This is a genomic window from Labilibaculum euxinicum (genome assembly GCF_009795715.1).
GTDB classification, from domain to species: Bacteria; Bacteroidota; Bacteroidia; order Bacteroidales; family Marinifilaceae; genus Labilibaculum; species Labilibaculum euxinus.
The window spans coordinates 57,672-173,014 of sequence record NZ_WTCR01000012.1; the positions used below are offsets into that span (position 1 = coordinate 57,672).

Sequence of the window (115,343 nt, forward strand, 5' to 3'; positions counted from 1 at the left end):
TAATTGTAAGTGGAAGAAATAACCCACTCATCGATCCTCAGTTACACGTTTGGCACTGGGAAATACCAACTTATTTGTTTTTGGGTGGTTTGGCGGCAGGTGTGATGTTTTTTGCGGCCTTGTATTATCTGAGAGGCAGAGAAAATGATTACCGGACAGCCGTGAAATTAGCGCCAATGATAGCTCCAATTGCTTTGGCTTTAGGTCTTATCGCTTTGTTTTTGGATCTACATCATAAACTATATTTTTGGAGATTATATACTACAATTAGATTAGAATCACCAATGTCGTGGGGAGCGTGGACTTTAATGATTGTTACACCTGTTTCGATTATTTGGAGTGCTCTTCATATTAAAGAACTATTTCCAAATTGGGATTGGAAGTTTGATTTTGCAAAAGAGCTTATTGGTTTTTTTCAGAAAAACAAGAAAGTATTAGCCTGGATCATGTTGGTTTCATCAGCGATTCTTGGAATTTATACCGGAATTCTATTTTCTGCATTTAATGCAAGACCATTATGGAATACATCTATTATGGGGCCTTTATTTTTAGCTTCAGGATTATCGGCAGGTTCGGCTGTTGTAATCTGGATGTCAAAAAATCATGCAGAACGTAAGCGGTTTGCTCAATTGGATTTAATGATTATTGGAATTGAATTATTCTTAATCATACACATGTTTATGGGATTTTTGGCTAGTACTCAAGTTCAAATTGACGCTGTAAATTTATTTTTAGGTGGCCCTTACACTGCTTCATTCTGGGGATTTGTAGTCATTTTGGGGATGATTGTTCCTGCAATACTGGAAGGTCTGGAATTAAAAGGATATAAAATACCTGTCGCCATTCCAGTTGTCTTGGTTCTGTTTGGAAGTGTAATGCTTCGATTCATTATTTCTAATGCAGGACAGGCTAGTCGTTGGCTTTATTGATTTTGAATGTTAATTTATCTGTAAAAACTATATAAACAATATAACTATGAGCGAAGTGAAAAAAACAAAATACCTAAATCCATATGTTGGTGGGGTATTGCTAGGTCTCGTACTTTTGGCCGCCAATTTTGTTTCTGGTCGCGGACTAGGTGCAAGTGGTGCAATAAAAAGTGCAGTGGTTACTACTGTAAGTTCGGTTATGCCTTCTCACGTTGAAAACTCTGCTTTTTATACTGAATACAAAGAATCTCATCCTGGCAACCCAATGAAATCATGGTTGGTTTTCGAAATGATAGGTGTTTTAATTGGAGGGTTTCTTTCAGGAGCTTTTGCAAAGCGCTTAAAATTTAAGGTTGAGCATTCTCCAAAAATTACTTCTAAGCGAAGAATAATGTTTGCCGTTTTGGGAGGTATATTATTTGGTTTTGGATCTCAGTTGGGAAGAGGCTGTACCAGTGGATCAGCCTTAAGTGGTATGGCTGTGTTATCGGTAGGTGGTTTTCTTACCATGGCGTTTATTTTTGGAACAGCTTTCGCCCTAGCTTACTTTTTCCGTAAAAACTGGATTTAAATTTTAAATGTAATTAAACTTATTTGTTATGGGACCATTAATAGTTAACGAAATAATTTCACCAAACACCAATTTGCTAATTGCCATGCTAATTGGAATCGGGTTTGGTTTTGTATTGGAATCAAGTGGATTCTCATCTAGTCGTAAGTTAGCAGGAATGTTTTATGGCTACGATACCACTGTATTGAAAGTGTTTTTTACAGCGGCAATTACTGCAATGATCGGTTTGCTGTTTTTTAGTCTGTTCGGATGGATAGATTTGAGTTATGTCTATGTTAATCCAACTTACTTAACTTCAGCTATGGTTGGAGGTGCAGTAATGGGAGCTGGTTTTATTATTGGCGGATTTTGTCCCGGCACTGCTTTTTGTGCATTGTCAATAGGTAAATTGGATGCATTGGCATTTGTAGGTGGTTTAGTTCTCGGAATTATTTTCTTTACAGAAGGTTACCCTATGTGGGAGGATTTGTATAAAGCCAACTTTATGGGCACACCAACAATGAACGAATTGCTCGATATTCCTCGTGGAATATTTGCCTTGGGATTGATTTTGGCGGCCTTTGCTATGTTCTGGGTAGGCGAATGGGCTGAGAAAAAATTTCCCCGTGAGGAGTATTAATATTCTTTGGGATATCTTGACTAAAGAAAATAAATGATTTAACTTGATATATAGTCAGTTAACCTTATAAAAAACAATCGTATGAAAATGAGATTGATATTGGCATCAGTATTTATTCCATTAGGAATTATTATTGCTGCAGTGCCTGAAAATACAACCAAACCGTTTCGTTTAACTGCTGGTGAATTACTAAACGAGATACATGAAGGAACTCAATTTATAAGCACCGATCAAATCGCTGATATGTTAGTGCAGAAAGATCCTAGTCTTCAATTAATTGATGTTCGTACTCAGGCAGAGTTTGAAAAATATAGTCTTCCGGGATCTGTTAATATCCCTCTTTCTGATCTTTTATCAGAAGAATGGAATGATTTTTTGGATCAAGGAGTAAAAATGAATGTGTTTTATTCCAATGGGAATTTGAAGGCAAATGAGGCCTGGATGATTACCCGTCAGTTGGGTTTTAAGAATAATTACGTTCTTCAGGGAGGTTTAAATTATTGGGCCGAAACGATTCTTAATCCACAAGCTCCAAAATCTGTTCTTGCTGATGATGAAATTGCAAAATACGATTTCCGTAAAGGGGCAAGTGCAGCTCTTGGAGGTGGAAATGCTGTTGTTTCTAATAGTATTGAAGGTAAAACAGCAAAACCACCTATTGTAAAAAGGAAAAAGAAGAAAAAAGTCGCTGGAGGATGCTAATTTTTGCATTCTTATTAAAAAGCCTTTTCGATTAGTTTCGGAAAGGCTTTTTTTGAATTCAACCTTTAATTTTTTGACTAAATAAAGATATATATCGATATAATTATTGGAAAAAACGGATTTCATTAATGATATACGATTGTGTTTGTATCTCCCTTATTTACATCCAGTTAAAATAATAAATTGATTGTGAGAAAAAAAAATGTAAACCACTAATATTTAGATAGTTTAAGATGTGTTAGGTTTTATATGTAGATATATGATATAAAACATATATGGATGAATATAGAGTTTGTATTTTGTTTCGGAATCCTAATTATATCAAACTAAATAAAAACAGAAAATGAAAAATACTTTTAAGATTGTTTTTTCAGCTCTAATTGTATTGGCTGGAATCTTTTCGACTCAACCTGTTAAAGCAACAGATGGGTATTTTGGTGTTGGTTACGGCGCACAAAATAAAGGTTTAGCTGGTGCTGGTATCGCCTGGTATCAAAATTCTTTAATCAATGGTAATCCTGCCGGTCATGTTTTTCTGGGGAAACAATATCAGGTTGGTGTTGGATTTTTTAATCCTAATCGTGAATATACAGTTACAGGAAATCCTTCTGGAGCGCCAGCTTTCGGATTAACTCCAGGAAATGTGAAAAGTGACTCGAAATTATTTTTGATGCCGAGTATGGGTGCTAATTGGATGATCAATGAGAAAAGTAGTTTCTCAGCAACTCTTTTTGGTAATGGAGGGATGAATACTGATTATCCAACACAAACATTTTATGACCAGAGCTCTTCAACTACTGGTGTGAATTTAGGTCAGATGTTTCTAGGCTTAACTTATTCAAGAAAAATAGCTGAGAAGCATAGTTTTGGTGTAACGGCTTTATTGGCTTATCAATATTTTGAGGCAAAAGGTTTATCTGCATTTAAACCAATGTCAAGTGCTCCTGATAAATTAACTGACAAGGGGCAAGATAATGCATTTGGTTATGGTGTGAAGTTTGGATATCTGGGTGAATTGGCTAAAGGATTGCATTTGGGAGCCAGTTATCAAACGATGTTGTACATGAGCGAGTTTGATGATTATGCCGGTCTTTTTGCAGAGCAGGGAGATTTTAATATTCCATCTACATGGACTGTTGGTTTGGCTTATGAAATCAACGAAGATTGGGCCGTAATGGCAGATTACAAAGTAATCAATTATACTGATGTGGCTTCAGTTTCTAATAAGATGGATCCGATGGCATTTGCAACAGCTCCGCTTGGATCAGATAAAGGTGCAGGTTTTGGATGGCAAGACATAAATGTTTGGAAGTTCGGAGTTGAGTTTGCCGGTGTTGATACATGGACTTTTCGTGGAGGATACTCGCATACAGATCAGCCAGTTCCAAATTCAGAAGTAATGTTTAATATTTTAGCTCCTGGAGTTATTGAAGATCACATTACTTTAGGTTGTTCAAAGACTTTGGGTGATTCCGGTAAAGCGCTTCACTTGGCATTGGTTTATGCATTGCCATCAAGTGTTAAAGGAATGAATCCTATGGATCCTGCTCAAACAATTGAATTGGAAATGAATCAATTCGAAGTAGAGATTGCATTTACTTTTTAACACTACATACTGAAGTAAAAAGAGGTTTTCTTTCACGAAAACCTCTTTTTTTATTTTGTAAATCAGAATTTGTAAGGAAACTATTTTTTCGATTTATCAGAGAACAGATGTTTAATAAGACCCAGTAATACATCACGAAATGGTTCTGGTTGCACTCCAAGCTTTCTGTTTTCCTGACTAATTTCAAACACCAGTTTCATGTGTTTAATGATTTCCTGATAGGCTTTAAAAAGAGAATAATCTGGATCATAAATGTGAGCAGGCTCCGAGTTTGTCCCATTTAATTCAATGATTTTGATATTATTCCCATTGTAAAGATCTTCTAAGCTGTTTACCTTAAGATCAAATCGACCATAGTAATAACCATCAAGCGGCTGAGCAATTTCACGAAAAACGTTAACCAACCGATCGTTTATTAAACGATTTCCATCCAGAAATTTTGTGCCTCGATTATGATTTCCAATAGGTTCCAGTTTATAGGTTATCCCCGATGGAACAATTTGATTCCACTTCGAATGGTATTTCTTTTTTAAGTAAGAAATTCTGCTTTTAGCACGAACGTTTTCAGTTACCAGTTCACTAAATCTGGATTTTCCATTTCCTGTGATTTTTAAGAACTCTTTTCTAACTATTGATGTGATTCCATCTTTTGAAGAGATTGGGAACCGATGATAAAATACACCCAATTCAATTGGAAAGTCAATAAATTCCTGAACAAGAATATCCTCATTTTGAGTTTGTAAAAACAGATTTAAATCTTGTTTGGTATCTATCTTTTCAACACCAATACCTCTTTCACCAACGTTGGGTTTGCAAACAACAGGGAAATCAAATTCGTGCTCAGCCATTTTTGCACAAACAGTTTCAGTATTTTCATCTTTTATCGATAAAAATCCCTTAGGGATGTATTTATTGTCAATAAAATCGAGCATTTTCATTTTGTCCATTCCAAAAGCACCCCCGAATTTCATGCTTGGGTTGGTAGCTGTGAAGTAGGAAAACGAACGAGCTTTTATTGCCAGATAAATTCCATATCCATATACAGGAAAGTAAAATATCCAGAAAGGCCAGAATTCAAAATGAAACCATTTTGAAAGAATAAAGGGTAGTTTTATTTTCATACACAGCAAATATTTTTTTAGTAGTACTTGTAATTAATCATACTCTTAAGAATATTTATAATTAATTGGGTAGATAAGGCATCTATTTAAGAATGAAAATACAGATTTATACAATTCATCCGACAGAGATTCATTTATAAAACTATTTTCTATGAATTATTTTCATATTTTGATATCTTTCTATAGTATTCAATAATTTACAGAAATTCATTTTTATGCAAACAGTCACTGTCTCTAAAATCATAATCAATCAGCTAATTGCTCTTTGTGAGAAACTTTCCTCAAAACAGTATTCTGCTTCTTTACAACTTTTGATGAATAATTCCATAGGAAAACACATTCGCCATATTGCAGAGTTTTACGATATTTTAAAGGATAGTTGCAACGCAGATTCTGTTCTGAGTTACGATACCAGAGAGCATTGCAGTAGAACTGAAACAGAGAAAGAAGTGGCTGTAAAAAGATTTAATGATCTCCTGAATTGGTTGAATGATATTGATGAAAATTTAGTTCTTAAATTGAATGTAAGTTACGACAAGGTTGCAAATGCAGGCTTTGATATTGATACCAGTTTGCAAAGAGAATTGGTATACAATATTGAACATGCCATTCATCATATGGCTATTATCAGAATTGCGATAGAGCAGGAATTTCCTGACATTAAATTGGATAAACACTTTGGAGTAGCTTATTCAACCATCAGATTTAGAGATGACTTATGTGCACATTAACCTACATACCTATTGGTTCTGCTGATTTCTTCTTTACTACCAATAGAGATGAAAGCCCGTTAAGAGAAGCTGAGTTTCCTAAAGAATATCTTATTGGAGAGTCGTTTGCACTTTATCCAAAAGATAAAATGGCTAAAGGAACATGGATAATGTGTCATGAAAATGATTTCTCACTTTGTTTATTGAATGGAGCCTTTGAAAAACACAAACATGAACCTCCTTACAAAAAGAGCAGGGGCGTTATGGTTCTCGAATTTTCAGAATTTGCATCAACCATTGATTTTATTAGAGATTACCATTTTGGTGGAATGGAACCATTTACACTACTTGTTTTAAGATATAAATACACACGAAATTTGGAAGAGATACGTTGGGATGGAGAGACATTTCATTATCGGAAACTGGACTCCTCGAAGCCTTACATTTGGTCATCCTCTACCTTGTATACTGAAGAAGCTAGGGAAATGCGTCAGTACTGGTTTGATAATTGGCTTCGTCATTGTAATAATTTTTCGGGTAAAGAAACAATCAACTTTCACAAAACAACGGGAAGGGATGATGCTTTTAACGGATTAGTGATGAACCGGAAAGGGAAGGTGAAAACTCTTAGCATAACACAAATCAGGCGAAAGAATAGGATGGTTTCCATGTATCATGATGACTTAATAAAAGAAGAATCCCAAGATATTTATTTAACCAAAAAGAGCCTCAAATGAATGAAATGAGGCTCTTTTAAGTTTAGTTATTTTCCCGGACATTGAGAAATAATTCCTGGATCCAGATTTTGGTTACCATATGACTTATCGAAATTAGTGGAAAATTTATTTGCTAATTTTTCGGCTGTTTTTTGATATTCGTCTTGGTTTTTCCAAGTGTTAATTGGGTTAAGAATTTCGCTTGGTACATTTTCACAAGATGTTGGAATGTTCAAGTGGAATACTTTGTTCTCAATAAAGTCTACTTTATTTAATTTGCCTTTTAAAGCCGCATCAACCATCGCTCTGGTGTACTTTAACTTTATCCTTGATCCGGTGCCGTATGAGCCTCCGCTCCAACCGGTATTAATCAGGAATACGTTGGTATTGTGTTTATCCATCTTATCGCCAAGCATTTCGGCATAAATGTTAGGATTACACGGCATAAATGGCTGACCAAAAAATCTCGAAAAGGTTGCCTGTGGCTCTGTAACTCCTGTTTCAGTACCTGCCAGTTTCGAAGTATATCCCATTAAAAACCATAGCATCGCCTGCTCTTTGCTTAGTTTTGAAATTGGAGGAATTACTCCATAAGCATCAGCAGTCAAAAATAAAATCGTATTAGGATGACCGGCTTTCGAACTTTCCTTAATATTATCCAGGAAAGAAAGAGGATAACTTGCTCTTGAGTTTGGAGTGTATCTGTCATCGAAAAAATCGATCTCACCATCAGGGTAAATCATGGCATTTTCAATTATAGCTCCATGCTTGGTGTAATCTGCCTTATGCATTACTGCTTCATAAATTTCAGGCTCATTTTCTGGTTTGATGTCAATCATTTTTGCATAACAGCCATTCTCAAAATTGAAAATGCCATCATCACTCCAACCATGCTCATCATCTCCAAGTAAGGCTCTTTCCGGATCGGCAGATAAGGTTGTTTTTCCAGTTCCTGAAAGCCCCAATAATAGTGCAGAATCTCCATTGACTCCTTCGTTAGCTGAACAATGTAAAGGCAATACTCCTTTAAAAGGAAGATAGTAATTCATTACCGTAAACATCAACTTCTTCATACTGCCCATATAAGATGAACCATAAACAATACCTATCTTCTTGTCGAAGTCCACAACTACACAGATGTCGGAAGTTTCTCCATTTGGTTGGTCACGAACCAAACCTTTGTAGCGATCTTTATCCAATTTATCTTTTGGCAGTGCAATTAAAAAGAATTGCTCATCAGCAAAGATCGATTGGTTGATGTCATCAGGAGTTGGTCTAAACATATTGTCAACAAACACTTGACTTAGTGCTTTATCGCAAATAGTTTTTACACGCAGTGCATATTTAGAATCTGCACCAATTACTCTGTCCGTAGTAAATATAGTCTTCTTCTTACCAATTGTTTTTAGGGCATCTTCAAAAACCAACGCAAACGTTTGCGGACTCATGCCGATATTGTTCGGAGAAGACCAGTCTATATTTAACTCACTTTCAGGATTTCTTACAATGTAAGTGTCCTTAGGACTTCTTCCTGTAGAATTTGAAGGAGTCCAAGTGGCCAATGCACCATTTCTGGTTAAAACGGCCTCTTTGTTATCTACTGCTAAAGATATAAGAACTTCTCTTGGTAGATTTTCCCGAATGTTGGAATGCAGTTTTAACGATTTTTTTAAATCTTCAATCATGCTAATTTCAATGGTGTTCATGTAACATTATTTTAGGTTTCGAATTCAAAAGTATGACTATATATAGAGTAATCCTACTATGTAGATATTATTTTTGCATTTTTGTTGTATTATTTTCCAATAAGATTTTGTAGTTTTACCGTGGCAAAGATTGGTTCGAACAGGTTCATTAACAGTGGGTTTCTCTTATTTTGAAATTTGTATTGTTAATTACATAAATCTTCAGTATCTGAAATACAATCGTTTGCGTTAATTATATTATTATAAGTAAGACTCTTTTTTATCTTTAGAATTACGCTGGCAAACCTTTCATTAAATTAGTACAGAACTGATTTTTTTTATGAAAAAAACCTCCAAAAGTTATCTTTTGAAGGTTTTAAAAATATGTGTATCGTATTTTAACCATTACCTGTTGTCAATAATGGTTATTTTTAATACAAATTAGTCTTTTGAACGAGGATGGAAATTTTTAATAGTTTCCTTTAAGTATTCTCTATCCAAATGAGTATAGATTTCTGTAGTAAGAATAGATTCGTGTCCTAACATTTCCTGTACAGCTCTTAAGTCAGCACCACCTTCAACCAAATGCGAAGCGAAAGAGTGACGGAAAGTGTGAGGAGAAACATTTTTCTTCAATCCAACTTTTTTAGATAAATTCTTAATGATAGTAAAAATCATAACACGAGAAAGTTTGCGACCTCTGCGGTTTAAGAAAAGAATATCTTCACTATCCTTATCGATATTTAATTTTCCACGATAGCTCTTAAGATATATCTTGATTTCTTTTTTCGCTTTTTTTCCAATTGGAATTAAACGCTCTTTGTTACCTTTTCCATGAATTTTGATAAAACCCATTCTAAAATGCAGATTGGAAACACGCAGATCAATTAATTCTGATACACGTAATCCACAAGAGTAAAGTGTTTCAAGAATAGCTCTGTTTCTTTGACCTTCAGCTTTGTTCATGTCAACTGCCTTAACTAAAACATCAATTTCTTCAGTTGTTAAGGTGTCAGGCAGTTTACGGCCAATTTTTGGAGCTTCTAATAATGCAGTAGGGTTCTTTTCAATAATTTCTTCTAATAATAAGTATTTAAAAAATGCTTTAATACCAGAAATAACACGAGCTTGAGTTCTAGGACTTGTACCTGCATCATTAATCCATGCAACAAAATCTTTCAAGTGTTGAAGAATAACTTCCTCCGGAGCAACCTCCATGTTCTTTTCTCTGAAGAAGGTTGTCAGTTTTGTAATGTCATTAATATAAGCATCTACCGAGTTCTTAGAGAGGTTCTTCTCCAAAGTTAAGTAGGTCTTAAAATTTTCAATTGTTGTTGTCCATTTCATTTTATTCAGTTTTTAGTATGTAGTTTAGTTGTAAGTAATACCATTTTATTATTAGTTTTACTCAAGTACTAATAATATACGAATTCTTTATGATAAAACTTGTCTGCAATTTAAAAAAATATTACGTAAGCTGACAATTTTTTTAAGAGCTCTTTATGTTTAACCTTAAAATACTTTGACTAGATGAATTTTTTGATCATTAACGGCCCTAACCTTAATTTGCTCGGAACCCGCGAAAAATCTATATATGGCGAGATCTCGTTCGAAACTTATTTTGAACAGCTGCAGGTGTTATATAGTAAAATCAGACTTGAATATTACCAGTCTAACATAGAGGGGGAATTGATAAATGAGATACATCGTGTAGGTTTTAGTTATGATGGAATTGTACTCAATGCAGGTGCCTATACTCATACCTCTCTCGCCCTTGCTGATGCTATATCTGCTGTAAATATACCGGTTGTAGAAGTTCACATTTCTAATGTACATAAAAGAGAGTTGGTGAGGCATTCTACTATGATTGGAAAGGCCTGTTTAGGTACTATTTCCGGTTTCGGAATGGATTCATATCGATTGGGAATTGAAGGGTTATTAAATTTTTGTGACAAAAGGTAATATTTTTTTGATAAATGATTTTTTTGTATGTTTTATATTATGGGTAAGTAGTTGATAGCTTATTAAATTGGTTTTGAGAAATTGAGTATCTTTGCAGTGCCAAAACTAAAATTGAAAGAGTTACTCGATGAAGAAGCACACGAAAATTATTGCCACGATTTCCGACAGAAAATGTGATGTCGAATTTTTGACAGAATTGTTTGAAGAAGGAATGAACGTAGTTCGGCTAAACACGGCTCATCAGACTCATGATGATGCTATGAAGGTTATTGAGAATGTACGAAAAGTATCTGATAGGATTGCTTTGCTCGTAGATACTAAAGGCCCTGAGATTAGAACTATTGATGTTAAAGAGGAAATTCACCTTAAAAAGGGTGATTTAATTAAGATGAAAGGGAGCGACAATCTTCCCTGCACAGAGTTGTGTATAATGGTTAGTTATGAGGATTTTGTAAAAGATCTTGAAATTGGAAAGAAGATATTAATTGACGATGGTGAATTAGAATTGTTGGTAGTTGATAAGGATGAGCAATTTTTGACTGTAGAAGCACAAAATGCAGGACCCGTTAAAAACCGCAAGAGTATAAATGTTCCTGGTGTATCAATAAATTTACCATCTTTGAGTCCTAAGGATATTGAATTTATTCATTTTGCTATTGCGCAGGACATTGATTTTATTGCTCATTCGTTTGTTCGTAACAAACATGATGTTCTTCAAATTCAAGGAATTCTTGATCAGCAAAATTCGGATATTAAAATTATTGCAAAAATTGAAAATCAGGAAGGGGTTGACAATATTGATGAAATATTGGAACATGTATATGGTATCATGGTTGCCAGAGGTGATTTAGCCATTGAGATTCCTGCCCAAAAAATTCCTGTAATTCAACGAAAAATTATTCGTAAATGTATTGAGAGAAAGAAGCCTGTAATTATTGCTACGCAAATGCTTCACTCAATGATTAATAATCCAAGACCTACAAGAGCAGAAGTTAGTGATATTGCCAATGCCATTTACAATAGAACCGATGCGATCATGTTAAGCGGTGAAACTGCCTATGGAGACTATCCTGTTGATGCAGTTCGGGTAATGAAATCGGTAGCAATCGAAGTGGAGAAAGAGCTTTATCCAGATACCAAACAAAATTTTGTGAGAAGTAATCATGAACTTTCGGCTATTTTAGCCCGCTCTGCAGTAAAAGCATCTCAGTTATTGCCGGTTAAAGCAATTGTAACCGATACTCTAACCGGTAGAACCGGAAGATATTTATCTGCTTATAGAGGAACACTTCCAGTTTATGCATTGTGCTATTCGAAGCGTGTAATGAGGGAGTTAGCTCTTTCGTATGGTGTTGAAGCGAGTTATCGTAAATTGCTTGTTAGTCGTGATGAGTATGTAAAGCAAACCATGTTTTCCCTAATGGATCAGGGATGTTTTAAAAGCGAGGATATGGTTATTATTATAGGTGGTAGTTTTGGTCCTTCCAAAGGAGTATCATTTATGGAGATCAGTGTTGTTGATCAATTAACGCATAAAGTGTAAAGATATATTTAGAAAAAAATGCGAACCACAATGGTTCGCATTTTTTTTTCAATATCGTAAGTAAATAAGAACAAGGGCTATACCAATGCCTATGCCCGTAATTACCAGATTAAAACTTCTTCTGTCTGTTTTAAAAACCAACATGAGTAATGATGATACAAGCAGGCTGCTGAATGAAATTAGAAAGTAGGAAACTGAAGCTCCAAGATTATATCCTGTAAATGGATAAAAAGAAAATGAGCTTCCGTAAACACTCTTATAATGTAGGTTAATTCCAATCCCCAAAATGATGCCAACTAAAGCAAAGAAATTATATCTTATTGTTGATGCAGAACTCTGACCGCCAATTAGATTTTGGATTCCCACCAGCAGAATTGAGAGGGCCAAAATCAATTTAACGGTTGTGCCGGAAAAGGTTATAATCGAAAAATTACAAAGAAGGAGCCCAACAATCGAGCCAATAATTAAGGCAAGTAAAAGAGAAAAATAGGCTTTCCAGTCTTTTATTTGAAAGGAGATTCCGAACAATGCCAAAAGCATAAAAGGTTCGAATGAAGAAAAAGAAATTAAATGATAAAATGCTGATTCAAAGCTTGATAGTATAGTGTTCATTTTTTGTTTATTTCCATTTTATAACTACACGACAATTTTCAATGTCCGTGTTTTTCGTTTTGATTACAATTTTTGAGGTGTTATCACTATTTTGGTTGAATATCTCAAGAATCTGATCAAGTTTGGCTTCATGCAAGTAATTTATCTCCAGCTCGTGAATTGTTTTATTCAATAATATTTCAGAAAGGCAAGAGTCTATTGCCCACTTTATGTATTTTACATTATTCACATGCTGATAGAAATCCAGATCACTATAGTGAATGTGCAGATCTTCTACGTAATTCCCTTGTTCAAGTTGTTGTAATTTACCTAGGCTATGTTCAAAGATAGGATCTTCAGAGTTGACTGGCATTTTAGCAACAATTTCTTGTGGTCTAATCAATCTTTTTGTTTTCGTATTAAGCACCAGCCACGAAGAGGTCGCCTGACCGATAACATCTCCTTTCATGTTATAAATCCGGTATTCCCGATTTCCAAACAAACCATCCGCTCCAATCGACCAGGTTTCAATATCAATATTATCTTTCCACTTGGGTGTTGCAAAAATTTGAACTTTTAATCTTGATAAAATCCAAGCCAAATTATTGGCTTTTAAATCATCAATGCCTTGATTGATTAAATCTACGTGATATCCGGCAATTTCCTGAAAGTAATTGCAGATACTGGTGAGTTTTGCTCTTCCATTTAGGTCTGTATCAAAAGATCCAATCCGGAAGGTTTTTCGGTATTTTCTTATGTCGGTGTTTGATATAGTCATTACAGTAAACGAGTTCTGATTTTTTTTACAATGTATAGTGATCTTAAAAGGAGAAGAACCACAAAAGGTAATATTTCATTAGGAAAAGATTGCGGTATAAATGCCCAGCTTCCTAATATCACTATGAGTATTATTGAATGCAGTAAAAAGTAATAATAAGCAAGCAAAGAGGGTTTTTTTCGTAGTAATGCAAAAACCATTGGGAAGTGAAGAGGGAAGGCCCAAATAATATTCCAATTAGGTCCGGTGGCCTGATGATCTGTAAAAAACCATAAGAAAATTATAAGCCAGCCCAGCAATCCGCAAACGCCAAATATAAAAATATCAAAAATGAACAGATCTTTGTCTTTTTTTAGATATACAAGACTTAAGATTAGTCCAATTAATGCTAACAATCCAAAAATAAAAACTGGTCTTTGGTACCAATTAGTTATTTTGAAGTTGAGGGCCGGTTTTAGAATAACATTGGTTGATTTTACCAAGGGTTTAATTGTCTCATCCGTCCTTATTTTTGCATTTTCAAAGCCCAGCATCATGTTGTCTGGTAAGAACATATATTGGTAAGGAGTCGCCTCAGCATCACAAGGTATTCCTAGAGCTAAATGGATTCCTAAAAATATCCAGCGACTTTTTTGCATGAATGGATCTAATAGATTCCAAAAGGATTTCGGTTGATCCGAAATTGTGTCGAAAAGAATTGTGCCTGATGTGTTTTCACTAACAATATCCCGAATTCGTGTAGAGCAATTGTCAAAAAGAAAATCGTATCTGTAATATCTGTTTTCAGGTTGGTAATTTTTTAATAAAGCGGTAAACAGTTTCTGCTTCTCAATACTATCAAGATTTAGTTTCTGCTCAACAATCCCTCTTTTCTCATAAATGTATCCGTTTTTAAAACGATCAAACGTTGTGTAGGATAACATATAGTCTAATTTGCCTCTTGCGAATTTCGGATAAAAATTAGGGGTGTTGAAATTGAACGTACCGTAACCAAAAACCAAATCTATTTTTTTTTCTTCATCTTTTATTCGTAATGCAGAATGACCAAATTGTGAGTACAGTTCATCTCCCGGAGAACAGGTGAGAAGACTGATTTCTGCATTCTTTGATAAATTTTGTCCTGATACATGATTGCCGATTGCCAATAACAAAAATATAATCAACAAGATACGAAAAGAGGCGGTTTTTAATGTCATAATAGTAAAATGTTTACCCTTCGAAGATAGGTATTTTATGAATATTACGAATGTTTTCAATTTTCTATTTTATCGTGATAAAGGAAAATTATTGTTGGAAATATTTGTTACTCTATTTCAACTGGCACCGCAATAATTTACATGTTGTTACTATTGCAAATTTTTACTTCTTAAAATATTGGTGAGTAGTTGTTTATCTTATGTGCTTGCCTGACTGCTTTTTTTTAGTTACTTCGTCAAAAACATTACATATTGTTTATAAAATATGATATTATTTAACATCTTTATGTGGCTATTTAAACAAATCTAATCTCAACTAAATGAGAAGGCTTTTTTTCGTTATTCTTTTTGTTTCCCAATGTTTCTTTGTCTATTCGTCAAATTCAAAGCGTGATAGTCTAAAACAGCTTATTAACGTTCCCTCTGATTTATTAACTTATGATGTGTTGTATCAGTTGGGAGAGGATTATATTTCTGATTATCCGGATTCAGCAATTTATTATGCGGATCAAATTCTGAAGTCCGAAAATTTATTTCTTGATTCAGTTTTTACTATGAAGGCGAACTACCTAAAAGGAAAAGCTTCTTATAGGAGTAGTGATTATTCTAATTCCATCAAATATATTGAAAAAGCAATTTCCTATTGTGTTAAAAATCATGAAAAAGAAAAAGCTGATTGTTATAATATTTTGGGTAATTCATTAATACAAATTGATAACTATAAACTTTCTCTTAGCGCCTATTTTACAAGTTTAAACATTCGAAATGGATTAAAAGACAGCTTGCTGATTTCTGCTTCCCTAAATAATATTGGGAATGTTTATTTTCAGATGCAGGAATATTCCAAGGCACTTGATTATTATAATCAATCTTTGGTTTTAAAGGAAAATGCCAACAATTTGCAGGGTATCGCTGTAATGCGTAATAATATTGGAAACGTATACCATAAAATGAATGATAGTCTTATGGCGTTGTCGTCATATCTGAAAGCGTTGGATATCATTGAATTTGAAAGCAATGTTGATTGGAAGCCAATTTTACTCGAAAATATTGGTCAGTTGTATCTGGATTGTGGTGATATAAATAAGTGCATGGTTTACTATCATAGAGCTTTGATTGAGTCTGAGCGAAAAGGGGATAAAATTTCTATTGCAAGTGTCAAGACATCCTTGGCAATAGCGCATTTAAAGAATGAAGATTATAATGCATCTCTGGGTTTGTTCGAGGAGGCTTTAACAAAAGCAAAAGAAATAGGTGTTGCACGAATTGAATTGGACTGTTATTACTACATGTCGGAATTGTATGAGAAGAAAAATAATTTTGAGAAGAGTATCCAATATTTCAAAAAGTACGATAAAATAAGAGAGAGGATTTATAGAGAGAATAATAGCAAAGAAATTGCGGAAATTCAGGCGAAATTTCGATTGGAAAAAATCGATACCGAAAATGAGGTTCTGAAACAACGGAATACAATTCAAAGGTTAGAAATAGACAAACAAAAGACCAGAGGTTTATATTTTTTTAGTTTGGGTGTTTTGATTTTATCTCTGCTTATATATTCAATATACATTAGTCGATTCAGGAAGAAACACAATAAACTTTTAACGGAAAAAAATAAAATTATATCCGACAGAAATAAAAGTCTGACAAGTTTGAATGCTACCAAGGATAAGTTTTTATCTATTGTCGCACACGATCTGAAAAATCCGTTTAATGCAGTGCTGGGGTTTACCGATTTGTTAATTGACCGATATGATGAGCTTGAGGATTCAATGAGGCAGGAGTATATTGAAATTGTTCATAAATCGGCTCTTCATGGCTCTTTATTGCTTGATACATTGCTAACATGGTCGAGATCGCAGATGGGGGTGATGGAGTATAACCCTATCATTATTAACGTAAATCAACTAATAGAAGAAGAAATGGAAGGCCTTGAGGAAAAAGCATATGCAAAAGGCATTTCACTTGAGTTGAATGAAATTAATGCTTCACTTGTTTATGCCGATTCGGATATGATTCGAACTGTTGTGCGGAATTTAGGGAATAACTCCATTAAATTTACGGAGGAAAGAGGAAGAATCATTTTTTCGGTAAAGGCTGAAGAGAGCAAAGCAATTATAAGTGTTGAAGATAATGGTGTTGGGATCAGGCCTGAGGATAAAATAAAATTATTTAATCTTGACTCTAACTATTCAAGGCCAGGAACATCGAATGAAAAAGGAACCGGATTTGGCTTAATCTTGTGTAAAGATTTTGTGGAAAAAAATGGAGGAGAAATAGGTGTGGAAAGTAAAGAAGGAGTAGGGAGTAAATTTTGGTTCACTCTTCCTTTGCGTGTTAATGAAATAGAAAAAAAATCCTCTACCCTTGAAAGAGTAGAGGAGGAATGTATTGTTTGATAATTTATCGCATATCGTTCACTTCCACATCTGGATTTGATTTTGGATCAAAAACAAAATAAGAATCAGCAAATTTGAGGTTAGGAGTCAGCTTTTTAAGTGTAATACTTACATTATTTCCATCTTTCCCAATTGTTTTTAACGATTCAATTTGATTCTTAGCCTTATCGATTCTCAATTGTATCGAGGAGAATTCCCGTTCAGAATTTAAAGGAATGAGGTCTATTACATGGTAAGTAGAAGAATTTACTGTTTCCTCTCTGATGTATTTGTAGTTGTATCCTTTTTCATAAATGGAAAAAATTTGGGCTGGATTTAATCCTTCTTCTTCATTTTCTTCCGGTTTTGTAATGTTTACTTCATTAACATCAATGATGTGTGAAAACATGGTAGTTCCATCATAATAAGTATCAACACCCATAAGTTTAAGACGATATTTATTACCCACCAGAACTATATTTCCTTCCGATACTTCATGGATATCTTCTTCCGCATTATCCATAGAAAAAGTAAATTCTGCACTGATACTTTTAAATTCTTTATTTTTTGCAGAAACTTTATCAAGAATAGTTTTGGCTTTAATATCCTGAGCCGACAGGTTTAAACATATAGCTCCAAAAAGAAGGAAACAAAAGATTTTTTTCATTTTAGCTTATTTTATAAATATTCAAATATTCTTAATCAATAACTGTGCCACGCCGTTATTGCTACACATTACTTAATAATTTTTCCAGCGAATATTCATCTTGAATTAATACTTGTCTGGCTTTACTTCCTTCAAAAGGACCAACAATTCCAGCGGCCTCTAATTGATCCACTATTCTACCTGCTCTGTTGTAGCCGATAGAAAATCTTCTTTGAATTCCTGAAGTTGATCCCTGCTGAGATGAAACAACCAATCGGGCTGCATCTTCAAAAAGAGCATCTCTTTTTTGCAAATCGATATCCATTGCTGAATTTTCGGAAGACTCACCCACATACTCCGGCAAAAACATTGCGGTAGGGTAGGATTGCTGCTTTTGTACGAATTCTGTAACAGCTTCCACTTCCGGAGTGTCAACAAAAGCACATTGTACCCTTACCAGTTCACTTGTTAGTGAAATAAGCATATCCCCACGACCAATCAACTGGTTTGCTCCAGGACTATCAAGAATTGTTCGGGAATCAATCATAGATGCTACTTTAAAGGCAATTCGTGCCGGGAAATTAGCTTTGATAACTCCTGTAATAATATTTGTTGAAGGTCGTTGTGTTGCAATAATCATATGTATTCCAATAGCTCTGGCTAATTGGGCGATACGAGCAATTGGAGTCTCAACTTCCTTTCCCGCTGTCATAATTAAATCAGCAAACTCATCAATAATTACTACAATATAGGGTAGGTAGCGATGACCGTTTTCCGGATTTAAATTACGTTTTACAAACTTGGTATTGTATTCCTTTATATTTCTGGCATGTGCCTTTTTCAACAAATCATATCTGGAATCCATTTCAATACATAAGGAGTTTAATGTTGCAATAACCTTATGGATATCAGTAATTATGGGTTCTTCTTCTCCCGGAAGTTTTGCCAGAAAATGTTTCTCGATAGTTGAGTAAATGCTTAGTTCAACTTTCTTAGGATCGATAAGGACAAATTTAAGCTGGGAAGGATGCATCTTATATAAAAGCGATGTAATAATTGCATTCAAACCAACCGATTTTCCCTGCCCTGTTGCTCCGGCCACCAATAAGTGAGGCATTTTGGTTAAATCAAGAGTATAGGTTTCATTCGATATTGTTTTTCCAAGTGCAACAGGAAGTGCATGTGTTGATTCCTGGAATTTTTTAGATGAAATAATGTTCTTCATTGACACGATTTCAGGTGTACGGTTCGGAACTTCAATACCAATAGTTCCCTTACCCGGAATCGGAGCTATAATCCTAATTCCTAAGGCGGATAGACTAAGTGCAATATCGTCTTCCAGATTCTTTATTTTGGAAATGCGTACTCCAGGAGCGGGCACAATTTCATACAGCGTAATAGTAGGACCAATTGTAGCTTTTATCTGAGTAATTTCAATTTTGTAATGACGCAGTGTCTCTACAATTTTATCTTTATTTGATTCAAGTTCTTCTTTACTTACACTCGAATTACTGGCATGATGCGCTTCTAATAATTCGATTGGAGGGTATTTGTAGTTTGAAAGATCAAGCGTAGGATCGAAATCCTCCATAGGTCTGCGCTGAATGCTTACGATTTCTTCTTGTTTGGATACTGTCTCAATCTTTAGCTCCAAATCGTCATCTGCTGTTTTAGGATTGTTTACTTCCTGTTCCAAAATAATTTCTTCCTCAGGAAAAATCTCAGAATTAATAATTAATTCATCTTCACCTTCTTCATCCTCTTGTTCATCATTTAGAGTGTGTATTACAGAAGTTAATGATTCTGTTTCATCTTCATCAGATTTGGAGAAGTCTTGGCTTTCTTTACGGTCTGTTTTAGATTTTGGACTAAATATTTTTTTGAAAAAGGAAATTGAGTTTTGAAAGGCAAAGGTAATAAAGGTTAAAAAGCTAAGAACAATTAGAAACAGAGTGCCAACATTACCTATCAAGGATACAAGCCATTCACTTATAAAGTAGCCATGAATTCCTCCCAAGAATAAAAATGAATGCGATGTTGATTGAACAAATGTAAACGACATGAAAACCGAAAACCAAATGCAGAATAGTAAGGTGTATATAATTGTTTTTCGTAATGATTGTATTTTTACTCCCCAAATTCGAAGCGAAAGGACTACGAGTAAATAAAGGAATGAGAATGATGCGATTCCAAATCCTTTGTTTATAACCAAATTGGAAATGTAAGCCCCGGTTTTCCCCGTCCAGTTTTCAACACGTACTTTTGAGTCTGTGATTAATTCGAGCCATTTAATATCTAATTTACTTTGATCAGCTCCTCCTGTAAAAAAGAAGGAGACGAATGCCAATCCAATATAAATAGTAAACAGAGAAAGTGCAATACCAAAAAGGAATTTGGTTCTTTCGTCACTAAGAAATTTTGGGGCTGAGAAGCGCGATTTAGCTTTTGTATTGTTTGTTTTTTTCTTTTTAGCCATTGACTATTTTTTCATTTTTCACAAAATTCGTATTGTGTACGAATTTATGTAAAAGTAATAAAAATGGCATTTAAAACCACAGGAAAATCAGCTTCTAAAAAGATAAGTTTGAAATCAGATGTTAATTAATTGAAATCGACAATGTATTTTTTTAATGTCTTAAGATCAGAAAGGACATATTCCTCTGGAATATTGAAATCTTCCTCGCTAACAGCAATTAAATTTATTGATTGTGCTGTGAATTTTGCTTTTACTTGATTCATTGTAGTTTCAAATTCCATGAGTACCCCGGGGATTTGGTGCAATGGAGTGTTACGGTTAGGGTCTTTTAGTCCAATCTCCGAAGTGTAGTAAAGACTGACTTGAGTTTTTGATTGATCGGCCATAAAAACGGTTGCTTTTTTACATTCATAGCCAGCTATTAGTTTTGTGGAATCATTGTATTCTATTTTTGCCGGAGGAAGCTGACTGTATACAAATGCAACTTCATCTTTAGGAAATTCATAGTTAAGCTTATTACTCAATACCTTTAGTAATATATTACTATTTGGATTGTTGTATTTAGAAAGAAATTTTGTGCTGAAAAAACCAAGATAGCCTTCAGATATGAGGCAAATGTTATTATCCTTAAAGTGCAATTCTACTTTGTTTGGTAAAAGGGCAATTATTGGGTTATCTTTTTCCGAGGAAAAGTAACTAACACTATAGGTAATTATCCCTTCAGTAATTTTATTCTCGGTTTCGGATTTTGTTTTGCATCCCCAGACCAACAATAAAATTAGAATTATAGATAATCCTTGCTTCATAGGATAATGTTTTGGTTAGTGAATATTTATTGAAAACAGATTTGTGCTTTTAACTATAGTTAAATCTATCTGTAAATACAATAAATAGGATTTACTAAAAGTATGAAAACATTGGGGAATACAATATTATATTTTGGCATCTTACATGAAATCGCACGATATCTTTACGAAAATCACATTTTTTGCCGATTAAATTCCACTTTTAACTAATACGTAAATAATTGATAGAGGTTATGCTAAAAAAAATGACCAAGATATTTTAATTTCTCTTTTTTGCGTAAAAATCGATTTTGGGTAAAATAGTTGAACTGGAATGCTGACTTATGAGAAAAAGTTATCATAACTACTAAAATAGATTGACCTTTGCAAACGAGTGTATTTTAAAGATTATTTGCTTTGAATTTCATGCGTTTAGAGAATTAGGTACTAAACAGTAAATTTAGAAATGTCGTAATGTGTTGAAAAACAGAGGCTGAAAAATATTATAAATGAAAAGGTATTTCATTGTTTTGTTGTTATTTTTTTTAGATTTGCATTGTAAAATGAAAAACATAAAGGAAAAAATAATGAAAAATAAATTAGCAGTTGTAGCATTAGGTGGAAATGCCTTATTGAGGGGGAGTCAAAAAGGGACTGTTGAGGAGCAGACTCAGAACACAATTGATACTCTTGAAAATCTTATTTTTCTTGTTAAAGAAGGGTATGATGTTATTATTGCTCATGGTAATGGCCCTCAGGTAGGTAATATCTTAATGAGAAACGATGCAGGTGAGCAACTTTACAATATTCCTCAAATGCCTTTGGATATTGATGTGGCTGATTCTCAAGGGGGAATTGGTTATATGATTGAGAGGAATTTGCGTAATGTATTAAAGCAAAATGGCATTGAGAAAGATGTGGTGACTTTGGTGACTCAGGTTGTTGTTGATAAGAATGATCCTGCATTTGCTGATCCCTTAAAGCGTGTGGGTAAGATTTATACCAAAGCGCAAGCAGACGAGTTACGCGCTGATAAAGGGTGGATTTTTAAGGAAGAGGTGAAAACAGAGGGAGGATGGAGACGTGTTGTGCCTTCGCCAAAACCTATTCGTGTTTTGAATGAGAAGGTTATTGAAAACCTGGCTCGTCAGGGTAATATTGTAATTACTGTTGGCGGTGGTGGTATTCCGGTTTCTGAAGATGAGAATGGGAACCTTTGCCCTGTTGAAGCTGTAATTGATAAAGATCTTGCTTCGGCATTGATTGGAGCCCGGATTAAAGCGGATGAATTTTATATTCTTACTGATGTTTCCTTTGTTTATCGTGACTTTAGAGGTCCAAATGAGAAAAAACTTGAGTTTTTGAATCATGCCGATACAATGAAATACATGGAAGACGGTACTTTCGCAGAAGGATCTATGGCTCCGAAAATCCGTGCTTGTCTAAGTTTTATTGAAAATGGCGGCGGTAAATCAGTTATTACTGAAGCAACCAAATTGGTCGATAAATCTTACGGAACCAAAATAACAATGGAATACGATAAAAACGACGTAGAGCATAATTTTTAATTAACTATTATTAATATCAGATTATAATTACTTTTGTGATTGTAATTTTTAAAAAATACATACCATGGCTTTTAATTTAAGAAACAGAAACTTTTTGAAGTTGTTGGATTTTACTCCAAAGGAAATGCAATATATGTTGGATCTTGCAAGAGATCTTAAAAGAGCAAAATATGCAGGTACAGAAGTGCAGACTATGAAGGGAAAGAATATCGCTTTGATATTTGAAAAATCTTCAACTCGTACTCGTTGTGCTTTTGAAACAGCAGCTTACGATCAAGGTGCTCACGTTACTTATTTAGGTCCTTCTGGTTCTCAGATTGGTGTTAAAGAGTCAATGGCTGATACCGCTCGTGTTTTAGGACGTATGTATGATGGTATTGAGTACCGTGGATACGGACAGGCAGTTGTAGAGGAATTAGGAAAATTTGCGGGTGTTCCTGTTTGGAATGGTTTGACAGATGAATTTCATCCAACTCAAATATTAGCTGACTTTTTAACTATGACGGAGCATTCAGATAAGCCGCTTAGTCAAATGTCATTTGCATATTTAGGCGATGCCCGTAATAATATGGCTAACTCTTTAATGGTTGGTGCTGCTAAAATGGGTATGGATGTAAGAATCGTTGGTCCTGCTAATCTTCAGCCAGAAGAAGAATTGGTGGCTCAATGTATGGAGATAGCTAAAGAAACCGGTGCTGTTATTACAATTACTGATGATGCGCAAGCAGGAGTTAAAGGATGTGATTTCCTTTATACTGATGTTTGGGTATCAATGGGCGAACCGGATAAGGTTTGGGAAGAAAGAATTGGAATTCTTAAACCATATCAGATTAATGCTGATTTGATGACAGCTACAGGAAACGATAAGTGTAAATTTATGCATTGTCTACCAGCGTATCACAACAGACAAACAAAAGTTGGCGAAGAAGTTTTCCAAAAATTTGGTATGGATGGTGTTGAGGTGACCGAAGAGGTTTTTGAATCTCCTGCATCTATCGTATTTGACGAAGCTGAGAACCGTTTACACACAATAAAAGCAGTAATGGTTGCTACTTTAGGAGCATAATTGAGCTTTTTAGATAAAAAGAAAAGGGTAGTTGTTTGACTACCCTTTTTATTTGTTGTTATGTTTTATTATGTGTATTTTTTGTTTAAAATAAAGGCGTTCTGCATTTGTTAATTTTTAATATATGTAAAATTTTGGTTTTTAAGAATTGGATTTCCCGAAATGCCACGTTTTTTTAGCTCATTTTTAAAACTGCAACCTCCACAACTGCCTCCACAACTCGATTTCTGTTTTATGAATAAACGCACAAACTGATATATAGTATATCCAGATGCGAAAATCACAATTGCATAAGTTGATATTAATTGAAAGCTCATAATTTTAAAGTATTAAATTGCCTGTTTGGTAAATGATAAAGGAAACCAGCCAAGCTAATCCTGTAGTGTAAAACACAACAAAAGCTGCCCATTTCCAATTGGCTTCTTTAACGATAGTTACGATTACTGCTATACATGGAAAATAAATCAGAATAAATATAAGGAATGATAGAGCCGATAGGCTGGAAAAAACATTCTCACCTGTTCGATAACTGCCAGCAAATTTTTGCTCCTTCAACTTCGTTCTCAATCCTTCGCTGGTTTCACTTGCGCCTTCTCCTTCCTGATATAGAACCCCCATTGTACTTACCACAACTTCTTTGGCTGCAATACCGGTTAATATACTTACAGTCATTTTCCAATCGAAACCTAGAGGATGTAGAGCGGGTGCAACAAATTGACCGATTTGACCGATGTAAGATTTTTGTTGTTTCTCCTCCAGTTTAAGGTTTTGAATTTTTTTAATCTCTACCTCTTTTTCGGATAGCAGCTGTTTCGTATCATTTTCATTGTCTTGCTGTATGTTGTTTATCCGACTATCAAAATCTTGATTGGTTTCCAATATCATTTTATCGTAATCCTTCGAGAAATTGATCTCTCTGGGGAAATACCCTAAAGCCCAAATTATAATAGAAGCTAAAAGAATCACACCTCCCATTTTTTGGAGGTATTGAACACCTTTATGCCACATGTGAATTATGGTTGATTTAAGAGTCGGCAAACGATAAGGCGGTAATTCCATAACAAAGGGAGCATCTTTGGATTTGAAAAAGCTCGCTTTAAAAATTTTTGCAAAGAAAATCGCAAGAGCTATACCAAAAGTGTAAATTCCGAATAGAACTAATGTTGCATGTTCAGGGAAAAATGTTCCGATTATTAAAATATAAATAGGAAGCCTTGCACTGCATGACATGAATGGGGTGATCAGCATAGTTAGTATTCTGTCATTTCTGTTTTCAAGGGTTCTGGTTGCCATTAATGCAGGTACATTACACCCAAATCCCATTATTAATGGGATAAATGATTTTCCATGCAAGCCAATTTTATGCATTAGTTTATCCATAATAAAGGCGGCTCTGGCCATATATCCTGTGTCTTCCATAAAGGATATAAAGAAGAATAAAATCAGAATGTTTGGCAGGAATACAATTACACCACCAACACCACCAATTATTCCATCTATAAATAAATCTTTTAGCGGACCTTCGGGCATAAATTGTTCAATTAATCCAGCAAAAGCATTTACACCCATATCAATCCATTGCATTGGGTATTCGCCTAAATTGAAAGTGGCGTAAAACGTTAAAAACATGAACACGAAAAAAATCGGAAAACTAAACAGTTTATGAGTGATGAACGTGTCTATTATTGTGGTTTTACGTCTACGTTTAATGGGACTCTCTTTGTAAGTTTCCTTAAGTGCGCCATCAATAAACCCGTACTTCGAATCAGTAATAACAGTTTCGCACACTTCGCCAAATTCTTTTTCAATTTTTTGAATTTCGTCCTTTACGATGTTCTTTATATTGAAATGCCGGTCACTATCCTGTACAAGGTGACGAGCACTTTTGTCAGCTTCCAAAAGTTTAATAGACAGGAATCTAGGAGAGGTTTTTGTGCAGATTTTAGGATCCTTTTTTATTTCATGTTGTATTTTAGCAATCGATCTTTCAACCGATTTACCGTAATTAACATGAATGTGACGTACAATTGGATCTTTGTCTTCGTACACATTTATTACCTTATTAAAAAGTTCTTTTATGCCAGTTCCTTTTGGACTGATGGTTGGAATAATTGGAATGCCAAGCATTTTTGCAAGAGCCTTAAAATTAAGGACAGCACCTTTTTTTTCCAGTTCATCATACATGTTCAAGGCAATAATCACCTTTATATCCATGTCAATTAACTGTGTGGTCAGGTACAGGTTTCTCTCCAGGTTAGATGCGTCAACAACGTTAATTACCACATCCGGTTTTTCATTCATAATGTATTTGCGAACAAATAATTCTTCGGGAGAGTAGGCTGTTAACGAGTATGTACCCGGCAGATCAGTGATATTAAAATGGTAACCATTTTGCTTTACTTTGGCTTGTTTGGCGTCTACGGTTACTCCGCTGTAATTGCCTACGTGCTCTTTTGATCCGGAGGCATAATTGAATAGTGTAGTTTTACCCGAGTTTGGATTTCCAACCAAAGCAATATGGATTTTTTTTCCTTTTTCTTTTGCGGAAGTTTTTAGAATATCATCACTAATAGTTCCTTCAAATCCATTTATCTTAATATCCTTAGCCTCTTCTTTTGTAATTACTTCAATTAAAGATGCCTCACTTCTTCTTAGGGAAACTTCGTACCCCATTATTTGATACTCAACAGGATCTTTAAGAGGAGCATTTTTTATAACAGTGACCTTCTTTCCCTTTACAAAGCCCATTTCGGTAATTCTCTTTCGAAAGGCTCCGTGTCCCTGAACTTTTATTATAATTCCCTCTTGACTATCAGATAATTCGGAAAGCTTCATTCTTATTTATTAATAGATGATGCCGTTAGGCATCTGATAATTGCAACTTGATTGTAATTTAATTATTGTGCTTAATTTATGCTTGTCAAACGTATAGGAAAAATAGGTGACTTGCAATCCCTAATAGTAGGTATTTTAACCTTTTCAATTCATTGTGTTTAATCCGGGATGTGTAATAATTAATCAGATTGGCAAAATTAAATATAAATTTGGGCAAAAGTAAGCGTTTTAAGGAAACATAGACTTTTTGACTTGCTTTTTTATTGATATAGATTGAATAAAAACAAAAAAAAAGCTGTCAGAAAGGACAGCTTTTATAATTATATATGGAATTATTATTCCGTTAAATCTTCAAATTCTACATTTGTAAAGGATTCTGAATCAAATCCTTCAATAACTGTTGCTGGTTCATGGTATTCTGAATCTGCATAAGTTTCTTCGTCAGTTTCTTTCTCCAAATTTGAAGATTTGATAAAATCAATTGCCTCTAAAAGACCATCTGAAAATTTATCGAAATCTTCTTTATACAAAAATATTTTATGCTTTTCGAAGGTGAAATTTCCTTCTTTGTCATAACGTTTTTTACTTTCGGTGATTGTTAAGTAATAGTCGTTCTTCTTTGTTGCTTTAACATCAAAAAAATAAGTCCTTTTCCCCGCTCTTACCGCATTTGAATAAATTTCATCTCGATTATGTTTTTCAAACCCTTCCTTTTTATCGTAACCTTCCATTTGAAAATAATTTGTTATTTATTTTGATTTTATACATTCAAAAATAAAAAAATATACGTACTATTTATTATGAATATGTATTTTATTGAGGAAAATGTGGTTATTTAAAATGAGTATGCAAACCTTTTCAGGGCATAGGTGGTTTTTTTACTTGTTTTTAATATGTAAATCTATTTTGTTGGGAGGCTTAATTATTTTATCTTATTTGTTGGTTTTTTCTTGTTAACAAGTAAAAAAAGCCTACTTTTGCAACCGAATTAATGTAATTGACAAGTTCTTTAAACGTATGATTAGTAGAAGATTGCTTCGTGTTAAGGTATTGCAGATTTTGTATGCCTATTATAAAAACCAGGATCGCACAATAGCTAAGGCCGAAAAGGAATTATTTTTTAGCGTCGGAAAAGCTTACGATTTGTATCATTATTTACTTCTACTTATTGTGGATGTTGCTTTTGTTTCTGAAAAGAAAATTGAAAACTCAAGAGGCAAAATTATTCCATCTCATGAGGATTTAAATCCCAACACAAGATTTATTAATAATTCTGTAATCAGACAGTTGGCAGATAACATTCAGTTGAATAGTTATTCTAAGTCGCACACCGTAAATTGGAGCGATCAAGAGGATTACGTTCGGATTTTGCATGACAAATTGATTAATTCAGATTTGTATAATGAGTATATGGCCTTACCAGAGAGCACTTATGCTTCTGATAAGAAATTTGTAGAGAAGTTTTTTACTCATATTATTGCTGCAGATGAGGATTTTTACAGCTTAATGGAAGAGAAAAGCATCTATTGGAATGACGAAATAGAGTTCATTATTAGCATGGTTGTGAGAACTATAAAAGGATTTTCTCAAACTGATGACACTTACGCTTCTTTAATGTCTTTGTATAAGGATCGTGATGATGAGGATTTTGTGAAAACATTGTTGCGCAAGGCCATTATCAATCATACTGATCATTTGGAATTGATTAAGGCGAATACTAAAAATTGGGATTTGGAGCGTATTGCATACATGGATATTTTGATCATGGAGCTGGCTCTTACAGAAATAAAGGAGTTTACAAGTGTTCCGGTTAAGGTGAGCTTTAACGAATATCTTGAAATTGCCAAATTCTACAGTACAGTTAACAGTAGTAATTTCATTAATGGAATTCTTGATAAAATGGTTCAGGAGTTGAAATCAAATGGAACTGTTAAAAAAGTGGGCAGAGGCTTAATAGAAGGAAAATAATTCCAAAATATATACTTTAAAATGCGCTTATCTTTGGGTAATGCGCATTTTTTATTTTATTAAGAGAAGCAAATGTACTTCCATTAAAATTCACTACATTCGGGAACCAAAATGTTTGAACAATTAATGAATAAAAATACTCATCTTCAAACCGGAAAATATCTTTGTAGTATACTGTTTGTGATAATTTTGTTCTCATTTTTAGTACAATGCACTTCAAATAAAACAGGTAAACCTGACGGTAAATTGATTCAAGAAAAAAATTCTGAGGAGATTATTCGGTCGAATGGTTTTCCGAAGTTTGAGTTTACTAAAGAAATACATAAATTTGGAGTGATTTCAGAAGGTGAAATCGTTGTTTGTGATTTCTTTTTTAAGAACATTGGGTCGAAAGATTTAGTAATTAAGAATGTTGAAACAAGTTGTGGCTGCACTGTGGTGAAATGGGAGAGGAAGCCAGTGAAAATTGGTGAAGAATCACATATAACAGTGGAGTTTAACTCTGAAGGAAGATACGGAAAACAATACAAGGTGATTACCATTTTTTGTAATACTTTATCCGGAACAAAAGAGTTGGTGATCACAGCACAAGTGAAATAGAATAATTAGTAATTGTATAATTAATATGGCCTTTGGCCTTAAAATTTAGGATTGAAATGGATAATTTATTGAACATCTTATTGATGACACAACCTCAAGAGGGGCAGAACCCTATCATGCAATTTGTACCTCTAATTCTAATTGTAGTGGTATTTTATTTTTTCATGATTCGTCCGCAAATGAAAAAGCAGAAGGAATTGAAAAAATTTCGTGAAGATTTGAAAAAAGGAGATAAGGTTGTAACTACAGGTGGTATTTATGGTAAAGTTCTTGAAATACAGGAGACTGTAATTATCATGGAAGTTGAAGGACAAAACCGATTGAAAATTGATAAAGCTGCAGTAGTTAAAGATATGAGCGATGTTGCTCAAAAATAATAGTTTAGACTGTGCTCATTGAGCACAGTCTTCTTCTAAATTTTTCTAGCATTGGGTATTCCAGATCTTCAAAAGATAAAGGAGCTTTTTAATACAGAAAAAATTGCTTCGAATAAAAAACTGCTTGTGTATGTTTTTTTTGTTGGGATCGCTACAATATTTTGGTTCCTAAATGCTTTAGGAAAAGAATATACAACCACAGTGCATTATCCTGTTCGGTATGTTAATTTACCGCAGAACAAAGTTCTTACCAATAAATTGCCGGAAAAATTAGCCTTAAAAGTTAATGCGTATGGTTTTGATTTAATACGTTATAAAATAAGTACGGCATTCCTTTCAAATCCTTTCGATGTTGGGTTTTATACTAATAATCGCATAGAAAACAGAACTCTTCAAACCTATTCTCTGGCTACAGCTCAAATTATGAGCCGGTTCGAAAGAGATTTGTCTTCAAATATTAAGTTAGTAAGTATATCACCGGATACAATACGTTTTGAGTTTTCTCCTATTGTAGAAAAGAAGGTTCCTATTAAGAGTAATGTGTCGAGTACCTTTGAGCAGCAATTCATGTTAGATGAAGCAATCTCTTTGGAATTTGACAGTGTGGTTGTGAAAGGGCCTAGTTCAATTCTCGATAGTATTGATTTTGTGGAAACCGAGGAACTCGTTTTAACTAATTTGCATAAAACGGTTAAAAAGAAAGTAAGTTTAAAACAGATAGGAGGTCTTGAGTTTGATCAACGGAAAGTTGAAATAACGGTTCCAGTTGAACAATTTACTGAAGAAAAAGTTACTGTTCCAATTAAAGTGAGCAATCTTCCTGATTCTTTATTACTAAGGTTATTTCCGGGCGATGTTAAAGTATCTTATTTTGTGGGATTTAAAAAGCATGATAAGGTTTCGGTTGATTTGTTCGATGTGAGAGTGGATTATAATCAAACTTCAGATGAGGGCAGTAATAAGTTAAAGATACAGTTATTAAGCAGTCCCGGTTTCGTAACAAATGTTCGTTTTTATCCTCAGGAAGTTACTTATCTGAAAGAGAAGAAATCATTCGAATAAATCAGTATGCCTTTTATAAAAAGGAATTATAAAATATTTCAAGAATGTTGAAAATTGGCTTAACAGGAGGAATAGGATCTGGAAAATCAATTGTTGGGCGGGCATTTGAAATGATGGGAATACCTATTTATGTTGCAGATAATGAGGCGAAAAGATTAATGGTTTCAGATGCGGAACTTCAGAACTTATTGGTTTCTCGTTTTGGGGATCAGATTTATGATTCTAATTTTAATTTAAACCGAAAATTACTTGCCGAAATTGTATTTAATGATTCGGAAGCATTAAAAGATATTAATTCGATTGTTCATCCTGCAGTTCGAAAAGATTTTATAAGATGGTGCGAACAACATTCTCAAACGCCCTATGTAATACAAGAATCGGCTATAATTTTTGATAGTGGTTTGTACAAGAATTTTGATAAGATAATTACAGTTGCAGCAGAAGACGAGATAAGGATTCAAAGAGTCATGGAACGGGATTCGATAAGCAGGGAGCTGATTGTGGAGAGAATGAGAAGTCAACTTCCGGAATCGGTAAGAATTGAAAAAGCTGATTTTGTAATTTATAACAATACAGAGTTAATTCTTCCTCAGATTGAACGGATAGACAAACAAATCAGGTCTTTAAGTCAATAAATAAATTTAAAACTTTTGTTAAACTTTGTTAATAGGATCGCTTTTTCAGAAGTGCGATTTCTAATTAAGTGATCTTTTGTTTTCTTTGTTTAAAGAAAACTGGGATTGTAAAATAATTTAGTGCCGAAAAATGGGAAAATACGGAAGATGGATTGCCGGAGGATTAGGTTGGGCTTTTTTAGGTCCAATTGGTGGAGTATTGGGATTTATGTTGGGATCGGCAATTGATACAGTTGAAATTGAGAACGGTCATGTAAGAGGAGCTACAAGACAAGGTGATTTTGTAATGAGCTTGCTTATTTTGGTTGCTGCTGTAATGAAGGCAGATGGAAAAGTATTAAAAGTAGAATTAGATTACGTAAAAGGATATCTGGTAAAAAGTTTTGGTGTTGGCAGAGCTGGTGAAGCAATTACTGTGCTTCGTGATATTCTAAAGCAAAATATACCTGTTGAGGAGGTATGTCAGCAAATTCAGCACAATCTCGATTATTCCTCCAGATTACAGCTGATGCATTTTCTATTTGGAATTGCTCAGGCTGATGGAATTGTTTCTGAGTCTGAATTAAATGTTATTGATAAAATATCTTACTATTTGGGTATTCAGTCGGGTGATTACAACTCGATTAAGTCTATGTTTATTCAATCCACAGAATCAAGTTATAAGATTCTTGACTTAACACGGGATGCTTCTGACGCTGAGGTTAAAAAGGCTTATCGGAAAATGGCAGCTAAATATCATCCGGATAAAGTGAGCTACTTGGGTGAAGATGTGCAGGAGGCTGCAAAGGAGAAGTTTCAGAAGTTGAGTGAAGCCTTCGAGAAAATTAAAAAAGAAAGAGGGTTTGCGTAATCTGGATTAATTCTAAGATGTTTTTTTGCAAAATTGTTTTTTTTACTACAATTGAATTATAAATTTGTGCTTCCAAATATAAAAACGAAAATATGTTGAAAGGAATATTGGCCATAGCAGGACATTCAGGTCTTTTTAAAATGGTGTCTAACTCAAAGAATGCTTTAATTGTGGAATCTTTGATTGATAAAAAGCGTATGGCAGCTTATGCTTCTTCTAAAATTAGTGCTTTAGAAGATATTGCTATTTTTACTGATGAAGGAGATGTTCAGTTAGCAGTTGTTTTTAAAAGTATTAAGGAAAAGGAAAATGGAGGTCAGGCAATAAGTCACAAAGCTTCAGGGAATGAATTGAAAGCTTACATGACTGAAGTGTTGCCTAATTACGATGAAGATCGGGTGTATGTTTCTGATATGAAAAAAGTTTTTCAGTGGTACAATATTCTACAGGAAAATGATTTGTTGGATCTAGAAGAAGCCGTAGAAGAAATTAAAGAGGAAGAATAAAAACTTTTATATCATTTAAGAAACTGTCCATATTATGGGCAGTTTTTTTTTGTGCATATTTGATTGCCAACAAAGTTTTTTTAACGTACTTGTAAGTAGAAATTGAAAATGGAGGTTTGCCATGGCAGCAGAAATTGATAAAGGGTGTATTTTATTAAGGAAATGGAAATTTGGAGACGAAGAGGATCTTGTTAAATCTGCAAGTGATTTGGATGTATCCCGTTTTTTAAAGAACAGCTTTCCATATCCATATACTCATAAGGATGCTCATCGTTGGATTCATTTTGTAAATCATGTTGCTAAGGGGTATTTTATGGCAATTGAGGTGAATAAAGAAGTGGTTGGCTGCATTGGTGTGGAACAACAGGAAGATGTTTTTTGTAAATCCGCTGAATTGGGTTATTGGATCGGGCAAAAGTATTGGAATAGAGGGATCATGACGCATGTGGTAAAGGAAACTGTAGATCATGCTTTTTTGCATATGAATATTGTGAGATTATATGCAAATGTTTTTGAAGGGAATATTGGATCAGTAAAAGTTTTAGAAAAGGCAGGTTTTGTGCAGGAAGCTGTTTTAAAGAATGCCGTTTACAAGAATGGCAATTATTTGGATCAATTGATTTTTGCTATAATTAGAAGATAAAAAAAAAGAGGCTTTGGCCTCTTTTTTTTATTTCCCATCAAAAATGATGTTGTAACTTTCCCAGAAATTTTTATCGTAAGGCATATTTTCATAATATGCTCGTTTCTCAATTACTTCCGGCTTGTTGGTATTAATTTGGGTTATCAGCATTTCTGTGTTGATATCCGTTGAAGTGATTTTTTTCGTTTTTTTATCTTCTACTTTGTGATGACGCTTGTAGTTCACATAGCTTAAGTAATACTTCCCTGAATGTTGCTTGTAGGTAACACTAAAATCGTATTCTATTTTTAATGGCTTCCACTTTTGCCGTTCTTCGTTAACGTAAAAACTTCTTCCCTGCGACGAATAATTACTGGCAACAACATGAGTTTCATTTTTAATCACAGCAAAATCTTTTATTTTGATGTAAATTTTACCCGAATATTCTTTGGCATAGTAATCTCCTGTGTTGCTTAACATTGGTCTTTTGCTTTTGTAAGCGATCACCCAGATTGAGTCATTTTCGTACTCTGTAATTTGTTCCAGGTTTAAATCGTAAAAATCTAAATGATTGTCGTTCAGTATATTTCCTCGGCCACGTACAATGTCCATTTCCAATAATTCGTCTAAATAGGTCGACCCGTCGGCAAGCGATGAAGTCTCAAAATTCTTTCTTACCTGCAAAAACTTATAACCACGTTCTTTAAATACCTGATAAGCATCTGTCCGTTGATATCCTTTGTCGTCATAAATACGAATTGCAGCTTCTCTAAGCCGGTTTAGTTTTTTGTTTTCGAATTTTTCGGAGCGATAATAAACATCGTAATTGAAAGGAGTCTGCAGGTAATTTTCCGGAATTTTTTCAATTGCAGTTTTAATTCTCTTTTTCAGAACTAATGATTGAGCAGTTACTTCAACTTCAGCAATGCTGTAATTTTTTGGCGTTAATTTTATTATCAATGTATCTTCTTGTATGCAGTTTTTCACACTGTTTGAGAATGTGGAATAACCAACTGCTGAAGCCTGTATGGTTTTTTCAAATAAATCTCCTGGTATTTTAAGTTCGAAAACTCCATCCATATTAGATGCTGCACCGATATATGATCCAAGAACTCCAATATTTGCAAAAGGAATCGGTTCATTATTGATTTCATTTGTAAGCTTCCCTACAATCCGGATTAACTTTGTTTTTTCTTCGTTGTTATCTTTCTGTGCCGTTGTTGAAAAAGACAAGGTAATGAGAGCAAGGAGAAGTATAATGTATTTTTGCATAAGTACGGGTTTGCTGATTTTTGAATAAATAAAAATTTAAGTTATAAGTAAGCTATCAATTCTCTTGCCACAAAAAGAAATTAATGCCAATATTTTTACTTATTTGTTAAAATTAAGAATTAATAATTAGTACAAAGATATGTTTATGATAGATTTTGGAAAGAAAAAGAACTGGTTTTCATGATAAAAAATGTTAATTTTTATGATATGAGTTTATTTTTTGTCGAATAAGAAATATCTTCGTTTACATTTATGCTAATATTATGACCTTGCCAATTTGGTTTTGGTATAATAAATCTATTAACAAATAGTGATCCTATGAAAAAACAATTTCTTGTCCTGTCGATGCTTCCTTTTTTTCTTCTGTCGTGTGTTGTTTCCAAGAAAAAATATGAAGAATTAGAATATGCAAAACGCCGAAGTGATGCCAAAGTTGTTGCTCTCGATAGCGAGAATTCAAAAAAAAGCACGCAGATTACTGAGCTAAATTCCAAATTGGATCAAACATTGGCTGAGTACAATGAGATGAAGAATAGCATGTCGGAGAGTAATGCTATGAAAAATACAGAAATTGATGATTTGAGTACCGAATTAATGGGACTTGCTTCCGATACCACTGAGCTTAAAGTTAAGTTGATGGAAACATTGGATAAGTACAATTCTGCTTTGAATCTAAATGAAGAAAATAATTTGAAAATCTCTGGTTTGCTAAAACAAATTGATGAGTTGAAAACAGAATCAGGTAAGTTGAGTCAAGATTTAAAGACAGCCAGTGTTGAAGCTGATTGGGAAAAGAAGAAGATCGAAACAGAAACACAAAAGAATAGAGATCTGATCTCAATGAAAGACAAGGAGATTGAAAGTCTGAAAGCGGAAATTAAAGAAAAAGATGGAAAGTTGAGTTGGTTAAGAAAAGTTAAAGATGAGAATGAAGCTGAAATTGAAAAATTGACCAATCAAGTTAAATTGTATAAAAAAGAGTACGAGAAAGCAGTTGCTAAATAAGCTTTTTAAAAATCGAATATATATGAAGGAGATGTGGGATCAGCGTTATGCTGAATCGAAATATATTTATGGCGAAAAGGCAAACTTGTTTTTTGTAACACAATTGCATCTTCTTAAGTCGGGAAGATTGTTATTGCCGGGTGAAGGAGAGGGGCGAAATGCAGCCTATGCTTCTTGTGCAGGATGGAAGGTTGATGCTTTTGATTACAGTAAGAAAGCTGTAGAGAACGCTAAAAGGTTTTTTGCAGAGCAAAAGGTTGATGTGAATATGTATTCTGAAAGTATATTAGACCATCCTTCAATTGAGGGAAAGTATGATGTTGCAGCTCTGCTTTATTTGCATTTGCCCTCACAAAAAAGATTTATCGCACATCGATTTGTTGCCGATTCGGTGAAGCCGGGTGGAGTAGTTCTAATGGAGGTTTTTTCGAAAAATCAGATTGGCCGTAAATCCGGTGGACCATCAAACGAGGATATGCTCTACGATCTATCAGAAATCAGAAGAGATTTTGAAGAATTTGACATCTTACTGTTAGAGGAGGTTGAAACCCATCTTTCAGAAGGCAAATTACATGATGGGAAAGCAATGGTTGTGCGATTTGTTGGAAAAAAAAGAACACCGGGATATCTTGATTAATTAACTGTGAATATTTAGCTTTGTGCTCATGGAAGTTTTATTGATAGCACTTGTGGGGATTGCGGGAATTGCATTGCTAACCACCTATTTAGGACAGCGTTGGAAATTAAAAAATGGAGGAGATGTGGAAAGTGAAATTTCTGCAGAGCCAATAGAAGAGTGTTGCGGTGCTCACGAGATTTGTGAAACCGATTTGATTAATAGGATGTCTGAGGAAATTATATATTACGAGGACGAGGAATTAGACGCATATAAGAGCTTTGAAGAGAATGATTTTAACGACGATCAAATTGATGAATTTCGTGAGGTTCTTTATAGCTTAAAAGAGAATGAAATGGAAGGTTGGCTAAGAAGTTTAGAGCTTCGAAAAATAGAGTTGCCTTCTATAATAAAATCAGAAGTGGTTTTTATGCTTGTGAAAAATTGAAAGTAGTGTTGAAAATATTGATGGATTCGTTTTTTGTAAGTTTTTGATTTTCAATGTGAAATTTATTCATACTTTCCTGTTTACCTGCTATTATTTTCTCCTGCAGGATAATACTAAAAAAGATGGCTTAGTTCATTATTAAATTCGTACCTTTGCGGCTCATAAATTTTATAGAATGAATTCATTTGAAAATCTTGGCCTTTCTGAGGCTATCCTAGGAGCTATCAAAGAGTTAGGCTTCGTAAATCCAACACCTATCCAAGAAAAGGCAATTCCAGTACTATTGGAAGGAAGATCGGATTTCGTTGGTTTGGCTCAAACTGGAACTGGGAAAACGGCGGCTTATGGTTTACCTTTGCTCGAACTAATCGAACAAGACGTAAAATTACCACAAGCTTTGATTCTATCCCCTACAAGGGAATTGGGAATCCAAATTGCAGACGATTTAAGATTATTTTCTAAAAATATTTTGAATCTTAATGTTGTAAACGTTTATGGCGGAGCCAGCATTGATGATCAAATCCGGAAATTAAGAAGAGGAGCACATGTTATTGTTGCCACTCCTGGCCGTCTACTTGATATGATTAGACGTAAAGCAGTAGATCTATCTAAAATTGAATATTTAATTCTTGATGAAGCAGATGAAATGCTTAACATGGGATTTAAAGAGGATATAGATGTAATTCTTTCTTCTACCTCTGAAGATAAGTTAACATGGTTGTTTTCTGCAACTATGCCTGCCGAAGTTCGTAGAATTTCTAAAAACTACATGACTGATCCTGTTGAGGTTACAGTAGGAAAAGCGAACACTTCCAATGTAAATATTGAGCATCAGTATTATTTAATGAATAATCGTGATCGATATAATGTTCTTAAAAGAGTAGTTGACTATTACCCTAATATATTTGGAATTATTTTTTGTCGTACCCGAAAGGAAACGCAGGAAGTAGCCGAATTATTAATGAAAGACGGATATTCTGCAGACGCTCTGCATGGTGATCTTTCGCAGGTTCAGCGTGATAAAGTGATGAGAAGCTTTAAAAATAAAACTCTTCAGCTTTTAGTTGCTACAGATGTTGCAGCCCGAGGTATTGATGTTGACGATCTTACTCATGTAATCCATTACAACTTACCTGATGAGTTGGAATTTTATACGCACAGAAGTGGTCGTACAGCAAGAGCGGGTAGATCAGGTATTTCAATTTCTTTAATTACGCCTCGTGATGAGCGAAAAGTAAGAGATCTTTCCAAGAAACTAAATGTTGAATTTGCTCAGGTAAAGGTTCCTGGAGGTGAAGAAGTTTGTGAAAGGCAATTGCTTCACTTTATGAACCGTATTAAAGAGGTAGATATTGAAGAGAATAATATCGAAACATATTTTGAAGCTATTAGCAGCGAATTAAACGAATTAAGCAGAGAAGATATCATTAAGAAATTTGTATCTCTTGAGTTTAACCGTTTTATGGATTATTACAAAAATACTCCTGATTTGAATATGAAATCATCTACTCAAAAAAGAGCTCAAAGAGCAAGTGAGAGTCGTGATAGCAATGAAGATCGTATGTTTATTAATATTGGAATAAAAGATGGAATTGATGTCCCTCGTTTATTGACTTTAATTCATAAGCAATGTGGTGTTAGAGGAAAGAATATTGGTAGAGTAGATTTAAAAGGTGTATTCTCTTTCTTTGATGTGGAAAAAGAGTTTACTAACGATATTGTAAAAGGTTTTGCCGGAGCAGTTGTAGGGGGTAGAAGCATCCGTATTGAAGTGTCCGGAGATCGCCCAACGAGTGGAGGTAGCGATAGTCATAGAAAAGGCAGACCGAGAGGTGAGAGATCTGACAGATCTGGTTCTGACAGAGGTCGAGGAGGATCTGATCGCGGAGGAAACAAAAAAGAATCTTTTAGAGATAGAAAAAGGAAAACAAGTGATAGTCCGAGATATTCGGAAAGAAAGAAAAGGGAAGCGTAAGCTTCCTTTTTTTTTTGCAGTTAATTTTGATCTGGTTTTTGTATAGTAAGAATTATAATATATATAATCTTAAGTTTAGAGTAAAAAGGTAATGTTTTGATCAAATATATATTTTATATTCTGTTGATTTTATTTATTTTTATTCTAATTGAAATGTTTTACTCAATGTATTATCTGAAAAAGAGCCAATGCAACCAAGAAGTTTTTAACCGAAAAAGGCACCGTGGCTGAGCGAATTTCAGCTAAAGGTTTTGGAGAGTTGAATCCAATATCAACAAATGCTGTGGCTGAAGGAAGAGCTTTAAATAGAAGAGTACAATTTGAATTAGTAATGAAATAATCACTTAAATATATTAAAAAAATGGATTTGGATGTTGTGTATAGTAAATCGGATCAGTTGTGGACAATGGCGTTAGAGTATACTCCTAAATTATTATTAGCCTTAGTAACTTTAGTAATTGGATTGTGGATTATTAAAGCAATTGTAAAAGGTGTTTCTAAGGTGATGGATAAGAGGGATATGGATCCTACTTTGAAACCATTTGTTGTAAGTTTATTTGGGATTCTGTTGAAAGTTATGCTATTTATTACTGTAGTAGGAATGGTTGGTGTTCAGATGACCTCATTTATTGCAATTTTAGGAGCAGCAGGTTTGGCTGTAGGTATGGCTTTATCAGGAACCTTGCAGAATTTTGCAGGAGGAGTAATGATTTTAATTTTTAAGCCATTTAAGGTTGGTGATGTATTGGAAGCTCAGGGGTACGCTGGAGTTGTTCAGGAAATTCAACTTTTTAATACAATAATGCTTTCTTTTGATAATAAAACCATTATTATTCCAAACGGAGGTTTGGCAACAGGTTCTATGATAAACTATTCAACACAACCTACACGTCGGGTTGATATGAAGTTTGGAATTGGTTACTCTGATGACATTGATAAAGCAAAACAGATTTTGAATGGACTGCTGGTTAATCACGAATGTGTACTTAAGGATCCTGCGCATTTTATTGCGGTTTCCGAGTTGGGAGACAGTTCTGTTAACTTTACCGTAAGAGCATGGGTAAACGCAGCCGATTATTGGACTGTTTTCTTTTATATGCAAGAAACAGTGAAGAAAGAATTCGATAAGAACAATATTGGGATTCCTTTCCCACAACGCGATGTTCACGTTTATAATCATTAATAAACGAGGAGTGTATTTCAAGGGAGACTTTCGTCTCCCTTTTTTTTATACAGTTGCCTGAGATAAGTACAAATTGATGTATTATCAAACAATGTATTTTCTATTTTTGTTGGGTAAACTTTAAAGATATTATGATGAAACTTACCAAAGGAAAAATAATTATTGGCTCAATTGCCATTGTGCTGTTTTTTATCTTCCTAATGCTGTCTGCAATTGTTAGGTATTGGGTGAATAAGAATTCGGAAGAACTGATTGGGCGTAAGATTGAAATTTCAGAACTTCATTTTAACTATGCCAAGGTTTCGGCAAGAGTAAAAGGATTTAGCTTATATGAATTAGATGGAAACAGCAATTTTGTTTCTTTCGATGAATTGTATGTGAATATTAACCCTTGGAAATTATTGTCTGGAGAGTATTCTGTTAGTGAAATTTATTTGGATGGACTAAATGTATCGGTAATAAAGAATTTAGAAGAATTTAATTTTAGTGATTTGATAAAAGAGGATAATTCGCAAGCTGTTGATAGTACTAATTTAAAAGAGGACAATGAGCTTGTGAAGTTTGAAATTCGGAATATCGAAATTAAAAACGGGCACGTTAATTACCTTGATCAGGAAAAAGATAACAATATTGATCTCAAGAATATTAATATTGAATTACCCTTAATTGCTTGGAATAATGACAAATCAGAGATGGGTGTTAATTTTTCAATGGGAAAAACGGGGAATGTTTCCATCAATGCGGACATCGATCATTCTATAAAACGATATACCATTAATTTAGGAGTTACTTCTTTGGATATTAGTCCTTTTGTGGTCTATTTGAAAGATTACATGATGGTTTCAAAAATGGAAGGCTTGTTGGATACGAAGCTTAACATTAATGGAAGTATGAATGATTTTATGGATGTTTTTGTTAAGGGAGATGCAGCTCTTCAAGAGTTCTCGATATATGATTCTGAGGAAAATCCATTTGTATCAGCGAAAGCAGCAAAAGTGGTTTTAGATTCATTGCATATTGGCTCTTCCCATTATAAAATAGGACGTGTTAGTATGGATTCGCCGGTTATTTATGCGGATTTATATTCTGATGACAGCAATTTTGAAAAGATATTTGAGCCCTACTTGAAATCAGATACACTTTCTGTTGACACTATTGCTAAAGAGGAACAGGAATCTTCATTGTTTTATCAACTGGATACAATCGTTCTTACTAAGGGAGTTGTGAAATTTACTGATCATACATTAAATCGAAAATTTGTTTACGATCTTCATGATATCAATATTAATATGGGAACTGTTAATGCAGATGTACCGAAGATCCCAGTTGCTTATTCAATGAATTTGAATGGAGGAGGGAAATCTTCCGGTTCTGCTGTTTTTAGTTTAAAAGACACAACACGATTTAATATCCGCGGAAAGATTGAAAGGCTTGATTTGATGAGCTTTTCACCATATACGGAGTTTTATATTGCAAGACCTATTACTCAAGGAGAGTTAACTTATGATTGTAGTCTGGATATGACTTCAGTATCGCTAAAAAATATGAATAAAATAAAAGTATCGGAATTTGATTTTGGGAATAAGACCAAAGATCCCAATACTATAAAGGCTCCGGTACGTTTAGCTTTGTATCTATTAAAAGATCAAAATGATCAGATTAGATTTGACCTGCCTGTTTCTGGGAATCCAAAAGATCCGGAATTTAGAGTAGGGAAAATTATATGGAAGACATTTATGAATTTTTTGGTGAAAACGGCCAGTAAACCTTTTGGGTTATTGGGTAATTTAGTAGGATCAAATCCTGAAAGTATTGAAAAAATACCGTTTCATTTTTTACAGGATAGTTTGGATGCTGCACAAATAAATACATTGGAAACAATTGCAGATATACTTAAGAAAAAACCGGATTTAAAATTTTCATTTTCTCAGGAAACAAATATTGGTGAAGAAAGGATTTTACTCGCAGTAAGAGAATGTGCAAATCGTTTTTTTCAATCAACAGCCATGGAGGAGAAGATTATCCCGAATCTTCAATTAATGGAATGGGCAAATAACAGTCCGGAATTTAGAACCTATATTTTTAATCAGGATAAGTCGAGTGCGGAACTATCAATTCAAGACAATTGTGTTGCCATAATTGGAGAACAGGAAATAGGCATTTTATTCGATAAGCTTTATGAGAAAAGAAACCAGTTTGTTTCAAATCACCTGATTAATAATTTATTAGTAGATGTAAGTGCATTTGAAATGAAAAGGACTGATTTAAGAAATTTGTCTGAGGAACAACGTACTCCAAATTTTCGAGTTGAGGTATCGTTACAATAATATTTAATGTGGATGATTATACTGATGCATAGTATCTTGTAAAACTAGGTGTTTTTTTATATGTTTGTTAAATCATGAATGAAGAAATAAATTTATATTTTATAACGAAGTGGAAGTCCCAATTTAAAAAGGGACTTCTCGAATATATTATTCTGCTATTGTTGCGGTCCAGGCCATGTTATGGATACGAGCTAATTAGTGAGATGAATCAATTTACATCACTCGAAATTGCTGAGGGTACTATTTATCCCTTATTGAATCGATTGAAGAAAGAAAAATTGGTTACCTCAGAATGGGCCGAAATGGATACAGGTATTCCACGAAAGTATTATAAACTTACCGAAGAAGGAACTGCTCATCTAATGGTGATGAGAGAATATGTTGATGCTTTAAACCTTTCGATTGAGAGGATCAAAGAAAGTGTTTAAATAACCAAAGAAATCATATAATTAGTAGGTGATGAAGAAGTATATTTTGTCCTTGGATCAAGGAACCTCAGTGTCGAAAGCAATAATATTTAATAAGGATGGAGAAATTGTTTCTTTGGTTCAAAAAGAATATGAACAATACTATCCTAAGCCCGGTTGGATTGAACAGGATGCCAAGGAGATTTGGTATTCTCAGGCATCAGTTGCAGAAGAAGTTTTGGAAAAAGCGGGACTGACCGGAGCAGATATTGCAGGTATAGGTATTACGAATCAAAGGGAAACTACTATTATTTGGGATAAGGAAACTGGTCAGCCTATTTACAATGCTATTGTTTGGCAGGATAAACGTACTTCTCATATTTGTGATGAATTGAAGAAACGAGGTTACGCTTCCTTGATAAAAGCAAAGACGGGTTTAATTCTTGATGCTTTCTTTTCCGCAACAAAAATAAAATGGCTTCTTGATAATGTTGAAGGAGCAAGAGAAAAAGCAGAAAGAGGTGAGCTGGCTTTTGGTACCGTAGATAGTTGGTTAATATGGAAGCTTACCAAGGGAGAAAAGCATGTTACAGACGTGTCTAACGCAAGTCGTACAATGCTTTATAATATTCATGAATTGGAATGGGATCAGGAGATATTGGATATCATGAACATTCCCGCTTCACTGCTGCCAAAAGTATGCTCATCAAGTGAAGTGTACGGAAGTACAAAAAGATCGATGTTTGGGACTGATATACCAATCTCAGGAATTTGTGGGGATCAGCAGGCAGCTTTGTTTGGGCAGGTTTGTTTCGAGAAGGGAATGGTGAAAAACACTTACAATACGGGTTGTTTTATTTTAATGAATACTGGAGATCAGCCGGTTGAATCAAAAAACGACCTAATTACAACAATTGCCTGGAGTATTGGAGATAAGGTTACTTATGCACTTGAAGGGAGTGTATTTATTGGTGGTGCGGTGGTTCAGTGGCTCCGCGATGGTTTGGGTTTAATTCACTCCACCGAGGAAATTGAAATTCTTGCTCTTACCGAAAAGGATAATGGCGGGGTGTATATTGTACCTGCTTTTACTGGATTAGGAGCACCTTATTGGGATCAATACGCCAGAGGAACATTTTGGGGATTGAATATGGGAACTAGTATTGGTCATATTGCCCGGGCTTCATTAGAATCGATTGCTCACAGATCATCAGATGTATTGAAAGCAATGGAAGCAGACTCGGGGATGAAATTTAAACAACTTAGAGCAGGAGGGACTATGGTGAATAATACCTTACTTCAATATCAGGCTGATTTTTATGATATTCCTGTGGTTCAATCTAGAATTAAGGAGATTGCAGCATTGGGAGCAGCCTATTTGGCAGGATTGGGGGTTGGCTTCTGGAAAGATACAGATGAAATAAGAGAACATTGGAAGATAGCAAAGGAATTTAATGTTTTAATGGAAAAGGAAACTGTAGCGCACCATAAAAAATATTGGGACAAGGCAGTAAGTCGTTCCTTAAACTGGATTGATTCTGATGAATAAAAATTCTATTTTTTATAAAGGACGCCATACTTAATAAGTGTGGCGTTCTTGTTTTTAAGAGTTTATTTTTTTGGTTTTTTTAAGAAATTTAATATTTATTTAGAATTGTAACTAACTTATTATTAGTGTTTTATTGATTGGTTGTAAAATTTAGATTAAATAAGAATTAATAATTATAATACTACATACCTTGCAAAGCTAAGTATTTTATTTAGCTTTGTAAAGAAGGATTTATTAAAGGCTTTAGAAACATCTAAAATCTCAATAATAATCCGCAGGAAGTAATACTTCCAATTTTTTTCACAAGAAACATAGCTATACTATGTACTGTGTATACAGATTTAATTTTTAAATGAAAATTATTTAGCAATGGAAGATCAGAGATTTAATTTGGAAGTAGGCGATCGCCTTTACGACTTTTTCCTCGACATTTTGGTGCTGCAAAAAAACAACTGTGTTCGTGATGAGGAAAATGTTTATGGAAGTATTTGGGAGTTTTGGGAAAAAGAACTTTAGTAGTTCAAATTAGGAATAAACTATTTATTGAGCTGTTATGGAAAGAGATAGGATGATTAGGGAAATTGAAAAATTGGATCAAAAGTGGGATGTTATCATTGTAGGTGGTGGTGCTTCAGGTTTAGGTGCAGCTATTGAATCTGCAACAAGAGGATATAAAACCTTGCTTTTGGAACAAGATGATTTTGCTAAAGGAACATCGAGCAGGAGTACCAAGTTGGTACACGGAGGAGTTCGTTACCTGGCACAAGGAAATATTTCTCTTGTATTGGAAGCGCTTCGGGAGAGAGGTTTAATGAAACAAAATGCTCCTCACCTTGTGAAAGATCAATCATTCATTATTCCTAATTATACTTGGTGGGGAACTCCTTACTACACATTAGGACTTACCATGTATGATTTAATGGCTGGGAAATTAAGTTATGGTCGTTCTTTACCTTTTTCAAAAAAGCGTACGTTAAAATACATTCCAACCTTACAAGAGAAAAATCTTTGCGGTGGTGTTGTTTATCACGATGGTCAATTCGATGATGCTCGATTAGCGGTTAACTTGTGTCAAACATTTGTAGAAAATGGTGGCGTTGCTGTAAACTACATGAAGGTAGATGGATTAAAGAAATCCAATGGGAAAGTAGATGCTGTATTGGTAACAGATATGGAAAGCGGTTCCAAATACACCTTGGAAGCGAAGGTTATTCTAAATGCTACAGGTGTATTTGTTGATGAAATCATCAAGATGGATGAACCTAAAGCAAGAGATATAGTAAAAGTTAGTCAGGGGGTTCATTTGGTGTTGGATAAGGAGTTTGTGCCTGGTGATCATGCTATTATGATTCCAAAAACATCCGACGGACGTGTGCTTTTCGCAGTGCCTTGGCATGGTAAGGTTGTAGTTGGTACAACTGACGTACAAAAGGATTCTGCAGAATTGGAACCAAGAGCTTTGGAAGAAGAGATTAATTTTATTTTAGAAACAGCAGGAAGATTCTTAACAAAACCGCCAAAAAGATCTGATGTAAGAAGTGTGTTTGCAGGCTTAAGACCTTTAGCGGCACCAAGTGGTGAGGGGAAGAAAACCAAAGAGATTTCGAGAGGACACAAAATTGTAGTTTCAAAATCAGGAATGGTTACAATTACCGGAGGTAAATGGACTACCTACCGCCAAATGGCAGAGGATGTTATTGATACTGTAGCAAAAACAGGTAAGCTGGCGGAAAAGAAATCGATTACCCGAAATTTGAAAATACATGGCTATAAGAATGGTGTTGATTTGAAAAACCCAATGTCTTTCTATGGTTCTGATGAGGAAAAAATCTTAAATCTTGCAAAAAAAGAAACCGGACTAGATCAATATTTAAGTGAGAAATTGCAGGTGATTAATGCTCAGGTAGTTTGGGGAGCAAGACACGAGATGGCCAGAACGGTTGAAGATATATTATCCCGTAGAACAAGATGTTTGCTTTTGGATGCAAAAGAAAGTGTTTTGATGGCTCCTAAAGTTGCTGAATTGTTGGCCAAAGAATTAGGATATGATAAACTGTGGGAAGAAAATCAGATTAAAGAATATAGTGAGTTAGCATCTCGATATATATTACAATAATTAGTAATTGAGGAAGTGGATTTGCGGTGAGAAGTTAGCAGTACTTCGGAAATTAAAAAGGTACTGCTGTAATTGTTAAGTATAATAATATTAATCAGTTAGTTTTTGGCACAAAATTAACTCAGAGTAAATCCACTTACATTTTACACTAGGAAGAAAGGTGATTATTTTTGTCACCTTTCTTCCATCCTCTAAAAAGAAAAACTTGCAGAGCTGTTGATATGTTGAAAAAGGGAAGTTTTAAGTGGGATTTTTTTTACAATGTTGCTGCAATCGATTACAGAAATTGAAATTTACGGATAAAATGAAGAAGTGGATAAGATATTTGTTGTGCCCTACTATTTTGATTAGCAGTATTGGCGTTGGATTTTTTTGTTTTGAGTGAATAACGCAATCGATTTAATTAAATAACAAACGAACTAAATACAATATTTTAATTGAAATGAAAATCCGTATTTCTTTCTATGCGATCCTTTAAACAATACGAACTGATAGAAATCTATAAAACCGGATTGTTATCTATCGATAAGCTTACTATTAAATTGATAATTAAATAACACAATAACCCAAAATTAGAATTAATATGAAAGACAAGTTTATTTTAGCACTTGACCAAGGAACTACAAGTTCTCGTGCTATCGTTTTCAACAAGAAAGGCGAGATGATTAGTACTGCGCAAAAAGAATTTACACAAATTTTCCCTCAGCCAGGATGGGTGGAGCATGATGCAAATGAAATTTGGTTTACTCAGGCAGGTGTAGCAGCAGAAGCAATTACTCATGCAGGTGTTGATGGTAAAAGTATTGCCAGTATTGGTATTACCAACCAGAGAGAGACAACTGTCGTTTGGGATCGTGAAACCAGTGAGCCAATTTATAACGCAATTGTTTGGCAGGATAGAAGAACTTCAAAATATTGTGATGAATTAAGATCTGCCGGACATGCTGAGATGATTCAGGATAAAACAGGATTGATTATTGATTCGTATTTCTCAGGAACGAAAGTGAAATGGATTCTTGACAATGTTGAAGGTGCCCGTGAGAAAGCAGAAGCTGGTAAGTTGGCATTCGGTACTATTGATAGCTGGTTGATCTGGAAATTAACAAAAGGCAAAGTTCATGTAACCGATGTAAGTAATGCAAGTAGAACCCTGTTATATAATATTAACACTCTTAAGTGGGATACTGAAATGTTAGAGCTGTTAAATATCCCTGGAAGTATGTTGCCGGAAGTTAAGTCTTCTTCTGAAATTTACGGATATACAACTTCTACATTATTTGCGCATAAAGTACCTATCGCAGGTATCGCTGGTGACCAGCAGGCTGCAACTTTCGGTCAAATGTGTATAGAGCCGGGTTCTGTTAAGAATACTTATGGTACAGGTTGTTTCATGCTTTGTAATACAGGAAATAAGCCGGTAAAATCTAAAAATAACTTGCTTACCACTATTGGATGGAAAATTAATGGTGAAACTACTTACTGTCTGGAAGGAAGTATTTTCATGGGAGGTGCAATTGTACAGTGGTTACGCGATGGATTAGGTATTATTAAATCATCTGCAGACGTTGAAGCATTGGCTACTTCAGTAAAAGATAATGGAGGTGTATTTATGGTTCCTGCTCTTACAGGTTTAGGAGCTCCACATTGGGATCAGTATGCCAGAGGAACAATTGTAGGTCTTACAAGAGGTTCAACCGCTGCTCACATTGCAAGAGCTGCTTTGGAAGGAATCGCTTTCCAGGTAATGGATGTTTTGAAGTCCATGGAAGCTGATGCTGGAATCGAAATTAGAGAACTGCGTGTGGATGGAGGTGCTGCAATTAACAACTTATTAATGCAATTCCAGTCGGATGTACTTGATGCACCGGTTTATCGTCCTAAGACTCTTGAAACAACTGCTTTGGGGGCAGCTTACTTAGCTGGTTTAGCAGTAGGATATTGGGATGGTATAGATGATATTAAAAATCAATGGCAGATGGATCAGAAATTCGAACCTACAATGGCTAAAGACGAATCTAAAAGACTTATTTCCGGTTGGAATAAAGCTTTAGGACGTTCTAAGAATTGGGATATCGAAGAGTAAGCTTAAATAAAAGCTATTTGAATTAATACCAGATTTGTGATGGATAGATTGGAGGAAAAGAAACAATCTGGTATTTTCTTTTTTTAATAACAAAACCTGTTTAATATTTTATATTATGAATGAATTTATTGCAGAATTTTTAGGAACAATGCTGCTAATTTTACTAGGTAATGGTGTGGTAGCGAATGTGGTATTGAATAAAACAAAAGGAAATAACAGTGGTTGGATAGTTATCACTTTAGGTTGGGGATTAGCGGTATTTACTGGAGTTGCAGTTGCAGGTCCTGTTTCAGGAGCACATCTTAACCCTGCTGTTACTATTGGCCTTGCAGTTGCAGGTATGTTTGCATGGTCGAAGGTTGGTTTTTTTATTGCAGCACAAATGCTGGGTGCGGCTATGGGAGCATTTTTGGTTTGGTTAATGTACCGCGATTACTTTAATGCTACAGAAGATGGTGGAGCGAAATTAGCTTGTTTCTCTACGGGTCCAGCTATCAGAAACCTTACCAGCAATGCAATTAGCGAAATAATAGGAACGTTTGTATTGGTATTCGTAATCTTTTATTTAGCAGGTCCATCCTTGCAAGCTTCAGGAATAGAAGGTGCTAAAATTGGATTAGGAACTTTAGGTGCTTTACCTGTTGCCCTATTGGTTGTTGCTATAGGTCTTTCACTTGGTGGAACTACTGGATATGCAATTAATCCGGCAAGAGATTTAGGTCCAAGAATTATGCACGCAATTCTTCCAATGGATAATAAAGGAACAAGTGATTGGGGATATTCTTTGATCCCAATTGTAGCACCAGTATTAGGAGCTGTAATTGCTGCAGTACTTTTCATGTCTTTATAATAAAATTAACCACTACAAAAATTAACCTGTCTAATGAGATTTGGAATACATGGTAATCCAAATCTCATCAGAAACTAATTCAAATTAAGATGAAAAAAATTACATTCAAACTATCAGCATTATTAGTTCTGATGATAATAATGGCTTCAAACCTTACTGTTAACGCACAAGGTAAAGTAGCAGTAAGTCCATCGGTAACTACCCGTCACTACTGGAGAGGTATCATGGTAAGTAATACTGCTAACTTCGAAATGGATATGGCATATACCAATGAAAATTTTACTTTTGGAGCATGGGGTGGATATGCATTTGACAATACTTATTCAGAGTTCGATTTTCATGTAGGATATAAGTTTAGTGATCATTTTAATGTTGCAGTTTGGGATTTATTCGCAAACAGAGACAGAGCTTCTATCGACGATTACAACTATCTTGATTTGGATAAAAGCACAACAAATCACTTGATTGATGCGAGTTTCAATTTCTATGTTACTGATAACTTTCCGTTAAGTGTTAGTTGGAGTACAATGCTTTATGGTCGCGATTTGGATGCAAACGGAGATCAGAACTACTCAACCTATATAGAGTTTGGCTATCCAGTAAAAATTGGAGGAGAGACAGTTTCTTTATTTGCAGGTCTTAATGCATTTGAAAATCAGGTTTACGGAGAGAGCTTTGGTTTTGTAAACATTGGAGCTTCTGCTACAAGAACAGTGAAAATTACCGAAAATTTTTCTTTGAATACATGGGCTAAGATCGGTATTAACCCACAGGCAGAAACTGCTAACCTTATTTTAGGTATCGGTTTCTAAATTGGAACTAATTGTCAGAATATATTCTGATTAAATATAAGTTCAGAACTTAATTAACGATCAACATTGAAATCCCGCATCCTTTTGGAATGCGGGATTTTTTTGTTACCAAACAATCTCTTTGTATTCAACAGTTTCGCAGTTGATGTTTGATCCATCAGCGACTGAAGAATTTTCAAATTCATAACCAAATACACCTAGCCAATAAGTTTTTCCGGCGGTTAATTGAATATTGTATGCCCAGTTTTTTGAGTTTTGATTAAACTTATATTCTGTTGCAGATATTCGATCAGAAATATAATAAGACAATCCATCTTTCTCGGCCATTAATTTTACCACATAAGTATCGGCATGATTCAATTCATTCCACTTAATTTCGAAAATATGGCCTTCTTTAGTATAGGTAAAATCAGTAATAACCATTGGGTCAATTCTCGAATCCAAAAGTTTATCCTGAGTTTGGATTGTTTCTTGTTTTGTTGAGGTTAATTTAAATTGATAAATACCATTGGCTACATCATCAGTTGAATAATCTGCAGCATTAGGAAGTAGTCTAAACACTCTTTTATCAGCAGAATAATCACTTAAATTGTAATCCGGCACTTCGGATGCAGGACTTTCAACTGATGTTAAGGATAAATTTTCATTCGAGTAAGAATAAAATACCGGAGCATACCGGGTTTCATCACCAACTTTAATGCAACGCACAAATACATCGCCAGCACCATTAAATTGAACATCTTGAATATCGTTTGTGTCACAAGCAGACAGTAATGATATGGATATTAATAGTAGAAGGCTAATTTTTAACTTTTTCATTTTTTAATAAATATTAAATTAATATTTCTGTTGACTTACCTATTTGATGAGTAAAAATGAAATTGGTTGCTTTGAGAGGTGTTATTTTTTACATTTATTTTGAAGATCTAAGGAGTAGAGATGAGGATCAAATATTTAAAAAAAAGCGTAAATTTAACGCAACCCATTTGTAATTACTGCAACTAACAGATAAATCTGTTTTGCGCTAAACCACGAAAGAAGTTGGAAAACCATCTGTTGGATCAAATCATAAAGGATTGCATTAAGGGAAAATCGAAAGCTCAAGAATTTCTCTATGTAGAATTTGCCTCTAAAATGTTAGGGGTGAGTTTGCGCTATTCCAAAGATTTGGCCGAGGCTGAAGACACTTTGCAGGATGGGTTCATTAAAATTTTCCAGAATATTAAATCTTATCAGTTTAAAGGATCATTTGAAGGGTGGATGAGGAGAATAATAGTGAATACCGCACTCGAAAAATTTCGAAAAGCGAAGAAAATTAAAGTTGTTGAGGAGTTTATTGAGATAGAAGATGATGGTGATGAAAACTATTCAGAATTGGATATTTCTATAGATGTTTTGCTTAAAATGGTGCAGGAATTACCCGATAGGTATCGAATGGTATTTAGCTTATATGTTTTGGATGGATATCCGCACAACGAAATTGCTGAAGTGATGAATATTTCAGTTGGAACGTCAAAATCTAATTTGGCTCGGGGAAGAGCCATTTTAAAACAAAAAGTAAATGATTACTTAAGTGTGAAAGAGAATAATTTGAGAGTATGCTAAAGGACAACAAACATATGGATAGTCTTTTTGCCGATGGATTAAAAAATCTGTCAGTTCCTCCGAACCCTAAAGTGTGGGAAGGAATAAACAGCCAGCTGATGGCAGCAAAGAAGAAGAGGTTGTTCGCTATTTACATGTGGACAGGTGTTGCTGCGTCAATTCTTTTGCTCTTGGTTATAGGCAATCACTATTTTAGTGGGCAGTCAAATTACAACATGCAGTTAAATACTCTTTCTGAAAACAGCGCATCGCATCAAAATGATTCTGTGCGAAACTTCGATCAGCAAATAGACTCCAAAACGAATAGTTCAACTAAAAAGGAATTAACCAATAATGTGAATACTTCAGATGAATTGTATGTGTCTGAAAATAAGCAAGAGGAAATAATGATTGCAGATAAAGTATCTCATAAACCGAATTTAGGGGATGCAAACTCACCGGAAATATTTAACAATGGAAATACAAGCAGTCTGCTTAGTAAGTTTCCAGATTCTAATGGTACGGAAATTAGAGCATCGAAATTAAACACCGCATTTCTATCAAACAAAAAAGATTTGGCCTTTTTGGATAGCGAATTTGTGAATGGATTGATGAATCGAAAAACGAAGGAAAAGCTTTCGAATTTCGAGTACGATCTTCCTTCTCAGTTAGTTCCAAATACGAGTCAGTTAGCCAAGCAACAGGATTTAGTGCTTTTAGCGGATGAAATACAAATTCAAAAAAATATTTTGGCAATTGAGCAATTGGGGCACGATAAAAATAAAGAAAACAGATGGTCAATAATAGGTCAGGTTTCGTCTAGTTATTCTTCTTATTCGGGCGATAGTAAAGGTGGTAATGCAGGTTCTGGAATTTGGAGTGTTGGAGGAGGAGCTAAGGTAAATTATGCCATGAATGAGAAATTGGCTGTGCAAACCGGAATAGTTTACAACCGCTTTGGTCAGGATATGAGTGCTCGCGGTGGAAGCCGGGATGGCCTTATGTATGCCGATCCGATTTTTGGATCTGATGAAAATTTTGTGAATAATGAGGTTGTATTAACACGAACTTATCCGGAACATACAGCAGCAGGACCAATAAAATTAAGTGGTGGTAGCAATTTACCTATGACTGCAGCATCTGGCGATAAAATTTCAAGTTCTTATTCTCCATCTTCTTCGGAAGATTTAATTCAAAGCTTTAAGTCGATCGAAATACCTCTTTTAATGCGTTACAATCTTATTCAGAAGAGAGTAGGAATGTTCGTTTCGGGTGGATTAAGTGCCAATATGATTGTTGGAAATGGTGTGTACGACCAATCACAGGGAAATAAAAAGATAGGAGAAATTGATGGCATTCGTACAACAAACTTCAGTTCTCAGTTTAGTTTTGGTTTGGAATACAGGCTGAACTCAAAACTTCAGATTGGTTTAGAACCTTCGGTAAAATATTATCTAAACTCTATTAGCACAAGTAATCAGTACGATTACAAGCCATATTCAATTGGCATCTTCACTGGTATTCGTTACGATTTTTAAAGTGAAACAAAAACCACTGGAAATTCCAGTGGTTTATAGTTTATTTTTGCAAAGTGGTTTATTCAGGAATTTGCTGACTCAAGCAATGTAAAGTTCCAAAACCCCAAATTAGATCAATAGCGCTGATGCCTATTATTTCTCTATCGGGAAAACAATCAGCTATAATCTGCAATGCAATTCGATCTTTACTGTCGTTGAATGTAGGAACAAGAACGCAACGGTTTAAAATTAAAAAGTTAGCATAACTTGCAGGGATTCTAATTCCATCGAATTCTAATTTGCCAGGCATTGGCAATTCCACAATATTGGGTTGTGTACCATCTTCCAGTCTGGCATTTTTTAATCGGGTAAGGTTATCCTGCAAAGGCAGATAATTTGCATCCTCTTTGTCCGACTCAACCACTGTAATAATGGTATTCTGGTTAACGAAACGGCACAAATCATCGATATGTCCATGTGTATCGTCTCCGCCAATTCCATTTCCCAACCAAATGGTGTTTGTGATTCCTAAATATTCTTTAAAAACAGCTTCGTAATCTGATTTGATAAAGCCAGGGTTGCGAACCTGAATTTCAGGGTCGAGCAAACATTCCTCAGAAGTTAAAAGCGTTCCTTTGCCATTGGTGTCAATAGCTCCACCTTCCAAAACTACAGGTTTGCCTTTATACATAGCCTGTGTTACAGGAAGTTTAAGAAAGGAAGCCAATTTTTCAGGGACAGGTTTGTCCAACTGGAAATTTTTATATTTCGCCCAGCCATTAAAATTGAAGTTTAATGCTTCACGTGAATCGGTTCCATTTTTTATAATAATAGGTCCGGAATCGCGCATCCAACTCCGATTTGTTTTGTGCAGCACATAATCGATGTTGGCAAGATTTACATGAGCCGTTGTAAGCATCCCGCTTACTTTTTGTTTTATTTTTTCATTGGCCACTACAAGCACAACTTGCTCAATGCCGGCAACTTTCTTAATAAACTCTATAAATACCCACTGTATGGCCTGATATTTTCCAGGCCAATCGTTCCCGTTGTGCGGGAAACAAAGAATAATTCCTTGTTGTTTTTCCCATTCAGCTGGGAATCTTCTGTTTTGTGCACTCATATTAATCAATTGCTCTTTTGGTAATTTCTCCGAATGCATCAATTCTTCTGTCTCTGAAAAAAGGCCAGTTTTGGCGAACATTCTCTTGTAAATCCAAGTCGACTTCAGCAATTAATATTTCTTCTTTATCGTGAGAAGCCTGAGCTAATATTTCACCTTGCGGACCGGCTATAAATGAACCTCCCCAGAAAATAATCCCATTTGTGTCAGGAACATATTTTTCTAATCCTATTCGGTTTGCTGCAGCAACATAAATTCCATTTGCAACAGCATGACCTTTCATTACATTCATCCATGCGCCGTGTTGTTTTTCTCCAAACTCTTCAACTTCGTGCGGAGCCCAACCAATTGCAGTAGGATAAAATAAGATTTCAGCTCCCTTTAGTGCAGTTAATCTTGCAGCTTCGGGATACCATTGATCCCAGCAAATTAAGGTTCCTATTTTGCCCTTACTGGTATTTATGCTTTTAAAGCCTAAATCTCCCGGAGTAAAGTAGAATTTTTCGTAGAAATGGGGATCATCCGGAATGTGCATTTTTCGGTACAAGCCAGCTTCAGATCCATCGGTATCAATAATGTAAGCACTGTTGTGATAGATGCCTGGCATTCTTTTTTCAAAAAACGGGACAATGATCACTACACCCAGCTCTTTTGCCAAAGCACTAAAAGCTGTAAATGAGGTACTGTACAAAGGTTCTGCTAAGGCAAAATTGTCAACATCTTCGCTTTGGCAAAAATAATGACTGCTGTATAATTCTGGTAATGATATTACCTCTGCTCCTTGTTTTGCAGCCTCTCTCACCCAGCTTAAACATTTTTTTAGGTTGTTTTCCGGTATGTCATTTAGGTTAAGCTGAATAACCGATACTTTATATTTTCTTTTCATCGTCTTTACTATTTCGGCATAAAAATAGTTCTTTTTATAAAGGACAGGATAAAAAGGCGGCAAAAATTTAAAATTTCGCATTGTAAATAAAAAGTGAAGTGAAGAAAAATTCAGATTCTTACCAGCACTTAAAGAATCAGCAAAGAGAAGCTAACTTAAGTCTGTTTGGATTCTATTGTTACTTTAAATATGTGCTCATTACATCATTTACTGATATAGTATAAGACTTTAGTACTTTGACCGCTCATTAATTGGCATTCGAATTGTTTCTTAATTATTGAAAATAATTCGGATTCTCTGAAAGTCTTAATTTTATTGGGGTTGAAAAGAGTTGTGAATATGTTTTCCCTACATAAATGTAGGATATGGCTCGGGAATGTTAACAAAAATGTAAAATCAAACCATATGTCGATAGGAAATGCAATAAAATTCATGAAAAACGTGGATCTAGATTCCAGTTTTCGGAAATCGCTTTACAAATTAAATGGAATTATGGAATTTAGAAAGTTTCAGATTGCAGAGGATTTGGAGTTTTCGGATGCCGAATTTGAAGATGCTTTTAATCATTTGCATTCTGAATGCCAGTTTGCCGAGCAGGCCGACAAATTTTTTCATGTAAAACATCTATTTGAATTAATCATTTGTGACACGAAATAATATGTTTATGAGTACTATATACCGGGAATTAACAAAAATAAAAGAGTTGATTGAAGAGCTGGGATTTACAATCTCTTATCCTTATGATGATTTGTTGTTTGTAGACAGCAATGCTTTCTTGATTCAGTTTGACGATACGAATTTAAATTCTTTTTTTCTGCACTTTAATGATTGTTTGTCACAGGAAGTTCAGACTGAGTTAAAGGATAGAATTACGAGTTCTTCCACTGAAAAGGGCTTGAAAATTAATCCGAAAGGGCAGTTTCAGTTAATGCAAAAAGAAGGGAGCGACAACGAAGTAGAATTAAAATTTATTCCCTGATTCTTAAATAAACCTTACTCATCTTTGTTACTCGATTTTGTAGTATTCTTCTCAATTCGCTAGAGGAGCTATTGTTTGTATGCTGCAAAAAGTCCCCTAGGGGATTTAGGGGTGAAAAATAAATGCGACATTATTATTCTCCGACTTACCAGAAGATAGTTGTCTGTTGTTTAAAAATATAAATGGCCATCTGTTGCAGATGACCATTGTTTGTTATTGCACAAATAGATATTGAATTAAGAGAATTCCAACCATGAACTTCCGTCTTGATATTCATCAACACTTGTAATTTTACAGCTGTTGTGGTAAGAATAGATTAGATTACTGATGTCTTGCTGAAGAGAAGACAAACAGTTTTCAATTAAATCTTTTCGGAATCCTTTTTCAGCAAGGTCAATTACTAATCCTGCTGATACAATTCTACCTATGGCTCTTCCCAGATCAACTAATTTACGTTGAGGTAAATCGGTGTTTAAAGAAAAATCAGTTTGCTTTTTAAAGAATTCGGATGCTTTAGTTGTTAAATCGAAATTTTTCAGAAATTGAAACAAGTTGAATTCTTTTTTCTTTTTCATTAGTTTGATTACCATTTCTGAAATTTGAGTATAGAGCATTTCATTTGCTCCTTCAAAAATTTGAAACGGGCGGCTATCCACAATTCCTCTGCCTCCAATGTGACTAAGTCGATAGCCTTTTGCGCCAGATAACTGAACCAGTGTTTGGGCAGATTCCTGCATTAAATCAGTTACGATCGTTTTTACACTATTGGCCTCAATTCCATCTGCAGAAAGATCATTTTCGATGCTGCTTTTTGTGCTGCTTCTGGAACAAAACGCCGAGCATATTGTGAAAGCGCTCTGAATTTTAGAGATTTGAAATTGGACTTGATCGTAAGAAATTAAACTTTTGCCGCCAACGATTCTATTTTTACATTGATTCAAAGCTTCATCCATCAGTCTTTTAATAAAACCAAGTCCCATACCCGGAAATTGCATTCTACTTCGGTGCAAAATATCAAGCATCATTTTAATTCCAGTTGTTTCAGGATTTAATTTGAAGTTTTTTGGAATTTGTAAATCGAGCTTATTTTTGCCGTAAGGAATCATATACAAACCAAGATTGTCATAGTATTCTTCAACAACGACTTGTTGGTTTTTTTGAGTTACATCGCAAATGAAAAAATCAATATCTCTGCCAAGTTGTCCATCCTGTTTTTGATGACGGGATGTAATTAGCCAATAATCGGCTAAACCGGTTAGTCCCTGCCAATGTTTCGTTCCTTTAATATGAAAACAATCGTCTTTCTCTGTGAATGAAGTTTGCATATTTAAAGCACCACTTCCATGATCAGGTTCAGTAATCATTAAGCCGCCCATATTTTGTTTGGTAAGGAAGCGTTGAAAAATATCTTTTTTTACGATCTCATTTGCATATTTGGCCACAGGTTCAAGAAAGAGACCTATATTAATTCCAAAGGTTAGCGATAAAGGAAGAGATTCATATGCGGCAGAGGCTAATATGCCGAGACATTCTTTTACTTTAATGCCTCTACCTCCATAATTTTCAGGAATTGCAACGGAAAGTGGGTTTCCTGACATAACTTCTCTCATTACCAAAGGAGGCAAACCTCTTTGTGAACTAAATTTGTTAATGTCATCTCGTTCGTGAAAAACAGATTTAAGAGTCTTTTCAAAAGCCTGTATGTATTCAGAAAAATTTGTACTCATGTTTTTTGTTTGGTTAATTTATTCTACTTCAAAAGGAAGTAGGTTATTTGGTTTAAATCCACAATTTGCTTGCTGTAATAGTTGTCGCTTATTTTAATTGGGATTTAGACGGAATAAAAATAAGCTAAATAAATGAATTTAAAGACTCACATGTCTTTTAATTTCGTTTTTCTAAATTGAAAAGGCAGTATTTAGGAGGAATATGTCAGTCTTTATTTCTGCAGGAGTTATTTTTTCACAGGTATTTATTAAGAGAATAATTTTAGCTATTGCTATATAATTGTGTTTTTTTAGTATATTCGTTCCGTTAGCGAACACGGACTAACTTATTCTTTTTGTTTTTTTAAATTAAACGAGAATATTCCGTGGTTTAAAGCTTATTGTATGTTGTGTTGTATGTATTTGTTTTCAAAATTTAATTACAGCTGATTTTGGTTTTTTTGACTCTGGCCGTTAACGCACACAGGATCTAGTATTTTTCGAATAATTTCTCACAAGATGAAAAAAAAGAGGTGTTTGTCTTGAGTTTTAGATTTAAATGATAGTAGGAATTAGCAATGAATAAAAAAGTAATCACTTTCGGAGAAATTATGTTGCGACTGGCAACACCTGGCTACAAACGATTTTCACAAACCAACATTTTTGCTGCCACTTTTGGTGGAGGAGAGGTGAATGTTTCTGTATCATTGGCAAATTATGGGATTCGTACTTCTTATATTACTCGTTTACCGGATAATGATATTGGTAAATTATGCAAAGAAACACTGAATGAGCTTGGTGTAAATACGCACCAAATTGTTTTTGGTGGTGAACGGTTGGGAATTTATTTTTTGGAGACAGGAGCAGTTGCCCGAGGCTCAAAAGTAGTTTATGATCGGGCTTGTTCTGCATTTACTGGATTTAAAAAAGGCATGATCGATTGGGATGAGGTATTTCGAGATGCAGGTAGGTTTCATTGGACGGGGATCACGCCTGCCATTTCTCATGGTGCCACTGAGGTATTAGAGGAAGCATTGGTGAAGGCGAACGAAATGGGAATAAGTGTATCTTGTGATGTAAATTACCGCAGCAAGCTTTGGAAGGAAGACAATAAGGTGGAAGAAGTAATGCCTGCCTTAATTGCTAAAACAAATGTGCTGATAGGAAATGAGTTTGATGCAGGTAAAGTTTTGGGTATTCAAACCAATTTACCCGCCGATGCTGAGTATTCGAATGAAACTTTTGGTACTGTATCCAAACTTTTGATGGAAAAGTATCCAAGGCTTGAAAAAATTATAACCACACGAAGAGGAACCATTAGTGCTAATCACAATAGTTGGATTGGGATTATGTTCGATGGAAACCAAGTGTTGAAATCTTCAACTTATCAAATGACTCATATTGTCGATCGTGTAGGTGGAGGGGATGCTTTAATGGCTGGATTGATTTATGGTTTTCTTACTTATCCCAACAATCCTCAAAAAATAATTGATTTTGCTGTTGCATCCTCATTTTTGAAACATACGATTTCAGGTGATTCTAATGATGTTAGCGTAGAAGAAGTGGAACAGTTGATGAAAGGGGACTTGGGCGGTAAAATTGATTGGTAGTAAAATCTTCTAAAAATACACTATTGTTTCCAAACATATTGATCTTAAATCAGTAGGGGGCAATCATTCTTATTAAAACAAAAAACTCATCAAGAAATTGGTGAGTTTCCTGTGAACGCGGAGGGATATTCCCTGCCCTTCGTGATGAACTTGTTACGAACCCTAATTGGGTTCTCATCCCTGAATGTGTTTTGAATTTGAAGTATAAAAAAACTCACCAATTTATTTGATGAGTTATTCTGTGAACGCGGAGGGATTCGAACCCCCAACCTCTACGGCCGTAACGTAGTGCACTATCCAGTTATGCTACGCATCCTTTTTTGCTTTTTAAGGCGGTGCAAATATAGGTATTTTTCTGTTAATACTGCAAGCCTTTGTTTGAATAATACGAAAAAAATATTTTTGTTTAAATAAATAAGCAAATAAAAAAACTCACCAATTTATTGATGAGTTTTTGTGAACGCGGAGGGATTCGAACCCCCAACCTCTACGGCCGTAACGTAGTGCACTATCCAGTTATGCTTTATTTTTAGCGAGACATTTTTGTGGAGAGTAAATATAAAAGCGGTGTTAATACAAAAAAACTCACCAATTTCTTGATGAGTTTTCTGTGAACGCGGAGGGATTCGAACCCCCAACCTCTACGGCCGTAACCCAGAAATAGTTATGCACTATCCAGTTATGCTTTCTTTTTTATTTTTAGCGAGATATTTTTGTGGAGAGTAAAAATAAAAGCGGTGTTAATACAAAAAAACTCACCAATTTCTTGATGAGTTTTCTGTGAACGCGGAGGGATTCGAACCCCCAACCTCTACGGCCGTAACCCAGAAATAGTTATGCACTATCCAGTTATGCTTTCTTTTTTATTTTTAGCGAGATATTTTTGTGGAGAGTAAATATAAAAGCGGTGTTAATACAAAAAAACTCACCAATTTCTTGATGAGTTTTCGTGAACGCGGAGGGATTCGAACCCCCAACCTCTACGGCCGTAACGTAGTGCACTATCCAGTTATGCTACGCATCCATGATTACCTCGGTAATGCGGTGCAAATATAGATAAATTTTACATTTTGGGTCTATAAATAGGAGTCTTTTTTTAATAAAAATGAAACTTCAGAAAGAAGCTGGTATTAAAAAACTCTAAATCTTTTAGTTAGGATTTTAGTTGCGGTTTAAAAAAACTAAATTTACGTTATTCATGATTATTTTTTCATTGAATCGAGTATAATCCTTCAGGTTTTGTACTTTTGTTATGTAAAACCATATAAATAAATGATATAATGAAGAAGTTTCTAAAGTTTTTTGGAGGATTTGTAGTCTTGCTTTTAGCGCTGCTAATCATTTTACCCTTTTTCTTTAAAGATAAGATAATGGAGCGGGTAAAAACCGAAATTAATAATACGATAGATGCTAAGGTAGAAATAGGAGATTTGTCCTTATCGATGTTTAAAAAATTTCCAAACCTCTATGTTGAGCTTGAGAATGTAACTGTTGTTGGTAAAAATGAATTTTCAAATGACACTTTGGCTTCAGTTGGTAGTTTATATACTGCAGTTGATTTGGGTTCAGCGTTGTCCGGTACTCAAATAAAAGTTGGGGCAATTGTGCTGGCCAACGCAAAAGTAAATGCTGTTGTTTTGGAATCGGGTAAAGCAAATTGGGATATTGTAAAGGAATCTGATGAGGCAGTGGTGGAAGAGGAGACTGGCGAGGTTTCCGATTTTAAAGTGATTTTTGAAGAAGTGCGTATTGAAGATTTCTTTTTGCGTTATGCGGATGCATCCATAAAAACTGTTCTTGTTGTAGATGATTTGGATTTGACGTTAAATGGTGATTTTACAGTGAAATCGACGAATTTGAATGTAAAATCGCAAATTACAGGAATTGATTTGGATTACGATGGCGTAAAATATTTGAAAAAGGCGAGTGTAACGCTTGATGCGGTTATTGGAGCTGATCTTCAGAATATGATATTCACATTTAAAGAGAATAAACTAACCTTAAATGAACTAGTGTTCGGTATAGATGGAAATGTTGGAATGTTAGAGGATGGTTATAGTCTGGATCTGAAAATGAATGCTCAGGAGGCAGATTTTAAAACCTTGCTTTCAATGGTTCCTGATGTATTCAAAGCCGATCTTAAAGGATTGGAGACTAACGGAACTCTGGCATTAACAGCTTTCGTAAAAGGGGATTATAAAGAAGATTATATGCCGTCATTTGGTGCTAAACTAGCAGTTGATAAGGCTACTCTAAAATATCCTGATCTCAAAGAATCGATTAACAATATTACCATAAATGCAGAAGTAAAACATCCGGGAGGAGATCTGGATTTATTGACAGCTGATGTAAATTCATTTCATTTTGAGGTTGCCAACAATCCATTCGATGCAGAAATCCATGTAAAAAATCCAATATCCGATCCTTACATGAATGGTTTATTCAAAGGAGTGATTGATTTTGCCAAAATTCGCCATGCAATCCCAATGGATAGCATTAAAATTACAGGCATCGTAACTTCTGATGTTAGTTTTAGCGGAAAGATGTCTGCTATAGAAAAGGAGGAATATGAAAAAATTACGACCAAAGGGGATGTGAAATTGAAAAACTTCGAATTCTTAACTCCTGATTTTCCGCAGGGAATTAAGATCATAAGTTCTGTTCTGAATTTTACGCCAAAATACATCAGCCTGACTTCTTTTAACTCCAAAATTGGATTTTCGGATATTCAGTTAACTGGAAAAATAGAGGACTATATCCCTTACGTTTTAAAAGATAAAGTTTTAAAAGGAAACTTCATTTTGAGTTCAAATTTATTTGATATAAATGAATTTATGACTGAGGAAGAGGATGCAAAAGCAGTTTCGGATACAATTCCATTAAGCGTGATTGAAATTCCGGCTAATTTAGACTTAAAATTGGTTTCTTCGATGAAACTGATACGGTTCGATAAAATGAATATCGAAAATATGAAGGGACTAATTGTTGTTAAAAATGCTAAAGCACAGTTAACTGACTTATCCATGGATATGTTAAAAGGCTCGATGACAATGAATGGTTCCTACAATACTAAGAATATTCAGAAACCAGCCATTGATTTTGGTTTGGATGTGAAGGATTTTGATATCAATTCAGCATACGGATCATTAAGCATGATTAAAAAGATGCTCCCAATTGCTATGAATTGTTCCGGTAAGATGTCATCCGATTTAAAGATTACATCTTTGCTTGATCAGGAAATGAATCCGGTAATGAATACATTGAATGGAAATGGAGCAATTCATTCCAAAATGATTGTGATAAAAGATAATAAAGCTTTCGACGCCTTAGCTGCAGCATTAAAAAATGACAAATACAAACGGATTTCGATAACTCAATTCGATATGAATTTTGTAATTACTGATGGAAACGTGGAGGTAAAGCCGTTTGAAGCTAAAGTTGCAGGACATCCGGCACAAATTTACGGAACTCAGTCTGTTGATGGAAAATTGAATTTTACCATGGATATGAAATTGCCAAAAGATGAGTTGGGCAAAGAGGTAAATCAGTATTTCGATAAATTACCTGGTTTCGATGAAGTTAAAGAGCTTGATGTTGCTGTGAAGATTACTGGTACGGTTGATAATCCAAATGTGAAGCTTGATTTAAGTAAAGCAATTAAGCAGGCTCAGCAGGCCGTGGCCAAAGAGTTGGAACGACGGGCCAAGAAAGAATTGGAAAAGAAAGGGAAGGATTTACTGAAGAAATTATTTAAGTAGATTAAGAATTTCTGAAAAAAGAATATGTGAAGGAGGGATCTGATATTCCTCCTTTTTATGATGTTTTTAAGAGATTTGTATTCAAACAAACAAGAGTTTTCTCATGAAAAAAGGGATGGCAACCACTCCATCCCTTCTCTAATTCACTTTATAACCTGAATTTTCAATTGAGAATTCAACTTAAATATAGGAATAAATTTTTTATTGTCAAGTAATTGATAAATATATTGATAATTTACGATGAAAAATACTAATTATTGGACAACAAAAAAGGATGGTAACCACCCCATCCTTTTTTAATCTATTCACTTTAAACCTTAAAAACGGAAACCGTTTTGCTACTTCTACGCTAAGGGTTTCAAAAAAGTTATACGAAAAGTGATATTTTTAATGGATCTACATAAGTATTAAAGTAGATATCTTAGTATCTTAGCCTTGTTGATGTTGTATTCATGTTCAATTTCAAGATAAGTATCGAAACTTTCGTAGTAGTAAATGCTCTCCATAAGATACTCAATTCCAGATATTTCGCCGAAATCAAGAGCCTTGCGCAAAAGAGAATCATATTTCTTTTCCGCAAATACATTTTGATAATCGGAAAGACTGGATTTTAGACTGAAAAAAGTTTGAAAAAGTTTCTCATATTCATTTTCTTTCTCCGTTTTCTCGAAGGACAGCTCTTCTTTTCGGAACAGTTCCATTAGTTTTGCCTGCTTTACTTTGTTTTTATTTTCCCACAAAGGAATGCTGATTCCGAGTTTCATACCGTTGGCTTCTTTCATCAAATCTGAACCTAAATAGCGATATCCGATTGATATCTTAGGAAGAGAATTTGTTTTTACCAAAGAAGTTTCTTTCGAAGCCATCTGTTCATTTGCTCTTAGTTGGTTTAAGTAAGGATCGGTGGTTACAGCATTTGCAAGTAGAAGTTTAGTGTCCTCGTCCATACTCACAACAGGATACTCAAGGTCATTTAAATTCAGTTCCAAACCTCCATTCTGCTTTTGTAAATCTTTTTTTAGATTGGATATTTTGTTTCGAACCAGTTGCAGCTGATTTTTTGTGTTAAGAGCCAGCATTCTAATTTTATTAACCTCTAGAATATTGGCATCTCCTTCTTGTAACCTCTTCTCAAAAAAGCGTGTTAATTTTTCAGCATTATCCAATCTTGTACTCAACTCTATATTTTGTTTGTTTCGGTAAATAAGCTCAAAACAAATCAATTCTGTTTCCAGTAAAATGTCTTGTCTTACTTTTGCCTGTATATTTTTCAGATTGGTTATTTTCTCATCCCTAAGCTGATTTTTGTAGATATAGCTGGTTGGAAAATCAAAACTCTGACTTACCAAAATTTCGTAGGGTTTGCCTTCCTGCGAAGAAAAACTTTTTTCCCATTCCAATTCAGGATTGGCCAAATTATTTTGAGACCGTATTCCTAATTTTTGTGCTTCCAAATATTGCTGATGTGCTTGAAGTTTTGGATTGTTTTTTTCAACTTCCTGCAAAATTCTCTGAACAGAGGATTGAGCCATTGCCTGAAAGCTCAATCCTGTTATGACGATGATTAATAATTTTCTAAGCATTTCCTTTGTTTTTAGTGTTCAGTAAGAGATACACGATTGGAATAATATAAATATTCAGTAGGGTAGAACTCAATAGTCCACCCAGAATAACAACTGCCATCGGACTTTGAATTTCATTTCCCGGCTGATCACCAGCTATTGCCATTGGAATTAAAGCCAGTGCTGCTGTCAATGCTGTCATTAAAATAGGACTCAATCGGTGAACAGATCCCTGAACGATAATATCCTTAATTTCCAGTCCCTTTTTCTTCATGCTCTGGTAGTTAGAGATAAGTAAAATACCATTTCGTGTAGCAATACCAAACAGAGTGATGAATCCAATTATTGCTGGAATACTAAGCATTCCAGAGGTGAAATAAATTGTAAAAACACCTCCAATAAGCGCCAAGGGTAAATTCAATAAAATGATACCCGCCAGTTGAGTACTTCTAAATTCCTGAAATAGCAGAAGGAAAATAATCAGAAAACTGAACATTGATGCGATCATTAAAACCCGGGAAGCTTTGGCTTCACTTTCAAACTGTCCGCCGTACTCAATTCTATAACTTTCAGGTGATTTTATGTCTTGTTCAACTTTGTTCTGAATATCAGTAACAACACTGCGAAGATCACGATCGGCAACATTGGCAGAAACAACCAGCTTGCGTTGAACATTTTCGCGGTGAATGGTATTTGGACCCGATAGCGATTGAATTTCGGCTACATAACTAAAAGGGATTTTCTTTCCATCCCATGTATCAATCAAGGCATTTTGAATGGCATCATAACTACCACGGTTTTCTTCGTTGTACTTTACCACCAAATCGAAAGCCCTGATTCCTTCAAACACATCCGAAACTTTCGATCCGGCAAATGCTACATGAATAAATTCAGAGAATTGAGCAATTGAAATTCCATATTTAGCCAGCATATCGCGTTTTGGCAAAATTCGGATTTGCGGAATTTCTACTTGCTGTTCTACATTCACATCCACAACACCTGCTATTGGAGAGATTGATGCTTTGATATCATTTGCCAGCTTGAACATTAAATTTAAATCATCACCAAAAATCTTGATCGCAATATTGGCTTTAGTGCCGGAAAGTATATGATCTATTCTGTGTCCTAAGGGTTGTCCTATGGCGAAATTAACGCCTGAGATATGACTCAATTTTTCACGGACTTCCAGAAGGAATTCAGATTTGGTTCTTTCTGTCAATGTAAAAGGCACTTCAATTTCAGAAGTATTGACACCAAACGAATGTTCATCCAACTCAGATCGGCCTGTTCGTCGGGCTGTTAAACTGATTTCAGGAATTGTTCTTAAGGCATCTTCGGCCAAAACTTTAATCTTGTTCGATTCTTCCAAAGAAATTCCCGGTTTGGTGATCGCTGTAATGGTTAGAGAGCCTTCGTTGAATTCAGGAAGGAAATTTCTGCCTAATCCCGAAAGGATAAAAATGGAAACAACAAACAGGAGGGCAGCACTTCCCAATATCCATTTTTTATATTGCAAGGCTTTCCCGAGAGAATGGCCATACCATTTGTTTAAATGAGCAACCAACCAGCTTTCTTTGTTCTTTCTGTCGAGCATTTTATTGCTGGTGAGCATGAAGCTGCACAAAACAGGAGTGAGAGTAAGCGCAACAACCAATGAAGCAAAAAGAGAAACGATAAACGCAATGCCAAGTGGCTGAAGCATTCGGCCTTCCATACCACTTAGGAAAAATAAAGGCAAAAAAGCAGCAATAATAATAAAGGTTGCATTGATAATGGATGAACGAATTTCGCAGGATGCAGAGTAAACGATTTTAATTGGTTTTTTTCTCTGTTCCTTTGGTAAAAGATGATTTTGCCTGAGTCGTTTGTAAACATTTTCCACATCAATAATTGCATCATCAACCAAATCACCAACAGCAATGGCCATACCACCTAAAGTCATGGTGTTTATGGTAATGCCCAGAAATTTGAGGGTGATCATGGTTACCAAAAGCGAAATCGGAATGGCCAAAAGCGAAATTACAGTGGTTCTGTAGTTCATCAGAAATACCAATAAAATCACGATTACAAAAATGGAACCTTCCATCAGTGCTTTTTTTACATTTCCGATGGAAGAATTGATGAAATCTGCCTGACGGAAAATGTGCGTATTTACCGTAACTCCTTCGGGCAGTGATTTTGATAATTCTGCAATAGACTGATCCAATTTTTCGGTCAGCTTTAGTGTATTGATGCCTGGTTGCTTTTTTACAGTTAGCAAGACTGCCTGCTCACTGTTAATGGTTCCCAAACCAATTTTTGGCGCAGCGGCAGCCTTAACTTCAGCAATATCACTAATTCGAACAGGAATATTGTTGTACATTTTCACAACAGAGTTCCCAAGTTCTTTAAAATCTGATGTGCGGGCAATTCCTCTAATGTTATAATGGTTTCCGTATTCGTTGATAAATCCACCGGCAGAATTCTGGTTGGTAGAGCGGGCTGCCTTCATTAATTCATCAATACTAACTTTGTAATACCTCATTTTTTGAGGATTGGCCAAGATCTGATATTGTTTGAATTCGCCGCCGATTACAACAACCTGTGCAACCCCGTTAATCGCCAGCAAATGCGGACGAATGGTCCAGTCAGCCAAAGTTCTTAGTTCCATTGGAGAAATGCTGTCCGATTGCAGTCCAATCATTAAGACTTCTCCCATAATTGATGATTGAGGAGCCAAACTAGGATTTCCAGCTCCTTCGGGCAAGCTTTCGGAAACTGCTAACAGCTTCTCGCTCACAATTTGCCGGGCTTTGTAAATGTCGGTTCCCCATTCGAATTCGATCCATACGATGGAGAATCCTGCTGATGATGAGGAACGTAAGCGTCTGACATTAGTAGCTCCGTTAACAGCAGTTTCAATAGGGAAGGTGACCAGTTTTTCAACTTCTTCGGGAGCCATTCCATGAGCTTCTGTCATAACTACCACGGTTGGGGCAGTCAGATCGGGAAACACATCCACATCCATGTTTGCTGTTGTATAACCACCACCTAAAATTAGGAGGATGGATACAAACAGCACAAGAATACGATTGTGTAATGCATATTGTATGATTTTATTTAACACGATAGTTTATTTTAAATTTTTTGTATCAGTTTTAGTTAAGCCTGCTTTCTTGTTCATTCCTAAACACTTGCATCAAAATTTAATGCTCGTGCGTGTGTGCGGGCAATGCACCTGCCATTGAGGCAAGTTTTACAAAATAAGCACCCTTGCTTACAACACGCTCGCCGGCTTTAAGTCCTGAAGTAATTTCTACTTCCTGACCGTTACTAATACCAATAGTTACAAATCGTTTTTCGAAGCTTTCGCCGGATAATTGCACAAACACATATTTTAGTCCCTGATCTTCCAGAACAGCTGACTTTTCGATATGAAGAACATTTGATGATCTTTCTGATTTCAGATAAACTTCAACAAACGATCCGGCGTATAAATCCGAAGTCAAATCCAGTTCAAAATACAGAGGTGTTGTATAATCATCTTCGTGTATGTCTTTACCGTAGGCGATTAATCTTCCGTTCAGCTTTTCTGTATCGAATATTTGTTCGTTATACGGTAATTTAAAGTTTGCTGATTTAATGTGTTTCAATTGCTGAAGGTGTTTCTGATACACATCTGCTTTTAGTAATAATTTAGATCCCTGATCAATTTTAGCCAATACATCTCCTTTTTCAACATACTGTCCTTCGTTCACATAAACATCACAAATAAATCCGCTGACAGGCGAAGCAATTAAAAAACCATTCGAATTGTAATCTTTATTGATGCTCTCGTAATTTACGCTTGCATTCTCGAAATTGCTTTTTGCTTCCACAAAATCTTTTTCGGATATAATTTGATCTTCGTGTAGTGTTTTAGCTCTTTCGAAAGATGATTTTGCCTTTTCCAGATTGGTTTTTGCCTCGGTAAATTGAGTGGAAATATTATTACCGGCCAAACCGTTTCCCGAAAGATTGAATATCGGATCGTTCTTTTTAATGGTTTTGCCGGGAACAAGATCCTGCGATTGAAAATGAACGATACCACTGCTTTTGGCTACAATTTGCTTTTCCATATTAACAGATGGAAGTAAAATTCCGGTTGTTTTAATGATTTGCTGAAAAGGACTCAATTTAGCTTCAGAAGTCGCAAAATCGATTTTCCAGGCTTGCTCTTTCAGAAAATTTATTCCTTCGGCGGTTTCAGGTGTTTCTGCCAATTCTGCCTCTTCGTGATCTTTATAAACATGAATATTTTTAGCTGAGAATTGTTCTTTCCCATATTTCGATTCAATATCAAATACGAGAGTGTAGACTCCTGCTTCTTTTGCCTGTACATTTGGAGTAAATATCCCTTCTCTCGCCGGTGCTTCTACTGTTTGACGAACTACTTTTCCCTCTTTTATCAAGCTAACGGTTAACTTTCCTTCTGTGTATGGTTTGTAGCTTTCCAAATTGGTGAAGTGAGTTAAAAATTGACTTGTATGTCCCAACATTAAAGTAGGAAACTCTACAAATAGTTCCGTTTTATCATTAAATAAGGTCAGGCTTTCTGTGGCATGATCTTCGTGAGCTTCCGTTTCAGCAGAATGATTGTGACCTTCGTGATCGGTATTTGAACTTTCTGAAGAATGACATGCGCTTAATAGCATTGATAAGCAAAAGCTTATCCAGATATATTGTTTCATTGTATTTGTATTTTGTATGATACCAAATTCACCTTAAAATAAGTCGATAGAATGCCGTCCCGAATGCATTGGGATTGCACAGATAGAAATTATTTTAAAAAAGAATCGGTTTTACAGCATAAAACAAGTGTTTGTAACATTGGTCTTATTGCAGATTTGTGAGTTTTTTATACCGTTAATTATTGGGTATATCGATTATCTCAATAGAGTTCAGTCCATTGGATAGTCTGCCTGCTGATAATTTGGAACTATCAGTATGCTTAAACTAAAATTGAATTTGGAGGGCCTCTTCTGTGAGGGGAAAACCGGAGTGGTTCCGGAATAAGTTTGTAGTTATGAACCCGGAATTTTTTAACTTTCCGTATGTCTTCCGAATCAAGTCGGATCGCATCTGCCTTAAGGAAGATTTGATATTTGATTTCTTGCTGAACTCTATTATGAGTCAGAATGCAGCAAGATTCACTGTTTTTTTCGTTTTGATGGTTCCAGTTCGTTTCACCATGATTGTGATGATTGCAGGTATTGCATTTCACATGTTGATGAAAGTGAATAATCGAAATTTGTTGATCTTCGGTGGTGTTATGATTGTGGTTGTGAGGAATTACATCATGCGCAAGCAATACCAACATTGGTATTAGCATGAGCAGACATAACATTTGTTTCTTGAAATTCCTCATTTTCGACAAATATGCAACAAATATAGATGTTCGCTGATTGATATCCAATACCTGATTGTTGGGATTACAATATTAATGAACAAAAACAGCTTGTTGTATGATTGGGGAAATTGTATTTCCTCAATTGGAATTGGAGCATTCAATTGTGATGTTTACATTTGTCGGCTCTAAGACAGATGTCCTTCCCCAAATAGAATATCCAACTTATTTTTAGTATCACATTTTAATTAGCATGAACAGAATTTCGAAAGCCTTTTCCTTACGAGCCTATTTACCTCATTACGGTCCAATTGTAAAACTTGGATTGCCGGTAGTTTTAGCGCAATTGGGACAAATCACCGTGGGATTGGTTGACAACATGATGATTGGCCATTTGGGAACTCACGAACTTGCGGCAGCTTCTTTTGCCAATACAATTTTCTGGCTGGTGATTATTTTCGGTACCGGATTTTCATATTCAATTACTCCTTTGGTAGGCGAGGCCAGAGGCGATTTCAAGAAATTGAAAATTGGATCGTGGTTTAAAAACGGAATGCTGGCAATGATATTGATGGGCATATTACTTACCGTGGTAATTTTATTGCTTAGCCTTTTAATGGGAAAAATGGGACAGCCATCGGAAATTATTACTGATGCGAAAAGTTATTTGTGGATTTTAGCTGCCAGTATATTGCCCATGATGATTTTTATGGGATACAAACAATTTGGCGAAGGACTTGCCAATACTAAAGTAGCTATGAATATCATGCTGCTTGCCAATTTGGTGAATATAGCTGCAAACTATATTTTGATTAACGGGAAATGTGGTTTTCCGGCAATGGGTTTAAACGGAGCAGGTTATGGAACCTTAATTGCCCGTGGTTTTATGGCAATTGCTTTTTTCTGGGTTTTTCGGACTGGAAGATTTTTTAAGCCATATCGGGAAATGATCAGGAAATCAGTTTATTGTTTGAAAGATTTTTGGCGGATTTGGCAATTGGGATTACCCATTGGTTCGCAGCTGGTAATGGAAGCTTCGGCATTTATGCTGAGTACCATAATGATGGGGTGGATTAGTGTGGAAGGGTTGGCAGCACATCAAATTGTATTGAGTTTATCTACGGTTAGTTTTATGATTTATCAGGGAATTGCGGCAAGCACAACCATTCGGATTTCGTCTTTACTGGGTGAGAAACGTATCCGCGAAATGAAGAATTCCGGTTGGGCTGCAGTTCATTTGGTGTTGGGTATAGTTGTTTTTATGTGCATACTTTTTGTAAGCCTGAGGCATATTTTGCCCACATGGTTTACGCAGGAACCGGCAGTTATTCAATTAACAGCTCAGTTTCTGATTGTAATGGTAATCTATCAGTTTTTTGATGCTCTTCAGATTGTATTTGGAAGTATTTTAAGAGGAATGTCGGATGTGAACATACCTACATTGCTCACCTTTGTTGCCTACTTTCTGGTTTCGTTACCTACCGGATATTTATGTGCTTTTGTTTTCGGTATGAATGAAGTGGGAATTTGGTGGGGATTACCAGCAGGATTAGGAGCAGCCTCTTTTCTGTTTATGCTTCGGTTTAGAAGTCTTTCCAATAAACTTTTGCAGGCAGGAAAAAAGTAATTTCTGTTTGTAATAAAAAAAGCCATAGAGAAAAACTCCATGGCTGATTTTTATTTTGTTTGTGTCCTGCTGTATTCTTTTGAGCAGGTAGAGTACATTCCTATTTTGCTTATTCAGCAGCAACTTCTTTAACATCAACTTCCTCTGCAGTGGTTACATCTTCTGTTGCTGTAGTATCTTTTGCACATTCAGTTTTAGCTGAACAACATTTAGAAGAATCTTTTTCAAGTTCTGCAGAAGCTTCTGTTTTTTCTTTTGAACAACATGCTTTTTCTTCAGAAGCAGCAGCTTTAGTTTTGTTTCCACAAGAAGTAAATACGAATCCGCAGATGGCAATAGCAAATAATAATTTTTTCATAATAATTAATTTATAGTGGTTTAATTGATGCTAAAAATACGTTTTTTTATCCTGAAATGAAAGTGAATATATCTTTTCTTATTTATTTTAACACGTGTTTTTGTTGAAGCGTAATATGTTGTATGGCAGTCTTTTAGGTGGGGATGTTAAATTTATTTAAGCGAAAATTCTTTGCTTAAATTTGTATTTGTTTTTCCATCTTCCTCCAAAAGAGGATAGATAAAAAAGTTAACCAAACCATTCTTGTCGTTTTCCAGTTCCAGATCTCTTCCCAGGGTAAATTCAACTGAATGTTTTGCAGGTTTTTGTTATATGTAAAATTAATGTTAAAATATTTGATGAATTATATGGAATAAACTAATTTAGGTATACTTTAAATGGGTCTATTCCTATTTGCTGATTGTTTTGTCGTTCTTTTTGTCTGATGTCACTTTTAATAACTGATATATAGTTAGTTGCTGTGCTGGTTTCATTAGGGATTTTGTCGGTTAGATAAGTGTTTCCGGCTTTGTGATTGAGAAATTAGTCTCTTTCACTGCCATTGTTACTAAAAGGAGTTTAAATGTTGGTTAAAGTACTTTATATGTTAGTTAAGGGACTGTTAATGTAACTTAGGAGATTCGGATTGTTGGCAGAGGGACTTGTAATGTAGGTCGTGGGAATTGAAATGTAACTCAAGGGACTTGTAATGTAGTTAAAGGGAGTGAAAATAAGTTTTAAGTTATTGAATTGAAAAGGTGAAATTTTGTGGGTCTGTTATTTGTTTTGAGTGTATAGCTTTAAAATAAATATGAAGTGTGCTTGGGGAGTTTGTTAGTTGAAATTTGGAACAAATTATTTTAAAATCAACATAGTATTAATCAAACTAATTATTTACACATGGGTTTATATTATAAATTCAGACAAGAAGAACTACCAGTAGTGGGAGAGATTCTATTGCAATTATTTTTGCGTGACCGTGAAAAGTTCTCAAACTTTTCGCCGGAATTTAATGATGAGTTTGTTACTGATTTTCAGAATAGAATTCATCGGGTGGCCGATCTTACTCAGTCGAAAACACAAACCGCTGAGATTAAAAAAATTACTTCTGATTTGTATAGTGGTCTTGATGCAATTCTTCATAAGTTGGAATTGATTGCAGCTTATACTCAACGGGCAAACAAATTAATGCTTGTTAAAGCCTCCGATTTTGGAGTGAAAGAAGCGAAGAAAATGATCCGGATAAGGAATGTTGAAGGCTATTGTGCAAAAGCGAAAATAATTCAACAAAATATTGCTAAAAATCTTGAAGTATTAAAAGAAAAAGGGTACAAGGATAGTTTGGGTACTGAGTTGGAGCAGATGACTCAAAAAGTGTATGATTTAAATTTATTACAGGAACAAAAAACCAGTGAACGCAAGCAATTGGTTGTTGATAACAATGCCGAACTTAATCTTTTTTGGAAGCAGTTAAGCGATATCTCGAAAACTGGAAAAATGCTCATGAAAGAGGATGAATCGAAAGCCGCAGACTACATGTTTAGCTGCTTAATTCATAAGGTTCGTAAAATAAATACCAAAATTGAATCGAAAAAAAAGGTGACATCTACAGCACCAGTTGGTGAGATTCCTGTTTCAAAAGAAACTGTGCCTGAGGGAGAAGAGTCGTAATTATTGTGAAATAATAGAATGCCTCCTTCGGGAGGTTTTTCTTATAAAGCAAAAAAATAAGTGTAGGTCCGATTTCTCTGGGCTTACACTTATTATATAGGAATGATTCTTTTGAATCATCTGGTCACTTGAACCGCTTTGGTCACTATTTTCTGAAGGCATAATTGTACTCTTTTTTGTCAGACACTAAACGAACTTTATAATCTCCTTTTGGCAATGCTTCTACATTGAATTTTTTAGAGAAAGTCGGTTCTGATGCATAAGAGCCATTAAATACTTCATTTCCAAATTCATCATTTATTGAAATGTTGAATGCTTTGTTTTCAAAAGACAGGTAGGTTACAAACAAATTGTTATCCTCTGTTCTGAAAAGAGTTTTTTCTGCAGTGTTCTCAGCTAATTCTGCAACAAGTTTGTTGTTGGCAACTACAAATTCTTTTTCAATATTATCTCCTTTACCAGTTAAAACAATTTTGTAGGTTCCATCTTCAAGATAAGAGAAATCAAACAATTTTTGAGCTGTGGTTTCACCACCTACTTTTTTTGAATAATACAAGTTTCCAGCTTCATCGTAAATCTTCATTTTAAGCAATGATTCGGTTGGATTGATAATAGATACAATTGATAAATCAGTATCCAAATAAGGGTTAATTCGAATGTTTCCGGTTGCAAATGCTGAACTTGCGCTTAAGAATAGTATTGCTCCGAATACCAATCCTTTAAATGTGTTTTTTGTTTTCATCTTTTTTAAGTTTAAATGAGTAATAATTTATAAAATCAACCATCGGTTATTTGTGATTGGCTGACATTGTAAATCTAGAAATAAATCATAGAAATGATCTAAATAATAACTCCCGAAATTGAAGAAATAACAAAAAAAACAACTTATAACGGTTGCGAAAGCTCCCGAAATTGTTTGCGTTACAAGGATTTAATAAAGAATTTTGTCATTATTAACCTTGAAATGGCAAATTTGTTTTTATGATAACGTTTTCGAATTTTGTGAAAAATGGCCAAAACGTCATTTTTTTATCTGATGAGTGAAAAAAGGATTCAGAAATAGATAGTAAGGGGGGTGTTAAAATGATCATTTAAAACTATTTTTGATGTGAATTTTTAAACAGCCCCTTAATTTTGTGGTTGTGTTGGTGAAAAATACATTATTATATATGAATTATAAAAATTTAATGGACTTCTCTGTTTATCCATCTGATGTGAGTCGTTTTGAGAACGGATGGAAAGGACTGGAAGAATATATTATTGACAAAAAAATAGATGGGGTTGAATTACTAATCGGTTATGATTCTCCATCCGAAGAAATCCCAAAAGGAATAGTTAAAAGTGTTCATTTGCCATTTTGGGTAACCTGGTTGGATGTTTGGCGAAAAGGAGAGGATGCTGCCAAATATTATTTTCCTAATATGTCAGCCGAGCATTTGCAATTTTGCTGCGGAGGTACGAATGCTGCAGAAATGATTACTTCTCAGAAGAAACTGTGGGAATACGCAGCACATTTTCAACCATCTCATGCTGTTATACACGCGGCACATGTAGAATTGGAACATGCTTTTACGCGTGATTTTAACTATAAAAGCATTGAGGTAATGACGGGTTTAGCAGAAATGCTGAACAGAACGGCTCAGGAATTTGGTTATGGAGAGCCTCCTGTTACATTAGCTATCGAAAATTTATGGTGGCCTGGTCTGGATTTTTTGTTTCCGGCTGAGGCCGATGATTTTGCATCACGACTGGATTTTTCAAATTGGAACTTACTTTTGGATACGGGACATTTAATGAATACGAATATTGCATTGAGATGTGAGGATGAGGCCATTGATTTTGTTTTGGATCGGATATCACGATTGTCAAAAGATATTCAGGCGAAAATTAAGAGTCTGCATTTGAATTTGAGTTTATCTGGAGAATATCAAACGAAACAGGTTATGAATGGTTTGCCAACAGGATGGTCAGACTTAAATCATACGGAGAAATATACTACAGCACGTAATCATGTTCTGCAGATTGATCAGCATTTGCCATTTACCAGTAAACGGGTAAAAGAGATTATTCACGAGATTGAACCTGAAATTGTAATTCATGAATTCATTACAAAGGATATCAAAGAATATTCAGAGAAATTGAATGTTCAGATGAATGCCTTACATTAGTGATATACCATGAGATGTCTTTAAATAACATTTTTCACATTTCTGCATCTTACTAATAAAGACTGTTTCGTTCAATACGATTCAGTCTTTTTGTTTTTGTATGACAGTTATTCCTGATTGCTTTTTTAAAACCTCTTCTTTTTCCGAAATATTCCATAGATTTGCAGGAATTGGGTTTCTCTCTTTTGAGAAGTAAAATGGGAATCCGGTGCAAAACCGGAGCTGTCCCCGCAGCTGTAAGCCCTCAATGATTTTTCATTGATAAGTTCTGACAAATCAGCCACTATGTGAATGTAGTTTTATATGGGAAGGCGTTAGAATTGGGTAAAGCCAGAAGACCTACCTAATAAATTGAACTGTTTCGTAACTTCGGGGAACTGAGTAACGAAGGTATAATTGTAGTAATTGTATTTTCTTGTCTGCTATCCCCACAATTATTGTGGAAGAAAATGAATTTATTAAAATCAAGCTGTTGGGCATTACTCCTAATCCTGTTATTGGGTGCTATTTCCTGTCAATCCGGCGATCCAAAAAAGAAAGAAAAACAAGCTGATAGTTCAGCTGTCGATTCATCTTTTTATCATCAATCTCAATTAAAGTACGCCAAAGGCTTTCAAATTAAACTTCTTGCCAATGGCTTAAAAGAATTGATTGTTTGGGATCCTTGGAACGAAGGCAAAATTTTCCAAAAATATTATTTGAAGAATCGTGGGGAAAAAACGGATATTCAGATTCCTGCTGATGGTTTGTTGGTAGAGGTTCCTGTAAGAAGTATTGCCGCGCTATCGAGTACTCAAATCGGAATTTTAAAGTTCTTAAACGTTCAGGATCGAATTGTTGCAGTTTCTTTGCGCGATCGTATTTACGATGAGGAGTTGGATAAAAAGGCTCAGAATGGAACCATACAAGCGGTAGGTCATTCGGAAAGTCTGAATTTTGAGAAAATTGTTGAGTTGGATCCTGAATTGGTAATGGTTGCCGGTTTTATGAACATCACCGACAAGGAAACTAAATTAATGAACGCAGGTTTACCGGTTGCTTATAATATAGAGTGGATGGAAACTTCTCCCTTGGCACGTGCTGAATGGGCAAAATTTATTGCAGCCTTTTTTAATGAGGAGGCCGAGGCCGAAAAACATTTTAATGATGTAGAAAAGAGATACAATGATTTGAAAATGTTGGTGGAAGATGTGGAGAGTAAACCAAGTATTCTTTCGGGCTATAATTTTAAAGGCATTTGGTATATGCCAGGCGGACAAAGCTACTTAGCGCAATTTCTTCGCGACGGAAAAGCAGATTATTGTTGGTTTTCTGATAGCACCAGTGGCAGTATGCCATTAAGTTTTGAGATTGTTTTCGATAAGCAGGGAGAAGCAGATATTTGGTTTGGCCCCGGACAATGCAGAACTTTGGAGGATATGAAAAACATGGATGAGCGTTACACTTTATTTCGATCATATAAAACAGCTCATGTTTTTTGTTCAACAAAACGAATGAAAGATAGTGGCGCCAACGATTGGTTTGAGTCTGGTGTAATGCAACCCGATGTTGTGTTTAAAGATGTGATTAAGATTTTACATCCTGAATTGCTGCCAAATTATGAATTGTATTACTATCAACAATTGAAATAGGAGAGCTATGCTGTTGAATAAAAATGGAAGATTGTTTTCGCTCGTATTTGGGATACTATTCCTTCTCATTTGTGGAGTTTTCCTGTTGGATTTGATATACGGAAGTGTAAATATTCCCTTTAAAAAGGTGTTTGCAATTCTATATGGTGCTGATGTGAAAAACTCATGGAACTACATCATTTTAAATTTTCGTTTGCCGAAAGCTTTAACTGCCATTTTTGTTGGAGCCGGATTATCGGTTACAGGCTTAATGATGCAGACACTTTTCAGAAATCCATTGGCAGGACCTTACGTTTTGGGAATTAGTTCCGGAGCAAGTCTGGGAGTTGCTTTAATGGTAATGGCATCGGCTTTAATGCCGGTTGCTTTTGGTGTAATTTCGGCTTTTCTGGGTAGTTGGGCTTTGGTTGTTGCTGCTGTTTTAGGTGCATCATTAGTATTTATGCTGGTTGCTTTGGCCTCTCTTAAAATATCAGATAGTGTTTCATTGCTGATTATCGGGATCATGTTTGGAAGTATTACCGGTGCTGTAGTAAATATTCTGCAGTACTTTAGTGATCCGGAGCAAATACAAAGTTTTATAATATGGACTTTTGGTAGTTTGGCAGGTGTTACATGGACCGAAATGAAAGTAATGGTACCCATTGTTTTTAGTGGCTTGATCATTGCTTTTTTTCTGATAAAACCATTGGACGCACTTTTGTTGGGCGAGAATTATGCGCGGGGAGTTGGAATATCAGTTAATAAGACTCGTATAGCCGTTATTATTAGTACGGCATTAATTGCAGGAACATTAACCGCATTTACTGGTCCTATTGCTTTTGTTGGTGTTGCAGTGCCGCATATTGCACGATCTATTTTCAGAACCGCAAGTCATAAAGTACTAATGCCGGCGGTAATATTAATTGGTGCGGTTATTATGCTTGCTTGTGATATTATTTCTCAAATACCTGGAGATCAGAATACATTACCAATTAATTCGGTAACAGCATTGTTTGGAGGGCCGGTTGTAATTTGGGTGATTATGCGTAGTAGAAATGTGAAGGCTTCTTTTGCCGGGTAAGGATTGGGTTATGAGTGAAATTAAAGAAGTACAAAAAGACATATTGGTAACTCAGGATCTTTCCATTGGATACAAGCAAGGGAAAAAGGAACAGCTATGCTTGCTTTCAGATATTAACCTGACAATCAGGCGGGGCGAGATGGTCTGTCTTTTAGGCCCGAACGGAGCGGGTAAATCAACTCTTATGCGAACCATTGCCGGTATTCAATCGCCTTTGGCGGGATATACCTTGGTAGAAGGAATTCCTATTCGTGATCGTAATTTTAAAGAGATTGCCCAATTGCTAAGCATCGTTTTAACTGAGCGAATTAATGTGGGAAACCTGACCGTTTACCATATCGTTTCTTTGGGTCGACATCCTTATACTTCATGGATGGGACGTTTATCGGAAGAGGATAACGATAAAATTAAATGGGCATTGGAACAAGTTGGTTTATTGCATTATGCCGATCATTTCATCAATCAGTTGAGTGATGGAGAACGGCAACGTGTGATGATCGCCAAGGCTTTGGCGCAGGATACTCCGTTAATCATGCTTGATGAACCTACTGCGCATTTGGATTTACCAAACCGTGTTGACATCATGAGGTTATTGCATCGTTTGGCTCGTGAAACCAATAAGGCAATTTTACTTTCTACCCACGAATTGGATTTAGCACTTCAGGCTGCAGATGTTATTTGGCTGATGGCACTGGGGCAGACGATTAAAGTTGGTGCTCCTGAGGATTTGGTTTTGAATGGCAGTATTGAGGAAACTTTCCATAATAAATCCTTCATTTTTGATCGGAAAACAGGAAATTTTATTATGAATTACCAAAAGAAGCAAATCATTCAGCTGTTGGGTAACGATGTAATGGGATTCTGGACGCAAAGGGCATTGTCCCGCGAAGGATATCAGGTTACCTGCGAAGAAGTTGGAAATTGTTCCGTGAAGTTAATTGAAGATTCTATGGAGTGGGAGATTCATAATAATGGGGAAACACGTAAATGTCAAAGTATACAGGACTTACTAGCTTATCTTAGAACTTCTTTTTCTGTAGATTAACTCAAAGATCATAAAATAAAAAGTGAAATGATACAAAGATTAGCTCTTGTACTGTGTATGTCATGTTTGTATGCTTGTAATCCAAGTAAAACAAGACTGAAAAATGTTGTGTCAGATGTTGAAATTAACAATGGTTATGAGTTTACCAGTTCGATATTGTATGCAAAAGGATTTACAATTGAAAAAAAAGAGAATTATAAAAAAATAAGTGTTTATAATCCTTGGAAAGAGAATGCTGTTTTGCGGGAATATGCTTTAATTCCTAGAAATGAAAGCATTCCTGATAATCTTCCTGATAATCTTATAGTAGTTAAGGTACCCGTAAATTCTGTGTGCACATTTTCTAATACACATATCGGTTCGATTGTTACGCTTGGTTTGGAGGATAAGTTGTTAGGGATGACACGAGCAGAGAAAGTTTATAATAAAAGTATCTCGGAAAAAGTAACGAGTGGCGAAATTTCAAATTTAGGCGGAGCACACAATAAGAATATAGATTTTGAGAAAATGATTGATCTGGCGCCGGAATTAGTTATTTTATCTGCCTTAAATGGGATGAAAGCGGACGAAGGTCAAATGGAAGAGCTTGGCTTTAAATTGGCATATTCCTTGAATTGGATGGAAGAAACCCCATTGGGAAGAGCTGAATGGTTGAAATTCACAGCTGCTTTTTTTAACAAAGAAAAGATGGCAGACTCTTTATTTAAGCAGATTGAAATAAACTATAAACAACTTAAGGCTAAAGTGGTAAGTCTTAAAACTAAACCAAATGTTTTGTTGGGATGGAGTTATAAGGGAATATGGTATGTTCCCGGAGGAAAGAATTATATGGTAAGCTATTTGAGGGATGCAGGAGCTAATTATTTTCTTTTTGATGATGAAACAAGAGGGAACATTCCAATGAGTGTAGAATCCGTTTTGGATCAATGCAGTCAAGCTGATATATGGATTTATCCCGGAACCACTAAAAGTTTAGCTGATATTGAAAATAACGGCGAAATATTTACACAATTTGCGGCCTATCAAAATAAAGAAATCTACAATATCTACAAAAGATCAAATTCTAATGGAGGGAGTGACTGGTGGGAGACTGGCAGTCTTAGACCGGATCTTGTGTTAAAGGATTTTATAAAGGTGCTGCATCCTGATTTATTAGCTCAGGACACAACATATTATATTAATAAGCTGAATTGATATAATGAACAGTAATATATTGCCTTCATTTTCAGAGAGGATCAAATAAAGTTTCTTTTATTTCTGTAGAAATTATTTTGTGCAATAAAAAAAATCATACATTTGCGTCGCATTTGGTATTTTGTTCCTCATTATTCAGGAATGAAATGAAAAGGGAATTCGGTGAAAATCCGAGACTATACCCGTAGCTGTAAGTTCTAAAAAGAGCTTTTTGAAAGTCCTATGCCACTGTTCCGATTTTGGAATGGGAAGGCCTCAAAAAGTAGAACAAGTCAGAAGACCTGCCTTTGCAATCAATTTTAAGTCATTGCTTTCGGGAAAAAGAGCAAGTGAACGAAAACTTTATCGAACATTGATACAAGGATTGATCTGCCATAACCGGTCCTCCATGTCATGTTGCGAAATTTTCTTTTAGCTCCCTGTCTGCATTGCATTGGTTAAACTTATTTTCATTTATTCTTAAAAAACATGAAAAGAACATTTTTAACGGCTTTTGCATTGCTGTCACTATTAAATTCTGCAGTAAAAGCTGATGAGATTCCAAATCCTGCCAAAGATACAACGGCAGTGAAACACCTGAATTTATCAGAAGTTAAGATTAACGCATCACGTGTAAATGCAAAAATGAAGGATCTTCCTCAAAAGGTTGAGGTGGTTACGCGAAGAATGATTGAAGCGACTCCTGCAGTTGATATGGGTGAGTTGTTAAAGAAGACTGCCGGTGTTGATATTATTCAATATCCTGGAATCTCTTCAGCTGTTAGTATGAGGGGTTTTGCACCATCTACATCAAACAAATACAATGTGATTTTAATTGATGGCAAACCTGCAGGAACTACCAATATTGCAACAATAGATATGTCGAATGTAGAGCGGGTTGAAATTTTAAAAGGCCCTTTTTCAGCACAATATGGCTCTTCGGCTATGGCCGGAGTAATCAATATTGTTACCAAAGAGAGTACGCAAAGTATTACCGGAAATGCAAGTGTTTCTTACGGAAGCTTCGAAACATATACAGGTAGTTTAAATGCCGGTGGTGCTTTATCTGAATCTATGGATTTTGATGTGAGCTACAATTACCAAAAACAAGGAAAGGATTATGAAATTGGGAAAAATAATATTTATGATAAGGATTATGCAGAAACCATATTAGATCCAACTACCTACGGTGAGAAAATGGAGCACTCGCAATTCGAAAGACAGAATGCAAGTGCACGTTTAGGTTTTATTTTAGATGAGAACTGGAAAATCAATATACATCAGTCGGTGTTTATTGCCAATGATGTTGAAACACCAGGTTCTTTTTGGCATGTGAATGGTATGAATTCAAAAGATATGAATAAGTATACAACAAGTGCGGATGTACTGGGAAAAATAGGAAATCATAAGCTTAGTTTATCACCTTTTCATACAAAAGAAGAATCAACTACGTTCAATTCTAAATATGGAGATACAGAAAATATTCATAAAAATTACGGTTTTATTCTTCAGGATGCTTTTAAAGTAGGAGAGCACTCTTTTGCTTTTGGTATCGATAATAAAAATGATGTTTCCGAAAGTAATAAATGGAATACTTTGGGTGATGTTACAGCCCCTTCTACTCCAAAATATAAAAATGTATCGACTGGTATTTTTGGTCAGGTAAATACAAATACTTTCGATGGAAAATTGAATATTGCCATAGGAGCGAGATATGATTTGGTGAAATTGAAATTGGAAGCAGACGATTTATTAGGAAATGAAGCAAGTTCAGAGGAATACAACGTGTTTACGCAAAATGTGGGGGTAAAATATGAATTTCTTGAAGGATTAGCGGTTCATTCAAGTTGGGGAAATGCATTTTATGCTCCTGATGCTTTTCAAAAGGCAGGAATGTATACCACTGCATATGGAACCACAAAGGGAAATCCAAATTTGAAGGATGAGCAAAGTAATACTTTTGATGTTGGATTTGAATATAAGAATTTTGGGAAAGGATTTAATTTCGATTTTACTTATTTTAAAACACATCATAATAACATGATCGTTAGTTATTCTGTAGACCCGGATGGCACAGCCTACAATGGTGATGAGTATAAAACATACAAAAATGCCAATTTTGCCGATATGGATGGAATTGAAATTGAATCATCATTTGATTTTGGCGCATTGGCAGACTACAATTATTCCTTGAAACTATATGCAAATTATACTCATATCATTGATGCGATAGTAACTCAGCGAGTGAAACAAACTGATGGAACTTATAAAAATGAAGAAAGTCAGATGAGATATGTTCGCGATAATAATGCCAATTTCGGTATCGAATTCGATAATTTGAATGGGTTTTCTACTCGTTTAAATGCGCGTTATATTGGTCATAGATATGAAGATAATTGGTATACATATTATCCAATTCGTACTAATGTTACTGAAAAAGTTCTTCGTCACCCGGTTTCAATGGTATTTGATTATTCAGCAAGCTATACAATTAAAGAAAAATATACCATTGGTTTGTCGGTATCTAACTTATTGGATGAAAACTATACCGAAAAAGATGGATACAATATGCCGGGTAGGGCAATAACTGCTAAGTTCGGTTATAAATTCTAAAGGATAACATGTAAGCTTACACGTATCGTTTTCCAATAATAAAATGATCTATGTAAGCTTACATGGCACATTATCAGAAAAAGAAATGGTGTTTGTTTCCTTACAAAGCATACTTTCGAAAAAAGAAATAGCAATTGTAAGCTTGCATGCTATACTTTCTAAAAAGAAAATGGTAATTGCAACCTTACACAGTATACTTTTAAAAAGAAAAGTGGTAGTTGTAAGCTTACACGGTATACTTTTTAAAAAGGAAATGGTAATTGTAAGCTTACAAAGCATACTTTTTAAAAAACAGATATATTTTGGGACTAATATTGTCAAATTTGCTTGGTGAAAATTACACCGAAAAAGATGGTTATAATATGTATGGTCGATTGATAACAGTCAAATTTGCTTATCGATTCTAAAACAATTTTTATTCAGTATAAAAGGGGTGTTCCAGTTTTGGAATGTCCCTTTTTTTATTGTTTACCGGTTATTAGTGGTTGATTTGCAATGTGTTTTATAATATTTTATAAATAAGAGATTCCTAAATCTGATTTTGATTTTTTTTATACATTTGCAATGCAATTGGTTCTCATATATCTGAATTAATCAGATAGAGATGAAAAGGGAATCCGGTTAAAGTCCGGAACTGTTCCCGTAGCTGTAAGCTCAGAAAAATGCTTTTTCACCACAATGCCACTGTTCCGATACCTCGGGATGGGAAGGCCGAAAAAGTTGAGTAAGTCAGAAGACCTGCCAATGCAAACTTAATTTTCAAAACATTCGGAGAAGATGTTTGGAAGACGATTGAATCATCTATTTCTTTTGTTCTGTCCTTGTGTTTTCTTCTTTATCAAATTATAAGATGAAGTTGAAATTTTTATTTACAGTAATTGTAAGCTTTTTGAGTTTCGGTGTTTGGTCGCAAACCTTAGGTGTGGATACCATCCAGATTGAATCCATTGATATTGTGGCACCAAGACTTCAACATTTTTCTTCCACCGAAAAAACTGTGCAAATTGATTCTATTCTTATCCAGAGGTACGATGGAAAGGATTTGTCGAGCTTACTTCAGAAAACATCTTTGGTAAATATTTCTTCAAATGGTGCGTTTGGGGCTCTTGCTACGGCTGGGATGCGGGGTGCATCAGGAACACATACATCTGTGAATTGGAATGGGATTCCTGTTAATTCATTAACAACAGGTTCGGCAGATTTATCTTTAATAAATGCAGGTTCTTTTGATCAAGTTCAGGTGATATACGGCGCCGTAGGATCTTTATATGGTTCTGGAACATTGGGTGGTGCTATTGAATTGTCAAATAAACCCGATTGGAAGAAAAAGTCGGAAATAGGATTGAGTTCTGAAATAGGCAGCTTCTCAAATTATAAAACAAAACTACACAGTAAGTATTCTAATAGTTGGATTTCATATACAGCTCAGGCATTTTTTCAGTATGGGAAGAATGATTTTACTTATACTGACAAATATGATTTTGACTCTCCGACTGAGAGACTTACCAATAATGAAAATAGAGCTTATGGTACAATTCACGATTTACATTTAAAACTAAATAATCATTTTATTGATTTAGGAGCTTGGTATCAAGCAAAAAAGAAAAATATAGCTGGTTTAATGGGAATTGGAAAACCCTTCAGTCATCAACAACAAAGAGATTCTTCATTAAAAGTGTATTTAGGCTGGAAGACTTTAGTTGGGAAATTTAGAGTTGAAGCCAAAACAGCTTACCTGTATGATTATTTAAAATACACAGACGGTTATACTTCCGAAATATCATCGGAAAGAGTATTAAATGACGCAAATTTGCGTTATTATTTGAATAGTAAATTTAGTTTGGATGTAAATGGCAAATATTCTTGGTTGAAAGGGGAAACCAATAATTACGAGAAAGAAGAAAATGAATCAAGGTTGACTGTTGCAGGAAAGTATTCTCCCAATTTCGGTACTTTTATATTTACGTTTGGTAGAGAATGGAGTTCCGAAGTTAATCCCCCTGAAATGTACTCCTTTAGTTCATTATTACATATAATATCCAATGTTATTGATTTGCGTGTTAAAGCAGGTACCCATTATCGACGACCTACCTTTAATGAAAGGTACTGGCAACCTGGGGGTAATGAAAATATAAAATCGGAAGAAGGCTGGAGCGCAGACTTAGGTCTGGCCTTTTTATCTTACTCTACTAATTATGGAGAATTTAATGCAGATTTAAGTTTGTATCACTCTAAAAATAAGAATGCTATATCGTGGCGACCTACTGGATCATTCTGGAGTCCTCAAAATACTGGACAGATGATAAGTAGAGGAGTTGAATTGGAATTGAATCATATCTTAAACGTTGGGAGCGATAGAATTCATACATCATTAAAATATGCTTACAATGATGCTTACAACAACGATAAATTCAGTGATGATTATAAGCAAACAATGGCTTATCGTCCTCATCATATAACTAAAATTCTGAGTGATCTTATTCATGAAAAATGGGATGCTGGAATAATAGCAACGTTTAGATCACATTCACAAAACTGGGAAGAGCAAGAAGTTGAAGGGAATTTTTTACTTGATGTGAATGCAGGTTATCTATTTGAAACTGGTTTAGCTAAAATCAAGTTGACAGGGAGAATTGAGAATTTACTAGATAAATCTTATGAGTTGGTTAAGTATTACCCCATGCCTGGCCGAGCTTATTATTTGGGGCTTAATGTAATTTTCTAATATCGTAACTATGAAAAGGTTTTTAAAATTGGGTTTGGGCTTGTTAATTGCAAGTTCTTTATTCGTATCGTGTTCTGATGACGACGATAATGCAATGCCGAATCTGTCGGTGAATAATGGTATTGTTCTTGAAAATAGTGCTACAGCAGCTATTACAGGATCAGAATTAAATGTTGTAGATACTGATACAGATGATATTGATATTATATATACGGTAACAATTGCTCCTGAGAATGGTTTTCTTGCTAATACTGCTGATATTACAACTTCTGTAGCAAACTTTACTCAAGCCGATTTGACTGCTTCTAAAATTGTATATGTACATGATGGAAGCCAAACTTTAACTGATGAGTTTTCTTTTACAGTTACCGATGGAGACAATGTATTAACAGGTATTTTTAATATCAGTATTGGCGAAAAACAGATTGGCTATTTTTATGTATTAAATGAAGGTAACTCTAATGGTTCTGTTACAATGATCAACAGAAATGATGAGGTGACCAACAATTATTTTTCATCAGCAAATAGTAGTGTTGCTTTAGGTCAATATCCTCAATCTATGGCAATTAATGATGAATATGCATTTATTGTTGTAACAACGGCAAGTGGTGCCGGTTATGTTGAAGTTGTTACTGCTTCCGATTTTGTACATTACGCAACTATTGATGGTTTATCTTATCCTAGAGAAATTGCTTTTGCAAATGGAAAGGCTTATGTTTCAAATGGTAACGGAGCTGATGCTAATTATTCAAAACAGAATAATGAGGTTTACGTTATTGATTTAAAAACAATGAATAAAACCGGACAAATTGCGGTTGGCGCAGGACCAGAAAAAATGATTGTTTCAGGCGATAAACTTTATGTTGCAAACAGTGGGGGATGGTCGAACGACGACAATACTGTTTCGGTAATTGATGTTGATACAGATAAAGTCGTTGAAACAGTAACAGTAAAATCTTGTCCTAAAGATCTGGTTGTTGATGCGAATGGAAACGTCTGGGTTTATTGCGGAGGTGCTCCTGATTATTCAAACTATCCCAATGTGACTTATGTGAATGCTGGAATTTCTAAGATCAACACATCGTCAAGTGCGGTAACATCTTATGATTTATCCAATTTAACCACAACAGGAATCAAGAATATTGCGATTAGTAAAGATGAAAAAACAGTATATTTTATGTCTGATGCAGTATATGAAATGAATATTACCGACACTGCATTACCAACAGCTAAGTTTATCGATGCAACATTCTACGGTATGGATGTGAATCCTGTTAATGGAAACCTTTGGTTGTGTGAATCAACGGGTGCTACTACTCCAGGGAAAGTTCACGTTTATTCTCCTCAAGCTGATAAAATAAAGGATTTTACTGTAGGGGGTGCTCCTAATTCGACTGTTTTTCGTTACTAAGCAATTGATTGTTATGTGAAATTTTTAGTGGCATTTCCGAATAAGAAATGCCACTTTTTTTATGCTTATTAATGAATAATAGGAGGACAATCGATTATTTGCTTATTTTTAAAGCTCCAAAAGCCTAACATAAACCAATAATCAATTAATTCTATGAGAACTTCTATTTTGTTCTTGTTGCTGGTAAGCGCACAAGTTATGAATTCCTTTACTTCCACTGCACAAACAAGTAATTCTGTGAATATAATTCCAAAGCCATCAAGAATTATTAATGCAAAGGGTAGTTTATTGTTAAAAGAAGATGTGAAAATATTCTTTTCGGACGAAGTGGAAAACAAAGAGATATTACTTTCCTATTTGTGCGATCAGATAAATCAATTAACAGGTGTTGAAATTCCTAAAAAGATAACGGGAAAGTTACCGGCATCTAATAAAATCATTTTTAAAAAAGTTAATGATAACAATTGGGGAGAAGAAGAATACTCTTTGATTGTTGATGTTACAGGAGTTTTGATTGAGGCTAAATCGGGTAAAGGTTTTTTTTACGGAATACAATCCCTTTTGCAATTGGTGCCTTTAAATACCGAGTTGAAAATTCCTTACGTAAAGATATTGGATGAGCCAAGGTATCCGTATCGGGGAATGCATTTGGATGTTTGCCGTCATTTCTTTTCTGTTGATTTTATCAAGAAGTATATCGACTTAATGGCAATGTATAAGATGAATACTTTTCATTGGCATTTAACCGAGGATCAGGGCTGGAGAATAGAAATTAAAAAATATCCAAAACTTACAGAGATTGGTGCGTGGCGAATTGAGAAGGATGGGAGTAAGTACGGGGGTTTTTATACACAGGATCAAATTAAAGAGATTGTAAAATATGCGTCGGAACGATTCATAACAGTTATTCCGGAAATTGAATTGCCGGGTCATTCTGTGGCTGCACTTGCAGCTTATCCCGAACTGGCTTGTAACCAAGGACCTTTTGAGGTGGAGAACGAATGGGGCGTTTTTGATGATGTCTATTGTGCAGGGAAAGAGACTACTTTTGAATTTTTGCAAAATGTTTTGCTGGAGGTTATTGAATTGTTTCCCTCTAAATACATCCACATTGGTGGCGATGAATGTCCAAAGGCAAGTTGGGAGAAATGTCCTTTGTGTCAAAAGAGAATGAAAGAAGAGGGACTGAAAGACGAACATGAACTACAGTCTTATTTTATCCAGCGAATGGAGAAATTTCTTTTGACAAAAGATCGCAAAATAATTGGTTGGGATGAAATTTTAGAAGGAGGATTAGCTCCTGAGGCAACCGTTATGTCATGGAGAGGAACTGCAGGAGGTATTCAGGCTGCAAAACAAAAGCACGATGTGATAATGACACCTGGATCTCATTGTTATTTCGATCATTATCAGGATGATAATTACATTGAGCCTACTGCTATTGGTGGTTTTACTTCCTTACAAAAAGTATATGAGTTTGAGCCAACACCTTCAGAATTAAATGAAGATGAGGCAAAATATATTTTAGGAGCACAAGCAAATGTTTGGACTGAATATATGAATACCTCAGATCGGGTAGAGTATATGCTTGCTCCTCGAATCTGCGCTTTGGCGGAAGTTGTTTGGTCACCTAAAGGTCAGCGAAATTGGAATGATTTTCAGGACAGAATGAATCATCATTACGAATTACTGCATAAACATGAGATAAATTCATTCATTCAGGCACCACATGGAGGAGTTAATAAGAATTTCTTTTTTGATCAGATGGAAATGCCTTTAGAGGTAAAATTGCAGGATGCTGAAATAAGATATACACTGGATGGTTCAAATCCAGATGTGAACTCTAAAATTTATACTAAACCGTTGGTGATAGAAAATACGACAACCATTAAAACTCAAACCTTTCACGAATCAGGCTTAAAGAGTAAAATAAGAACTATTGAATGTGTTAAAATTTCACCATTGGTGTCCGATACAATTTCTGAATTAAGTGAGGGATTAAAGTACAAAATTATAAAAGGGAAATTTAGTAATCTTGATGAGGTAACGTACGATGAGGTGATGCAGTGCGGAGTTCTGGATAAAATTAAGTTTCCTAAGGATATCGAGGAAGAGTACTATGCAATGGAAATAACAGGTTATTTAAAGATTGATAAAAAAGCAACTTATACCTTTTTTAATTATGCTGTAGATCCTGTTCAAATATCCATTGGAGATCATGTTATAATAAGTAACAAAGGACTGAATGCAAGACAGGAACGCAGAGGCCGGATTCATCTGGACGAAGGTATGTACCCAATAAGAATTGTGATGGTGAAAAATACTCCTTACGCTAATCAGCAAGTATCTTGGTGTTCCAATTATTTTGATCAAATACCAATTAATTCCGAAAATCTATTTCATTAAAACAGGAGATCTAAATTTTATATTAAAAATCATTATTGTCTCATGCTTGTAATTTTCTGATTTTATGTATCTTGTATATAAAAACAGGAAAAATGCAATCTAAAGAAGAAAATATCGGTTTAAGTTCATTTTATAGAGAGAGGTTCGATTCTTTTTTGAATAATTTGTCATTGGCTAAGCAAATTAAAGAAGAGGACATTCACAAGCTGCGCGTAGATATTAAATACATACGAAGCTTACTGCTATTGATTGAAGAATTTGATTTGGATACCGATGCCGGCTCGAAACTATTGAAGCAGTTGAATGGCATTTTTAATAGTGCCGGTAAACTTCGGGCTCTTCAAGTTTCTAAATCATTGTTGTTAAACAGTAATGTTGATATCCCCTCTGAGATAATGCTTGTTTTAGATGGCAGGATGAATGTGAGTGTTGAAAAATTTGGAGCTAAATGGTCTGAATTCGAGATCCTAAAGTTTAAAAAAGGAGCAGCAAGTTTATGTTCCTCATTAAATCAGGTGAATATTTCGGAACTTAAAATAAAAACAGACAGCATTATTCACGATGAATTGGAAATAGTAAACAAGTTATTTAATTCGTCACAAGGAGAGGAATACCATCATGAAATCAGAAAGCTGCTCAAGGTTGTTAAGGCGCTTCAGCAATTACTGCTAGCCCTGCAGGATGATGAGAAAAGAAGACAAGCTTTGGATATTGTAAATTCAACCGAAACATTACTAGGTAATTGGCACAATTACCTAGTAATGGATAAGTTCTTGATTAAACTGGACAAGGAATTACCTCAACCTTCAGTCAAGAGAATTCTTAAAAATTTAAAAAATCAGAACAATAAATTAAAGCTGGAATTAAAAAATGAAGCCGATAAATATTTGCGGAAGCATTTCTAGTTTTTGCGTCTAAATATGTTTTTAATTTTTTGATAAATTGATTTTTTCTCATTCTTACGCTTTTCCCGTCTCGCTTTTCGTTTCATTAATTTATCTTGATCTGTTGCTGTAACACCAAATAAATTATCAAAAAAGTTTGATTCCGGCGGTAAATAGTGTGGCATATCCAAGTCTGCCAAAATATCGCTGTCAGGTTTTGCAATAGGTGAGTTTGTATAGCGTTTAAAGTTTTTATTTGTACTTAATTTATTCATGAATTTACCGTAAATGGGTAAAGCCATGCTTGCTCCTTGTCCAAGACTCAAAGAGTTAAAATGAATACGCATATCTTCGGCACCAACCCATGCTCCGGCCACTAAATTGGAATTGTAACCAATATACCAGCCGTCCGCCTGATCTTGTGTGGTACCTGTTTTTCCGGCTAATTCTCCTTGCAATCCATAAACTGAACGAAGCGATTTTGCTGTGCCTTCATTAACTACAGCCTGTAGCATATGATTAATTATATCGGCATTTTGAGGAGATATCACAAACCTGTTTTCTTCCCTTTCAGCCGAAAGATCTACGATTAAATTGCCATTGTGATCTTCAATTTTGGAAATGTAGTAAGGAGCCGTATGAACACCTCTGTTAGCCAGAGTAGCATAAACCTGAATCATCTCAAGCAGTGAAATATTAGCTGTTCCCAAGGCAAGAGATGGTACTTTTGGTAAACTACTGTCAATTCCCATTTCTTCAGCCAACACTATAGTATTACGTATTCCGGTTTCCAAAAGAACATCCACAGCAATAGTATTTACCGATTCAGCAAGAGCTCCTTCCATGCTGTAACTTCCTTCGTAAAGGTTATCCGCATTTCGTGGCGACCAATTATCGTATTCTTCATAAATTTTGCGTTCGTTGGGAAGGTACTCGAAAGGGGAAGTTCCTTCTTCCAAAGCAGCAGTATAAACAATTGGTTTAAAAATTGAACCAACTTGCCGCTTTGCTTTTACATGATCATATTTAAAATGATCGAAATTGATTCCGCCAACCCAAGCTTTAATTTTCCCACTCTGAGGTTCCATGGCTAAAAATCCGGTGTTTAATACTTGGATGTAATGTTTTATAGAGTCAAGAGGAGACATTTTTACTGTTTTATCTCCATTCCAGGTGAAAATTTTCATGTTCACCTTTTCGTTAAATATTTTATTAATTTCCGCAGCAGATTTTCCTTTTTGTTTAAGGGATTTGTAACGGTCAGATCTTAGTTTAGCGTCTTCTATTATATCTGTATTTTCCCCCCAGGGAGACCTTTTGCCCCAATGCTGAACGAATTGAGTTTGCAGATTTTTCATATGCTCTGCAACTGCCTGTTCAGCATTCATTTGCATTCTCGCATCTAATGTGGTTATAATGTTTAGTCCATCACGATAAACATCATAGTAAGTACCATCTTCTTTTGGGTGTTTTTTTAATATTGTATTTGTTTCAATTCTTATTCTTTCCCGAAGATAAGATGCCAAACCTTTTTGGGTTGATTGTTTCTGATAATTGATAATTAGTGGCCGGGCCTGAATTTCATTCAATTTACGATCCGTAATGAAGTTATATTTAGCCATTTGACTCAGGACAATATTTCTTCTTTGTTTTGATCTTTCAGGATGGAGTCTTGGATTATACGATGTTGGCGCCTTAAGCATTCCAATAAGTACGGCACATTCATGAATTTCAAGTTTTGATGCCGGTTTACTAAAGAACTGTCGGGATGCACTTTCAATACCAAAAACATTTTCGCCAAATGAAACTGTATTTAAATACAACTGAAGAATTTCTTTTTTCGAATAAATTTTTTCCAGACGGGATGCAGTTATAGTTTCCTTAATTTTGTTTACCGGCATGCTTAATGGACCAAAATTTCCCCGGGGATAAAGATTTTTTGACAGTTGCTGACTCAAAGTACTTCCTCCTCCTGAACTTTTATCGCCCATAACTAAGGATTTTACCAAAACGCGCATCAAACTTCTTTGATCAATGCCTTGATGTTCGTAAAAACGAGCATCTTCAGTAGCGATTAGCGCATTGATTGCATCTGGAGAAATGTCTTTAAAATTTACATTGGTTCGGTTTTCAGCATAAACTCTTCCCAACACAACACCATCTTCAGAATATATTTCAGATGCATTTGCATTTTTAATGCTTTTAAGAGTATAGTAATCCGGCAATTTGCCCCAAAGGCCGATGTACACAGAACCTATTAAGATACCAATAGTTATCAGGAATATTAGTAGCCCGAATCCAAAAAAACGGATTAAGTAACTAGAAAGTGAACGTTTTCCGGTATTCTTTTTTTTACTGCTTTTTTTCTTTTGAGAAGGAGTTTTTCCTTTGGAAGTTTTTTTTGCTGTTGCCATTCTAAATCTAATAACATCTTTATTTGTTACAATAACGCATAAATTTCAAAAAGATTATAACCTGAATAAATCCATTCTGAAAATTTCGCGTTCAAATGTAAACAATAATACTTATTTTTTTAGTATCTTAATGTAACAGTCTGAATTGTTCATCGTATCACACAGTTGACGAGAAGACTTTTGGATGGTGTTAATTGCTTTAATTGTATGATTTATATGATGTGATTAGTAAGTCTCATTTTTAAATTTACAGATGTGGAGATAGAAAAATTAATCATAAGTTCAAGAAGTGAGTTTTCTAAAATAAAAGAGATTCGGTTTAAGCCGGATTTGCTAATTATTTTTGGTGATGGAGAATTGATGTGCGAAAAGGAATTTAAGTCAACAATTAGAAATTCTTTTCCGGATACAAGGATTTTTGGATGTTCGAGCTCTGGTGAAATTTCAGGCTTGGAGGTATTCGAAAAGAGTATTTCCATTGCAGCAGTTAAATTTTCTTCTACAAAGCTTAGAATAGAATCTGTTGATCTTACCAAGTATAAGAACAATATTGAATGCGGTGAGAAATTGTGTGAGAAATTTCCTCAGAAGGATTTGAAGCATTTAATGGTTTTATCCGATGGGATTACTATAAATGGATGTAATCTTATTGAAGGGATTCAAAATAAATTGTCGAAGAAAGTTGCAGTTACAGGAGGATTGGCCGGAGACGGAACAAGATTTTCTAAAACCCTTGTGTTCGATAAAGAAGGAGTGGCAAAATCAAATTGTGTTTGCGCTTTAGGATTCTATGGAGATTCTATCTCTATTGGATACGGAACAAATGGTGGATGGAAGAATTTTGGCATTGAACGCCTTGTTACAAAATCAAAGGGTAATATTTTATACGAATTGGATCACCAACCAGCTCTTTTACTATACAAACAATTTTTGGGGGAACGAGCGAAAGACTTACCTGTATCAGGTATGTCATTTCCATTAAGCTGTCGGGTGGGAGATTCTCAAAATGCTGTGATTCGCACCGTTCATGGAATAAATGAGAAGGATCAAAGCCTCATATTTGGTGGCAATATTCCTGATGGAGGATATGTGAAATTGATGAAAGCAAACGTAGATCGATTAATTTCAGGAGCTGAATTGTCGGCTAAAGCAAGTACTGATATGATTCCGAAAGGAGAGTCAGAATTCGCTGTTTTGATTAGTTGCGTTGGACGCAAATTAGTGCTTAAGCAATTGGTTGAAGAAGAAGTTGAAGTTGTTGCCGATGTGATAGGTAAACAGGCTGTCCTTACGGGATTTTATTCTTACGGTGAAATATCTCCGTTTAAAGAAGATGGTCCTAGTTTTCTACACAATCAAACCATGACTATAACCACCTTTTCTGAAAAATAAAGCATATGCATCGATTATTGAAAAGGCAAGTCCGTAAGTATTTATCTGCAGAAGATGAAAGTAAATTTAATGACTTTCTGAATGCTGTGGAAGAAGCGTATGAGGATTACGATAAAGATATAAAACAAACGGAGAATATTTTAGATACTTGTTCCCTGGAACTTTTTACGCTTAATAAGGAATTGCGAAAAGCAGTTGATAATAAGACGCAGGAGGTTGAGGTTGCATCTTCCAGAATGGAATCAATTGTAAATAATATTTCAGAGGTAATTTTTCAAACTAATTTTACGGGAGAATGGTTGTACTTAAATTCAGCATGGACAAAAATCACCGGGTTTAATATCAAAAAAAGTATTGGTTCCAATGCATTTGAATTCGTTCATCCTGATGATATTGAGAAATGTATGTCGAAATTAAGAACTTTAATTGAGCATAAAATCAGTTTCTGCTTTATTGAAGTCCGAATGGTAACAATTAGTGGTAGTTACAAGTGGTTCGAAGCTACAGTTAGAGTTACAAGAGGTGCAGATGGAAAGAGAAATGGTTTTACTGGAACTTTAAAAGATATTACTGAGAAAAAAAGACTTGAGGAAGAAAAAAACAAAACGGAAGAAAAATTCAAATTGATATTTGAAAAATCATCTGTTGCCTATCTTCTAATTAAAGAATCCCGGTTTATTGATTGCAATAAGGCTTGTCTTGATTTATTTGGTGTAAGCCGGAAGGAGAATTTTATTGGGAAATATGTAAAAGATTTTTCTCCTGAATATCAACCTGATGGCTTGTTATCTTTTGATAAAGCTAAAATGTATATTGAAGAAGGTAAGATTAGAGGCAATGCTAAGTTTGATTGGATTCACCGCAAAGAGAATGGAATAGAATTTCCTGTTGAGGTTGCATTAAACAAAGTGCCGTTAATGGATGGAAATGTTTTATTTGTTGTGCTAAATGATTTATCGGAAAGAAAACGAGTGGAACAAGAATTGATTATTGCAAAGGAGAAGGCAGAGGAGGCAACTTATGCGAAAGCACAGTTTTTGTCTACTATGTCGCATGAGATACGTACCCCAATGAATGCAGTTATTGGAGTTACTCATTTATTGTCAGAGGATAATCCAAGAGAAGATCAAATTCAGAATATCAATATCTTGAAATTATCAGCAGATAATTTAATGACTTTGATTAATGATATTTTAGACTTTAGTAAGATTGAGGCTGGTCGTGTTGATATTGAATCTTTGGATTTCAATTTCAGAAATCTGATTCAGAACATAGCTTCAGGTTTTGATATGAAATCGAAAGAGAAAGGTTTGGATTTTATTGTTGATGTGGATCCTAAAATTCCTGCCTATTTAATTGGTGATCCAACCCGTATCTCGCAAGTCCTTAATAATTTGTGTGGTAATGCAGTTAAATTTACCGATAAAGGAAATGTTCAGGTGATGGTGTCTTATCAGGAAAAATATGATGATAAGGTGAAATTGAAATTTGAAATTAAAGATACAGGTATCGGAATTCCCGAAGATAAACAAGATCAAATATTTCAATCTTTTTCTCAGGCAGACTCAAATACGACAAGATTGTATGGAGGAACCGGTCTTGGTTTAACAATTTCAAAAAAGTTAATTGAGATTATGGGTGGTTGCATTAATGTTAAGAGTGATCTTGAATTTGGAACTACTTTTTCTTTTGATTTGTGTTTGACAATCAGCCATAAGTCAAAACCCAAATTGGATTTTGTTACCGAAGGTTATCAAAACAATGATAAAATGAAAGGTTTGCATATTTTGCTGGCTGAAGATAATCAGATGAATATATTGATTCTGAAACAGTTTTTGAAAAAATGGGAGATTACATACGACATTGCAATGAATGGGCAAGCAGCTTTTGAAAAGGTGCAGGCGGGCAATTTTGACATGGTACTAATGGATTTACAGATGCCAATAATGGATGGTTATAAAGCCACACAAAGTATTCGGAGTCTGCCCGATGAAAAATACAAAACAATGCCAATTTTAGCAATTACCGCTTCTGCATTTAACGAAATTCGTAAAAAAGTATTGGATGCAGGAATGAACGATTTTGTAACCAAGCCAATAAATCCGGAAGATTTGTATCTAAAAATTGAAAAATACATTCTCTAATTACCGATTGCAGTTACACATTATTTATTATTAGCCACTTATTCATTTTTAAAAGGGGACAAAAATCGTCAACAGGATTTGTATTTAAAAATGGATATTTTATTTCTGAAAGATACAAGCCTTGAGGATAAGCTAAATTTAAAAATTGAAGAGGTGTTTTGCTTTTAATCATTTCTTCAAACTCGTCTACGCTTTTTTGGCCTGTTCCCACTTCGATTAATTCGTGAACAAGAATTCGAATCATCCCTCTTAAAAATCTATTGGCCGTTATTTGTAAACGGAAGTTTGTTTCCGAAGCATCAGTAAACAGTTGCACTGAGAATATATTACAGAGCGTATTGTTGTGGCTGTCCGGGGATTTGCACAAAGCTCTAAAATCGTTGTATTTTGTAATTACAGAGGCCGCTTTAGCCATTTTCCCCACATCAGGAGTTATATTGTAAAGTGTACTTATTTCATTTAAAAATGGATTTTTTTTGGTGTGGATAAAGTAGTTGTATGTTCTTTTGCTTGCACTTGTTTGTGCATGATAATGGCTATCCACTTCAAAAACATCGTAAACCGAAATATCCGAAGGAAGGATTTTATTCAATACAAAAAGATGGTGATCGTTCCATTTCCTGTCAGTATTGATATGGAAAAAATACTGTGAGGAATGTACTCCCGCATCTGTTCTGCCACATCCAATACAAACGATCTTCTCCTTAAGTAATTTGGATAATTTATCTTCAAGTACCTCCTGAACACTCACAATATTTTTCTGTCGCTGCCAACCTCTATATGCGGTTCCTTTGTATCCGATGTGAAAAAAATACCTCACTCTTACTTGTTTTAGCTTTTGAAATTTTCTATTCGGCAAAGGTATCAATTCATAGGATCTATTTTAAAAATGATCAGGAATTCTCTAAACTGCTTTTAAATTAGCGGCGAATTGCCAATAAATATTATCAATAAGTTATCTTAGAGCTCATTTTTGGGAAAATATGAACATGATTTAATGTTTTTCGAAGATAAACTAAAACAACAAGCAATGAAGAAATTATTGATTGCCATTTTGGTGATTTTTGCAATTAGTACTCACCAATCAAATGCTCAGCCGGTATTCGATCAGGTGAACGATCCTTATTTCGGAGAAAGCTGCACGAGTATAATGGTTGGAAAAAAGGCTACTACGGATGGATCTGTAATTACCAGTCATACCTGCGATGGCAGATACCGAACTTGGTTACAGGTTGAAAAAGGACAAAAATTTGAGAAGGATACTACCCTTGAAATTTACAAAGGCAGTTTGAAGACAGAAACGGCCTGGGACAAACGAAAAATGAAAGTGGTTGGAACAATACCTCAGGCAAAGGAAACTTATGCCTATTTAAATACAGCCTATCCTTGTTTGAATGAGAAACAATTAGCTATTGGCGAAACAACCATTGTTGGTCCGAAAGAGTTGGTGAATGATAAAGGAATGTTTCTGATTGAAGAGTTGGAACGTATTGCACTTCAGCGATGCACAACGGCTCGCGATGCTATTGCATTGATCGGGAAATTAATTAAGGAATATGGTTACGGCGATTGGGGCGAATGCATTACAATTGCTGATAAAAAAGAAGTTTGGCAATTGGAAATTTTTGGTGAAGGTCCCGATAAAACAGGAGGTGTTTGGGCTGCGCAGCGCATTCCGGATGATCATATTGGTGTATCGGCAAATATTTCAAGAATTGGAGTAATTGATGAAAAGAACAAAGACTACTTTATGTATTCGGAGAATGTTTTCTCTGTGGCGAAAGAGCTTAAGCGTTGGGATGGTAAAGAGGAATTTAAATTCTGGAAAGCTTATGGTAAGGTTGAAAAGCCTTTTAAAATTCGGGAGTTTTTTATCATGAATGCTTTGGCTCCATCTTTAAAATTAGATTTTGAGGCGGAAGAATTACCTTTTTCGGTCAAACCGGATCAGAAAGTTTCAGTACGCGATATTATTGCGTTGTATCGAGAAACCTACGAAGGAACTAAGTATGATATGACTCAGAATTTGAATGTGATAAGGAAAAAATACAATAAAGAGAATGAGGAGATAGGTGCCGATACCATTAAGGCTTTAAATGCGCATCCATGGCCGAATGGTGATAATCGTAAATTGTATAATTACTTAAAGGATGGAACAGTTGAATATCAGAGAACTGTTGCTGTATCGTGGTGTTCGTATTCTCATATTATTCAGTTAAGAGATTGGTTACCAGATGAAATTGGTGGAAGAGCGTGGTTTTCTTTTGACAATCCAGCTCAAAGCCCTCGTATTCCTATTTACTCCGGAACAACCGAATTACCGGAAAGTTTTCAATATTGCGGTCAGCATCGCTACCGCGACGATGCTGCTATTTGGCAATATCGCAAAGCCAACAAATTGGCAACTTTGCAATGGCAAACCACACGAAAGGGAATGATGGAAGAAGTTGCCTACTTTGAGGAAAAAGGATTTAAAGAGTCCGCTGAATTTGAGAGCCAAATACAGAAGCTATTGAAGGATGGTAAAACAAAAGAGGCAAAAGTATTGTTGAACAAATATACCCGCGATTTTACTGGTGCGACCATGTTACGTTGGAAAGAGCTGGAAAATGAATATTGGGGGAGATTTGGATTGGGATTTTAATTAAATCAGATTTTTATCCAAACGTATAAAAAACCGGTTGAACATCTGCTTCAACCGGTTTTTTCAGTAGCGAAAAAATTTAAAATTGGAATCCAAAGCTATAATCCCAATACCATTTGCCAATTTCTACACTGAAAATATAGAGATAGCAGTACTTGCGAGCAGAGGGGAGAGGAATTATGGATAGATGGATTTTCATTTGTAGCTATTTTATTCTGTCTTCATATTCAACTTGTACCAATTGATGTTACGGGTAAAATACATGGTTATTCCCAGAATTAAAGCTAAGCCAATACTTCCCATTAATAAAGCATAGTCGGCTAATTGAAGAGTTACGAACAGAAAACCATAAATACCCAATATGGTAGCTGTTAAAACTCCTGTGAACTTTCGCGATTTAAATACACTTTTGGCATAAATTAATATCATCAGTGATGTTATGCCTGCTGAAATTAAATAGGCAATGTTAAAATTGGAATGCTCCGATATGGATATCAGTAATATGTAGAAAAGACAAAGAGCCAGACCAACCAAAGTGTACTGAAACGGATGTATTTTCCGTCCATTCAAAATCTCGACTAAGAAGAATACCAAGAATATTAAGGCAATGGTCATCACTGCATATTTGGAGGAGCGCATGGATTTTTGATAATCGTCCAGAGGCATAATCAGATCAACACCTAAGGCTGAATACTGCATTTCGTTTCGCATGTTTTTATCTACCCATGTTTGTGGATAGTTACGGTTTAGTTGCAGGATTTTCCAATCGGCCGAAAAACCTTCATCGCTTACTTCTCTGTTGTCGGGCAGAAAATTGCCATTAAAACTTGGTGAATTCCAGGTGGAAGATAGGTTTACTTTTGTGGTACTTCCCAGCGGTATAAAGGAAAGGTTCTGGCTCCCCTGCAAATTTAATTTGAATGAGAAATCAATATTTGTGTTGATTTGGTTGCTTACATCAGGCAAATCGATGCTAATGCCCGAACTAATCATATCGTTTAGTTTAGACCCGGGTTGTACATCCAGTTTTTGATTTCCCCAGTTCAGTGTAATCTGATCTTTTATGCCTCTAAGATCTGATATTCCAACGGTTAGGAAGGCTTCATCGTATTTGATTTCTTTCAATCCGTTTTGATCAATTTTGGTGTTTAGTTTAAATTGACCGTTGAAATCTAAAATACTTTTGTATACAACCACTTCATAAATTCCTCTTTTCAACTTCTCAGGTTCTATTTTACCAGTTATTGCCAGTTGCTCGGGTAGTAGATACAGGTATTTTGTTTTCGTGATGATCTTGCCATCTTCAACCTCATATTCATAGATTAATGGGATGGTAAGCACCGGGCCATTAATTTGCTGTTTACCAGCCCATTTTTGACTTACTTCATTTAATACCGACTGATTAAGCATTTCTCTCTCGCTGATGATTGATTTAATCATGCTGGCAGGAATCAGCAGTAAGAGCATTAAAATGGTGATGGTTCCTAGTTTAAGTCCAACCGAATTCTTAATCCAGCTGTTAACTTTGTCGAATGGTGATTGTGAATCGTTCATTTTTTTTGTATTATTTAAAAGTACTTTGGAATTCAAAGTGAAATGATAAAAAAAATTATTTAAGCAATTGTTCTATAGCCTTTATGTGTTTGATAAAGGCCAGTTTGCCTTCATCAGAAGCAGAATATTTAGTGTTGGGTTTTCGATCCAGAAATTCTTTTTGCACACGAATGTAATCACTTTTTTCAAGCGACTTTAAATGACTTGCCAAATTACCATCGGTAACGCCCAAAAGGTTTTTTAGGGCATTAAAATCGAGGTAATCGTTTACCACTAAAGCCGACATTATTCCCAGCCGGATTCGGTTTTCAAAAGCTTTATTTAAATCTTTAAGCAGTTCTTTCACGACTTGTATTTTATCTCCATTATGACTCCATAAATGATATGCAGCAGACCGAATCCGATACACCAGAAAATCAAACCATATCCTATGAAATAAGTTGCAGTCAAACCTAGTAAAATTTCAAGCATTCCCAAACTGCGGATTTCGCTTATTGTGTATTTACTGGCATTTACCAATGCCAAACCGTAAAATAGTAAAGTTAGCGGCGCAATTAATCCGATGTATCCTTTTATTAAAAGGAGCAGGCAAAATATACCACCGCTAAGCAATGGAATTAACAAATTAATCAGAAGTGTTTTGGTTTGAGAATCCCACACTTTTTGTTTTAATTTTTTTGTTTTTAATCTGGTGAAAAAGAGTCCAAAACTTAAAGCGAGTAGGAGTGTTACGGTACCAATTGTCAGTAATTCTATTAACTGATTATTATTTAAAAGTGTTCGGTTAAAATCCTGATATCCAGTTTTGGAATAAATTGTTATCCAGGCAAAATAGGCACCAATAAGTGCAATTATTCCTGCCGATATTCCCGATAAGCCACTCAAAGAGATGAATTTAGATGATTTGCTCATCATCTCTTTAATGTTCTTTAAGTCTTCGATGTATTTTTGCTGGTTCATGAAAAGTACTTTGTAATTCAAAGCAAAAGTAATGGAAAATTTTAAATATTCATTATTTGATGATAAATAAATGTTTTTTTTGATTTGAGATTGATCGTATTTGAAGCGACAAAATGTGAAAGAGCTTATGAAGAAGGGTGTACGTACAAATGCTTATTCTCATAATACGTTCATAAGCTGTTTCTTCTGGTCAGAATAAGTTTGAACTTTGTTCCATATCAATTTGAACAGAGAAGTTTATGGAAATACATCAGATTACAATACAGGCAGGTATTGACAAGTTAGGCAATACGGAACGTTTGCCCGATTTACTGATAAACAAAGGTGAAATATATGGAATTGTTGGTCCTACCGGTAGTGGGAAAAGTCAGCTGATTGCAGATATTGAGCAGTTGGCACAAGGAGATACGGCGAGCAAGCGCAGAATTTTAATTAATGGGGCAATTCCGTCCCGAGAACTTCGAAGCGATCCCAGAAAGAAAATGGTGGCGCAATTATCACAGAATATGAATTTTTTCGCCGATATGCCCGTTGCCGATTTTTTGAAACTTCATGCCAAGTGCAGAGGAAAAAAAAATATTGATGTAAAACACGTAATTTCTATTGCCAACACACTTACGGGCGAGCCAATCAATGCAAACGATAATCTAACGATTTTGAGCGGAGGACAAACCAGAGCTCTCATGGTGGCAGATGTTGCCATTATCAGCGAATCGCCGATTGTCTTAATCGATGAAATTGAGAATGCCGGAATTAAAAAACATGAGGCTTTGCAGTTGTTGTCGGGAGAGGGGAAAATAATTCTTGTGGTTACCCACGATCCGGTTTTGGCATTAAGCGCCCAAAAAAGAATTATTATGAAGAATGGGGGCATGCGCAATATTATAGAAAGTACGTACCGTGAGAAACAAATATCATTGCAGTTGAATGATATCGATCAGTATATCTTGACTTTGAGAGAGGATGTGCGGGCGGGTAAAAAAATAGAAGAAGTAAATTTTGATGCATTGCTTCACGAATCGAGTTTTTTGAAATGCTTATAATCGATGAGTGATTGAGTTGTACATGTGGAAATAACAGATTAGTAAAATGAGCCATGCAAAATCATTTACTGCAACGAATAATGATTGCCAAGCTATTTTCAAAGGTCTTAATTAAAAAAATATGAAATTTATTATTGTTGCCGGAACTCCGGGTGCCGGAAAAACGGCTGTTCTGATTCACACCCTAAAAATATTATTGCAGCAGAATGTAAAGCCATCGGTTGTAAAGATCGACTGTTTGTATTCCGATGACCCCAAACGCTTTGCAAAATTGGGTGTTCCGGTTCAGTTGGGCTTATCGATGGACATGTGTCCCGATCATTTCTCAATTTACAATACCGATGCAATACTGGAGTTTGCCAAAGAGCAAAATTCGGAGTTTCTGATTATGGAGACGGCAGGTTTGTGTCATCGATGTGCACCTTATACCGATAATAGTTTGGGTATTTGTGTTATTGATGCGACCAGCGGACCCAATAATCCTATGAAAGTCGGTCCTTTTTTGAGTTGTGCTGATATTGTGGTGATCACAAAAGGAGATATGATATCACAGGCGGAGCGGGAGATATTTCGGGAGTGTATTTTGGAAACCAATCCGAACTGCTCAATCATAGAGGCAAATGGATTAAGCGGACAAGGAGCTTCAGAACTGGCTTTGCAAATTAAAAGTACTGAAAAAGTAGTGTCTGAAAATGAAAGTTTGCGGCACAATGCACCTTTTGCGGTTTGCACGCTTTGTGCGGGTGAAAAAAGAGTTGGAGCTGAACACCACCGTGGATTGTTACGGAAAATGAATGGCATGCAGGAATATGTTGGCGAATAAGTTGTTGCCACTTTAAGGAGTAGAAATATGGAAAAAAAGATGATAGAGTTTCTTCCCGGGTTCAATTGCGGGCGTTGCGGCTTTGGTTCATGTATTGATTTTGCTGAAGCGATTAAAGTTAAACCGTCAAGCCTGGATTTATGTCCTTTTTTGACACAGGAACGATTTATTGCTAATAAAATAGAAATTGGGAGATTAGTTGCGGGTGAGCCGAATGGGTGTCAGAAAAAAACAGTAGGAGTAATTGATGCTTACGAAGCTGATATTGTTTTGGATCCTCTGAAAGGAGAAATTTCATGCAGGGAAGTGCTGATGCCTATGGTTTTAGTTAATTTACAGATAGGAGAAGTGATTGAGTACAGACCCTTGGGATGTCCGATAGTACATTACGGGAAAGTGATAAAGATTGATCATTTGTTGGTTACTGTACACCTAATTGGGCCGTGCAGAAGGAGAGAAAGCGAGACTAAGTTTACACCGGTGGGTTGCTGTATGGTCATTGCTTTTGAGGGGCGGTTTCATGGAAAAAATGTAAAAGTGGGTGAAACGGTGAGGTTTTTACCGAAACATTGCATGATGCAAAAGGTACACTCTGGAGTAGTGGTTAAAATTGAAGATGAGAATGTCCTGATTGAAGGAATTGACTTGAAAGTATGGCAGCCTCCTGTTGTTTGTTCTATGAAATAAGTTTAGTTAAAAATGTAAAGCGCCCTCAGAGATATTTAATCGCTAAGGGCGCTTTTTTTTGATATGCTACATCATTTTAAAATCAAAATAGTTGAGAACGTTGTTCCAATAATTGAATCCTTTTTTTAATAAATATTTTTGAAAGTTTACGGATCAAAAACAAATTATAAATCAACGAGTCCTATTATATCCAGCAAATAGATGAACAACAGCGACAAACCAAAAGAAACCATGGGAGCGATGATCCACATCACAAAAAACCGATCGACTTCAGTTTTCCGGAATATGTTTCGGAATCCCAATTTAGCAACTCCAATTCCAATAATAGCACCAACGTTAAGCTGTACCAACGAAGTTGGAATTCCTTTGATTAATGACGCGCTTAGCAATAAACTTGCTGAGATAAAAGCAATGATAACTGCTTCGATTCTTCCAAACAACACGATTTCTTTTCCTGTGTTTTGTAAAATTTTATCACCAAAAACTGAGCTGCCAATGGAAAAACTTGGTGCGACTATTAATGTGGCCAGTATCATTACCTGCAAGTAGCGGTTTTGACTCACCATTAGCTCGTTGCAGGCCATTGATGATAAGGGGCCGGCAGCATTGGCAACATTATTGGTTCCTATTGAAAAGGCCACATATAAGGACATAATTACAATTAGTCCTTTTAACAGATAGCTGTCGTTTACTTTTTTGGAGATTGTGTATCCACGTTTTCGTATGGGTTTGTAAATGTATTTGCCAATAAAAAATGCCAGTGCAAAAGCCACAATTGGCATGATGAACCAGGTTGGGAGAATTTCGAATAACAGTTTGTTGGTATTTAGTGAATTGAAATAGATTGCCGGTGCAGTTACGGCCATCACTGTCGACTGACTGGTTGATTGAGGGATACCAAAGAGATTGGCAATTAGTAAGGAAACCGCTACGGCTAATAATATGGCGGAGACAACCGAAAAGCTCATTAATTGTGGATCCAGAAGGCCTTTTCCAACGGTTTTGGCCGTTTCTTTACCACCAACAATTGCACCTGTAAAAACCATCAGTCCAAATAAGCCTGGAATCAAACTCTTTTTAATAACATTAGAACCATAGGCTGCAGAAAAGGCTGGTCCGGTACCACTTCCCCCCATATTTACAGATAAAAAAATGGCGATTACAAAAGGAATTAAAAAAGGGATCAGCATAGCAGAATGTTTTGATTTGTTATCATCAAAAGTATTTCATCTGTAAGCTATATATCAGCGTATAAAAACGTAATTACGCAATAGGTATTTGTACGTAGTGTGTCTGAAGTAAAAGGAATGTCTTTATCCTTTTCAAATTTTGGGTTCCCTCTTTTTTACACCTCAAAAATGTGATTTTTTATGGCATAAATAACTAAAGATGCTGTGTTTTTCGATTGGGTTTTTAGTAGTATGTTTTCGCGGTGTTTGTCAACCGTGCGTTTACTGATAAAGAGCATTTCGGCTATTTCCTGATTCGATAAGCCCTTGCAAATGTTGTATAGAATTTCAACTTCCCGCTGTGTTAAATCAGATTTTGAGGGCTGATTTTTTTTTCGGTTCAAATTGGCAATAATACTTTCCAATATTTCGGGTGAAAAATAGTTTCGTCCCTCCATAACGGCTTCTATGGCTTGCTGAACTTCTTCGAAACTGGAATTTTTCAGCAAAAAGGCTTTGGCTCCGGCATCTATCATCTCCGAATAATAATTCTCATTGGCATGCATCGAGAGAGCAATTATTTTGGAGGCTGGATATTTTTTCATCACCTCATTACTTGCCTCTATTCCATTCATTACCGGCATTTCAATATCCATAAGAATAATGTCAGCCTGCCATTTGGCCAGCAAATCCAATAATTCCTGACCATTACTTACTTCCTTAATTTCAGGTTTGCTGTTTTGATTGTTGAGAAGAAAGGATAGCCCTTCACGAAACAAATCGTGATCATCCACCAGTGCCAATTTTAAAGCTTCAGTCATGATATAGGTATTTCAATTTTGAGATAAACCCCTTCATTTTTCCTGCTGTTTATTTCAATGGTTCCGTCCAACGATTTTACCCTCGTGTGGATGTTCGATAAGCCCATTCCTTTTACCGGTTTTGGTTCCGTGGAAAAGCCGATCCCATTATCACTGTACATCAATTCTAATTTTTGATGATAGCTAAGGAGTGAAAGATCGATTTTAGATGCAGAAGCATGTTTTATGGTGTTGCTGAACAATTCACCGATGATCCGGTACAGGATCAACTCCACGTTGTAGTCGAAACGTTTTTCGCACAATTGAATATTCAATTGAATTTGGTATTGATCGGTCAGCTGAATTCCCCCGACAAATGTTTTAATGGCTTTTTCCAAACCGTATCGTTCCAAAATATGAGGACTCAACTTGTTGGATATCTCCTTAACGGTGATAATGGCTTCGTTGATGGCCTGATCTGTTTTTTGAATGATTTGCAGGTTATTTGAATTTTCAGCAGATTTATTTAAAGCGGAATTTGTCATTTTAATGGTGGAGAGAATCGGCCCCAATCCATCGTGCAATTCTTTGGCAAAGCGATGGCGTTCCTGCTCTTCGGTCTTGATAACTGCACTCAGCACTTTTGCTTCATTTTCTTTTCTCTCTTTATCTACCTTATCCTGAAGCTGAAAAATACGGCGAATGTAGAAAGCGCCAAAAAACATGAGCAATGAAATTACGACAGCCATCCAGTTGGTGATGAATATTTCCGGTTTACCTTGGTCTGCATTGAACACACTAAAAAGTTCTGTAAATCTGCGCAAAGCCATAAGTAAGAAACCTATGGAAACCATAATCCAGGAGCTGTTGAAGCGTGTTTTTGGAATCAGGCTAATGGTAATAAAAAAAGCTCCGAATTGTAATAAAACCGATACTATTAGTGCAATTTGTAAAAGCATGAAACAAGAGTAAGGATTCTATTGTTTAAAAGACTACGTTTAAAACCGTATTTTTGAGAACTTCACATGATAACCTAAGTATCAGTTCAAGTTATCATGTGAAGTTCATATATTTCGAGAAGAAAAGGGGTATAATTATTTTTTCTGGATATTCTCTTTTTTGATAATTCGTTTGTATCCGGTGTAAGGGTTGAGTTGCATGATCTTAAATTTGATCAGCTTTTCTTTTACCAAAGGGAGTTCATCTAAAATTTCTTTGGCATGTTCCAAACTCTTGCATTCCATTATCAATACAGCATTATTGTCTTCATTAAAATAGATTTCACGCAAGTATTCTGATATGTATAATTCGTGAACGTGACGGGCTTCCTGCTCTAAAATGCAGCTTTTGTTACTCCAGTCAACATCTTTTAATTCTTTTTCGACGGCTAATATTTTCATAATAAGTGTTTTATGTGTTTTGGGTTTGGCCATGAACAGTTACAATTAACCGCAGGTCTTAGTTCTATTTGCTTCTTTGATAATCAAGGAAACTTATTCACTAATGTATTAAAATATATTTCAATGCAAATAGAAAAATTTACACTTTTATTACATTCTGCTGATTTCTGATTTGGAACCAGTTAAACACAAAAAAAGCAGCTCCTAAAAAGAAGCTGCTTTGGATAAATGTATGTAGTAAAAAGATTATAGGGCTCCATCATCGTAAGCACGTTCACCATGTAAAGATGCATCCAATCCATCATCTTCATCTTTCATTTTAACTTTAACGGGAGTTATAAAGTTGATTATTGTCAGCATTAAATAAGTGAAAATGAAAGCATAAGTGGCACTGATTAACACGGCTACCACCTCTTTAAAGAAGAAAGCACCATCTCCTTCTAAAAGACCCGATTGACCGTTAATTGACGAAGATGCGAATACACCCAATAAGATAGTTCCAAAGACACCACCCATACCGTGAACGCCCCAAACATCCAGAGCATCATCCCAGCCCCATTTGTTTTTAAGTTGAACAGCAAGGTAACAAAGTGCACCTGCAAGAATACCAATAAGCATTGCAGCCCATAATGGTACGAAACCAGCTGCTGGCGTAATGGTTGCCAAACCGGCAACAGCTCCTGTTAATAAGCCTACAAATTTAGGTTTCCCTTCTCGTGACCACTCTATAATTAACCATGTAATAGCCGCAAAAGAAGCTGCAACGTCGGTATTTAAAAATGCAAGTGTTGTAATGTTATTCACATCTAATTCACTGCCGGCATTAAAACCATACCATCCAAACCATAATAAACCAGTACCAATTGCTACCAATGGAATGCTGTTAGGAGGGCTTTGTCTGTCACGGCGTTTTCCTACATAAAATACTGATGCAAGTGCTGCAAAACCAGCAGTTGCGTGAACAACCACACCACCGGCAAAGTCAAGAACACCCCATTCCTGAAGGATTCCTCCGCCCCAAATCATATGCACGAATGGATAATAAACAAATAATTGCCATACCACTAAAAAGAAGAGGTAAGCTTTAAATGTGACACGATTCACGAATGCCCCGGTAATCAGAGCAGGTGTAATGATGGCGAACATCATTTGATAAGCTATAAATATAAAATTTGGATACTTATTGCCGGCACCTGCGTACATGGTATCAAAACCGACTCCATTTAAAAAGGCAAAATCAAGGTTTCCAATTATACCTCCCTCGCCACCGCTAAAACATAGAGAATAACCAATGGTTACCCACATAATTGTGGTGATGCCTAATGAAACAAACGTTTGCATCATTACGCCTAAAATATTTCGTTTTCCGGCTAGTCCGCCATAGAAAAAGGCCAGTCCTGGTGTCATTAACATCACCAGACTGGTACATAAAATCATAAAAGTAGTTGATCCTGTATCAAGCATGATATTTAGTTTTTAGTGTTTATTAAAATGAAAATCCAAATACAAAATAGATTTTTTCATCTACTGGATTGGTGATTACAGATGCTGAAACGGGTAAAGAAAATTTCTCGTTGAGTGCAACTTCTTTAGAAAGAGTTACACCTAGATTAACAACACCTGCTTTACTTCCGTAGTATCCGCTTTCGCCGTTAAATCCTGTAGAGGTTTTTGCTTCTGCCGGTTTGGTTAAATTCACTCCTAAAAAGGCATCAAGAGTCACGTCGTTAGCCATTTTATGACTGTACGACAGCTCAGTGTAAGTAGAATACTGGAGTCCGGTTTTTTGATTGAAATCAGCTGCGTTTGGATGATTTCCAAGTTTAACGGCATCTGCTCCCCAAAAGTTAACGGCAACCATCAAAGCAAATGGAATGTTGTCATTGCCGTTAAAACTGAAGCTTCCTTCCAACACATGACCAGTAAGATCATTGTTGAACTCGAAATAATTGTAATCTTCGCCTTCGGTTGGGAAGTAGTAATCTGTTAGAGTAAGGCTAAACAGATCTTTGGCAAAAGTGTAACCCAAATAAAGGTCGAATTCCTGACCTGCATTGTTTCCGCCTAAGGAATAAGCTCCCCATGCACCCAATTCCCAGCCTTTGTAGTTGAGTGTTACCGATGGTTGAAGACTCGGACTTGTGCCTCCAAATTGTGTTCCCCGCCAAACATAGCGGCTCATTACATCGGCACCAAAATCAAGTACCGCTTTCTCTTTTTGTCCAAAAGAAGAACTGCAAATACTCAGCATAAATGCGATTAGCAGATATACGCCTGATCGTTTCATAGAATTAATGTTAGTTTGTTATTGTGTGAATTATTCTATGACGAATATAGGAGAGAGCAAATCAGCCCGAAATAGAGAATTACCCCTAAAATGAATTACGAAAAATGGCGATATGCTAGGTGAATTACCTAGTGTGGAAATAAAGTAGGATCAGGAGATAATTTTAGGTCACCTTAATAATCAGGCATAAATTTTAGTCAATCTACATCCTCGAAAGATTGAGATCTTGCATATTCAAAGAACAGAGGGGTGTATGTTTACAATCAAACTCTTGTCTGGGAAAGTGAATATTTGTGTATAAAGAGAAGCTTCTAAAGGAGAAGGGAAAACAGCTTCAATTTTTTTGTTTGTTGGATTTGTAAAGCTCCTTCTCCTTTAGGAGAGGGTTGGGGTGAGGTTTTTAAAAGTCTGTTGAGCAGTAAATAATTCTGATAATTGTAATTTTTTACAATACACCCTTTCGCCTGTCGGCACCTTCCCTTAAAAAGGAAGGATTCATTTATTTAAGGTGTTTCTCCCTTTTTTAAGGGGAGATGTTCGAAGAACAGAGTAGTGCTTATATTTACAAACAAACTCTTGTCTGGGAAAGCGAATATTTGTGTATAAAGAGAAGCTCCCAAAGGAAAAGGGAAAACAGCTTCAATTTTTTGTTTGTTGGATTTGTAAAGCTCCTTCTCCTTTAGGAGAGGGTTGGGGTGAGGTTTTTAAAAGTCTTTTGAGCAGTAAATAATTCTGATAATTGTAATTTTTACAATACACCCTTTCGCCTGTCGGCACCTTCCCTTAAAAAGGAAGGATTCATTTATTTAAGGTGTTTCTCCCTTTTTTAAGGGGAGATGTTCAAAGAACAGAGTGGTGCTTACATTTACAAACAAACTCTTTCGTGGGAAAGCGAATATTTGTGTATATTTTGCTAATTGACTTCGATAATGTGGTTTTTGATTGCATATTTTACCAATTCGGCAGTTGTGTTTAAACCTAATTTGCTCATAATATTGTTTTTATGGCAATCAACTGTGCGAACGCTGATGCTGAGTTGGTCTGCTACTTCTTTATTCATGAATCCATCTGCCACCAAACGAAGCACTTCGGTTTCCCGTTTGGTTAACTCCCCGTGATTTTTGTCATCTTTATTGCCGCGCATAAGGCTTCTCATTACAATATTGCTGATCTCCTGATTAAAATACTCGTTGCCTTTGTTCACTTCTTGAATGGCTTTGTTAAGTTCTTCTCCCGCAATATCCTTTGGCAGATACGCTTTTGCACCGGCATCCATGGCACTTAAAATAAATTCCTTATTGTTGTGCATGGATAGAATGATGGCTTTTATGCAAGGATGCTTTTTGGCCAGATATTGAGTCAGTTCAATGCCGTTCATTCCCGGCATGCTAATATCAGTAATGATAATTTGAGCAGCCAATTGATCCACCTGTTTAATCAAATCATTTGCGTTTCCAAATTCTCCAACAACTGTTATGTCCTCGGTGTTATGCAGTAAGGATTTTAATCCGTCGCGAAACAGTTTGTGATCGTCAACCAAAACAACACTAATCTTATTCATATGTTTATAATTTTAAGTTTTTGTCATATGGTCCCGAAAGCTTTCGGGATTACCATGCTGGAATAATCATCTCCCTGTGTGTAAAAACACCTTTGGAATGGACGTTTCATACTGATATTTTTACTAATGGAATTTTACATTGTACCTTTAAGCCATGAGGATATTCTTCCTCTAAAAATACATTTCCGCCCAATATGGAAATGCGTTCCTTAATATTTGATAAGCCGTTGCCGTTTTTAGGAATTCCATTCAAAGGCAATCCGATGCCATCATCTTTTATTTCGAAAAACAGGGAATCTGCTTTTTGCGTTAACTGGATGTTGATATTTTTAGCCTGGCCGTGTTTTATGATATTGTTAGTTGCTTCCTGTGCAATTCGGTAGAGGTAGGTCTCTGTTTTTTTGCTGATTTCAGGTAAATCGCCCTGAATCTGTAAATCAGTTTGTAATAAGCTGTTTTCTTCAATTCGCTGCAACAGACTGCCAAGAGCATGATTCAATCCGAATTCCCGTAAAACGGCAGGCATTAAATCATTCGACATGCCCCTGATCTCTGTCATTAAATCGGAAAACATTTCCCTCGATTCCCCCAATACGGCAGCTGCATTTTCCGGAGCGGTATTTTCCAAGCGCATTTTAATAGCCAAAATTGTTTGAGCCAATCCATCGTGCAGTTCTCTGGCCAGTCTGCTTCGCTCAGCTTCCTGTCCATCTATCATCGATGAAATACTTTGGTCTTTGGCAATTTGAAGATTCTCCTGCTGTTCTTTTATTTTCTGAGTCATTTGGTTGAAAGCGGCCACCAATTCCATTATTTCGCCATCCGCTTTTATATCAGTAACCTGTTCATAAATTCCCGATGAAATTTTCTCGGTTTCGGCCCGTAATTTTCGGATAGGAGCAGTTATGGTATTGGCAATTATGGCAACAACGCCCAGCAGCAGCAGACTTAGAATAATCAGAATGTAAAACATAGAGTTTCCGTAATTCCGAATGGGAATCATGGCTTCGTGTTGATCTATTTCAGCAAGAATCACCCAATTTAAATCCGGCAGATTCATTTTGCTGTAAGAGCTTAGCACCTGAACGCCTCGGTAATCTTTAAAAATATCAGACCCAATACTATCCTGAAATGCCAGTTTCACACCTTTGGTTGAGGATTTTACGGCGTAAATTGAATTTTCCTGAAAGCGGCTCGTACTTCTCAGCAGATGATCTTCGCCTACCAGATAGGCTTCGCCGGATTTACCCAATCCGTTTAACGGATTTCTATCCAGCATAATGGAATTGATAATCTCTGTATTGATACCAAAAGCCAGAACCACCTTTTGGTCTTGAAAGCTGATTGTTTTACAGATAAGAATTTCTGTTTTTGACTGATCTTTTGGGTTGAGCAGTTCCCGAACCGAAATTTCATTTTTAGGAAGCAGACCGGCAAACAATTGAAAATGTTCAGGCTGTAATTTTGTTTGGCTCAGATCACCGGTTTTTGGCTTGATTTGGAAACCCGAAGAAACTGTATTCGACTGATAGAGGTAAATGCTTTTATAATTTTGTTTGCCGGTAAGTAAGGAAGCAAAACCAGTTTTAAAAATGCGATGATCACTAATGAAATGGGAGAGATTCACCGTACTTTTTTCAGGAGGGAAACTGAATGTAAGAGTACTGATTGCTTCTATTTCATGAATGCATTGTTGGAAAAAATCTTCAACGCGTTTTTTCTTTTCAATGCGAACGGAGGTAAGCTGGTTGAAAGTACGCAGAATTAAAGCATCTTTTGCCTGAGTATAGGCAAATATACCAACAATAAGTATTGATAATAAGTTGAGTACGACAAAGTAGATCAGGAGCTTGTTAGCTAAAGATTTTCTCATACCGGTTTCTGTAAATTGGTGTGTTTGTTGCTGTCAAAGGTATTATTTCTTCTTAAATCAGGCTTTCGAAACGATTGTTTTATTGAGAGAAGTTATTTTTTATAATGAATCCACATTAAGCCGGGTTCAATTGTTATTTGTCTGAAGTATTGCTTTTGGTTCTTTACTGCAGAAAGTAATTGTTTTAGTTGAACCTGCTGATAAGCAGTAAGCTTCGGTCAATTTCCTGAAGTAATCGAAGCGTGTTAATTTGTTGTTGTTGATCCAGCAAAAAGGTTTTGCTTTCAGGAAATCCACTCATGGCACGAATAATTTTCCACTGAATAAGCTCATTATTGAAATGACGATGGTAACATTTCTGCAGGGGGTTTACTAGTTCCGGTTCTGAATTGTAGAAATTTATAAATCCAATGGCATCAATGGCCTCGGAAATTTGTTTCGGCTTATTTTCTTCGAGTACAGTAAGCAGCAACGGAAGAGCTTTTTTTCCGAACCGGACAAGAGTACGGGCTGCAATATCCCTTGGTAAAGGATAACTGATCTTTTTGAATTCTTTTGCCGGAATTTTTTGATGTTGATTGCTTCCTATTTGGCCTAATTGTGCCAGTAAAGGCTTAATAGAGAGGGAACCAATATTTACAAGCGAATTGCAGATTTCGAGTTTGGGATACAGCTTTGTTTCTTTTTTTAGTGCCGAAATTAAAGCAAATACAGATTCTTGAGTGGAGCTGTTGGAAAGTAATCTGGCCGCGACAGATCTTTCGGCGGGAATTTTGCTGTTGAGCAAATGAATTAGTTCTTTACAATCGCAATGGGTAAATTCTGTTTCTGCACCATTTGGGACATAGCCACGGGAACTTTTTTGAGCTTCTTTTTGGTTCATCAAACTATTCTAAATAGATTCTGTTTTTTACAAAAGTATTTAATTTGGAGGAGCAAAAGCCAAAATAGGATGCGGTTTCGTGATGTATGCTTCCCAATTGGTTTCCCGTTCGCAGATCACGTTTTTTTGATCCTTTTGGCGCGCTCGCTTAAGCTGCGGTTCCGTTTTAGTCTGTGTGTTGTAAACATTGGTTAGTTCGCAATTTTTATATCGATTAATTTTTCGATGTCGTTGATCGGTTTGGCATTGTGAACCTCAATTGAAAGGCCGCGTCCTTCGGCATATTTTTTAGCACCAGCCAAATCTTCTTTTATGGATGCATCGATATCACACGCCATAATCTGATCTGTTGCCTTTTGTCCAAAAACAAAGGCCACTTTAAAATACCCTTGCCGGGGAAGAAGGTAAATGATAGCCCGTTTTTTATCTTTTAGGCGAAAGCTCCATCCGTAATTTTTACCGGGATAGTTCCACTCTTCTTTTGGCTTTGGATATTTTTTTCGAACACTTTCTGCAATCTGTTCCCATAAAGGATAAATCGAAGCCAATTGTTCCTGTAAATCTTTCTGTGTGGGTTCTGCTGTTTTGTCGGTAAAAATGCTGATGTCCATCGTATTTTTGAATTAGCTGGTTTCTATTTTTGATTGATAGTTTGATCAACTAAAGTTAAATAAGATTTGAACGCCAACAAAAAAACAAATAAGGAGGCGAAAAATGGTGAAGTGCTTGCTGTGAGAGGCTTAGGGTGAATTGAAATTGCAAAGCCTGTTTTGCTGCCAAAACAGAATTTTTTTTCATTTCAATTGAGGCACCTTGGTAAAAAAAATGTCTCATAGTATTCGATAAAATCTTTTTTTAATGATTGTCTGTGCCATGTTACTAATTTTTATTGGTTGAACATATTGTTTGGGATCCTGTATTAAAGCTAGGAAAGATTTTTTTGTAAAAATGCTTTTTTTTTGATGTTTTTTTTCTCAAGAGACTTAACATCGCAAAAATACTGGGCTTACAGGATGAAAATTAATTGTATTGATAGAGTGTTTGTTACTGAATTTTGAATGTTTTTTTATAAATCAAAAAGCAAAATAATATATGGTTAAGTTTAAATAAAGCCTAAAC

At 35.4% G+C, this 115,343-nt stretch carries 97 protein-coding genes, 5 tRNA genes and 3 riboswitches (1 of these 105 only partly in view); of the genes, 59 read left to right on the forward strand and 43 right to left on the reverse strand.

Annotated elements, in window-relative coordinates; genetic code table 11:
- The 5 genes from nrfD to GQR60_RS15385 form a co-directional block, all read left to right on the forward strand.
- Positions 1-929, forward strand: the 3' portion of a protein-coding gene (nrfD, locus tag GQR60_RS15365) for an NrfD/PsrC family molybdoenzyme membrane anchor subunit (protein WP_124993788.1). 13 nt of this gene lie to the left of the window's left edge; only the last 929 of its 942 coding nucleotides appear in the window; the start codon falls outside the window, past its left edge; it ends in the stop codon at positions 927-929.
- Between the two features lie 46 nt (positions 930-975).
- On the forward strand, positions 976-1,500 hold the full coding sequence (locus GQR60_RS15370; RefSeq protein WP_124993789.1) for a YeeE/YedE thiosulfate transporter family protein: 525 nt from the start codon (positions 976-978) through the stop codon (positions 1,498-1,500).
- A gap of 28 nt (positions 1,501-1,528) precedes the next feature.
- The gene (locus tag GQR60_RS15375; protein WP_124993790.1) at positions 1,529-2,119 is read left to right on the forward strand and encodes a YeeE/YedE thiosulfate transporter family protein; all 591 of its coding nucleotides are present in this window, start codon (positions 1,529-1,531) and stop codon (positions 2,117-2,119) included.
- 81 nt (positions 2,120-2,200) lie between these two features.
- Positions 2,201-2,821: a rhodanese-like domain-containing protein gene (locus GQR60_RS15380; RefSeq protein WP_124993791.1), complete on the forward strand. Its 621-nt coding sequence runs from the start codon at positions 2,201-2,203 to the stop codon at positions 2,819-2,821.
- Between the two features lie 343 nt (positions 2,822-3,164).
- The gene (locus tag GQR60_RS15385; protein WP_124993792.1) at positions 3,165-4,427 is read left to right on the forward strand and encodes an OmpP1/FadL family transporter; all 1,263 of its coding nucleotides are present in this window, start codon (positions 3,165-3,167) and stop codon (positions 4,425-4,427) included.
- Positions 4,428-4,507: 80 nt separating this feature from the next.
- Here GQR60_RS15385 and GQR60_RS15390 read toward each other — a convergent pair whose 3' ends face one another.
- Positions 4,508-5,548: an ATP-grasp domain-containing protein gene (locus GQR60_RS15390; RefSeq protein WP_124993793.1), complete on the reverse strand. Its 1,041-nt coding sequence runs from the start codon at positions 5,546-5,548 to the stop codon at positions 4,508-4,510.
- A 215-nt stretch (positions 5,549-5,763) separates the two neighbouring features.
- Here GQR60_RS15390 and GQR60_RS15395 point away from each other — a divergent pair, with 215 nt between their 5' ends.
- Positions 5,764-6,279 (forward strand): DinB family protein, encoded by a 516-nt coding sequence (locus GQR60_RS15395; RefSeq protein WP_124993794.1) that lies wholly within the window; start codon positions 5,764-5,766, stop codon positions 6,277-6,279.
- Entirely contained in the window at positions 6,267-6,995 is a 729-nt protein-coding gene (locus tag GQR60_RS15400; RefSeq protein WP_124993795.1) for a hypothetical protein, read from the forward strand. The genes GQR60_RS15395 and GQR60_RS15400 overlap by 13 nt, the downstream gene beginning before the upstream one ends.
- Before the next feature lie 26 nt (positions 6,996-7,021).
- On the opposite strand, the gene GQR60_RS15405 is transcribed toward GQR60_RS15400, so the two are convergent.
- Entirely contained in the window at positions 7,022-8,680 is a 1,659-nt protein-coding gene (locus GQR60_RS15405) for a phosphoenolpyruvate carboxykinase (ATP) (RefSeq protein WP_225441432.1), read from the reverse strand.
- Positions 8,681-9,100: 420 nt separating this feature from the next.
- Positions 9,101-10,006 carry a site-specific tyrosine recombinase XerD gene (gene xerD / locus GQR60_RS15410; RefSeq protein WP_101310857.1) on the reverse strand — a complete coding sequence of 302 codons (906 nt, stop codon included), beginning with the start codon at positions 10,004-10,006 and terminating at the stop codon, positions 9,101-9,103.
- Between the two features lie 183 nt (positions 10,007-10,189).
- Here xerD and GQR60_RS15415 point away from each other — a divergent pair, with 183 nt between their 5' ends.
- Both GQR60_RS15415 and pyk read left to right on the forward strand, forming a co-directional pair.
- Complete coding sequence (locus tag GQR60_RS15415; protein WP_124993796.1) at positions 10,190-10,621, forward strand: type II 3-dehydroquinate dehydratase; 432 nt, start codon at positions 10,190-10,192, stop codon at positions 10,619-10,621.
- Positions 10,622-10,748: 127 nt separating this feature from the next.
- Positions 10,749-12,164, forward strand: a complete 1,416-nt coding sequence (gene pyk / locus GQR60_RS15420; protein ID WP_124993797.1) for a pyruvate kinase — start codon at positions 10,749-10,751, stop codon at positions 12,162-12,164.
- A gap of 48 nt (positions 12,165-12,212) precedes the next feature.
- Here the strand turns inward: pyk and GQR60_RS15425 are convergent, their stop codons facing one another.
- The 3 genes from GQR60_RS15425 to GQR60_RS15435 are packed head-to-tail and all read right to left on the reverse strand — an operon-like array spanning position 12,213 to position 14,729.
- Positions 12,213-12,776 carry a HupE/UreJ family protein gene (locus tag GQR60_RS15425; RefSeq protein ID WP_124993798.1) on the reverse strand — a complete coding sequence of 188 codons (564 nt, stop codon included), beginning with the start codon at positions 12,774-12,776 and terminating at the stop codon, positions 12,213-12,215.
- A gap of 7 nt (positions 12,777-12,783) precedes the next feature.
- Entirely contained in the window at positions 12,784-13,533 is a 750-nt protein-coding gene (locus GQR60_RS15430; protein WP_124993799.1) for an acyl-[acyl-carrier-protein] thioesterase, read from the reverse strand.
- Positions 13,533-14,729, reverse strand: coding sequence for an Lnb N-terminal periplasmic domain-containing protein (locus GQR60_RS15435; RefSeq protein WP_124993800.1), 1,197 nt, complete (start codon positions 14,727-14,729; stop codon positions 13,533-13,535). The genes GQR60_RS15430 and GQR60_RS15435 overlap by 1 nt, the downstream gene beginning before the upstream one ends.
- A 320-nt stretch (positions 14,730-15,049) precedes the next feature.
- Between GQR60_RS15435 and GQR60_RS15440 the strand changes: the two genes are divergently transcribed.
- Positions 15,050-17,128: a tetratricopeptide repeat-containing sensor histidine kinase gene (locus GQR60_RS15440; RefSeq protein WP_124993801.1), complete on the forward strand. Its 2,079-nt coding sequence runs from the start codon at positions 15,050-15,052 to the stop codon at positions 17,126-17,128.
- Between the two features lie 4 nt (positions 17,129-17,132).
- On the opposite strand, the gene GQR60_RS15445 is transcribed toward GQR60_RS15440, so the two are convergent.
- From GQR60_RS15445 to GQR60_RS15455, 3 genes are all read right to left on the reverse strand, one after another.
- Complete coding sequence (locus GQR60_RS15445) at positions 17,133-17,774, reverse strand: LolA family protein (RefSeq protein ID WP_124993802.1); 642 nt, start codon at positions 17,772-17,774, stop codon at positions 17,133-17,135.
- A 61-nt stretch (positions 17,775-17,835) separates the two neighbouring features.
- The gene (locus GQR60_RS15450; protein ID WP_124993803.1) at positions 17,836-20,229 is read right to left on the reverse strand and encodes an FtsK/SpoIIIE family DNA translocase; all 2,394 of its coding nucleotides are present in this window, start codon (positions 20,227-20,229) and stop codon (positions 17,836-17,838) included.
- A gap of 125 nt (positions 20,230-20,354) precedes the next feature.
- Positions 20,355-21,035: a hypothetical protein gene (locus GQR60_RS15455; RefSeq protein WP_124993804.1), complete on the reverse strand. Its 681-nt coding sequence runs from the start codon at positions 21,033-21,035 to the stop codon at positions 20,355-20,357.
- A 566-nt stretch (positions 21,036-21,601) separates the two neighbouring features.
- Here GQR60_RS15455 and arcC point away from each other — a divergent pair.
- Entirely contained in the window at positions 21,602-22,582 is a 981-nt protein-coding gene (gene arcC, locus GQR60_RS15460) for a carbamate kinase (protein ID WP_124993805.1), read from the forward strand.
- A gap of 64 nt (positions 22,583-22,646) precedes the next feature.
- Positions 22,647-23,648, forward strand: a complete 1,002-nt coding sequence (argF, locus tag GQR60_RS15465) for an ornithine carbamoyltransferase (RefSeq protein WP_124993806.1) — start codon at positions 22,647-22,649, stop codon at positions 23,646-23,648.
- Positions 23,649-23,758: 110 nt separating this feature from the next.
- On the opposite strand, the gene GQR60_RS20440 is transcribed toward argF, so the two are convergent.
- The 3 genes from GQR60_RS20440 to GQR60_RS15480 form a co-directional block, all read right to left on the reverse strand.
- The gene (locus GQR60_RS20440) at positions 23,759-23,965 is read right to left on the reverse strand and encodes a FeoB-associated Cys-rich membrane protein (protein ID WP_101310868.1); all 207 of its coding nucleotides are present in this window, start codon (positions 23,963-23,965) and stop codon (positions 23,759-23,761) included.
- 4 nt (positions 23,966-23,969) lie between these two features.
- Positions 23,970-26,483, reverse strand: a complete 2,514-nt coding sequence (gene feoB / locus GQR60_RS15475; RefSeq protein ID WP_124993807.1) for a ferrous iron transport protein B — start codon at positions 26,481-26,483, stop codon at positions 23,970-23,972.
- Between the two features lie 335 nt (positions 26,484-26,818).
- A complete protein-coding gene (locus tag GQR60_RS15480) occupies positions 26,819-27,214 on the reverse strand; it encodes a DUF3276 family protein (RefSeq protein ID WP_124993808.1) in 396 nt (131 codons plus the stop codon).
- A gap of 286 nt (positions 27,215-27,500) precedes the next feature.
- Here GQR60_RS15480 and GQR60_RS15485 point away from each other — a divergent pair, with 286 nt between their 5' ends.
- Positions 27,501-28,451 (forward strand): transcription antitermination protein NusB, encoded by a 951-nt coding sequence (locus GQR60_RS15485; RefSeq protein ID WP_124993809.1) that lies wholly within the window; start codon positions 27,501-27,503, stop codon positions 28,449-28,451.
- A gap of 16 nt (positions 28,452-28,467) precedes the next feature.
- Here GQR60_RS15485 and GQR60_RS19995 read toward each other — a convergent pair whose 3' ends face one another.
- On the reverse strand, positions 28,468-28,650 hold the full coding sequence (locus GQR60_RS19995) for a hypothetical protein (RefSeq protein WP_191991636.1): 183 nt from the start codon (positions 28,648-28,650) through the stop codon (positions 28,468-28,470).
- A gap of 47 nt (positions 28,651-28,697) precedes the next feature.
- Between GQR60_RS19995 and GQR60_RS15490 the strand changes: the two genes are divergently transcribed.
- The 7 genes from GQR60_RS15490 (at position 28,698) to GQR60_RS15520 (ending at position 33,124) form a co-directional block, all read left to right on the forward strand.
- A complete protein-coding gene (locus GQR60_RS15490) occupies positions 28,698-29,051 on the forward strand; it encodes a DUF1573 domain-containing protein (RefSeq protein ID WP_225441433.1) in 354 nt (117 codons plus the stop codon).
- 56 nt (positions 29,052-29,107) lie between these two features.
- A complete protein-coding gene (yajC, locus tag GQR60_RS15495; RefSeq protein ID WP_191991632.1) occupies positions 29,108-29,428 on the forward strand; it encodes a preprotein translocase subunit YajC in 321 nt (106 codons plus the stop codon).
- Positions 29,429-29,554: 126 nt separating this feature from the next.
- Positions 29,555-30,490: a CdaR family protein gene (locus GQR60_RS15500; protein ID WP_124993811.1), complete on the forward strand. Its 936-nt coding sequence runs from the start codon at positions 29,555-29,557 to the stop codon at positions 30,488-30,490.
- A gap of 44 nt (positions 30,491-30,534) precedes the next feature.
- On the forward strand, positions 30,535-31,125 hold the full coding sequence (gene coaE / locus GQR60_RS15505; RefSeq protein WP_124993812.1) for a dephospho-CoA kinase: 591 nt from the start codon (positions 30,535-30,537) through the stop codon (positions 31,123-31,125).
- A 130-nt stretch (positions 31,126-31,255) separates the two neighbouring features.
- Positions 31,256-31,975 carry a TerB family tellurite resistance protein gene (locus GQR60_RS15510; protein ID WP_124993813.1) on the forward strand — a complete coding sequence of 240 codons (720 nt, stop codon included), beginning with the start codon at positions 31,256-31,258 and terminating at the stop codon, positions 31,973-31,975.
- Between the two features lie 92 nt (positions 31,976-32,067).
- Positions 32,068-32,481, forward strand: a complete 414-nt coding sequence (locus tag GQR60_RS15515; RefSeq protein ID WP_124993814.1) for a DUF5606 family protein — start codon at positions 32,068-32,070, stop codon at positions 32,479-32,481.
- Between the two features lie 121 nt (positions 32,482-32,602).
- Complete coding sequence (locus tag GQR60_RS15520) at positions 32,603-33,124, forward strand: GNAT family N-acetyltransferase (protein WP_124993815.1); 522 nt, start codon at positions 32,603-32,605, stop codon at positions 33,122-33,124.
- A gap of 27 nt (positions 33,125-33,151) precedes the next feature.
- On the opposite strand, the gene GQR60_RS15525 is transcribed toward GQR60_RS15520, so the two are convergent.
- Entirely contained in the window at positions 33,152-34,375 is a 1,224-nt protein-coding gene (locus GQR60_RS15525; RefSeq protein WP_124993816.1) for a carboxypeptidase-like regulatory domain-containing protein, read from the reverse strand.
- A 318-nt stretch (positions 34,376-34,693) separates the two neighbouring features.
- Here GQR60_RS15525 and GQR60_RS15530 point away from each other — a divergent pair, with 318 nt between their 5' ends.
- The 13 genes from GQR60_RS15530 to GQR60_RS15590 all read left to right on the forward strand — a co-directional run bounded on the left by GQR60_RS15530 (position 34,694) and on the right by GQR60_RS15590 (position 49,746).
- Positions 34,694-35,380 carry a GumC domain-containing protein gene (locus tag GQR60_RS15530; RefSeq protein ID WP_124993817.1) on the forward strand — a complete coding sequence of 229 codons (687 nt, stop codon included), beginning with the start codon at positions 34,694-34,696 and terminating at the stop codon, positions 35,378-35,380.
- 22 nt (positions 35,381-35,402) lie between these two features.
- On the forward strand, positions 35,403-36,017 hold the full coding sequence (locus GQR60_RS15535) for a class I SAM-dependent methyltransferase (protein WP_124993818.1): 615 nt from the start codon (positions 35,403-35,405) through the stop codon (positions 36,015-36,017).
- A gap of 28 nt (positions 36,018-36,045) precedes the next feature.
- Entirely contained in the window at positions 36,046-36,444 is a 399-nt protein-coding gene (locus GQR60_RS15540; RefSeq protein ID WP_124993819.1) for a hypothetical protein, read from the forward strand.
- 175 nt (positions 36,445-36,619) lie between these two features.
- Positions 36,620-38,419 carry a DEAD/DEAH box helicase gene (locus GQR60_RS15545; protein WP_124993820.1) on the forward strand — a complete coding sequence of 600 codons (1,800 nt, stop codon included), beginning with the start codon at positions 36,620-36,622 and terminating at the stop codon, positions 38,417-38,419.
- A gap of 361 nt (positions 38,420-38,780) precedes the next feature.
- A complete protein-coding gene (locus GQR60_RS15550) occupies positions 38,781-39,602 on the forward strand; it encodes a mechanosensitive ion channel family protein (RefSeq protein ID WP_124993822.1) in 822 nt (273 codons plus the stop codon).
- A 134-nt stretch (positions 39,603-39,736) separates the two neighbouring features.
- A complete protein-coding gene (locus GQR60_RS15555; RefSeq protein WP_160463499.1) occupies positions 39,737-41,929 on the forward strand; it encodes an AsmA family protein in 2,193 nt (730 codons plus the stop codon).
- A gap of 74 nt (positions 41,930-42,003) precedes the next feature.
- Positions 42,004-42,357 carry a PadR family transcriptional regulator gene (locus GQR60_RS15560; RefSeq protein ID WP_101311822.1) on the forward strand — a complete coding sequence of 118 codons (354 nt, stop codon included), beginning with the start codon at positions 42,004-42,006 and terminating at the stop codon, positions 42,355-42,357.
- Positions 42,358-42,388: 31 nt separating this feature from the next.
- Positions 42,389-43,885 carry a glycerol kinase GlpK gene (gene glpK, locus GQR60_RS15565; RefSeq protein ID WP_191991633.1) on the forward strand — a complete coding sequence of 499 codons (1,497 nt, stop codon included), beginning with the start codon at positions 42,389-42,391 and terminating at the stop codon, positions 43,883-43,885.
- 369 nt (positions 43,886-44,254) lie between these two features.
- The gene (locus GQR60_RS15570; RefSeq protein ID WP_154675811.1) at positions 44,255-44,401 is read left to right on the forward strand and encodes a hypothetical protein; all 147 of its coding nucleotides are present in this window, start codon (positions 44,255-44,257) and stop codon (positions 44,399-44,401) included.
- A gap of 37 nt (positions 44,402-44,438) precedes the next feature.
- Positions 44,439-46,001: a glycerol-3-phosphate dehydrogenase/oxidase gene (locus tag GQR60_RS15575; protein ID WP_124993825.1), complete on the forward strand. Its 1,563-nt coding sequence runs from the start codon at positions 44,439-44,441 to the stop codon at positions 45,999-46,001.
- 583 nt (positions 46,002-46,584) lie between these two features.
- A complete protein-coding gene (gene glpK, locus GQR60_RS15580; protein ID WP_124993826.1) occupies positions 46,585-48,084 on the forward strand; it encodes a glycerol kinase GlpK in 1,500 nt (499 codons plus the stop codon).
- Between the two features lie 115 nt (positions 48,085-48,199).
- Complete coding sequence (locus GQR60_RS15585; RefSeq protein WP_124993827.1) at positions 48,200-48,934, forward strand: MIP/aquaporin family protein; 735 nt, start codon at positions 48,200-48,202, stop codon at positions 48,932-48,934.
- Between the two features lie 89 nt (positions 48,935-49,023).
- A complete protein-coding gene (locus GQR60_RS15590) occupies positions 49,024-49,746 on the forward strand; it encodes a hypothetical protein (protein ID WP_124993828.1) in 723 nt (240 codons plus the stop codon).
- Positions 49,747-49,851: 105 nt separating this feature from the next.
- Here the strand turns inward: GQR60_RS15590 and GQR60_RS15595 are convergent, their stop codons facing one another.
- On the reverse strand, positions 49,852-50,565 hold the full coding sequence (locus GQR60_RS15595; protein WP_124993829.1) for a hypothetical protein: 714 nt from the start codon (positions 50,563-50,565) through the stop codon (positions 49,852-49,854).
- Positions 50,566-50,787: 222 nt separating this feature from the next.
- On the opposite strand from GQR60_RS15595, the gene GQR60_RS15600 reads away from it, so the two are divergent.
- Positions 50,788-51,351, forward strand: coding sequence for an RNA polymerase sigma factor (locus GQR60_RS15600; protein ID WP_225441434.1), 564 nt, complete (start codon positions 50,788-50,790; stop codon positions 51,349-51,351).
- A complete protein-coding gene (locus GQR60_RS15605) occupies positions 51,345-52,868 on the forward strand; it encodes an outer membrane beta-barrel protein (RefSeq protein ID WP_124993830.1) in 1,524 nt (507 codons plus the stop codon). Before GQR60_RS15600 ends, GQR60_RS15605 begins: the two co-directional genes overlap by 7 nt.
- A 58-nt stretch (positions 52,869-52,926) precedes the next feature.
- Here GQR60_RS15605 and GQR60_RS15610 read toward each other — a convergent pair whose 3' ends face one another.
- Together GQR60_RS15610 and GQR60_RS15615 are read right to left on the reverse strand one after the other, a co-directional pair.
- Complete coding sequence (locus GQR60_RS15610; protein ID WP_124993831.1) at positions 52,927-53,970, reverse strand: agmatine deiminase family protein; 1,044 nt, start codon at positions 53,968-53,970, stop codon at positions 52,927-52,929.
- Position 53,971: 1 nt separating this feature from the next.
- Entirely contained in the window at positions 53,972-54,856 is an 885-nt protein-coding gene (locus tag GQR60_RS15615) for a carbon-nitrogen hydrolase (protein ID WP_124993832.1), read from the reverse strand.
- A 405-nt stretch (positions 54,857-55,261) separates the two neighbouring features.
- On the opposite strand from GQR60_RS15615, the gene GQR60_RS15620 reads away from it, so the two are divergent.
- Positions 55,262-55,513, forward strand: a complete 252-nt coding sequence (locus GQR60_RS15620) for a hypothetical protein (RefSeq protein ID WP_124993833.1) — start codon at positions 55,262-55,264, stop codon at positions 55,511-55,513.
- A 7-nt stretch (positions 55,514-55,520) separates the two neighbouring features.
- The gene (locus tag GQR60_RS15625; protein ID WP_124993834.1) at positions 55,521-55,835 is read left to right on the forward strand and encodes a hypothetical protein; all 315 of its coding nucleotides are present in this window, start codon (positions 55,521-55,523) and stop codon (positions 55,833-55,835) included.
- A 236-nt stretch (positions 55,836-56,071) separates the two neighbouring features.
- Here GQR60_RS15625 and GQR60_RS15630 read toward each other — a convergent pair whose 3' ends face one another.
- Positions 56,072-57,562 (reverse strand): acyl-CoA dehydrogenase family protein, encoded by a 1,491-nt coding sequence (locus tag GQR60_RS15630; RefSeq protein ID WP_124993835.1) that lies wholly within the window; start codon positions 57,560-57,562, stop codon positions 56,072-56,074.
- Positions 57,563-58,119: 557 nt separating this feature from the next.
- On the opposite strand from GQR60_RS15630, the gene GQR60_RS15635 reads away from it, so the two are divergent.
- Positions 58,120-59,151, forward strand: coding sequence for a sugar kinase (locus GQR60_RS15635; RefSeq protein WP_124993836.1), 1,032 nt, complete (start codon positions 58,120-58,122; stop codon positions 59,149-59,151).
- A 242-nt stretch (positions 59,152-59,393) separates the two neighbouring features.
- On the opposite strand, the gene GQR60_RS15640 is transcribed toward GQR60_RS15635, so the two are convergent.
- From GQR60_RS15640 to GQR60_RS15660, 5 genes are all read right to left on the reverse strand, one after another.
- Positions 59,394-59,467 (reverse strand) — tRNA-Arg (locus tag GQR60_RS15640).
- Between the two features lie 144 nt (positions 59,468-59,611).
- A tRNA-Arg gene (locus GQR60_RS15645) sits at positions 59,612-59,674 on the reverse strand.
- 88 nt (positions 59,675-59,762) lie between these two features.
- Positions 59,763-59,840: transfer RNA gene (locus GQR60_RS15650), tRNA-OTHER, on the reverse strand.
- 92 nt (positions 59,841-59,932) lie between these two features.
- Positions 59,933-60,010 (reverse strand) — tRNA-OTHER (locus GQR60_RS15655).
- 91 nt (positions 60,011-60,101) lie between these two features.
- Positions 60,102-60,175: transfer RNA gene (locus GQR60_RS15660), tRNA-Arg, on the reverse strand.
- A gap of 256 nt (positions 60,176-60,431) precedes the next feature.
- Here GQR60_RS15660 and GQR60_RS15665 point away from each other — a divergent pair.
- Positions 60,432-62,909, forward strand: coding sequence for an AsmA family protein (locus GQR60_RS15665; protein WP_124993837.1), 2,478 nt, complete (start codon positions 60,432-60,434; stop codon positions 62,907-62,909).
- A gap of 407 nt (positions 62,910-63,316) precedes the next feature.
- Here GQR60_RS15665 and GQR60_RS15670 read toward each other — a convergent pair whose 3' ends face one another.
- From GQR60_RS15670 to GQR60_RS15680, 3 genes are all read right to left on the reverse strand, one after another.
- Positions 63,317-64,492 (reverse strand): TolC family protein, encoded by a 1,176-nt coding sequence (locus GQR60_RS15670; protein WP_124993838.1) that lies wholly within the window; start codon positions 64,490-64,492, stop codon positions 63,317-63,319.
- A complete protein-coding gene (locus GQR60_RS15675; protein WP_124993839.1) occupies positions 64,485-67,577 on the reverse strand; it encodes an efflux RND transporter permease subunit in 3,093 nt (1,030 codons plus the stop codon). Before GQR60_RS15675 ends, GQR60_RS15670 begins: the two co-directional genes overlap by 8 nt.
- 79 nt (positions 67,578-67,656) lie before the next feature.
- Positions 67,657-69,180 (reverse strand): efflux RND transporter periplasmic adaptor subunit, encoded by a 1,524-nt coding sequence (locus GQR60_RS15680; RefSeq protein ID WP_124993840.1) that lies wholly within the window; start codon positions 69,178-69,180, stop codon positions 67,657-67,659.
- A 335-nt stretch (positions 69,181-69,515) separates the two neighbouring features.
- On the opposite strand from GQR60_RS15680, the gene GQR60_RS15685 reads away from it, so the two are divergent.
- Both GQR60_RS15685 and GQR60_RS15690 read left to right on the forward strand, forming a co-directional pair.
- Positions 69,516-69,818, forward strand: coding sequence for a hypothetical protein (locus GQR60_RS15685; protein ID WP_124993841.1), 303 nt, complete (start codon positions 69,516-69,518; stop codon positions 69,816-69,818).
- Between the two features lie 271 nt (positions 69,819-70,089).
- Complete coding sequence (locus tag GQR60_RS15690; RefSeq protein WP_124993842.1) at positions 70,090-71,463, forward strand: MATE family efflux transporter; 1,374 nt, start codon at positions 70,090-70,092, stop codon at positions 71,461-71,463.
- Between the two features lie 109 nt (positions 71,464-71,572).
- On the opposite strand, the gene GQR60_RS15695 is transcribed toward GQR60_RS15690, so the two are convergent.
- Complete coding sequence (locus GQR60_RS15695) at positions 71,573-71,821, reverse strand: hypothetical protein (RefSeq protein ID WP_124993843.1); 249 nt, start codon at positions 71,819-71,821, stop codon at positions 71,573-71,575.
- A gap of 879 nt (positions 71,822-72,700) precedes the next feature.
- Between GQR60_RS15695 and GQR60_RS15700 the strand changes: the two genes are divergently transcribed.
- Positions 72,701-73,471, forward strand: coding sequence for a hypothetical protein (locus GQR60_RS15700; protein WP_124993844.1), 771 nt, complete (start codon positions 72,701-72,703; stop codon positions 73,469-73,471).
- 145 nt (positions 73,472-73,616) lie between these two features.
- Here the strand turns inward: GQR60_RS15700 and GQR60_RS15705 are convergent, their stop codons facing one another.
- On the reverse strand, positions 73,617-74,213 hold the full coding sequence (locus GQR60_RS15705) for a hypothetical protein (RefSeq protein ID WP_124993845.1): 597 nt from the start codon (positions 74,211-74,213) through the stop codon (positions 73,617-73,619).
- 427 nt (positions 74,214-74,640) lie between these two features.
- Here GQR60_RS15705 and GQR60_RS15710 point away from each other — a divergent pair, with 427 nt between their 5' ends.
- From GQR60_RS15710 to GQR60_RS15760, 11 genes are all read left to right on the forward strand, one after another.
- Positions 74,641-75,639: a TIM barrel protein gene (locus tag GQR60_RS15710; protein WP_124993846.1), complete on the forward strand. Its 999-nt coding sequence runs from the start codon at positions 74,641-74,643 to the stop codon at positions 75,637-75,639.
- A gap of 155 nt (positions 75,640-75,794) precedes the next feature.
- A riboswitch (cobalamin riboswitch) is annotated at positions 75,795-76,000 on the forward strand.
- Between the two features lie 88 nt (positions 76,001-76,088).
- Positions 76,089-77,270, forward strand: coding sequence for an ABC transporter substrate-binding protein (locus GQR60_RS15715; protein WP_124993847.1), 1,182 nt, complete (start codon positions 76,089-76,091; stop codon positions 77,268-77,270).
- Between the two features lie 7 nt (positions 77,271-77,277).
- A complete protein-coding gene (locus GQR60_RS15720) occupies positions 77,278-78,333 on the forward strand; it encodes an iron ABC transporter permease (RefSeq protein WP_124993848.1) in 1,056 nt (351 codons plus the stop codon).
- Between the two features lie 10 nt (positions 78,334-78,343).
- A complete protein-coding gene (locus GQR60_RS15725) occupies positions 78,344-79,378 on the forward strand; it encodes an ABC transporter ATP-binding protein (RefSeq protein WP_124993849.1) in 1,035 nt (344 codons plus the stop codon).
- A 27-nt stretch (positions 79,379-79,405) separates the two neighbouring features.
- Positions 79,406-80,572 (forward strand): ABC transporter substrate-binding protein, encoded by a 1,167-nt coding sequence (locus GQR60_RS15730; RefSeq protein ID WP_124993850.1) that lies wholly within the window; start codon positions 79,406-79,408, stop codon positions 80,570-80,572.
- Between the two features lie 96 nt (positions 80,573-80,668).
- Positions 80,669-80,875, forward strand: a riboswitch (cobalamin riboswitch).
- A gap of 165 nt (positions 80,876-81,040) precedes the next feature.
- A complete protein-coding gene (locus tag GQR60_RS15735; RefSeq protein ID WP_124993851.1) occupies positions 81,041-83,164 on the forward strand; it encodes a TonB-dependent receptor plug domain-containing protein in 2,124 nt (707 codons plus the stop codon).
- Positions 83,165-83,207: 43 nt separating this feature from the next.
- Positions 83,208-83,498: a hypothetical protein gene (locus GQR60_RS15740; protein ID WP_124993852.1), complete on the forward strand. Its 291-nt coding sequence runs from the start codon at positions 83,208-83,210 to the stop codon at positions 83,496-83,498.
- A 220-nt stretch (positions 83,499-83,718) separates the two neighbouring features.
- A riboswitch (cobalamin riboswitch) is annotated at positions 83,719-83,924 on the forward strand.
- A gap of 90 nt (positions 83,925-84,014) precedes the next feature.
- Positions 84,015-85,889, forward strand: coding sequence for a TonB-dependent receptor plug domain-containing protein (locus GQR60_RS15745; RefSeq protein WP_124993853.1), 1,875 nt, complete (start codon positions 84,015-84,017; stop codon positions 85,887-85,889).
- Between the two features lie 10 nt (positions 85,890-85,899).
- Positions 85,900-87,300 (forward strand): cadherin-like domain-containing protein, encoded by a 1,401-nt coding sequence (locus GQR60_RS15750; protein WP_124993854.1) that lies wholly within the window; start codon positions 85,900-85,902, stop codon positions 87,298-87,300.
- Positions 87,301-87,453: 153 nt separating this feature from the next.
- A complete protein-coding gene (locus tag GQR60_RS15755) occupies positions 87,454-89,706 on the forward strand; it encodes a family 20 glycosylhydrolase (protein WP_124993855.1) in 2,253 nt (750 codons plus the stop codon).
- A 92-nt stretch (positions 89,707-89,798) separates the two neighbouring features.
- Positions 89,799-90,611, forward strand: a complete 813-nt coding sequence (locus GQR60_RS15760) for a CHAD domain-containing protein (protein ID WP_124993856.1) — start codon at positions 89,799-89,801, stop codon at positions 90,609-90,611.
- Here GQR60_RS15760 and GQR60_RS15765 read toward each other — a convergent pair.
- On the reverse strand, positions 90,608-93,004 hold the full coding sequence (locus GQR60_RS15765) for a penicillin-binding protein 1A (RefSeq protein WP_124993857.1): 2,397 nt from the start codon (positions 93,002-93,004) through the stop codon (positions 90,608-90,610). The two genes, GQR60_RS15760 and GQR60_RS15765, sit on opposite strands and share 4 nt — an antisense overlap.
- A 255-nt stretch (positions 93,005-93,259) precedes the next feature.
- Between GQR60_RS15765 and GQR60_RS15770 the strand changes: the two genes are divergently transcribed.
- Both GQR60_RS15770 and GQR60_RS15775 read left to right on the forward strand, forming a co-directional pair.
- Positions 93,260-94,396, forward strand: a complete 1,137-nt coding sequence (locus tag GQR60_RS15770; protein ID WP_124993858.1) for an FIST signal transduction protein — start codon at positions 93,260-93,262, stop codon at positions 94,394-94,396.
- A gap of 5 nt (positions 94,397-94,401) precedes the next feature.
- A complete protein-coding gene (locus GQR60_RS15775; RefSeq protein WP_124993859.1) occupies positions 94,402-96,540 on the forward strand; it encodes a PAS domain S-box protein in 2,139 nt (712 codons plus the stop codon).
- A 13-nt stretch (positions 96,541-96,553) separates the two neighbouring features.
- On the opposite strand, the gene truA is transcribed toward GQR60_RS15775, so the two are convergent.
- Positions 96,554-97,360: a tRNA pseudouridine(38-40) synthase TruA gene (truA, locus tag GQR60_RS15780; protein ID WP_160463500.1), complete on the reverse strand. Its 807-nt coding sequence runs from the start codon at positions 97,358-97,360 to the stop codon at positions 96,554-96,556.
- Between the two features lie 210 nt (positions 97,361-97,570).
- Here truA and GQR60_RS15785 point away from each other — a divergent pair, with 210 nt between their 5' ends.
- Complete coding sequence (locus GQR60_RS15785) at positions 97,571-99,184, forward strand: dipeptidase (RefSeq protein ID WP_124993861.1); 1,614 nt, start codon at positions 97,571-97,573, stop codon at positions 99,182-99,184.
- 210 nt (positions 99,185-99,394) lie between these two features.
- Here GQR60_RS15785 and creD read toward each other — a convergent pair whose 3' ends face one another.
- The 3 genes from creD to GQR60_RS15800 are packed head-to-tail and all read right to left on the reverse strand — an operon-like array spanning position 99,395 to position 101,698.
- Positions 99,395-100,738: a cell envelope integrity protein CreD gene (gene creD / locus GQR60_RS15790; RefSeq protein WP_124993862.1), complete on the reverse strand. Its 1,344-nt coding sequence runs from the start codon at positions 100,736-100,738 to the stop codon at positions 99,395-99,397.
- A 55-nt stretch (positions 100,739-100,793) separates the two neighbouring features.
- Entirely contained in the window at positions 100,794-101,084 is a 291-nt protein-coding gene (locus GQR60_RS15795; protein ID WP_124993863.1) for a winged helix-turn-helix domain-containing protein, read from the reverse strand.
- Complete coding sequence (locus GQR60_RS15800) at positions 101,081-101,698, reverse strand: hypothetical protein (protein WP_124993864.1); 618 nt, start codon at positions 101,696-101,698, stop codon at positions 101,081-101,083. Before GQR60_RS15800 ends, GQR60_RS15795 begins: the two co-directional genes overlap by 4 nt.
- A gap of 239 nt (positions 101,699-101,937) precedes the next feature.
- Here GQR60_RS15800 and GQR60_RS15805 point away from each other — a divergent pair, with 239 nt between their 5' ends.
- The 3 genes from GQR60_RS15805 to GQR60_RS15815 all read left to right on the forward strand — a co-directional run bounded on the left by GQR60_RS15805 (position 101,938) and on the right by GQR60_RS15815 (position 104,251).
- The gene (locus GQR60_RS15805) at positions 101,938-102,741 is read left to right on the forward strand and encodes an ATP-binding cassette domain-containing protein (RefSeq protein WP_124993865.1); all 804 of its coding nucleotides are present in this window, start codon (positions 101,938-101,940) and stop codon (positions 102,739-102,741) included.
- Positions 102,742-102,862: 121 nt separating this feature from the next.
- Positions 102,863-103,564, forward strand: coding sequence for a GTP-binding protein (locus GQR60_RS15810; protein ID WP_124993866.1), 702 nt, complete (start codon positions 102,863-102,865; stop codon positions 103,562-103,564).
- 27 nt (positions 103,565-103,591) lie between these two features.
- Positions 103,592-104,251, forward strand: coding sequence for a (Fe-S)-binding protein (locus GQR60_RS15815; RefSeq protein WP_124993867.1), 660 nt, complete (start codon positions 103,592-103,594; stop codon positions 104,249-104,251).
- A 164-nt stretch (positions 104,252-104,415) separates the two neighbouring features.
- On the opposite strand, the gene GQR60_RS15820 is transcribed toward GQR60_RS15815, so the two are convergent.
- The 10 genes from GQR60_RS15820 to GQR60_RS15865 form a co-directional block, all read right to left on the reverse strand.
- A complete protein-coding gene (locus GQR60_RS15820) occupies positions 104,416-105,441 on the reverse strand; it encodes an inorganic phosphate transporter (protein ID WP_124993868.1) in 1,026 nt (341 codons plus the stop codon).
- Between the two features lie 155 nt (positions 105,442-105,596).
- Complete coding sequence (locus GQR60_RS15825) at positions 105,597-106,241, reverse strand: response regulator transcription factor (RefSeq protein WP_124993869.1); 645 nt, start codon at positions 106,239-106,241, stop codon at positions 105,597-105,599.
- Positions 106,238-107,179, reverse strand: a complete 942-nt coding sequence (locus tag GQR60_RS15830; protein WP_124993870.1) for a sensor histidine kinase — start codon at positions 107,177-107,179, stop codon at positions 106,238-106,240. The genes GQR60_RS15825 and GQR60_RS15830 overlap by 4 nt, the downstream gene beginning before the upstream one ends.
- 135 nt (positions 107,180-107,314) lie before the next feature.
- Positions 107,315-107,620, reverse strand: a complete 306-nt coding sequence (locus GQR60_RS15835; protein ID WP_101311721.1) for a superoxide dismutase — start codon at positions 107,618-107,620, stop codon at positions 107,315-107,317.
- Positions 107,621-107,866: 246 nt separating this feature from the next.
- Positions 107,867-109,084: an ammonium transporter gene (locus tag GQR60_RS15840; protein WP_191991634.1), complete on the reverse strand. Its 1,218-nt coding sequence runs from the start codon at positions 109,082-109,084 to the stop codon at positions 107,867-107,869.
- Positions 109,085-109,106: 22 nt separating this feature from the next.
- Positions 109,107-109,907 carry a TorF family putative porin gene (locus tag GQR60_RS15845; protein WP_124993872.1) on the reverse strand — a complete coding sequence of 267 codons (801 nt, stop codon included), beginning with the start codon at positions 109,905-109,907 and terminating at the stop codon, positions 109,107-109,109.
- Between the two features lie 913 nt (positions 109,908-110,820).
- Entirely contained in the window at positions 110,821-111,468 is a 648-nt protein-coding gene (locus tag GQR60_RS15850; protein ID WP_124993873.1) for a response regulator transcription factor, read from the reverse strand.
- Between the two features lie 106 nt (positions 111,469-111,574).
- On the reverse strand, positions 111,575-113,341 hold the full coding sequence (locus GQR60_RS15855; protein ID WP_124993874.1) for a sensor histidine kinase: 1,767 nt from the start codon (positions 113,339-113,341) through the stop codon (positions 111,575-111,577).
- Positions 113,342-113,525: 184 nt separating this feature from the next.
- Positions 113,526-114,224, reverse strand: a complete 699-nt coding sequence (locus GQR60_RS15860) for a HEAT repeat domain-containing protein (RefSeq protein WP_124993875.1) — start codon at positions 114,222-114,224, stop codon at positions 113,526-113,528.
- Positions 114,225-114,415: 191 nt separating this feature from the next.
- Positions 114,416-114,835, reverse strand: coding sequence for a DUF3788 domain-containing protein (locus tag GQR60_RS15865; RefSeq protein WP_124993876.1), 420 nt, complete (start codon positions 114,833-114,835; stop codon positions 114,416-114,418).
- Positions 114,836-115,343 lie beyond the last annotated feature (508 nt).

Coding starts and splice junctions, on each gene's coding strand:
- GQR60_RS15715 (WP_124993847.1), top strand. CDS start 76,089: ATGAATTTATTAAAATCAAGCTGTTGGGCATTACTCCTAATCCTGTTA.
- GQR60_RS15380 (WP_124993791.1), top strand. CDS start 2,201: ATGAAAATGAGATTGATATTGGCATCAGTATTTATTCCATTAGGAATT.
- GQR60_RS15480 (WP_124993808.1), bottom strand. CDS start 27,214: ATGGAAGGTTACGATAAAAAGGAAGGGTTTGAAAAACATAATCGAGAT.
- GQR60_RS15855 (WP_124993874.1), bottom strand. CDS start 113,341: ATGAGAAAATCTTTAGCTAACAAGCTCCTGATCTACTTTGTCGTACTC.
- GQR60_RS15625 (WP_124993834.1), top strand. CDS start 55,521: ATGAGTACTATATACCGGGAATTAACAAAAATAAAAGAGTTGATTGAA.
- GQR60_RS15630 (WP_124993835.1), bottom strand. CDS start 57,562: ATGAGTACAAATTTTTCTGAATACATACAGGCTTTTGAAAAGACTCTT.
- GQR60_RS15700 (WP_124993844.1), top strand. CDS start 72,701: ATGGGTTTATATTATAAATTCAGACAAGAAGAACTACCAGTAGTGGGA.
- GQR60_RS15670 (WP_124993838.1), bottom strand. CDS start 64,492: ATGCTTAGAAAATTATTAATCATCGTCATAACAGGATTGAGCTTTCAG.
- GQR60_RS15430 (WP_124993799.1), bottom strand. CDS start 13,533: ATGACTATATCAAACACCGACATAAGAAAATACCGAAAAACCTTCCGG.
- GQR60_RS15370 (WP_124993789.1), top strand. CDS start 976: ATGAGCGAAGTGAAAAAAACAAAATACCTAAATCCATATGTTGGTGGG.
- GQR60_RS15865 (WP_124993876.1), bottom strand. CDS start 114,835: ATGGACATCAGCATTTTTACCGACAAAACAGCAGAACCCACACAGAAA.
- GQR60_RS15510 (WP_124993813.1), top strand. CDS start 31,256: ATGGGAAAATACGGAAGATGGATTGCCGGAGGATTAGGTTGGGCTTTT.
- GQR60_RS15440 (WP_124993801.1), top strand. CDS start 15,050: ATGAGAAGGCTTTTTTTCGTTATTCTTTTTGTTTCCCAATGTTTCTTT.
- GQR60_RS15825 (WP_124993869.1), bottom strand. CDS start 106,241: ATGACTGAAGCTTTAAAATTGGCACTGGTGGATGATCACGATTTGTTT.
- GQR60_RS15845 (WP_124993872.1), bottom strand. CDS start 109,907: ATGAAACGATCAGGCGTATATCTGCTAATCGCATTTATGCTGAGTATT.
- GQR60_RS15665 (WP_124993837.1), top strand. CDS start 60,432: ATGAAGAAGTTTCTAAAGTTTTTTGGAGGATTTGTAGTCTTGCTTTTA.
- GQR60_RS15610 (WP_124993831.1), bottom strand. CDS start 53,970: ATGAGTGCACAAAACAGAAGATTCCCAGCTGAATGGGAAAAACAACAA.
- GQR60_RS15815 (WP_124993867.1), top strand. CDS start 103,592: ATGGAAAAAAAGATGATAGAGTTTCTTCCCGGGTTCAATTGCGGGCGT.
- GQR60_RS15690 (WP_124993842.1), top strand. CDS start 70,090: ATGAACAGAATTTCGAAAGCCTTTTCCTTACGAGCCTATTTACCTCAT.
- GQR60_RS15810 (WP_124993866.1), top strand. CDS start 102,863: ATGAAATTTATTATTGTTGCCGGAACTCCGGGTGCCGGAAAAACGGCT.
- GQR60_RS15850 (WP_124993873.1), bottom strand. CDS start 111,468: ATGAATAAGATTAGTGTTGTTTTGGTTGACGATCACAAACTGTTTCGC.
- GQR60_RS15635 (WP_124993836.1), top strand. CDS start 58,120: ATGAATAAAAAAGTAATCACTTTCGGAGAAATTATGTTGCGACTGGCA.
- arcC (WP_124993805.1), top strand. CDS start 21,602: ATGAAAAATAAATTAGCAGTTGTAGCATTAGGTGGAAATGCCTTATTG.
- coaE (WP_124993812.1), top strand. CDS start 30,535: ATGTTGAAAATTGGCTTAACAGGAGGAATAGGATCTGGAAAATCAATT.
- GQR60_RS15450 (WP_124993803.1), bottom strand. CDS start 20,229: ATGGCTAAAAAGAAAAAAACAAACAATACAAAAGCTAAATCGCGCTTC.
- GQR60_RS15595 (WP_124993829.1), bottom strand. CDS start 50,565: ATGAAAAAGTTAAAAATTAGCCTTCTACTATTAATATCCATATCATTA.
- GQR60_RS19995 (WP_191991636.1), bottom strand. CDS start 28,650: ATGAGAACAAAATTATCACAAACAGTATACTACAAAGATATTTTCCGG.
- GQR60_RS15820 (WP_124993868.1), bottom strand. CDS start 105,441: ATGCTGATCCCTTTTTTAATTCCTTTTGTAATCGCCATTTTTTTATCT.
- GQR60_RS15680 (WP_124993840.1), bottom strand. CDS start 69,180: ATGAAACAATATATCTGGATAAGCTTTTGCTTATCAATGCTATTAAGC.
- GQR60_RS15425 (WP_124993798.1), bottom strand. CDS start 12,776: ATGAACACTATACTATCAAGCTTTGAATCAGCATTTTATCATTTAATT.
- GQR60_RS15765 (WP_124993857.1), bottom strand. CDS start 93,004: ATGGCAACAGCAAAAAAAACTTCCAAAGGAAAAACTCCTTCTCAAAAG.
- pyk (WP_124993797.1), top strand. CDS start 10,749: ATGAAGAAGCACACGAAAATTATTGCCACGATTTCCGACAGAAAATGT.
- GQR60_RS15620 (WP_124993833.1), top strand. CDS start 55,262: ATGTCGATAGGAAATGCAATAAAATTCATGAAAAACGTGGATCTAGAT.
- GQR60_RS15730 (WP_124993850.1), top strand. CDS start 79,406: ATGATACAAAGATTAGCTCTTGTACTGTGTATGTCATGTTTGTATGCT.
- GQR60_RS15375 (WP_124993790.1), top strand. CDS start 1,529: ATGGGACCATTAATAGTTAACGAAATAATTTCACCAAACACCAATTTG.
- GQR60_RS15835 (WP_101311721.1), bottom strand. CDS start 107,620: ATGAAAATATTAGCCGTCGAAAAAGAATTAAAAGATGTTGACTGGAGT.
- GQR60_RS15390 (WP_124993793.1), bottom strand. CDS start 5,548: ATGAAAATAAAACTACCCTTTATTCTTTCAAAATGGTTTCATTTTGAA.
- GQR60_RS15515 (WP_124993814.1), top strand. CDS start 32,068: ATGTTGAAAGGAATATTGGCCATAGCAGGACATTCAGGTCTTTTTAAA.
- GQR60_RS15860 (WP_124993875.1), bottom strand. CDS start 114,224: ATGAACCAAAAAGAAGCTCAAAAAAGTTCCCGTGGCTATGTCCCAAAT.
- GQR60_RS15415 (WP_124993796.1), top strand. CDS start 10,190: ATGAATTTTTTGATCATTAACGGCCCTAACCTTAATTTGCTCGGAACC.
- GQR60_RS15745 (WP_124993853.1), top strand. CDS start 84,015: ATGAAGTTGAAATTTTTATTTACAGTAATTGTAAGCTTTTTGAGTTTC.
- GQR60_RS15775 (WP_124993859.1), top strand. CDS start 94,402: ATGCATCGATTATTGAAAAGGCAAGTCCGTAAGTATTTATCTGCAGAA.
- GQR60_RS15575 (WP_124993825.1), top strand. CDS start 44,439: ATGGAAAGAGATAGGATGATTAGGGAAATTGAAAAATTGGATCAAAAG.
- GQR60_RS15435 (WP_124993800.1), bottom strand. CDS start 14,729: ATGACATTAAAAACCGCCTCTTTTCGTATCTTGTTGATTATATTTTTG.
- GQR60_RS15455 (WP_124993804.1), bottom strand. CDS start 21,035: ATGAAGCAAGGATTATCTATAATTCTAATTTTATTGTTGGTCTGGGGA.
- feoB (WP_124993807.1), bottom strand. CDS start 26,483: ATGAAGCTTTCCGAATTATCTGATAGTCAAGAGGGAATTATAATAAAA.
- GQR60_RS15400 (WP_124993795.1), top strand. CDS start 6,267: ATGTGCACATTAACCTACATACCTATTGGTTCTGCTGATTTCTTCTTT.
- GQR60_RS15540 (WP_124993819.1), top strand. CDS start 36,046: ATGGAAGTTTTATTGATAGCACTTGTGGGGATTGCGGGAATTGCATTG.
- GQR60_RS15685 (WP_124993841.1), top strand. CDS start 69,516: ATGAACCCGGAATTTTTTAACTTTCCGTATGTCTTCCGAATCAAGTCG.
- GQR60_RS15485 (WP_124993809.1), top strand. CDS start 27,501: ATGATTAGTAGAAGATTGCTTCGTGTTAAGGTATTGCAGATTTTGTAT.
- GQR60_RS15615 (WP_124993832.1), bottom strand. CDS start 54,856: ATGAAAAGAAAATATAAAGTATCGGTTATTCAGCTTAACCTAAATGAC.
- GQR60_RS15830 (WP_124993870.1), bottom strand. CDS start 107,179: ATGCTTTTACAAATTGCACTAATAGTATCGGTTTTATTACAATTCGGA.
- GQR60_RS15560 (WP_101311822.1), top strand. CDS start 42,004: ATGAATGAAGAAATAAATTTATATTTTATAACGAAGTGGAAGTCCCAA.
- GQR60_RS15520 (WP_124993815.1), top strand. CDS start 32,603: ATGGCAGCAGAAATTGATAAAGGGTGTATTTTATTAAGGAAATGGAAA.
- GQR60_RS15740 (WP_124993852.1), top strand. CDS start 83,208: ATGATCTATGTAAGCTTACATGGCACATTATCAGAAAAAGAAATGGTG.
- GQR60_RS20440 (WP_101310868.1), bottom strand. CDS start 23,965: ATGAGCTTTCAATTAATATCAACTTATGCAATTGTGATTTTCGCATCT.
- GQR60_RS15525 (WP_124993816.1), bottom strand. CDS start 34,375: ATGCAAAAATACATTATACTTCTCCTTGCTCTCATTACCTTGTCTTTT.
- GQR60_RS15785 (WP_124993861.1), top strand. CDS start 97,571: ATGAAGAAATTATTGATTGCCATTTTGGTGATTTTTGCAATTAGTACT.
- GQR60_RS15570 (WP_154675811.1), top strand. CDS start 44,255: ATGGAAGATCAGAGATTTAATTTGGAAGTAGGCGATCGCCTTTACGAC.
- creD (WP_124993862.1), bottom strand. CDS start 100,738: ATGAACGATTCACAATCACCATTCGACAAAGTTAACAGCTGGATTAAG.
- GQR60_RS15555 (WP_160463499.1), top strand. CDS start 39,737: ATGAAACTTACCAAAGGAAAAATAATTATTGGCTCAATTGCCATTGTG.
- GQR60_RS15530 (WP_124993817.1), top strand. CDS start 34,694: ATGAAAAAACAATTTCTTGTCCTGTCGATGCTTCCTTTTTTTCTTCTG.
- GQR60_RS15590 (WP_124993828.1), top strand. CDS start 49,024: ATGAAAAAAATTACATTCAAACTATCAGCATTATTAGTTCTGATGATA.
- GQR60_RS15535 (WP_124993818.1), top strand. CDS start 35,403: ATGAAGGAGATGTGGGATCAGCGTTATGCTGAATCGAAATATATTTAT.
- GQR60_RS15720 (WP_124993848.1), top strand. CDS start 77,278: ATGCTGTTGAATAAAAATGGAAGATTGTTTTCGCTCGTATTTGGGATA.
- glpK (WP_124993826.1), top strand. CDS start 46,585: ATGAAAGACAAGTTTATTTTAGCACTTGACCAAGGAACTACAAGTTCT.
- GQR60_RS15805 (WP_124993865.1), top strand. CDS start 101,938: ATGGAAATACATCAGATTACAATACAGGCAGGTATTGACAAGTTAGGC.
- GQR60_RS15735 (WP_124993851.1), top strand. CDS start 81,041: ATGAAAAGAACATTTTTAACGGCTTTTGCATTGCTGTCACTATTAAAT.
- GQR60_RS15585 (WP_124993827.1), top strand. CDS start 48,200: ATGAATGAATTTATTGCAGAATTTTTAGGAACAATGCTGCTAATTTTA.
- GQR60_RS15800 (WP_124993864.1), bottom strand. CDS start 101,698: ATGAACCAGCAAAAATACATCGAAGACTTAAAGAACATTAAAGAGATG.
- yajC (WP_191991632.1), top strand. CDS start 29,108: ATGGATAATTTATTGAACATCTTATTGATGACACAACCTCAAGAGGGG.
- GQR60_RS15750 (WP_124993854.1), top strand. CDS start 85,900: ATGAAAAGGTTTTTAAAATTGGGTTTGGGCTTGTTAATTGCAAGTTCT.
- GQR60_RS15545 (WP_124993820.1), top strand. CDS start 36,620: ATGAATTCATTTGAAAATCTTGGCCTTTCTGAGGCTATCCTAGGAGCT.
- argF (WP_124993806.1), top strand. CDS start 22,647: ATGGCTTTTAATTTAAGAAACAGAAACTTTTTGAAGTTGTTGGATTTT.
- GQR60_RS15710 (WP_124993846.1), top strand. CDS start 74,641: ATGAATTATAAAAATTTAATGGACTTCTCTGTTTATCCATCTGATGTG.
- GQR60_RS15605 (WP_124993830.1), top strand. CDS start 51,345: ATGCTAAAGGACAACAAACATATGGATAGTCTTTTTGCCGATGGATTA.
- glpK (WP_191991633.1), top strand. CDS start 42,389: ATGAAGAAGTATATTTTGTCCTTGGATCAAGGAACCTCAGTGTCGAAA.
- GQR60_RS15395 (WP_124993794.1), top strand. CDS start 5,764: ATGCAAACAGTCACTGTCTCTAAAATCATAATCAATCAGCTAATTGCT.
- GQR60_RS15445 (WP_124993802.1), bottom strand. CDS start 17,774: ATGAAAAAAATCTTTTGTTTCCTTCTTTTTGGAGCTATATGTTTAAAC.
- GQR60_RS15695 (WP_124993843.1), bottom strand. CDS start 71,821: ATGAAAAAATTATTATTTGCTATTGCCATCTGCGGATTCGTATTTACT.
- GQR60_RS15725 (WP_124993849.1), top strand. CDS start 78,344: ATGAGTGAAATTAAAGAAGTACAAAAAGACATATTGGTAACTCAGGAT.
- GQR60_RS15755 (WP_124993855.1), top strand. CDS start 87,454: ATGAGAACTTCTATTTTGTTCTTGTTGCTGGTAAGCGCACAAGTTATG.
- GQR60_RS15840 (WP_191991634.1), bottom strand. CDS start 109,084: ATGCTTGATACAGGATCAACTACTTTTATGATTTTATGTACCAGTCTG.
- xerD (WP_101310857.1), bottom strand. CDS start 10,006: ATGAAATGGACAACAACAATTGAAAATTTTAAGACCTACTTAACTTTG.
- GQR60_RS15385 (WP_124993792.1), top strand. CDS start 3,165: ATGAAAAATACTTTTAAGATTGTTTTTTCAGCTCTAATTGTATTGGCT.
- GQR60_RS15550 (WP_124993822.1), top strand. CDS start 38,781: ATGGATTTGGATGTTGTGTATAGTAAATCGGATCAGTTGTGGACAATG.
- GQR60_RS15405 (WP_225441432.1), bottom strand. CDS start 8,680: ATGAACACCATTGAAATTAGCATGATTGAAGATTTAAAAAAATCGTTA.
- GQR60_RS15705 (WP_124993845.1), bottom strand. CDS start 74,213: ATGAAAACAAAAAACACATTTAAAGGATTGGTATTCGGAGCAATACTA.
- GQR60_RS15760 (WP_124993856.1), top strand. CDS start 89,799: ATGCAATCTAAAGAAGAAAATATCGGTTTAAGTTCATTTTATAGAGAG.